This window comes from Streptosporangium sp. NPDC049376 (assembly GCF_044466505.1).
Taxonomy (GTDB): Bacteria; Actinomycetota; Actinomycetes; order Streptosporangiales; family Streptosporangiaceae; genus Streptosporangium.
Genome location: NZ_JBITMT010000010.1, coordinates 56,155 through 168,562 on the forward strand (window position 1 = coordinate 56,155; position 112,408 = coordinate 168,562).

Consider the following 112,408-nt stretch of genomic DNA (forward strand, 5'->3'; position numbering starts at 1 on the left):
TTGCGCCGCCCACAGCGCGCTGGCACGGGCCCTGGAAGAGCGCATGTTCGTGCTTGAGCCGATGCGTGAGGCGGAGTTGCTGCGGGCCATCACCGGACCCGCGGCCGCGGCCGGGCTTGAGGTGGAGAAGGACCTGGCCGAGCAGGTGGTACGGGAGTTGGCGGGGCACCTGCGAGCCCCGGAAGACGTGGGGACGGCGCTGCCTCTGCTGTCGATGGCGATGGTGCGGATCTGGGAGAACCGCGACGGCGATCGGCTGACCCGGCAGGGATACGACCGTTCCGGCGGTGTGGCCTCCGCCGTCCAGGACGCCGCCGAGAGAGTGTATGGCCGCTTGGGCCCCGAACAGCAGGAGATATCCAGGCGCGTCATCATGGCGCTCGTGCTCCTGAACGACGACGGGCATGTCGTCCGCCGCCGTTTGAGTGTCGACGAGTTGACCGTCCTCTGCGCGGAGCGGCCTGAAGCCGTCAGAGAGGTGGTCACGGCCTTCACCGAAGACCGGCTCATGGTCACCACCGAGACCGTCGAACTCGCCCATGATGTGCTGACGACGGCGTGGAGTCGTCTGCGTGGCTGGCTGGACGACGACCGCGTCGACCGGATTCTGCACGGAAAGATCGAGAAGGCCGCCGCCGAGTGGGACGCGAAAGAGCGCGAATCCTCTTTTCTCTACCACGGCGCGCAACTGGAGCACGCCGGGACGGCCGGAGCGCGCTGGCGTGCCGACCCCCGGCGTGGCCTCCGGCTGACCTCCGTGGCCGAGGAGTTCCTTCGTGCCGGTACCGCCGCCGCCGCACGGAACCGGCGCCTGTGGCGAACGGTACTCGTGGGGCTTGGCGTCCTGGGCGTGGGATTGGTCGGCGTCTCGGTGTTTCTGGTCTTCTCCAACCAGGAAGTCGGCCGACAGCGCGATGCGGTACAACAGCGGAGCAACGAGATCATGTCCCGCCAGGTGGCCGCTCACAGCGAGACGCTGTCCGCCGATCCCGTGACGTCGGCCCGGCTGGCCGTGGCGGCATGGGCCATCGCGCCGACCGACGAGGCGCGGGCCGGCCTGGTGGCGGTTCTCAGCAGACCCGAACGTGCGGTCCTGGCAGGTCGCGCGGGCGCGGTCGAATCCGTGGCCTTCAGCCCGGACGGCTCCCGGCTCGCCACCGCGGAGACCGGCGGCGCCGTACGTCTTTGGGACACCGCCACCTACAGGCGACTGGGTTCCCCCATGACCGGTCACGAGGGAGCCGTACGATCTGTGGCCTTCAGCCCGGACGGGACCCGCCTGGCCACCGCCGGCAGCGACGGAACGACGCGGGTGTGGGATCTCACCACACACGAACAGCTCGGCGCCCCCATGAAGGGCCACGACGACGAGATCCAGTCCGTGGCCTTCAGCCCGGACGGCTCCCGCCTGGTCACCACCGGCGGTAAGACCCACATGTGGGACCTCACGACCCGCGAACGGGTCGGCGCCCCGATGGCCGGGACATGGTCGGCCGCCTTCAGCCCGGACGGGTCACGCCTGGTCACCGCGGACGACGACGGCGCCGTACACCTGTGGGACACCCGCACCCACGCGCGGATCGGAGCCCCGATGAAGGGCCACGACGGCGTGGTGTGGTCGGTCGCCTTCAGCCCGGACGGGTCACGCGTCGCCAGCGCCGGAATCGACGGCACCGTCCGCATCTGGGACACCGCCTCTCGTGAACAGGTGGGCAGCCCGATGACCGGCCACAAAGGGGCCGTACGGTCCGTGGCCTTCAGCCCGGACGGAGCCCAGCTCGCCACGGTCGGCGACGACGGGACAGCGCGGGTGTGGGATCCCGCCACCCACAGGCAGATCGGCGCCCCGATGAGCAGCCACCAGCACCCGTCCTCAGTGGCTTTCAGCCCTGACGGGGCGCGGCTGGCCACCTCCGGGAACGACGGCGTACGGCTGTGGGACGTCACCGTCCACAGACAGGTCGGCGTCCCGATGGGAAGACTCGGCGGCTCGGTACGCAAGGCGGTCTTCAGCCCGGACAGGACCCGGCTGTTCACCACAGGAGGCGACGGCGCGGCACAGCTTTGGGACCTGGCCACCCGCCGTCCCCTGGGAGACCCGTTGGCCGGCCATGTGGGCGAGCTCTTCTCGGTCGCCCTAAGCCCGGATGGGACTCGCCTGGCCACCGCCGGAGGCGACGGGACCGTCCGTCTGTGGGACGTGATCAATCATCGGCGGCTCGGAGAGCCGCTGGTCGGCCACACGGGTCCGGTGGAGTCCGTGGCGTTCAGCCCGGACGGCTCCCGGCTCGCCACCACCGGTGACGACGGGACCGCCCGGATCTGGGATCTGGCCACCTACCGGCAGCTCGGCAAGCCGGTCAGTGAAGGCCAGGGCCCGCTCTTCTCAGCCGTCTTCAGCCCGGACGGATCGCGCCTGGCCGTCGCGGGGAGCGACGGGGCCGTTCGTGTGTGGGATCCGGAAACCCGCCGACAGCTGGGCGACCCGTTCGTCGGACACAAGGGCCCGGTCTTCTCCATCGCCTTCGATCCGAGCGGATCCCGACTCGCCAGCGCCGGAGGCGACGGTACGGCACGGCTCTGGGAGGTGGCCACCCACCGGCAGATCAGAGCTCCGCTGACCGGGCACGAAGGTCCGGTACAGACCGTGGCCTTCAGCCCGGACGGGACCCGCCTGGCCACCGCCGGAGGCGACGGCACCGCCCGGCTCTGGGAGGTGGCCACCCATCGGCAGATCGGTGATTCGCTGACCGCTCATGAAGGGCCGGTCTACTCGGCCGCGTTCAGCTCGGACGGTTCCCGGCTCGTCACCACGGGGATGACGGTGCGGATCTGGGACGTGGAGCTGCCCGACGAGCTGGCCGGGGCGGTCTGCGCCGTCGCGGGCCGGCCATTCGACCAGCGGGAATGGCGGCGGTTCATTCCGTATGAGCCGTACCGTCAGAGCTGCTCCGCTCCCCGGTGAGCTCGGTGAACTCCCGAGACGGCATGCGTGCAATCGCTGCCGCGTATATGGGAGGACGTCTCGTCATGGTCCGCGGAATGATGTGGCGATGCGAGCACGGGTGAACTCCTTCCGCTGGGTCGATCTCGAAGACGGGCGGCGCGTCGACCGGACCCACGCCTGCGAACTCCTGGAGATGTACGTCGGCCCGCAGGACGGGCCGGGTGACGAACAGTTCTCCCTCACGGTCTGCACGCCGTCCGCCCTCGCCGAGCAGCTCCAGCACCACCCCTACCTCATCGGCAGGCACTGGCTCCTCGTCTCCGAGCTTCACCCCGACCGGGTGACCGCCTGGCTTGCCGACCGCGTCGCCGTGCTGGAGGCCCCGACCTGGGGCGAACTCGCCGCGAAGATCGGCCGCATCGGACACTGGGAGTTCGAGGACTACCCCTGACCCGGAGAGATCAGGACTTTCCGGCGAATATCCAGCGGTTGCTCGCCAGGGAGTCGTTCGGCACCGGGAGCGGGCCCCGGCCGTAGTGGTAGGTGAAGTCGAAGGGGGTGCGGACCGTGGTCGCCCAGCCGAGGTCCTTCAGGTGGCCGACGGAGTCGGGGCGGGGCTCCCCGTCGAACAGGGCGAGGAGATCGACGCCGATCCGCTGTCTGGCCACGGTGTAGACGGGACTGGCCCGGACCTGCGGCGACTCAAAGCCGAGCTTGACCTCGCAGGCCAGGACGCTTCCCGGGGCGCTCAGCCGGTTCACGCTCTCGACGAGCCCCCGCTCGGCCCACGGCGGCAGGTAGAGCAGCAGCCCCTCGGCCAGCCAGGCGGTCGGCACGTCCGGGTCGAACCCCGCCTCGGCCAGCGGCCGGACCCAGTCGTCCCGCAGGTCGGCCGCGATCGTGCGGCGGGTGGCCTTCGGGACGGCGGCGAGGCCGTCCAGCACCCGGTGCTTGAACGCCAGGACGCCGTCCCGGTCGATCTCGTGGACGACCAGGCCCGGCGGCCAGTCGAGCCGGAAGGCCCGCGTGTCGAGACCCGCCCCGAACAGGACGACCTGCCGCACACCCGCGCGGGCCGTGTTGACGAGGAAGTCGTCGATGACCCGGGTGCGCAGGCCGAAGTAGCGTCCCAGCCTGCCCCACAGGGGGTCGGCCTCCCCGTCGGGAACCTGCTCGGGGCGCACCGGCCAACCGGCCGAGACGGTGGCGGCCCGTACGAAGTGCTCGGCGTAGGGGTCGCCCGCCAGGGCGTCAGGGCGGTGGGTCTCGATCGCCCGCGCGGCGGCAACCATGAGGGCGGTCAGGCCGACCCCCTCCTCGACGCCGACGCCTACGGCCGAGGTCAGGCCTTCGTCCCGGGCGTACGGCACGCTCTCTCCTCTTCCTCCGAAGGCGTCCACGGATGGTCGTGGGTGGCGAGGTAGGCGCCGTACAGAACGCGCATGAAGCGCAGGATGTCCACATCCTGCAGGTGCAGGCCGGTGGTGCAGTCGGTCAGCACCGTGATGTGGAACCCCTTCTGGAAGGCGGTCCTGGCGGTGGAGTCGACGCAGACGTCGGCGTACAGCCCGGCGAGGACGAGCCGTTCGACCCCGCGGCTGACGAGGTGCCGCTCGAACCCCTCGCTGAGGAAGGCGTCGAAGCACGCCCGCTTGGTGAAGACCCGCTCCCCCGGCTCCGGTGAGACCGTACGGAACTCCGCACCCCACGAGCCCTCCAGGCATTTGGGCTGTTTGCCCAGCGCGCGGTCGCGGCGCCGCCAGCTGGGCCCCTGGTGCTCGACGTCACCGACGAAGCGGACGAAGACCACCTCGGTGCCGTGGGCCCGCGCCCGGCTGACGGCCAGCGCGGTGTTCGCCGCGACGACCTCCAGCCTGGTGGGGTCGCCCGGGTAGCGGGCCAGCGCCCTGGGACCGGCGCAGAAGTCGTTCTGCAGGTCCACGACGACCAGGGCCGTGGCCGTCACGACTCCACCGGCGGGGCCTCGAACGTCTCCAGCAGCGCCTCGACCACGGCCGTCGTGGAGTGACGTCCGCCGAGGTCGGGGGTGCCGACGCCCTGACGGGCGAGGGATTCGAGGCCGCGCTCGACCATCCGCACCGCTCCGGCGCAGCCCGCGTGCCGTTCGGCGATCGCCGCCGCGGCCCGTACGGTCGCCACCGGGTTGACCGTGTCCTTCCCGGCCAGGTCGTCGGCGGAGCCGTGCACGGTCTGGTACTCAACCAGCCCGGCTGCCTCGGGGTGCAGGTAGACGTTCTCCGTACAGCGGTTCTCCTGGCGCTCCGAGCCGAAGCGGTCGAGCAGGACCACGTGCATGATGTCGGCCCACTCGTTGCCCGCGATGATCATCGTGCGGGGGCGCGGGCCGTACTCGATCAGGTTGCGGTTCACCGTGTCCGGCTGGAACAGGTCGATCTCGACGCCGTGCCGCGCGGCGCTCTCGGCCACCCACTCGTCGAGGGCGCCGTCGAGCAGGTGGAACTTGTAGGCCATGATGATCCGCTCGGCTCCGCCGTCCGGCCACTCCTGCCGCGCGCGCCGTACGGCGAAGGCGATGACCTGCTCGGTGATGTCCCGGCTGAACGCCATGGTGCGCACGAGGAAGCCGGGGGCGTGGGTGTTCTCCCCGGTGTAGAAGCCCTGGGCCTCGTCCCTGACCAGCAGCAACGACGTCTCGGGGGTGGTGATGGCGTCGACCTTGACCGCGCGCAGGCGCTGGCGGACGAGGTAGAGCGACTGGGCGTTGATCGCCGTACGGAAGACGGCCGGGACGCCGAGGGCGGCCCGCGTGCGGCAGAACTCCGCGTAGTGGTCGGCGTCCTGCCGCGTGAGTTCGCGGATCTGCTCGACCCCGGCGCCGGCCCTCAGCGACGAGTACGAGTGGTAGAGCCTTTCCGACCGGGTGAGGTCGATGCCGACGGAGTGCGTGTCGGCGATGCCGGTCAGCACCCGTTCGAAGACGGCCGCGAGTTCGGGGCCCGTCCCCTGGCCCACGGCGAGTCCGATGACTGGTTCCACCTGTTGCTCCTGGTGTCGACGAAGGCCGGACGTGGGGGTTCGGCTGGTCAGCCGACCAGGTGGTCGCCTGGGATGTCGGTCTTCTCCGGGCTGTAGTAGTCCTTGATGCCGGTGGCCCAGACCGGGACGGGGATCTGGTCGGCGTCGGAGGGGCCGAAGGCGTCGAAGAGCGCGTGGATGTTCGTGGGCGCGAACCCGATGGCCGTCATGAGCGCCACGAAGTCGTCCCGCCCGATGAACCCGTCGCCGTCCGGGTCGCCCAGCCTGGCCAGCGCCTCGGCGAAGTCGCCGATGGCCTCGTCGAAGCGCTCCGGGGAGAGCACGCACGCGACGTACTCGTCGAAGCTGATGCGACCGTCGCGGTTGGCGTCCAGCTCGGCGGCCAGGGTCGTCCAGTAGCGCCGGAAGGCGGCCAGGACGGCGGCCTTGGCGACGTCGCCCGAGTCGGGGGAGGCCGCGATGACCCGGCTCGCCATGAGCTCGAAGTCACCGGCCTCCAGGTAGCCGGTGCCGTCGGCGTCGAGCAGGGTGAAGACGAGCCTCACCCGGTCAAGGGCCGCTTTCTGCATGCTCTGCCACCTTTCTTTCAGCGCCATTCATGAAAAGGCCAAGCCGGAGGCCGGACCGCACGCGATTATGCCACACCGTGACCACGCGTTTACCATCCGACCGATAATCAAGCGGGCCGAAGGAACAAATCCCAAAAATAGCAAATATCATGATCTACTATGCGGTTCCTCCTGGCGCACACTCCGATCAACGGACATGATTTGCCCAGTTCAGAGCCCTGTTGACGACGGCCGCCCACTCAACGACGAGAGCCCCGAGACCTTCTCCCCGGAGAGCCTCGCAATCACCATAAGCGAAATCACCTTTTCCATGATTTATCAGGACTTGCGGCTGTGATTCAACGCTGAAATTTTTTCATGTTTCACAGAGGTTCGAGAGGCGGCGATGAAATCATCGGCCGGACGGGGGCGCCGAAACCGTCGGTGGGATGGTCTAGCGTGAGGGGAGCACGAAAAGGAGGCTCACGTGACAACCCTGCCCAATCGCCCGAACACCGCCCTGCTGGTGATCGATGTCCAGAACGGCGTGGTCGCGGACGCGCACAACCGTGACGGCGTCATCGCGAACATCAACGACCTGGTCGACAGGGCCCGCGCGCAGGACGTGCCCGTGGTCTGGGTGCAGCACTCCGACGAGCATCTCCAGCGCGACAGCGACGAGTGGCGGTACGTCCCCGAGCTCACCCGCCGCGACGCGGAGTCGCTGGTCCACAAGAACTACGGCGACTCCTTCGAGGCCACCGACCTTGAGGAACTCCTGGCCGAACACGGCGTCGGCCATCTCGTCGTCACCGGCGCGCAGACCGACGCGTGCATCCGTTCGACCATGCACGGCGCCTTCACCCGTGGCTACGACGTGACGCTGGTCGGCGACGCGCACACGACGGACGACGCGGGAGAGGGCCTGCCCTCCGCCGCGCAGGTCATCGCCCACACCAACCTCTACTGGCACTGGCAGAGCGCCCCCGGCCGCCACGCGTCGACCGTGGAGACCGCGAAGGTCACCTTCGACGCCACCTGACCTGCCCCCGGCTACCTGGGCCTGGCGGAGTGGAACGCGGGCTGCCCGAAGACCAGGGCATGAAGTGCTACTTTGTCCGCCATGTTCGACTGGCTCGGGGCGGCCCTGTTCATCGCCCTGCTGGTGGCGGCGATCGCCTGGCCCCTGCTGGCTGTGGCCGCCGCCGCGTTGATGGTCAGCCTGCGAGTGTCCGCCGTACGCCGCCGCCGAGCCGGGCAGCCCGCCGCCTGGCGAACGCCGGCGTGGTGGGGCCGGGCCTGCGTCGCGGCGTTCCTGCTGGCCGCGACCGGTGCGGGCGTCTTCGTCCAGGCGGACGAAAGCTTCGGCAAGCTCGACGCCGACGATCCGCCACGCTGTCCCGTCGGCGCGGACTGCGTGCCCTCGACCTTCGCCGAGATGGCCGCACACCAGAAAGCCGTGCAGGAGTACGCGCTGGCCGGCACGGTGATCACGACCGTGGCGGGGCTGGCGTGCCTGGGCGTCTGCGTGACCCTGCTGCTCAGAAGGCGGCGGCACCACGCCTGACAGGGAACGGCCGCCCGGGGCGCGCCGGAGAGGGCTGGAACCCGGCGAACGCCTTCGGCGCCAAGACCACGATCGGGTAGGCCCTACCCGTCCCGTACTCGCGCGACTCCGGCCAGCATCCAGACCCGATCGCCCTGCTGCTCGGGCGGGATCTCAGCCTCCGGCCGCCAGTACGACGCCGGGACCAGCCCGGGCGCGACGAGTGCCAAGCCGCTGAACAGCCCTTCGATGCGTCGACGGGGGCGGATCTCGACGGTCAGTCCGGCCGACCGGTACAGCCGCTGGATCTCCATCACTCCGTCGGCCCGGCTGGTGGTGTCGGTGGCGTGCGAGATCACCAGGTGGCTTCCCGGCGTCATGACCTCGCGGAAGGCCGCCACGATCGGTTCGGGCGAGGTGAGGAAATGCAGCACCGACGACATCAGTACGGCGACCGGCCGACTCCAGTCGATCAACAACCGGGTCCGGGGGTCGTCGATGACCGTCCATGGCCGACGGATGTCCGCCTGGATCATCGCCGTGCGCTCGCCGTCATCCAGCACCGTACGGCCACGCTCGAACACGGCCGGGTCGTTGTCGACGTACACCACCCGCGCCTGCGGTCGCCTCTCGCGGGCCACCTGGTGAACGTTGGGGTGGGTGGGCAGCCCCGTGCCCAGGTCGACGAACTGGTCGATCCCGGGCTCACCGGCCAGGTAGCCAACCGCGCGCGCCAAGAACTCGCGGTTGGCTCGCGCGACCGGCTTGAGATCAGGCGCACGGCGCAGCAGGTCGTCGGCGGCTTCGTGATCGACCGCGTCGGTGCCCTCGCTGTCCAGGTAGGCGTTGTACAGCCGTGCCACGGTCGGTCCGTCAGCTGTCGTGTCCCGCCTGCGGTAGTCAGGCGGCCCGGGATGCCCCGGTAAGTCCTCACCGTCCACATGCCAACCTCACCGCGTGTCCCCAACAGGCCACAACTAGCGTCACGACCACATTTGCCGCCCCTCTCAACAAGCCGAAGCGTCGAGGAGGGCCTTGATGTCGGTTTCCCGGTAGCGGCGTTGGCGACTGGGGGTCCTGACCGAGGGGATCTTCCCGGTCAGCGCCCACCGGTTGACGGTCTTGGGGTCCACGCCGAAGATGCGGGCCACCTCGCCGGGGGTGAGCAGCCGTTCGGTGGTGTCGGGCCCGGTGGAGAAGGTGCCGTCCGGTGCGACGGCCTTGAGGGGGGACATGGGTCTCTCCTTCAGTAGCGGAGGGTGTGCAGGATCTGGTCGTGCCGGGCCAGCGCCCTGGTCAGCCGGTGCAGGGTGGTACGGCCGAGCACGTCCCTGGCCCCGGCTCCGCGCTGGTCGAGGCGCAGGGGTTCGTAGCGGACGGCCCACCACCGGGGCAGTCCGGGCAGGTTCCGTTCCTCGTACCGCCAGGCGGGGTGGGTGCTGATGAGCAGGTCGATCAGGCGTCGCTCGTCGTCGGTCATGGTCGTCCCGGTTCGGAGGGCGGACAGGGAACACACGTCGTTCAGGCCGGACTTCCGAGGGCCTTTGTTCGGACCATGAGGCCAGGACCTCACCCGACCAGGGCTCCCGACCGTTTGGACCGTGAGGCCGGGAGTCCTGGCTGGGCTCCTGATCGTTCGGGCCATGAGGTTCACGAAGGGAGGAGGGGCGGGTGCCCGGCCCCGAGCCGGGGAGCACGGGCCGGGCACCCTGGAGGAGGACCGGCCCCACGCACAGGGCCGGTGCGCCAGACGACTCCCCCTTCCCCAGCACGCCAGCGTGCGTGGGAGCCGTCTTGCGGAGGTGTGCGGCCCAGGTCCCTCCTACCTGAGCCACACGTTCATGAGGTACGGCGAGCGACGGGTGGGATGACGTCCACGCCCGCCGTACCGGCTTCAAGAGCGCAGCAACCTGCGCAACGCCGTAGCCTGACCCGGTTGAGCGGCCTGACCAGGACATACGGCCTGCACGACCCGGGCGGTTCGAGTCCGCAGAGCACGGGCGACGGCGACGGCCTGGATGCTCGGCGACACCACCGGAGGCGCCTGAGCGGTCAGCTTCCGCTCCAACTCCTCGACCGAGTCAGCCCGCACCAACAGCACGTTCCCGGGGTACGGCCTGCCGGGCAGGACACTCCGGTAGGCGCTCCACAAACCGGTCGTCGAACTGTGGAAGACCAACCAGCCGGAGTGGGCCCGCTGTACGGCGTCGCAACTCTGACGCGCGATACCAACCGTCATGCCGCCCTCCCACCCGACGAACGTCGTTCTCCGGCGGACGCCGTCCCCTCACCTGACAAAGGCCGTCCCCCAGCGGACACCATCTCCCCGCCCGACGAAGGCCGTCCCCCAGCGGGCACCGTTTCCCCAGCCGACGAACCCCGCTCCTCACTGGGCTCCTCGGCGACCACCTCGTTCCGCGCCCCGGAAGGCGGACGACCCGTCCCACCCCTCCTGCGCCGAACCGGCGCCGGAGAAGGCCGCGACGCGAGCCGGATCGCCCGGATCATCTCGGCCTCCCGCATCCGTTCCTCCAACCCGTCTCCGGTGGGGTCCTCGACGATCACCGGCCGGGGGCCGTCCCAGGCGGCCACGGCGTAGAAACAGCGTCGTCCCAGGCTGTAGAGCACCGTCCAGTCCGCCCAGGCCTGGTCGATCCGCTCGGCCTCGGCCCGCGCGGGCCCGTCCCACACCCGTCGATAGACGGGGGCGTACGGCAGGCCGTCACGGTGTCGTCCGGTCACGAGGTGACCTCCTCAACGAGAGCCGCGACGCGGGCGGTCTCCTCCTGCTCGGCGATGACGGCCTGGACCTCGTCGAAGGTGTCGGCGTCCACGGCCGACTGCGCCCCGGCCCGTACGGCGACGCGGGGAAAGAGGTGGTTGCGGAAGGCCCAGAACCGGCCCGCGTCACTGATGATCAACCGCCAGCCCGGGATCACCGGGGTCGTGGGAGTGTTGTTGTGCATGATCGGGACCTCCGTGATCCGATCAGAGGCGTGCCTGGCATGGGTGCTCGCCAGACGGGCCTGCCCTGCGGGACAAGGAACAGCCGAAACCCGAACCGGCCGACAGGCCGTACGAGCATGGGGAACGCGACATCGGTCTCCGCGCCGGTACGGCCCGCCGCTCGCGGGCCGTACACCGAAGTGGCCGGGCTGACGCAGCCTTGCCCAGGAGATCCCAGACCGGGAAGCACCGGGAACGGGGCGCCGGATTCGCCGAGGCAGCGACGCCCGAACAGGCCGTACCCGCACAACGGGCGCAGGCTCTGGAACCCGCTCCGCAGCGACGGCCGCCTCGTCCACGAGCTCCGGCATCTCGTCGGCACCGTCCGGTACGGCGTTCGCAGCCGGGACCATCGCGGGCGCCTCCGGCTCAGGGTCAGGATCGGGCCGACGCTGGGCGGGCACCAGCGGAATCACCTCGGCGGGCGCGACCTCCACCGGAGGCCGAAGTGCCGGGAGGAGCTGCGGACCGTACTCGCGGCGGGCCTGGAGACGAGCGTTCATCAACGCCCCGGACGGCTGCACGTACTCGTGTCCGTCCTGGTGTGAACACCCATGGGCGTACGGGGAGTGGCCGCAACGAGCGCACCCCATGGGCAGGGGGACGGTGTCGGCGAAGCAGCCGCAGTTGCTTCGGGGTGGTCGGGTTCGGTCGAGAGCTGACGTGCTGGGGTTGGTCACGGGTCGGGGACCCTCCTGGTCAAGGCCCCGTCCGGACGTGACGAGCACCGGGCGGGTCGGTCTTTGCGCGCCTGCGTCGATAAGGTCGCCGCTGGTCGCACGGGGTTTCGGACGGCCCCATGGTGTTTCAGTCAACCCCCGGGAAGTGACACACCCTGTGTCACCTTGATCATCTTCAGGCCACGCCCACCCATTCAGCGAAACCGATCAGGCTCTCATTGCTCATCCGGTACAGGCGAAGCAGGGTCTCAACGTCTTCCTGGACCCATTGATGCTCGCGTGTGTGCTGAGGCGCGATACGCCGGGCCATCCTCAGCGACTCGAAAGACGCCTCCTTGTGACCGGCCCACAACTGCGCACGGGCCAGTTCTACGTAGTAGCCGCTTCGGCGTTCGGCGGGAATCTCAGGTGGAGGTGCCCAGGTGTCGCCGATCTCAAGAGCGGATCGCAGGTAGCGATCTCCGAGACTGACGGCGACGGAGACTTCGTGGATACGGACCGAGCTTGGGCCGAAGGCCGTGCCGTAGTAGATCCCCTCAGGAATGAGATCGCCGAAGTGCCTGGCCTCGGCCAGATGCTCCATCGCGCTTTCAGGGTTTCGAGCGCGGGCCGCGACAACGGCTGCACGCATATGAAGAGACCCCAGAACTCCCAGCCGCTGACGCTGTTGTGTCGCCGGAAGACGATCGATCTCTGATTCAATGGCACGCAATCCGGCGCTGTACGCCTGGGCGGCGAAGAAGATCTCCGTCCGCACGTAGGCCGTTGACGCCACAAGCAGCGGATCGTCAGCGATACCGGAAGCGCTTCGCATCAGCTCGATCAGACGCGCCGACAAATCATGATAGCCGTATTTGTACGCTATCGCGTCAGCGGACCGATAGGTGGCGACAAGCAATGCGGCGATGCCGGAACGCGCCGGATCGACTGCTGTGTGAAGTCCGCGGATAAGTTCTGAGACCAGGTCGGGAAGCGTTGCGGACAGGCGGACATACTGCGAGTTCAGACGACGCTGGACCGCTTCGCTCACGGCTGCCTGTAGCTGGTGGGCAGGGCGTACCTGGCCGTCTTCCGGAAGGTCGTAGGAGGCTATGACCGTGCGCAGGAGTGGGATGGCGTCATGAACACGCCCGTCGAAACGTGTGGTGTTGCCGAGCAAGCGTGAGGGTTCGACCCCCAGGGCCGCCGCTATGGATTCCAGTACACCGTCGCTGGGGTCGCGAACGCCTTGCTCAAGTTTACGGATCATGCTCAGAGAGACATTGGACGCGTGCGCAAGGTCGGCCTGGGTCATACGTCGCGCACCGCGAATCGCGGCTATACGTTTCCCCAAACCGTCACCAGGCGTTGCGGGGGACATTTCAGCTCCATTCGGAACTTCCATGGAGAAGAGAAGGCAGTTCCAGAATGTTATCGATTCGCCAATCAACCGACTCCAGAATGGTCGAATCATTTCCCCACAGGTGCCCCCATGGGCCTCGCCTGATCAGGCACGTCCGCAAACCCGCCGCCCTGGCCGGAACGATGTCGTTGGCCGGATGGTCCCCCACGTAAACCGTCTCCTCCGGTGCCGCCCGGCCCAGCTCGACGACACGTCGGAAGAACTCCGGGTCCGGCTTCGCCACCCCCCACTCCTCCGAGACGGCGATCTCATCGGCGGGCAGGCCAAGGCCACGCACGAGATTCCCGGCCCTGACCGTCTGGTTACCGGCCACACACACCCGCACCCCTGCCTCCCGCAACGCCCGAAACCCCGGCCGCACATCGGGATACAGATCGCTCTCGTCAAGGAACTCCCCGCGTCCGGCCTCCTCCCGGGCCCGCCGCTCGGCATGCAAATCCACCCCGGGACGCAACAGCCGGATCGCCTCCGCGTTGTCCAGCCCCATCGCCGTCACCGCACCGACCAGAGCCGACAGAGTGTGCCGGGAAACCCCCAGCCAATCAGCCCAGGACGCCCAATAACGATCATCCCGAACAAGCGTCTCACCGATGTCGAACACCACAACCCTGATCACACCTGGCAGGGTAAGCCACCCCTCCAAGAACGGCCCGGAAGGCGTCGAACCCCTCTGGCCCTGACCTTCACCCCTGCCCAGTGGCGCTCGTTCATCGGCCACGTGAACACCGGCGCCTTCGACGCCTGATCGCCTGCCCTCTCCGCAAGGCCCTGGCACCCTACGGCGCCAGGGCCTTGTCCATGTCAGGAGGGTTGCTCGCACCGGGGGAATCGGAAACGCTGGCTGACGGACGAAGGGCGCGTGCCCCACCCACGCCACCGGTGGGCCGCCTCCGAAGCGTTGAAAGTGGATGAGTCCGTGCTGTGGCCCGACGCGATACGTAACACGGTCAAAACCGGCCCGGACCGCGAGGTCCTGTCGGTCTACCCCTACCGATCCGCCTGCCCCAAAAGCGTGTGGCGTTCCCTGATCACCAACGCCACCTCAACCATCGTCCTGGCCGGATACACCAACTACTTCCTCTGGCTGGAACACCCCAACTTCGCCAAAGTCCTCAAACGTAAGGCCGAACAGGGCTGCCGCGTCCGCTTCCTCATCGGCGACCCCGACAGCGACGTCACCCGCCGCCGCGAACAGGCCGAAGCCGTACCGCTGACCGTCTCCACCCGCATCCGCATCACCCTGGCCGAACTCGACCCCCTCAAGAACCTCTCCGGCATCGAGGCCCGCTTCGGCGACGAACACATCGCCCTGTCGGTCTTCCAGTTCGACGACGAGATGCTCGTCACCCCGCACCTGGCCAACCTCGTCGGCCACGACTCCCCGATGTTGCACCTCAAACGCCACCAGGACGACGGCCTCTACGACCGCTTCGCCTACCACGTCAACGAACTGTGGCAACACGGCCGCGACATCTGGACCAACGAACCCGCCGCCCCCTGAACCCAGCAGGAGAGCCGCACGATGGCCCTACATTCGCGCTACCGGGACCTTGCCACGCAAATCCGGACACGGATCGAAGCAGGTGAGTGGGAACCCGGAGCCAGGCTGCCGCGCCTGGATGACTTCGCCGCGCAGTACGGTGCCAACCGCGACACCATCGGCCGAGCCATCGGCGTCCTGGAATCCGAGGGGTATGTCTGGGCGGTCCAGGGGCGAGGGATCATCGTCCGGCACGGCATGATGCGACTGCGCAGGCCGCGCGGCAACCTCGTAAAACGCAACGTCGCCACCGACGGCCCCGGCTACTCCTTCCCCTCAGCATCCGGGCAGGAGGTCTGGAAACACCACGTCCCGCCCACGGTGTCCGCCGAGCCCCTGACCGATCCGCGTATCGCCAAACTGCTCGGTGTCCCGCCCGGCACGACAGTGACCCGCCGCTTCCGTGTCACCGGCCCGCAGTCGGAGCCGCCGTTCCAGATCGCCGTCTCCTGGATCCACCCCCGCGGCCTGACCGACGCCCCTGAGGTGACCGGCCAGGCCACCGGACCGGGCGACTGGCTGTACCGGCTGGAACAGGCCGGACACTGGCCCATCAGCTGGATCGAATTTCATCGCGCCCGCATGCCCACCAAGGACGAGGCCGCCCTGCTGGAGATCCCCACCAGCCTGCCCATCCTGGAGATCGTCCGCCAAGGCGTCTCCGGAGGTGACGACCAGCCCATCGAGGTCACCGAATACGTCGTGGCCAGCGACCGGGTGGAGACCGTACACGTCCTGCACCGCGACGAATCCGCCCAACCCCCCTGGCCCAACCCCACAGACGGTGACGGTGAGCAGCCATGACCCTCACCGCCCACGCCGCCACCCGGACCCACGTCGGCCACGTCCGCCGCCGCAACGAGGACGCCGCCTACACCGGAACCCACCTGTTCGCCGTCGCCGACGGCCTGGGCGGCCACCCCGCAGGCGACATCGCCGCCCAGACCGTGATCGACGTCCTACGCCCCTGCGATCACCCGGCCGACGCCGCCGACCTGCCCCACCTGCTCGGCGGCGCCATCCACACCGCCAACCGGACTCTGCACGAGGCCATCACCACCGACCCCACCCTGACCGGGATGGGCACCACCCTCGTGGCCCTGATGTGGTCGGGCACCACCGCCGTCGTGGCCAACGTCGGCGACTCACGCGCCTACCTGCTGCCCGCCCACGCCGCCCCCGGCACGCCGCTACGGCGCCTCACCGAGGACCACACCTACCGGAACCTCATCGCCGACGCCGACGCCGTACCGAACCTGCCCGCCCGCATCTCCCGCTTCCTCGACGGCCGCCCCGAAGGACGCTCCCCCGACCTGACCACCCACACCCTCCACCCCGGCGACCGGTTCCTGCTGTGCTCGGACGGCCTCACCGGGGCCGTACCCGGCAAACTCCTCACCGAGGCTCTGCGCGCACCCGCCGACCCACCCCAGATCGCCGACCACCTCATCACCCTGGCCCTCGACCACGGCGGCCCCGACAACGTCACCGTGATCGTCATCGACATGAAACCCACTCCCTGATCCCCGACCTGATCGCCATCCGCGACAGCAAAGCCCCCCGGCCCCACACTGACCTTCAGCACCTCCAGGTGGAACGCCTTCATAGACGATGTGAAGCTCGGAACGTTCGACTCCTAACCCACGAACCCGCCATCATGGACAGAGCCCCACAGCCCGAGGCCGTACCCAATAATGATCAACGCTCTGACCTGCGCCGCTGCACTGCCGCCGGACTGCCGCAGAAACAGTCCCCCCACGCGGACATACCTGACCTGGGACTTTACCCTCGGGTCCCTCATCACCCTGAAGGGTTCGCAACACGACGCCGAGGTCTTGTGTGTTCGGGCTGCTCACACAGTGCTCGCGTGTGCTGGATTTTTGCGGTCGCCCGTTCAGCCGATTCTCCCGACCCAGTCGCCTCGCTCCAGCCGTATGCGACCCGTGGCGGAGATGTAGGCGGTCGCTCCTCTCAGGGGGAGGCTCAGGGGGAGGTCTCCCTCCCGAGCAGGTGCCCTTCTTCTCAAAGCCGGTGTCATCGCCGACCAGCACTCCGTCGGCGTCGCCCAGGTGGTCGATCACGTAGGTGCGGATGTCGTCGCGGACTGCGTCGACGTCCCACTTGGCGGTCGAAAACAGCCGTTGCATGCCGTCCGGGGTGGCTTCCCCGGCGTGCTCGGCCAACGACCAGCCGGTCGTGCGTTGCAGGCCGGACAGTAGTCCTTGCAGGCAGGAACGGGCGCGCAGCCGTACCTCCCGTCTCCCGAAACGCCCTGCCACGTGAGCGAAGGCGTCGTCCAGTCCGGCCTGCAGACGGGTAGCGCTGAGGTGTTCTAGTCTGGCCGACACGGCCACCGCATGATCTTCAGTTCCATCACACCTGAATGATCACAGCGGTGGCCGTCCGTCGTAGTTGTGGCCCTAGCCCCACAGGTTCACACACGCACGCTCTCACTCAGCCTCACGATGTACGGCTGGAGTACTAGGGCGAAAACAATAAGCTGTTACGGTGACCTTTATTTGCGGTTACCGGATCTGACCCGTGCCTGCCCGGTACGGCTCCATACAAGTCAAGCAAGGATACGGTCGGCCGAATAAACAGGGTCACTTTTATCCATTCCTGCATTGGGCCAAGCAGGTCACCGGGATCACCTTGCAGGTGGCCACCCGATGTGATGGCGGTACACGACACACCTAGGTATCGGCGGAGACTCCCCCGGATCGTGCCTCGTTGGGCATGGCCCCGCGATTGAATGGTGGAGCAGACACTTACCCACCTGAATCGCTGCACCTGCCCGTCTCGAGGAGTGCATGTATCTGCCGGCTACTTTCGTAAACATCGCCTATCTGGCTGCGATCTTCGCCCTGTTTCATCTCACCCGGATTCCCACCCGACAATTTAAGCACCCTCTAATAGTTTCAGACATCCCGTAACGGAACACCAAGGGTAACCATTGCCTGGTCGGCACCAAGACATCAAGAACGATTATGACTACTTCAAAACAACTCTTGCTTCCACGCGACCTCGTACCTAACATCTTAACCATGGTAAAAAAATCGTTCAGGGCCGGAGCGTTGCGAGTTGGCGCATCGTTCATTCTCGCCCTAGGCCTCGGCCTCGGTTATCAGTCTGCGGCACACGCATATGTCCTTACAGGCGAGTACGCAGTAGACGAGGGCGAGATTCGATGGGTCGACAGCACCCGGTGGGATGACGCGCGCAAAAATGCCCATAGCGTCTGGAATGCACTCGGGTGCATTACGATAGCCGCCGACACCAGTGGAACGTATAGCGATATAGAATGGCTCGACTATTCAGAAAATGACGACACGTACGGCATCTACGATAATGACTCGATCGGAACGGACGAAATTTATTTAAACTCGTACTACATGTCCGGATTCAGCACTGCAAGAAGGCGTAACGTCGCCGCCCACGAGCTAGGGCATGCCCTTGGGCTCGGCCACGTGTCGAATGGATCAGCCCTGATGTACTACGACAATACAACAATTACGTCACCACAAACCGACGACAGAAACGGATACAGAGCCCAATGGTGCTGAAGGTGAAAATAGCACGCCCTGCCTTATATCAGGTGCTCGCCGGCTGCGTTGCGGGGGCACTGACCGTCGGGGCGATCGGGGTGATCGCTCGCCCCGACTTCTCGGTAAGCCACGTTCACAGCCAGCGCGCCTTCGATTACTCCGATGAAAGAAAGCTCGCGGGATGGGCTGACAACGTTTTTATCGGACGCGTAACCGCCAAGACCGGACAGACTACGTATGGCACTACAGACATTCCAGTCACGCTTTGGAGTGTAGATGTCTCCGAAAGCCTGAAGGGCACCTTCACCGGTACGGTCACTGTAGCTCAGCGTGGCGGATATAACTCGTTGACCAACACTCTGAAAGTGTTCGAAGAGGACACCCTCCTCAGCGCTGGTCAAGAGTATCTGTTTGCAACTCGAGTCAACAGCGCCGGCCTGAACGTCTTAACCCCCAAATATGGGGACGTTCCGCTTTCAGGCGAGGCGAACAGTGTCGGAGAGACAAACAGTCGGGCGGCAGTTCATGAGCGGTGGAAGAAGGCCATCGCAAATCAGGTGCCTCGCGATCAGCTTATCCCGAAGAATTAACGACAGCAGTCCGGCCTAAGTATCGACACCGCATAAATAATGCGAGAGCTTTACAGAGTGACCACTGACGAAAAAAGCCACCCGCCGTACCCAAAAAGCCATGAACCGAGTCATGTAGACAATAAGTATTGTACTCATTGAGCGGCACGGCAACCTTGTCTCCGCCCGAGCGGTGAACCGCAGCCGCATTGACTGATCGCCGATCCGAAAAAATTACCTTCCTGATCTTTAATTCGTGGTGATCGACAGTCGTGTGAGCGCGTAGGGTTCTGCGGTGTGTCCAGGTCACGCGGTATGCGCAAGGCGGTGGACTGACCGCCGTCCAACGAGCCAAGCGTGAGCAGGTACGGCTGCGCGCGGCCGAGTTGTTCGCCCGCGGATACACCGATAAGCAGGTGGCCAAAGAACTACGGGTCAGTCGGATGTCGGCCAACCGGTGGCGCCGGGCCTGGACCTGTGGTGGCTACGCGGCCCTGGCCTTCAAAGGCCCGGCGTCGCTGCCGCGGCTGAGCCAGGCGCGGTTCGCCCGGCTGGAGGCCGCGCCGCTACGAGGTCCGGCCGCGCACGACTGGGGCGATCTGAACCGGCACATCTGCCCGGAGACGCGGCGCTTCATCGCCGACAACGATGACTGGCTGCGGGTCTTCCAGCTGCCGTCCTATGCTCCCGACCTCAATCCGGTGGAGGGCGTCTGGTCCTGCTGAACCGCGGCGGGCCGGCCGACCTCGCCGCGGCAAGCCTGGATCACCTGGTGCGCGTGATCAAGCGGGGCTGAAGAAGATCCAGTACCGGCCGCATCTGATCGACGGCTGTCTGGCCGGGACCGGCCTGGCTCTCAAGTCGTCGTAACCCCACGAACTAAAGATCAGTGATCGGCGGCCATACCTCTGCCCCTTTTTCCGACTTCCCTTTGCGCACCCTCCTGAACTGGGACTTTACTCTCGGGTTGCTCATCGCCCTGAAGGGTTCGCGACGACCGCGTGCGCGGTCCGAGGCCGTAGACGGTGGGTCGCTCATCACCGTCACAGGCGGCGGCCGACGGTGAGGACGGCCAGCCAGTGGCGGGTCAGCCGGCCGTCCGGGCGTACGGCCAGCAGGCGGCGCACCTCCCCGTAGAGGTGTTCGCGCTTGGACGCCTGCATGGCGATGTGGCCGGAGAAGGTGTCCAGCAGCGCGATGTACTCCTCGGCGGTGTACTTCCGCGCCCACACGTGGCGTCGCGTCCCGACGACCGCGAACTGTCCGGAGTCCTCGAACTCGACCGCGGTCGGGTCGGGCTGTTCCTCGGGCGTCGGTGGTGGCCAGGCCGCGCCGTCGCCCTCCCCCATCTCGTCGTAGACCCGCTGGATCTCGGTGAAGAAGGGGTCGAAGTCCTCGGGGAAGGCGTGCTGGGCGTCCCACACGGCCAGGTGGCCGCCGGAGGGCAGCAGGGCGGCGGCCCTGTCGTACTTCAGCCGGGGGTCGATCCACTTCCACGCGGTGGCCGCGTAGAGAAGGTCGAAGGGGGAGTCGTCCCGTGGCCGCCAGGTCTCGAACGGGGCGGTGACCACCGAGACGGCGGGGAAGTCGCGTAGTTCGCGCCGCGCCTCCCCGGCGAGGGCCGCGCCGAGCTCGACCGCCGTGATCCGGAAGCCCAGCCTCGCCAGGGGGATGGTGGCCTTTCCCGGGCCGCAGCCGACTTCGAGCAGGTTCGCGGGCGGTTCGATCCCCGTCATCGTGAGCAGGTCGGTGTACAGATCGGCCGGATAGTCGGGACGCGCCCTCTGATAGTCGGCGGCCACGGTGTCGAAGGTGGTTCGCAGGTGTTCTCGGGACATCTCCTCATTCTGGCGGACGCACCGGGGGCGGGAGAGCGCTCTTCCCAGAAGAAAACGTGAAGGCTAAAGGAAATGGCCGGCCGGGTGATTTTCCGGGGGCGCGGGGAAGGGGGAATCGGCGCCGGGGAAAAGGGCTCCTCGGCCTGGCTTCTGCACGCTCCGCTCCGCGTGCCCGGGAGAAGTGGGGCCACCTCCTCATGGAACGTTCCTGTCCGGAAACCGGACAGGTCATCACCCGAGGGCGTTGCAGCAGATTACCGACGTTTGGGGAGGTCAGGGGAGGGGCGGAGCGTCCTCCACATGCCAATCGGCGTCCGAGGATAAAAGTTGTCGCCACATGCACAGTCAGGGCCGGATGACAACGGACCCAAATGATTGACAGGGGCGCCGTTAAACACACGTACAGTGATCGTTAATGATCAAGGCGTGCTCAACGGACCACATAACCGCAGGTCAGAGGCCATTTTTCGGCGCCCCGTCCAGCGGGCGAAAGCCCGCCCGCCGCACCCGAGATGTCCGACATATATGCATATATCACCTTGTTTACAGCTTTCGGCGACGAAGGTGTTGACGGTGACACCGCCGTCGGAATACTCTCCGGAACGTCAAGAGCGCTCTTAACCGTCCCTCAACGAAGCGTTCATCACCCAGCGGCGTCTTCGGTTGCGCAGAATTAGTTTTCCGCACCCAGAAAACATGCGAATAAGGAATGTCAAGGTGTTTCCCATAACCGTCTTCGGGGCCACAGAGGAAAGTCAGAAGATCTCATGATAAGGCCCGTCGTGGCCATTACCGGAGGTGCCGGATTTCTCGGCTCGCATCTTTGCGAGCGATTTCTGGCCGAGGGGTACCAGGTCATCTGCATTGACAACTTCCTCACCGGGGCCGTCGCCAACGTCGAACACCTCATGACCGACGGACACTTCCGCCTGGTACGCGCGGACGTCTCCGAGCATCTGGCCGTCGTGGGAAGGGTGGACGCCGTCCTCCACTTCGCCTCCCCCGCCTCGCCCATCGACTATCTCCGGCTCCCCATCGACACGCTGCGGGTCGGCTCGAACGGCACGTACAACGCCCTCGAACTGGCCAGGGAGAAGGGCGCGCGGTTCGTCCTCGCCTCGACCTCCGAGGCGTACGGCGACCCGCAGGTCCACCCGCAGCCGGAGACCTACTGGGGCAACGTGAACCCGGTCGGCCCGCGTGGTGTCTACGACGAGGCCAAGCGCTTCGCCGAGGCCATGACCATGGCCTTCCACAGGGCGCACGGTGTGGACACCGCGATCCTGCGGATCTTCAACACGTTCGGTCCGAGGATGCGGCCCTTCGACGGCCGCGCGATCCCGACGTTCGTCAGGCAGGCGCTGCTCGGCGAGCCGATCACGGTCGCCGGGGACGGCAGCCAGACCAGGTCGATCTGCTACGTGGACGATCTGGTCGAGGGAGTCTTCCGGGTGCTCAACTCGGACATGCCCGGCCCGGTCAACATCGGCAACCCGCACGAGATCTCCATGCTCGACCTCGCCGAGTGGATCAGGGAGCTCACCGGCACCGCCTCGCGGGTCACGTTCGTGCCCCGGCCGCAGGACGACCCCGAGATCCGCCGTCCCGACATCACGCTCGCCACGACCCGTCTCGGCTGGGCGCCGAGGACGCCGGTCGAGCAGGGGCTGCGGCAGACCATCGCCTGGTTCCAGGAGCATCCGCGGCTGTGGAGCGTCGAGAACCTGGCCGGAGCGGTCTCCTAGGACGAAGGCATGAGCACCACGAGGACCGGCTACGCCGACCTGTTCCAGCAGGATCACACCCAGCCGCACTGGGCCTACCACTACGCGCGACGCCTGATCGACCGGCACGGCCCCGAGCGGCGGGTGGTGATCCAGACCAGCATGTCGCCGACGGGCTGGTTCCACGTCGGCAACTTCCGCGACACCGCCTGCGCCTACCTGGTGCACCGCGCGCTTGAACGGCTCGGGCGCAGGTCGTCGATCCTGCTCAGCTTCGACGACTACGACCCGGTGCGGCCGGCCCAGGCCGCGGCCCAGTCCGAACTGGCCGGGTACGGGACGCGTCCGCTGGGCGCGGTGACCGAGCGCAGCAGGCGGATCTGCCGTCGCTACATCGACGAGCTGAAGCGGATGGGCATCTGTCCCGCCGAGGCCGACGCCGACGGCCGTACCCCGGCCGGTTCTCCCTGGCAGACCCACTACCAGTACGAACGTTACCTGTCCGGCACCTACGTGCCCCTGCAGCGCCGCTACCTGCGCGGTGCCAGGAAGCTCGCCAAGCTGCTGGACCAAGCCCCCGAGCACCTGTTCACGGTCTACTGCGAGCAGTGCGGCCGGGGCAGCACCCGTAACCTGCGGCTCGGCCACGACCGGGTGCGGTACGCCTGCGAGTCCTGCGGCGCGCTCGCCACCACCAGGCGCGTCGAACTGGTCAAGCCCTCCTGGGCGCTGGACTGGACGCTGCGGGTGACCCACGAGCGCATCGACTGCGAACCCGCAGGTCAGGACCACTGCAGCGCGGGCAGCACGATGGACCGCACCCAGCCGATCTACCGCGGTTACCTGCGCGCGCACCAGCCGGTGATCGTGCCGTACGGCCTCGTCCGCCAGTTCGGCGACCGGGGCAAGGTCTCCGGCTCCCGGGGCGGCGGCATGACGGTCGGCGACCTGCTGCGGGTGATGCCGCCCCGGCTCGTCCTGTTCCTGTACGGCAGGCCGAACTGCCTGTCCGACATGCGGCTCGGTCTCGACCGGGCCTCCTTCCTGGGCGCCTACGACGCCTACGACCGGTTCCTGGCCGAGGTGCGCGAGGGCGACCCGAAGGCCGTCGCGCTCCACGAGCTCATCGACGGGGACGGCGACACCGCCCCACTGCCCCGGATGCGGGCCGTACTCGGGCTGCTGCACTCGCACAGCTACGACGCCGAGCGGGTCGTCGCCCTGACCGGGGGGACCCCGGAGGTCGCCGAGCGGGTCGGGCACGCCCTGGCCTGGCTGGCCGGGTACGGGCGGTGCTGGATCGACGAGGTCTCCGACGCCGAACCCGGCCCGCTCCTGGCCGGGGACGCGCTGCCGGAACGCTGGGACCGCGCCTCCTACCGGGACCTCTACCTGACGTTGTTCGGCACCGAGTCCGGTCCGCCGCTGCGGCGGCTCGACAGGACGTTCGGCCGGGACGCGATCGTCGCCGCCGTCCACGCCTACCGTGACCGTGCCGAGCGCCCGCTGCGTGAGCGGGTGCTGGGCAGGCTCAGGCCAGGTGATCCCGGTGCGCGCTGAGATCATCGACCCCACGACCGAGCCGGTGCCCGCCGACTGGGAGATCTTCCGCAAGCAGGAGGGTCTGATCGCGGCCTGGCAGGTACGGGCGCTCACCGCGATCGCCTGGTGCTCGACCAGCCCGGTCTACCTGGGCGTTGTACGGCAGGGCGGCCAGGTGGTCTGCCTGTTCACCGGCTCGGCCGGCGGGCCGTCACGGCGGCGCGGGTACGCCGAGCCCGGCTCCATGCCGCCGGTCGGGTGGTTCGACTGCCACCTGCCGGTCGGGTTCACCGGCGGGTTCGCCTTCGCCGCCGACCTGTCCGTCGCGGAGCGGGCCGAGGCGGCGGCCGCGTTCGAGAAGGCGGTGCGCCGCAGGTTGGGCAGGCGCTGCCTGGGCGTGCTGTACCGGCAGGTCACCGCCGAGACGATGCCCGTGTTCGGCCGCCGGTTCCGGCCCAGGATCACCACGGCGCCCAACACGTTGCTGCGCAACCGCTGGGCGAGCCTGGACGACTACTTCGCCGACCTGCCGCGTGACCGGCGGCGCAGGCTGCTGCGGATCCACACCGAGGCGTCCGAACGGACCCGGGTGCTGCGGGGAACCTGCGGCATCGACGCCGCACGGGCCAGCGCGCTGGCCTGCGCCACCGTGCGCAAGCACAGCCCGTACGCCCCGCCCCTGCCCGTGCGCTACTTCGAGGCGCTCGGCGGGGAGGAGGGGGTGCGTTACTTCGGGCACCTCGACGGGGACCGGCTGCTGTCCTTCGACCTGACCTTCGACGACGGCAGGCGGCTGGTCACCACGGTGAACGGCTCGCTCGACGTGCGGGACGGCGGACGGCGCGACCTCTACTTCGACCTGTACCTGCGGGAGATCGACTACATGATCTCGCACGGCCGTGAGGGCTGCGAGTTCGGCAAGGGCATGGCCGAGCTGAAACAGCGGTTCGGCAGCGAGCTCGTCCCCCAGTCCCTGGTGATCGCCGCCTGGTGACCCAGAGCGTTTCAGAGAGGAAGACCATGGAGTTCCCCCAGGCGCTTGACGCGCACCTGACGGCGATCCGCTCCCGTGACCTGGACGGATACCTGGAGACCGTGCACCCGGACGCGACGGTGATCCTGCCGAACGGGACGTTCCTGCGGGGTAGGGACGCCGTCGCCGAGTTCCACACCTCGTGGTTCGGCGACCCCGACTGGTCGCTGCGGACCGAGACCGTCCGCATCTCGACGGCGGGTGAGTCGGCGTTCGCGCTGCTCTCCGTGGTCTACGACGACCTGGACCCCGAGGGCAAGCCGTACCAGAAGGAGTACTACCTGACGCTGTACTTCACGCTGGTCGAGGGCCGGTGGCTGCTCCTGCACGACCAGAACACCTTCTGCTGACATGTGGACTCGGGGGTTCTCGGAAAGGGCCTGGGAGCGGGGGTGCCGGGAGACGGTGGCGCGGGCGTTCGCGGCCGTGCCGTACTACCGGGAGATGTGGGCCGTGGCGGGCGCGCGGCTCGACGAGCCCGAGGCGACGCCGGTGACGCGGCTCGACACGGTGCTCGACCGGCTGTATCCGCTGGACGCGCCGTACGTGCGGCGGCGGGAGGAGCCGCTGTGGGTCGGGGAGCCCGCCGAGCTGTTCGAGGCGCTCGAACTGACCGGCGCCCACCGGCGTGACCTGCCGCTGTTCGAGGTACGGACGTCCCTGCTGGACTGGGAGCGGATCGGTCCCGGCGGGGGGCGCTACCACGTCGTGCTCAGCGCGTCCGCCGAGGTCGCCGACCCGGAGCTCCGGCAGGGGCAGTTGCGGGCGCTGCGGGAGGCCCGTGATCCCGGGCTGCTCGCCGACGCCGCGCAGCTCACCGAACTGGACGGCGGGACGGCCGGGGCCCGGGTCTTCCTGCGCCGCTCCCCCGCCGAGCTCGCCGAGGACGGTGCGACCGCAGGGGTCACCGAGGTCGTGCACGACGAACGGCTCGGCTACCTGGGCGCACGGCACCGGGGCTGTGGCCGTACGCACCTGAACTGGCGGCGGGTCCACGCGCGGACCGGTGGGTCGGGGCCGCTGTTCACGATGACGCGGCGGCGCAGGCCGACGCTGGCGAACATCGCCCTGCCCGGCACCACCCACCTCACCGTCGGCCGCTGCGCCGAGCACGGCACGCCGACCCTGGACGGGGGGCCGCGATGAGCAGGCTGCGCTCGACGATCAGTCTCGCGCCCGTCGCCTACAACCTGGCCATGATCCGCAGGCAGGAGCGCCTGCCCCACGCCGAGCAGCTGCGGATCCAGTCCCGGCTGCTGCGCGAGCTGGTACGGCACGCCCACGCCGACGTCCCGCACTACCGCAGGACGCTCACCGCCGCCCAGGTCGAGGGGGTGCGCACCGCCCACGACCTGGCCGGCCTGCCGACGCTCGACCGGATCACCCTGCACGACGCCCCCGCGCGGGACATGCTCGCGGCCGGTTTCACCACGGAGAACACCCGGGCCGCCACGACCAGCGGTTCCTCCGGCATCCCGATCACGGTCCGCAACTCGGAACGCGACCTGGGGTACCTGCGGGCGACCTACCTGCAGGACATGCTGGCCAACGGGCTGCGTCCGACCGACCGCATCGCCTACTTCCGGGTCATGTCGTTCCTGCGGCACCCGCTGGAGCGGTTCGGCATCCTGCGCAACCACCACATTCGCACCGACCGGCCGCTGGACGAGCAGGTCGAGGCGTTCCTCGCGGCCAGGCCGACCTTCCTGATCGGCTTCCCCAACGTCATCGCCAGCATCGTGGACGAGCTGAAGCGGCGCGGTATCACCCACGAGGGCGTCAGGACCGTGCTGTTCGGCGGGGAGCGGCTCACCCCGACCGCCCGCGCCCACATTCTCGACTACTTCGGCGCCTCCCACCGGGAGGTGTACGCCTCGGTCGAGGTCTTCACGATCGCCCGTACCTGCCCGGCGGGCAGCATGCACCTGCGCACCTCCGACCTGGTCGTCGAGGTCGAGCACGACGACGGGACCGTCTCCGTCGAGGACGGCGTCGGGGAGATCCTGGTGACCAGGCTGCGCAGCGAGGCGATGCCGCTGATCCGCTACCGGCTCGGTGACCGGGTGCGGATCTCCCCCAACGACTGCCCCTGCGGGGTCGCGACCACCCCGATCGTGCGGGAGGTCGTCGGCCGCAGTCAGGACCGCATCGTCGCCGCCGACGGCAGGCGTTACTACGGCGACTTCATCTCCACCGTCATCCAGGACTTCTCCCAGGTCGTCCGGCTGCAGATACTCCAGCCGCGACCGGGGGCGGTCGAGGTGCTGGTGATCCTGTCCGGGGACGCGCCCGACGACGTGACAGCCGACATCGAGCGGGAGGTCCGGCGCAGAGCGCCCGGCCTGGACGTCACCGTACGGCGCACACATCGGATCACTCCAGAAGCCAACGGAAAGATCAAGCTTGTGAAGGTGCTCACTCCCACCGGAGAACGTGTGCCTTCCGGGGGTCCTGCCTCAGCGGAGGGCGGACCGTTACCACAGAAAGGTCGGATGTCAGATGTCGCTGAAGGAAACGATTGACCAGCGTCTCGCCGAGCACCTGGAGACCACCTACACCGACGAGCACGCCGTGCGTAAACTCTCGCAGCACTTCCGCCGTGAGGGCTACGTGAAGCTGCCCGAGCTGGTCTCCAAGGACCTGTTCCAGGAGGTCAGCACGGAGGTCCACCGCCTGCTCGACCTGCACGAGAAGCGGATCGACATCCAGCTCGCCGAGACGGGTAACTCCCCCCGTTACATGAGCACGATCAGCCAGCAGGCCATCGCCAAGGACAGCGAGCTCATCCCCGCCGTCTACGAGTCGCAGGCGCTGATGGGCTTCCTGTCCAGGATCGCGGCCCAGCCGGTTCTGCAGTGCCCGTGGGAGGAGGAGAAGTACATCGCCATCCGCCAGCACAAGCAGGGTGACACACACGGCTGGCACTGGGGTGACTTCAGCTTCACCGTGATCTGGATCATCGAGGCCCCGGAGGCCAAGTACGGCGGCCAGCTCCAGTGTGTCCCGCACACCGACTGGAACAAGCAGGACCCGCGCGTCGAGGAGTACCTCCAGGCCCACCCGATCAGGACCTGGGGACACGTCACCGGCGACCTGTACTTCCTGCGGTCCGACACCACGTTGCACCGCACCATCCCGCTGAACGCGGACAAGACCCGCATCATCCTCAACACCTGCTGGGGCAGTGAGTCCGACAGCAAGAAGGAAGCCACCCACGAGACCATGCACGCGATGTTCGACTGACCGATGGCCGACTCCGTGCGTTCGATGGACACACGGGTGAAGCGGGGGGCGGGCCGTGTCCCGCCCCCCGGCATCACCGCGATGGTCCCCTGCTACAACGAGATCGCCTGCGTCGATCGTGCCTACCGGGAGATCCGGGCCGAACTGTCGAGGTACGACGACGTCGAGCTGCTGTTCGTCGACGACGGCAGCACCGACGGCACGCTTGAGGCGATCAAGGGGTTCGCCGCCGAGGACCCCCAGGTGAAGTACATCTCCTTCGCCAGGAACTTCGGTCTTGAGGCGGCCTTCTCCGCGGGGTTCAAGTACGCCTCGAAACCGTGGACGGTCCAGTTCGACGCCGACCTGCAGTCGCCGCCGCACGAGATGCACCGTCTGGTGGACAAGGCGCTCGAAGGGTACGACGTGGTCTTCGCCGTACGTGAGAACCGGCAGGACCCGTGGCACCGGCGGCTCGGCACCTGGGCTCACCAGACGATCGCCAGGAAGTGGCTGGGCATCGAGCTGCCCCAGGGGGCGTCGGTGTTCCGGATCGTCCGCACGAGCGTGGCGCACAAGGTGGTGGACAGCAGGCTGTCCACGCCGTACTTCATCGCCACCGCGCCGTTGCTCGGCGCCCGCTACACCACGTTGCCCACCGCGCACCAGCCCCGCCTCGACGGCCAGGGCAAGTGGAATCTGCGCAAGCTGTTCTCGCACGCCGTCGAACTGTTCTTCGGGTTCTCGTTCCGGCCGCTGACCTGGCTGATCGGCCTGTCCGCGGCGGTGATGGCCATCGGTACGGCGGTGCTCGCGCTGGCACTCGCCGGGGGGCTCGGGGCCGTCGCGGTCGAACTGGCCGGGCTGACGGCCGTACTGGTCACCCTCGCCCTGCTGATGGTGATCGCGCGTTACCTCGTGCGGGTGATGCGGGTGCAGGCCATCGGCGTGCCCCGCTACCAGATCCGGGAGGCCAACATCCCGATCCGCGCGCAGGAAGCCCTCTACGGCTACGAGACACCCGACGTCAGCGGTCACTTCAGGGAACCAGAGGTCTGGGAGGACGCCAGTTGAGAAACCTCATCGTGCTCGGCGGGGGCGAGGACCAGATCCCCGCGTACCGGGAGGGCCGCAGGCTCGGCTACCGGGTGATCGGCGTCGACCAGCGCCCCGACGCGCTCGGCGCCGCCGAGGCCGACCACTTCCTCTGCATGACCAGCAGGGACCCCGAGGGCATCGCCCGCGCCCTGGGGCCGATCGAGGTCGCGGCCGTCATCTCCCCCGCCAGCGACGCCGCCCAGGAGTCGGTCGCCGAGCTGAGCCGCATCTACCGGACCGCGCACCAGGTCGCGCCGGACGCGCTGCGCTGCTCGGTCGACAAGGGCTTCTTCCGTGAGGTGGTCGCCCGGGTCGGGCTGCCCACCTACCGGCACGTCCAGCACGACGACGTGGACAGCCTCATGGCGGCGGCGGCCGAACTGGGCTACCCGCTGATCGTCAAGCCCGCCGACTCCTCCGGCAGCAAGGGGATCACCGTCCTCGACGACCCCGCCGACCTGCCGGGGGCGATCGAGCACGCCCGCAAGTACTCCTTCTCCCGGCAGGTGATCCTGGAGGAGCTGATCGAGGGCAGGCACGGCGCCGTCGAGTGCTTCCTCGCCGGGGGCGAGCTGGCGTTCATGGCGGTGACCGACCGGGTCATCACCGGGCCGCCCGCGATGATCAGCGTGGCGCACACCGTCCCGGCCGACCTCGACGAGGACGTCCACACGCGGCTGCGCGAGGCGGTCGTCGCGATCTGCGCCGAGGTCGGGCACCGGCAGGGGCCGGTCAACCTCGACTTCGTGCTCACCCCGACCGGCGACATCCACCTCATCGAGATGGGCGCCAGGCTCGGCGGCAACGGCATGCCGCTGATGGTCAGGCACGCCTTCGGGCTGAACACCGTCGAGGCCGCCATCCGGCTGGCCCTCGGCGAGCCGCTGACGATCGACGTCACCGAGCACCGTACGGCGACGCTGCGGATCCTGGCGGCCGAGACCGACGGGACGCTCACCGCCGTCGAGGGACTCGACGCCCTGCGGCGGATGCCCGAGGTCGTCGAGGTGCAGGTGTTCAAGGCACCCGGCGACCACGTGAACGCCTACACGCAGGCGGGACACAAACTTGGCTACCTGGTGATGGTGGCCGACACGCGCGAGGCGCTCGACGAGGCCGTCGACCGGGCTCTGCGCACCCTCCGATTCGAGATCGAGCCTGACACGAGAGGTCAACGATGCTCCCCCGCAAGCCCCTCGGCTTCCTGATATTCGTCGCGCTGGCCGTCGCCGCCGCCGCCTTCGTCTGGTTCGGCCTGCCGCACGACCGGGAGGTGAAGTCACTCGGGCTGTTCCTGGTGAAGCTGCTGCCGTTCGTCTTCGCCACCGAGGCACTGGCCAGGCTCGACGTGGAGTGGGCCAAGCGGCTCAAGCTTCCGCTGATCACGCTGCCGGTGGCGTTTCTGGTGTTCTTCCTCTACTTCGTGCCGAAGATCTTCTTCTACGGCGGTGTGGAGACCGGGACCAGGGAGTCCTTCTACGCGCTGTACTACCACGTGCTCACGCTGACCCCGCTGATCATCCTGACGATCACGCTGGCCAACCGGCTCGGCGGCGGCACCGCGGCCCTCACCCGCAGGCTCGCCTACGGCATGCTGCTGCTGATGCTGTCCGGCCTTGAGGACTTCGCCTTCCTCACGGTCAACGACCACACCGACCCGGCCTACGCCACCATCCCCGCCGTGTGGGACTGGGCCTCGCACATGACCGTGTTCATCGGCCACCCGCCGACCAGGAACGAGGCCTACGCCTTCATCATCGTGCACGTCATCCTGGCGCTGCTGGTGTTCTTCAGCCCCCAGCGCTGGTGGGACGCGCTGGCCAACCGGGTCAGGCCGCGCGGGACGCGGTCGGAGAGCGCGTAACGATGCTGGTCCGGGAGGCGGCATACATACCGCTCACCATCGCCCGGCAGTACGGCGGCGCGGCCGGGCTGCGCCGCCGTCAGCTCAACGGGCTCAACCGGATACTCGACGTGGCCCGTACCCGGGTGCCCTACTACCGCGACGACCCCCGCTACGCCGGAGGGCCGCTGCGGAGCCTGGCCGACCTGGCACGCCTTCCGGTGCTGGACAAGCAGGCGCTCCGCGACGAGCCGCTCGAACGCATGCTCGCCGACGGCGTCGACCTGGACGACTGCCTGTCCTTCCAGACCAGCGGGAGCACCGGGCGCCGGGTCAGGATCGTGCACGACCAGGACAGCCACGACTACCACATGGCCGCCTGCGTGCGCCGGTTCCTGGCGACCGGCCGCTACCTGCCGACCGACCGGCTCAGCCACATCCGCCCGTTCGCGCCGCCGGCCCGCATGTTCGAGAGGTTCAACCTGTTCCGCAGGCACGTGATCCTCTCCAACCGGCCGATGCGGGAGATCAAGGCGGAACTGCTGGCCAACCGGCCCAAGGTGCTGATCGGCTACCCGGTCCACCTGCGGGCGCTGCTGCGGGCACTCACCCCGGAGGAGATGGCACAGCTGCGCCGTACGCTGCGGATCGTCATGACCGAGTCCGAACTGCTGCTGCCCGAACACCGGAAGCTGTTCCAGGAGCAGTTCGGCGCCCCGGTCTTCGACGAGTACTCGGCGTTCGAGGTGCTCAACGTCACCTACGACTGCCGTCACGGCCGCGCCCACCTGGGTGAGGACCGGGTGTACTGCGAGATCGTGGGCGACGACGGCGCCGTGCTGCCCGACGGGGAGCCGGGCAACGTCGTCGTGACGGCCTTCCTCGAACGGGCCATGCCGCTGGTCCGCTACAGGCTGGGCGACATCGGGTTCATCTCCCCGGAGCGCTGCCCCTGCGGGCGTCGTTTCCGCACCCTGCGGCTGACCACGGGGCGGAGCAACGACTACGTCACGCTCCCCTCGGGGGAGAAGCTCTACCCGGACGCGTTCCTGCACCTGGCCGCCACCCATCCCGGGGTCAGCGAGTGCTTCGTGCACCAGGACGCGACGGGCCTGGTGCGGGTGCACGTGGTCCCGGCGGACGAGGCGGGCGAGGAGGTGTACACGACCGTACGGCAGAAGCTGTTCACCCTGGCCGGAGGGGAGTTCCCGCTTGAGGTCGTGCCCGCGGAGACCGTACGGATCACCGTCGGGGGAAAGGGAAGGTTCGTCACCTCCGACTACGCCGCCCCCCTCACATGAGGCTGCCGGGGACTCCGAAGACACGGGCCCTGGTGATGCTGCTCGGCGGACGGGCGGCGTTCCGGGGCACCGTGCTGCTGTCCAATCTGGCGTTGCTGGCCGCCTGGGGGGCGAACGGGTACGCGGACTACGCCCAGGCCATGGGCAGCATGATGTTCCTGGCTCCCCTGGCCTCGATCGGCATCGAGAAGTGCGCGCTGAAGCTGATCCCGAGGCTGCGGCCGACCGTCGCCTCACTGCTGGTCGGCGTCTTCGTCACACTCTGCGCGCTGCTGCTGACCGTGGCGCTCACCGTGCTGGCGACCACGGTCGCCCTCGGTCACTCCGGCCACTGGGCGACCGCCGGGCTGGCCGGGCTGTACGCGATCTGCGTCGGCCTCACCCAGGTGATGGTCGGCCTGTCCAGGGCCCTCGGCAAGCCGAAACGGGACGTGGCCGCCCATCTGACGCTCTGCGTGGCGCTGGCCTGCTGGACGGTCGTGGTGGTCGTCCTCAAGGTCTCCCCGGTGACGTTCCTGACGTTGACCGTGGCCACGATGGCCACGGTCAACGTGGTGCTGCTGGTCATGCTGCGGCCCCGGTTCGACGGGCTGCGGCGCCCTACGCTCGTGCGGGCCGCGATGCGGACGTCACTGCTGATGGCGATCCCCGACCTGGTCGGCGGCCTGTCGATGAGCCTGCTGTTCGTGGCGCTCTCGGTGACCGGCGCGCGGGCCGAGAGCACCGGCCTCTACATGGCCTCCGTCGCCTCGGCCCTGTTGCTGAACGCCTTCTCCTACCTGCTGCGCGTCCTGCAGCCCGACGTCTCACGCTCCCTGAACCAGCGCGACCTGACCGCGACCTACGACCGGCTGTCGCGCTGGCTGCGGCTGCTGGTGCTGGCCGGGGTGGTGTACGTGCCGGCCGTACTGGCGCTGGCGCTGGCGGTGCTGCGGCCGTACGGCGGGGCCGGGGTCGTCATCGTCTACGCGGCGTGCGTGCCGGTCATCTTCGCGGTCGGCAGCGCCAACTACGTGATGGAGAACGCCAGCGCCGGGGCCCTGGCCGCGACCTCGGCGGGGGCGGCCGTCTCGCTGGTCGCGGTCGGGGCGCTGGCCTTCTCGATCGTGCCGTGGGCGGGCGCGCTCGGCGCGGTGACCGTGCTGGCCTTCGGCGAACTCGTCCACGCCCTGGTGATCCTGCGCTGGCTGCGCACCCTGGACAAGCCCGCGTCTCACATCCTCATCGGTGAAAGGAAGTAGTCCCATGACCTACACCTCGCTCGTCACCGGGGGTGCCGGGTTCATCGGCTCCCACGTAGCGGCCGACCTGCTCCGCGCCGGTCACCGGGTCGTGGTGCTCGACGACCTGTCCGGCGGGACCGCCGGGAACGTCCCGGCCGGTGCCCACTTCCACCAGGGCGACATCTGCGACCCGGGCGTGGTCGACGCCCTGTTCGCCGAGTGGAGGTTCGACCACGTGTTCCACCTGGCGGCCTACGCCGCCGAGGGACTCAGCCACTTCATCAAGCGCTACAACTACACCAACAACGTGGTCGGCAGCGTCAACCTCATCAACGCGGCCGTCAACTCCGGCAACGTCCGCTGCTTCGTCTTCACCTCCTCCATCGCCGTGTACGGCCACGCCGAACCGCCGATGACCGAGGACCTGATCCCCTCCCCGGTCGACCCGTACGGCATCGCCAAGTACGCCGTCGAGCAGGAACTGAAGGTCAGCCACGAGATGTTCGGCCTGCCGTACATCATCTTCCGCCCGCACAACGTGTACGGCGAGCGGCAGAACATCGGCGACCGCTACCGCAACGTCATCGGCATCTTCATGAACCAGATCCTGCGCGGCGAGGAGTGCGTCATCTTCGGCGACGGCGAGCAGACCAGGGCCTTCAGCCACATCGACGACGTGGCGCCGCCCATCGCCCGTTCGATCGAGAACCCCCGGGCCTACGGGCAGACCTTCAACATCGGGGGCGACACGCCGTACACCGTCAACGAGCTGGCCGAGGCGGTCGCCGCGGCGATGGGTGTCGAGGCGCGCGTGCGGCACGTCGAGGCCAGGCACGAGGTCGTGCACGCCTTCTCCTCGCACGACAGGGCCCGCGAGATCCTCGGCGTCGGCGCCGGCTCCGTCCCCCTGTCGGAAGGCCTCACCCAGATGGCCGCCTGGGCCAAGAAGCACGGCCCCCAGGAGCCCTCGATCTTCTCCGGCATAGAGGTGTCCAAGAACATGCCCCCGTCCTGGCGGTCCGTCGTCACCTCCGACTGACCCTCCTTCCCCCGAAGCGCCACCTCCGCGTGGCGCTTCGGCGTTTCTCCGGCGACGCGCCCGGGTGATGCTTCGGGGAAATCCCCTCACCGGCGCCCCCATGCGTGCGGTAAACACGGCTCAAAAACTGTCCGCAATATCCACTTATGCGTTGGTTTATGCCTACCGTGGGCACCATGGCCCGCATGGAAAGAAAGCTGCAGGTTTTCGCCGTGGCGGCGACCGCGGCGTCCGTGCTGACCGGCCCGGCGGCACCCGGCTCCGGGACCGCTCCCACGCCCGAGGCGAAGATCGTCGCCACGGGCCTGAAGGATCCGTACGAGCTGGTCATGGGCCCCGACGGGCACCTGTGGCTCACGGAGAAGAGCGGGCTGAAGGTCAAGCGGGTCAAACCGAACACCGGCGCGGTGAGCACCGTACTGGACCTGTCCGGCCAGGCGGTCCACACCCCGACGAGCAAGGACGGACTGCTCGGGCTGGCCTTGCACCCCGACTTCGGTAAGGGGAAGGGCACCGACTACGTGTACCTGTCCTACACCTACAAGGGCAAGGACGGGAACAACACCAAGCTCACCCGCTACACCTGGGCCGACGGCAGACTGACCGGCGCCCGTGACATCCTCACCGGGCTTCCATCCAGCATCGATCACCAGTCCGCCCGCCTGCGGTACGGACCGGACGGCATGCTCTACTACACGATCGGCGACCAGGGCAACAACTACGACACGCGTCACTGCCTGCCCAACCACGCGCAGACCCTGCCCACCAGTGATCAGGTCGCCGGCCGGAACTGGACGGCCTACCAGGGCAAAGTGCTGCGGATGACGCCCGACGGCTCGATCCCCGGCGACAACCCCGTGATCGACGGGGTGCGCAGTCACGTCTACGCCTACGGCTTCCGTAATCCCGACGGGATGGTCTTCAAGGGCGGACGGCTGTTCGTGGCCGACCAGGGGCCGAGCACCGACGACGAACTCAACGAGATCAAGGCGGGAAAGAACTACGGCTGGCCCTACATCGCCGGATACAAGGACGACCAGGCTTACGTCTACGGTGACTGGGCCAAGGCGCCCGACTGCGCCAAGCTGCCCTACGACCCCAACAAGATCCCTCCGCAGGTGCCGCAGACCAAGGAGAGCGCCTTCACCCAGGCCGCCCAAGGCCCGCTGACGACGTACGGCACAACCGTCAGGAACGGCCACGACTTCGGCCTCACCCCGCCGTGCACCGAGGAGAAACTCGCCTACATGTGCTGGCCCACCCTGGCGCCCTCAAGCGTGGAGGTCGCGGGCGACGACCTGGTGGTCGCCATGCTCAAGGAAGGCATCGTCCACCGGGTCTCGGACAAGGGCACGACCAAGGACAAAAGGTATCGGACCATCAATCGCTACCGCGACACGGCCATCAGCCCCGATGGCGGAACCCTCTACATCGCCGTCGACTCCGCCGGGGTGACCAGGGACCGGCGCGGAGCGCCCACCACTCACCTGGCCGACCCCGGCGCGATCCTGGCGGTGCCGTACCAGCCCTGACCGGCGCCGGGCCGTGACCTCACGGACGTCGGCCGGAACACGACAAGGAGGAGATCATGAACGAGCGGAACGAGCCCGCGGAGGTTCGCCGGGAACCGGCACACGACCACGACGGGCAAGCCACCTGGCACAGACCCTCCTACCGCGTCATCGAGGCGTCCATGGAGGTGTCGGCCTACTTCCTGGCCGACCGATAAGCCGTCGCCCGCGGACCGGCCGGGCGTCGAGGTGACCGCCGAGGGAACGGTGATCGAGCTGTGCGGGACTTCGAGGTCGAGTTACGGGCCGTGGTCAGGAGCCGCTACCACGACCTGCACCCCTTCAACCAGCGCATGCACACGGGGCTGCTGTCCCGGCGGGAGTTGCGCGGGTGGATACTCAACCGTTTCCACTACCAACGGCACCTGCCGATCAAGGACGCGCTCATCCTGGCCAAGCTGGACCACCCCGACCTGCGCCGCCTGTGGATCCGCCGCATCGTCGACCAGGACGGCGCCTCCGACGGGGAGGGCGGCCTTGAGCGCTGGCTCCGCCTGGGCGAGGCGGCCGGGTGCGGCCGGGAGGAGATGTGGTCCGGCCGGGCGGTCCTGCCGGGGGTCCGGCTGGCCGTGGACGGATACGTGAACCTCTGCCGGCACGGCAGCGCGCTGGAGGCCGTGGCGGCCTCCCTCACAGAGCTCCTCGCCCCGGACCTGATGAGGACCCGGATCGCCGCGTTCGAGAAGCACTACCCGTGGATCGACTCCGACGGGTTGCGGTACTTCCAGGTCCGCATCGACCAGGGGCGCGAGGACGGCGAACAGGCGCTGCCTCTGGTGTTGTCCTGGGCCCGCGGCCCCACCGAACGGCAGACGGCGATCAGAGCGCTGGAATACAAGTGCGAGGTGCTGTGGACGCTTCTGAACGCGGTCGAGCGGGCCTACCGATGACCTGGCGTCCGTCGCTGAGCCCGGGTGCGCTGCTACGACACTGCCCGGTACGGCAGGCGGACCTGCTGATCGTGCCCGAACGGATCGTGGTGCTCAACGCCGAGGCGGCCGCCATCGTAGGGCTGTGCGACGGGCACAACACCGTCGAGGAGATCGCCGCGCGATTCCCCCGCGAGGTCTTCGCCGACGTCACGGAGTTCCTCCGGGACGTACGCGCCCAGGGATGGATCCGGTGAACGGGCCATGGGCCATGCTGGCCGAGGTGACCCACGGCTGCCCGCTGCGCTGCCCGTACTGCTCCAACCCCACCTCCCTGGTGACGAGGTCGGCGGAGCTGGACACCGCCACCTGGGTCCGGGTCTTCGACGAGGCCGCCGCGCTGGGCGTGGTCCACGCCCACCTGTCCGGAGGGGAACCACTGCTCCGTGGCGACCTGGCCGAGATCGCCGCGGCGGCGGCCTCGGCGGGTGTCTACACCCAGCTCGTCACCAGCGGTGTCGGCCTCACCCGGGAGCGGCTGGCCGAACTCGTGCGGGCCGGGGTGCGCGGTGTCCAGCTGTCCACGCAGGCCGCCGACGCGGCGGCCTCCGACCGCGTCGCCGGCCGCCCGTCCTTCGCGGAAAAGCGTCGGGCGGCGACGCTGATCGTGGAGGCCGGTCTGCCGCTGGGCCTCAACGTCGTGCTGCACCGGCACAATCTGGACGCCATCGACCAGATCGTGGAGCTGGGCATCGCCTGGGGGGCGCAGCGCGTCGAGCTGGCCAACGTCCAGTTCTACGGCTGGGGCCTGGTCAACCGGCGCGCCCTGATGCCCACACGAGCCCAGCTCGCCACGGCGAGGGAGAAGGTGGAGCGATGGCGCCGCCGCAGTGACCTTGAGCTGATCTGGGTGGTTCCCGACTACTTCGACGGCACCGCCAAACCCTGCATGGGCGGCTGGGGGACGCTCTCCCTGACCGTCGCACCGGATGGGCGCGCGCTGCCGTGTCCAGCCGCCTACTCCCTCCCCCTACGGCCGCCCAACGTGCGCGAGCACAGCCTGGAGTGGATCTGGTGGGAGTCGGAGGCGTTCAACGCCTACCGCGGCACCTCCTGGATGTCCGAACCGTGCTCCGGCTGCCCCCTCAGGCACCGGGATTTCGGAGGCTGCCGCTGCCAGGCGTTCGCCCTGACCGGCGACGCGGGCCGTACCGACCCGGCCTGCTCCCTCTCGCCCGATCACCACATCGTCAGCGACCTCACCACGGACCAGGACGACACGTTCGTCTACCGCTCCCACTCCCGCCGCGCCTGCTGAAACAACGGCCTCGCCGACCGCCGAACCCGCGAGGCGGCCGATCGACACGGCGGCACGGGTTCGTCGTTCCCGTGAGCCGCCAGGGCACGCCCGACGTGGTTCCCACCCCCGCTCCCAGGCTGGTCGGGAAGAAGCAGAAGGCGCAGCGCATCATCATCGATCCCGTCCGTTACGACGGTCATCTGGTGGTCACCGATCTCGATGCCTTCACCGCCGCGCTGGTCAACGGTGTCGGGCGTGCCAAGGCGTACGGCTGTGGCCTGCTCAGCCTGGCTCCTGCGCGTTCCATCCTCTCCTGAGGCCGAGGTTTCTGAGGCCTCGGCGCAGGTGATCCAGGCCGGCTCGGATCTGGAAGGCCGTACCGAAGCGACCGGCTGGGGTCAGTCGCCGGTGAATTTTGGGGTTCTGCCCTCCTGGATGGAGGCGAAGCCCTCCCTCAGGTCCTGGGTGCCGAACATCAGTTGGTAGCCGCGGCGTTCCAGGGCTATTCCCGCCTCGAAGGAGGTGTCCAGGCCGAGACGGACGACCTCCTTGATCTGCCGTACGGCCAGTCTGGGGCGGGAGGCGATCAGGGCGGCCAGTTCCACGGCCCGGTCGATGGCGTTTCCGGCGACCACCTCGGAGACGTAGCCGAGCCGGTGGGCGTCGTCGGCGCTCATCGGGGCGCCGGTGAGCAGGGCGTACATCGCGTTCTGCCGTCCGATGGCCCTGGGCAGGCGCTGGGTGGCGCCACCGCCGGGGACCAGGCCGATGGTGACCTCGGTCTGGGCGAAGCGCGCGTTCTCCGCGGCGATGACGAAGTCGCACTGGAGGATGAACTCGTTGCCGCCGCCGAAGGCGTCGCCGTTCACGGCGGCGATCACCGGCTTGCCGCTGTACCAGAACGCCTGGTGGGTGTAGGCGCGGATCGCGCCGACCACGTCGCGTCCGGCCTGTTCGCCCAGGTCGGCGCCGACGGCGAAGACGGTGTCGCCGCCGGTCAGGACGATGGCGCCGACGTCGTCGTCCTTGTTGAGCTCCTCGACGGCCGCGGCGAGCAGTTCACGTACCTCGGTGTTGAGCGCGTTGCGCACCTCCGGCCGGTTGAGCCGGATGATCGCGACGCCGTCGCGAGGCCTTTCGATCTCGACAACTGCCATGGGTGACTCCTGGCCTTTCCTACGCCCGGCGAGGGCGTCAGTGATGGGACTCGAAGGTGTCCATGTTGGGGTTGTTCCTGAGCTTTCCGAAGATCTCGGAGCCGGTGTTGATCCAGTGCGGCGCCTCGGGCGTTCCGGCCTCTCCGTCGAGGTCGGCGACGCCGATGAAGCAGACCATGAACCAGATCAGTTCGGCGGCGAACATCTCCGGGTGTCGCTGTGGATCGCGTCCGCCGACCCGCCGGGACCATTCGGCCATGGCCGTGTCCAGGTCGATCCGGAAGCCGAGGGTGTCCTCGGGGACGTCGGTGTCGTGGAAGATCACCAGGATCCGGTCCTTGCCGTCCTCGACCGTGTGCCGTACCTCCTCGAAGGTGAAGGCGGGCCAGAAGGGACGGTCGTGGAGGTACTCGTCCTCGGTCGGCGTGTGGGGGGCGCGGCGGTTGGTGCGGTAGCGGTCGCTCAGCAGCGACCACATGCTGTCCCTGATCACCTCGGGCAACGCCCGGTCACCGGTGGATTCGCCGTTCACCGTGCGTACACCTCCTCACTCGTCGTTTCCCCGGCCGGAGGTGCTCCGGCTGAAGGGTCTCCGGCCGACGAACCCCCGGCTGAAGGGGCTTCGGCCAGTTCGGCCTGGATGCGGGCCTTCATCCGCATCACCGCGCGGGGCGCGTTGACGCCCGCCGCGGCGACGATCCGGCCCTCGCGGAGGTAGGTCACGAACGGGTACCCGCCCGCCCCTGCCTCCTCGACGTGGACCTCGTCGTGACCACGGGCGTGGCCGACCATCTGGTACTTGAGGCCGTACTGGTCGGACCAGAAGTAGGGCACGTCCGCGAAGGCGGGCGGCCGCCTGTCCTCCTGGCCGGCCAGCCAGCTCTCCACGGCGTGCCGTGCCTGCGCCGAGGCGTTGCTCCAGTGCTCGACCCGCATCCGGTGCCCGAACAGGGGGTGGCGCCAGTTGGCGACGTCCCCCGCGGCGAGGATGTTGGGCCGCGCGGTGCGCAGCGTCTCGTCACAGCCGAGGCCGTCGGACAGGTCGAGGCCGCAGCCGTCCAGCCAGTCGCAGGAGGTCACCGCGCCGAGCCCGAGGACGACCATGTCGGCCGTGCTCTCCCGCCCGTCGTCGTAGGTCAGCGTGACCGGCCCCCGCGGCCCGGCCGACGACAGGGCGGTGACGGTCGTGCCGAGGCGGGTGGTGACGCCGTTGGCGTGGTGCTGTTCCAGGCAGAACCGGCCGAGTTCGGCGCCGAAGACGGCCTCCATGGGCAGTTGTCCCTGCACGATCAGTTCGACCGGCAGTTCGCAGGAGCGCAGGGAGGCGGCCATCTCGCTGCCGACCAGGCCCGCGCCGACGACCACGGTGCGGGGCCGTACGGCCAGCCGTTCCTTGATCCGTTCGGCGTCGGCGAGGGTGCGCAGGCTGTGCACGCCGGGCAGGCCGGCGAACGTCCTGGGCACCCTGGCGTTGGTCCCGGTGCAGACGAACAGGGCGTCGAAGGAGATCCACTCCTCCTTGGAGGCCCGGGTGACGAGGACCCGGTCGGCGTGCGGGTCGAGCCGCGCGCAGACCGCGCCGTCCATGATCCGCGTTCGCGGGCCGTACGGCCGTTGCACGGGCAGCCGGATCGTCTCCGCGGTGACCTTGCCCTGGATGAGTTCCTTGGACAGCGCGGGCCGGGAGTAGGGGGCCGTGCCCTCCTGGCCCCGTACCCAGACGATCCGCCCGGTGAAGCCGCGCCGTTCGAGTTCGGTGACCACGGTGTGACCGGCGAGGGAGCCGCCGGCCACCACGATGGTCTGTGACGTGTCGCCCACCACGGTCGATCACTCCTCCAGGGACAGGGCGAGGACCGGGCAGGAGGTGACCGACTGCCGGACCTGGGCCTGGACGGCCGGGTCGTCGGGGATCTCGTCCACGATGTGCAGGTTCAGGTCGTCGTCGATGTCGAAGACCTCGGGGGCGATGCCCATGCACACGCCGTTACCGTCGCACAGGGTGCGGTCGACAGAGATTTTCACGGTGTTTCCTCACTCGGGAGTTCAGCGGGTGGCCGAGGGTTCGGGGGCGCCTTCGACCAGGTCCACGTAGTCCTGGTAGCGCTTCAGCAGCCACTGGTTGAACTGCAGGAGCGACTCCTCCTGGAAGGAGTAGCGGCCGGGACGGCGGAACCGGGAGCGCATGCCCTTCTGCAGGGAGGCGTCCGAGCTGGCGTCCTGCTGGTGGAAGAGGACGAGGCCGTCCTGGGCGATCTTGTAGAGCTGTTCGAACCGCGGGTGCTTGGTGGACTCCTCCGGGTAGAGGTGGCCGATGCGCAGGTTCATGTGCTCGGGTCCCGCGGGCAGGACGAGGTAGTAGAACAGGCCCTCCGGCACCGCCCCGAAGCCGAGATTCGGGGGGATCGAGGCGAAGATGACCTGGTTGCGCTCCTTCTCGCCGAGGGTCGGGATGATCGGCAGCAGCGCCTTGGTGGTCGGGTTGAATCCGGCGTCGGCGTGGTAGAAGCCGGTCGGATGGTAGATCGCGCCCTCGTCGGGGCTGATCTCCACGAAGCTGGTCAGCCTGACGTGCGCGAAGTCGTGCAGCATGCCGTGGAGATAGGCGCTGTGGTACGGCTCGATGCCGTTCTCCAGCTGGGACTTCCAGTTCCAGGGGTTGTCGCGCAGTTCGGCCACCGGCATGCTCACCATGTCGCCGATGTGGTAGTTCTCCAGCTCGGCGGTCAGTTTGGTGAGGGTGGGCGCGAGGGGTTTCGCGTTCGGGTCGAGATTGGTGAAGACGAAGCCGTTCCAGATCTCGACCCGGTGCGAGGGGAGGTAGGCCTCTCCCTTGAGGTTCTTGAGGCCGACGGTGTCGTTCATGGAGGGCGCCGCGATGAGGTTGCCGTCCAGCCCGTAGGTCCAGGCGTGGAAGGGACAGCGGAAGAGCCTGCCGGTGTTCCCCGACCCCTCGCACACCAGGTGGGCCCGGTGCGCGCAGATGGGGCTGAGGACCCGGATCTCCATGTCCTTGCCACGGACCATCATCAGGGGCTCGTCGCCCATGTCGACGCGGACGAAGTCGCCGGGCTTCGGGATCTCGTCGACGCGGCCGAGGCACAGCCACTGCCGCATGAAGATGGCCTCCTGCTCGAAGGCGTAGAACTCCGGATCGACGTAGCACTCCCGGGGGAGGTTCCACCCGGTGGCCATGTCGTGGGAGCCGTCCTCGATGACCTTGAGGATTCGCCGGAGGTTCGCTGAGACGGGCGCCTGACCCATGACGTGGTGCTCCTTAGGTACGTGTGTGCTGACGCCGGGGCGTGGGACTCAGGCCGTGCCCTCCTGGGCTTCGGCGAGTTCGGGTGCCTCGGCGGGTGGTTCTTCCCTGCGGGTCTCCCCGCGGACGAACAGGTGGTTGAAGAGCAGGTTGAGCAGCAGCGCCACCAACACGGTGGCCGTGATCGCGCTGCCGAGGATGAACTGGGTGTCCTGGCTGAACTTCTGGTAGATCGTGGGCACCACGACCGGCAGCATGCCGACGCCGAGTGCCACGGCGACGATGAGCAGGTTCTGGTTGCCCTCGTACTCGACCTTCTGGAGCATCTGGATGCCCACGGCCGCCGTCATCGCGAACATCACCAGGCCGGCGCCGCCGATCACGGGTCCGGGCAGGCTGGCGACGAGTTCGCCGAGCTTGGGAATGGCTCCCATGATCACCAGCAGGATTCCGGTGACCGTGATGACGTAGCGGCTCTTGACCTTGGTGAGGCTGATCAGGCCCACGTTCTGGCCGAAGGTGGAGTCCGGCACGGAGTTCATGAACCCGGCCAGCAGGGAGGACAGGCCGTCGGTGGCCAGGCCCCTGGCCATGTCCCTGTCGGTGACCTTCTTGCCGACGGCGTCCCCGATGGCCAGGACGCAGGCGGTCATCTCACTGAAGACGACCAGCATGGCCACGCACATCGCGATGATTGGAACGATCCGGAACTCCGGCGCGCCGAACTGCAGCGGGGTGGAGAAGCCGAACCACTTGGCCCCGGCGACGGAGGAGAAGTCCGCCAGGCCCATGAACCAGGAGATCACCGCGCCGATGGCGAGTCCGAAGAGCACGGAGACGTTGCGGACGAACCCGCCGAAGACCCGGTTCACCAGGACGATGATCGCCACGACGCCGAAGGCCAGCAGGATGTACCGCACGCTCGCGTAGTCCGCCGCGGCCGGGTCGGAGCCGATGATGAGGTCCGCGCTCACCTTGATCAGCGACAACCCGATGATCGTGATCACACAGCCGGTGACCAGGGACGGGAAGTACCGCAGCACCTTGGAGAACGGTCTGGCGACCAGGATGCCGAAGACGCCGGCGGCGATCATCGAGCCGTACATGGTCGGCAGGCCGTACTCGGAGCCGATCAGGATCATCGGGGTGAGGAAGGTGAACGAGGCCCCCGCGACCACCGGCATCCGGATGCCGAAGAAGCGGGTCAGGCCGACGCTCTGGATGATGGTCGCGATTCCGGCCACCAGAAGGTCGGCGTTGACGATCAGCGCGATGGTGTGGGTGTCGAGTTTGAGCACCGCTCCGAGCACGAGCGGGACGGCCACGCAGCCCGCGTACATGATCAACATGTGCTGCAGGCCGAAGAAGAACAACTGGGGGATGGGCAGGACTTCGTCTACCGGATGGCGGTCCGAAGCCGTTGACTGGGGTGCGCGGACGGTAGGTGACACGACGGTCTCCTGGGCACTGAGTGGAACGCGCCCTGGTCCCTCCGGCGGCGTCGACGTGGCCATGATCCGGAGCTATGGGCAGACGTGTTCGATGCCCGCCGGAGCGGGAATCCTCGCTGGTCCGACGGCCGGGGTGGCCCGTCAGAGCGCCGTTACAGTGGGTATCCGGTTAGCGGTATATGGAGATTAAGCGCGACCTATACCAGTGTCAACGACTTGTTTTCCTACGGACCACTTCTTAGGATTCTGTATACCGTATCCCTAATCGACCCCTCTGAGCGGAGGCACAGTGCAGCCGGCCGCCCGGCGGATAGGCATGATCGCCCCGTCTTCCAACACCGTCGTCGAACCCGTCACCGGCGCCCTGCTGGCCGCGAGGAACGACGTCTCGGTCCACTTCACCCGGATCAGGGTGACGAGCATCAGCCTCGATCCGGCCGACACCCGCCAGTTCGACCAGGACACCTTCACCGACGCCGCCAGACTCCTCGGTGACGCCCGCGTGGACGTTGTCGCCTGGAACGGCACCTCGGGCTCGTGGCTCGGCCCCGGCCGTGACGAACGCCTGTGCCGCGCCATGGAGGAGGTCGCCGGCGTCCCCGCGACCACCTCGACCCTGGCCATGCTCACGGCGCTGCGGGCCTTCGGGTCCGAACGTCCCGGCCTGCTCACGCCGTACACACCGGACGTCGGGGAGGCCATCGCCGTGAACTACGCCGAGCAGGGCCTTCCCGTGCGGGCGGCCCGCCACCTCGGCCGCACCACCAACTACGACTTCGCGCTGATCGGCGACGCCGAGCTCGACGCGGCCTTCGACGGGCTCGCCGCCGCGGGCTGCGACGCGGTCGCGGTGGTGTGCACCAACGTGCGCGCCGCGCACCTGGCCACCCGCTGGGAGGCCGGGTACGGCGTCCCGGTGGTGGACAGCGTCGCGGCGACCCTGTGGCGGGCCCTCGTCCTGGCCGGGGACACCACTCCGATCACCGGGTACGGCGAGCTGCTCGCCGCCCAGAGATGAGGAAAAGCATGGCCAAGGACATAAAGATCCTCGTGGGAGTCGACGTCGACGCGGTCGCCGGCTGGCTCGGCTCCTACGGCGGCGAGGACTCCCCCAACGACATCCAGCGCGGCGTGTTCGCCGGTGAGGTCGGCACCCCACGCCTGCTCCAGCTCTTCGAGCGGTACGGCCTGCGGACGACCTGGTTCATCCCGGGCCACTCCATCGAGACCTTCCCCACCGAGATGGCGGCCGTCGCCGAGGCGGGGCACGAGATCGGGGCGCACGGCTACTCCCACGAGAACCCCATCGACATGACCCCCGACCAGGAGCGGGACGTGCTCGGCCGCTGCGTCGAGCTGGTCGAACGCCTGTGGGGACGGCCCCCGCGCGGCTACGTCGCCCCCTGGTGGGAGATGAGCCCCAACACCGCGGGCCTGCTCAAGGAGTTCGGCTTCTCCTACGACCACTCGCAGAACTACAACGACTTCCACCCCTTCTACGCCCGGGTCGGCGACGAGTGGACGAAGATCGACTACACCGGACGGGCCGCCGACTGGATGAAACCCCTCAAACACGGCACCGAGGTGGACCTCGTCGAGTTCTGCGGCAACTGGTACGTCGACGATCTGCCGCCGATGATGTTCGTCAAGAAGTCCGCCAACAGCCACGGCTTCGTCAGCCCCCGCGACGTCGAGCAGCTGTGGCGCGACCAGTTCGACTGGGTCTACCGTGAGCTGGACTACGCGGTGTTCCCCATGACGCTCCACCCCGACGTCTCCGGACGGCCCCAGGTGCTGATGATGCTGGAACGGCTCTTCGACGACTGGCTCGGCCTTCCCGGGGTCGAGTTCACCACCTTCGACGCGGCGGCCGACGACTTCCGGCGGCGTTATCCTTTCGAGGAGACCGATCGTCCGGCGCCCGTCGGCGACGGTCCCGGGCCGAGACCGAACACCGGGGAGACGACCCTGTGAGCAGGCAGCCGGACGCGCCGGGTTCTTTCGACATCGACGCCGACTACAAGCCGCTCAGGGACCGCGTCCGCGACGAGCTGCGCCAGCGGATCATCGACGACGTCTACCCCGCGGGCACCCGGCTCGTCGAGACCGAGATCGCGGCCCAGCTCGGCGTCTCCAGGCTTCCGGTGCGCGAGGCCATCCGGGCGCTGGAGACCGAGGGGTTCGTCAGGACGGTCCCCCGCAGGGGCGCGGTCGTCGTCGAGCTGTCCGAGCAGGACGTCGAGGAGCTGTTCGACGTCAGGGAGGCCCTTGAGGTCCTGGCCAGCCAGCAGGCGGCGACCCGGGCGACCAAGGCCGAGCTGCGGCGGGTCCGCAACGCCCTGGCCAGGGGCCGCAAGGCCCTCGACGCCGGAGACCGGGTGGCCCTCGGCGAGGCCAACGAGGCCTTCCACGACGAGATCCTGAAGCTGTCCCACAACGTCCTCCTGCAGACCGTGCTCGAACCCCTCCAGGGACGTCTGCACTGGCTGCTGCGCCAGACCGGCGACCCGCACGACCTGTTCGAGGAGCACTCCGCCTGGTTCGAGGCGATCGCCTCCGGCTCCCCCGACCTGGCCGCCGAGCACGCGCGCAGGCACGCCCGGCTGAACCGGGAGATCGTACGCAAGCTCCTGGCCGAGCGGCACCAGGCCCCCTCCGCCTAGGCCTGTTCGAGAAATCCACACAGCGTTTCCCCCACGGCGAGCGACCCCGCCGTGCCTTCGCCTTCCCACATATCAGGAGCACCGCCATGTCCGATCCGACCCGGGCGACACTCGACGCCCTCAACGGCACCGACGTCCACCTGCGCCGCGTCTGCAAGGCCCGCGACGCCACCGACCAGGTCGGGCCACGACACTTCCTGCACGCGGGACCGCCGATCGCCCTGGCCGACATCCCCGGGCCCATGCGGGGCGGGATCATCGCGGGCCTGCTCCTGGAGAAGGAGGCCGGGTCCGTCGCCGAGGCCGAGGCGATCATCGACCACGGCGAGGTGAGCATCAGCCCCTGCCACGACGCCGGCGCCGTGGGGGCCATGGCCGGCATCGTCACCCCCGGCACCCCCGTCGTGGTCGCCGAGACCGCCGGCGGGCTGCGGACGTTCTCCCCTCTGAACGAGGGCATCGGCGGGGCCATGCGCTACGGGTCGTACGACGAGGTGACGCTGGCGCGGCTGCGCCGGCTCGGCGACGTGCTCGCCCCCGCCCTCGACGAGGCCGTGGCGAACTCCGAGCCGCTCGACCTGATCGCCCTGGTCGCCGAGGGGCTGCGCCGGGGCGACGACTGCCACAACCGGCTGGTGGCCACCAGCGCGGCCCTGCTGGTCACGCTCACCCCCGGCCTGCTGCGCTCCCGCCTCGACCGGGAGGACCTGGCGGAGGTCGTGGCCTTCGTCGCGGGCAACGGGCACTTCGCGCTGCCCTTCGCGATCTCGGCGGCCAAGGCGGTCACGCTGACCGCGAGCGGCATCGCGGGCAGCCCGATCGTCACGACCATGGCGGGCAACGGGCGGGAGTTCGGCATCCGCGTCAGCGGCCTCGGCGACCGCTGGTTCACCGTGCCCTCGCCGGTCGGCGACCCGGTCCTCGTCGAGGGGGCGACCCTCGACGACGTCACCCCGACCATGGGCGACTCGATGATCGCCGAGACCGCGGGCTTCGGCGCCCTCGCGATGACCGCCGCCCCCGCGATCATGTCCTTCGTCGGCGGCGACATGGCCCTGGCCCAGGGGATCACCCGGCGCATGCGGACCCTGTGCGCCGGGACGAGCGAGCGGTTCCTCATCCCGGCCGAGGACTTCCTGGGCACCCCGCTCGGCATCGACGTGCACCGGGTGCGCGCCCTCGGCGTCGAACCCGTCATCAACAACGGCCTCGCCCACCGGGAGCCGGGACGCGGCCGGGTCGGCGCCGGGATCACCTCGATCCCGATCGAACCGTTCGTCGCGGCCAGCCAGGCGCTCACGGAGGAAACGGAGCGGCGCGGGTGAGCCTCCCTTCCTTCACCTCAGCTGACCTGGAGGCCGTCGCGGGCCGGTGGAACCTCGACCCCGGGCTGGTCGGCAGGCTCGGCCCGGCGATCGACCGGATGCGCGACGCCTACGGCCGCGTCCGGGACCTGGCGGCCGAGGATCGCGCCTCCAAAGCCCCGGAACCGCCGCCCGTCGCGGTCACCCGGGTGCCGCGCGGTCCGGACAACCCGCACGGTGCCTGGCTGTACCGGATCGACGACCCCGAAACGCCGGGAACCGGGCCGCTGGCCGGGCGGACGGTGACCGTCAAGGAGTCCGTCGCGGTGCGCGGGGTGCCGATGACCCTGGGCAGCCGCCTCATGGCCGGGTTCGTCCCCGGCTCGGACTCGGTGGTCGTCGGCCGGATGCGCGACGCCGGGGCGGTGATCGTCGGCACGTCGGTCTGCGAGGACCTGTGCTACTCCGGGTCGAGCTTCACCAGCGCGCACGGCCCGGTGGGCAACCCCTGGGACCCGAGCCGGTCGGCGGGCGGCTCGTCGAGCGGCGCCGCGGTCCTGGTCGCCACCGGGCAGGCCGACTACGGCGTCGGCACCGACCACGGCGGCTCGGTCCGCAACCCCGCCGCCTGGTGCGGCGTCCTCGGACTCAAGCCGACCTATGGGATCGTCGACTACGACGGCGCCATGCCGACCGAGCGCACACTCGACCACATCGGCGTGCTGACCAGGGACGCCGCCGACCTGGTCGCCTTCCTTGAGGCGGCGGCCGTGCCGGGGCCGTACGCCGAGGGGTATGCCGAAGAGGTGGCCGGGCTGCGGGCCGGAGTCCTCACCGAGGGGTTCGGCTGGCCGGGCCGTTCCGACCCGCGCCTGGACGACGTGGTCCGCGGGGCCGCGCGGGCGCTGGAGAAACTGGGGCTGACCGTGTCAGATGTCTCGGTGCCGTTGCACCGGTACGGCAGGGACATCCACCTGCCCATCTCGATCGAGGGCGGCCTGACCACCGTCTTCGAGTCACGGCTGCAGGGCAACAACCACCAGGGGCCCTACCACCCGAACTTCGGGGAGACCTTCGGCCAGGCCGTCGCCGACCGTCCGGAGGACATCCCGGTCGGCGGGGTGCTGGCGCTCGTCGGCGCCACCCTGCTGCGGGACGCCACCCACGGCAAGGTCATGGCCTACGCCCAGCAGTTGCGCCGGAGGCTGCGCGAGCAGGTGGACCTGGCCCTGCGGGAGGTCGACCTCCTCGTCCTGCCGAGTGTCCCGATGCCGCCGCACCCGCTGCCCGCCGACCCCCGCGAGGCCGTGATCGAGACCGACCTCCCCTTCGAGATGCACGACAACAACTGCGTCTTCAACCTCACCGGGCACCCGGCGCTCAGCGTCCCGTGCGGATTCGTCGACGGACTGCCGGTCGGCATGCTGCTGGTCGGACGGCCCGGCGCCGACGCCCGCCTGGCCCGGGTCGCGGCCGAGTTCGCCGAGCGCGTCTTCCGCTGCCCCGTGCCGCCGCACCACGAAACCATCGGGAGCCAACGATGACCGAGCAGGCACTGAACGTCTTCGGCGAGCCGCTGGAGGCCTGCGGCTTCGACCCGATCACCGGTTACCGCCGCGACGGCCACTGCCACACCGGCCCCGACAACCCCAAGGGGCACACCGTCTGCGCGATCGTCGACGAGGGCTTCATCGCCTTCCAGTCCACGGTGGACAACGACATCGCGACCCCCCGGCCCGACCTGGCCTTCCCCGGGCTGAAGCCGGGTGACCACTGGTGCGTGATCGCCGCCAAGTGGTACGAGGCCTACCTGGCCGGTCACGCCTGCCCGGTGAACCTCGCGGCGACCAACGCCAGGGCCCTGGAGGTGATCCCCCGCGAGGTCCTGATGGAGTACGGCGTGGACCTCCGCGCCTCGGACGGACGAACCCCGGACACGCCGTGAGCCGCTGGAACGCGCTACGCGCCTACGCCGCCCTGCCCGCGACCACCGGCCCGTGGTACCTGGCGATCACCCTGCTCGGCCGCATCCCCGCCTCCATGGGCCAGCTCGGCTCGCTGCTGCTGGTCAGCGGGGCGACCGGGTCGCTGGCACTGGGCGGCGCCACCGCCTCGGCCTTCGCGATCGGGCAGGCCACGGGCGGGCCGCTCATCGGCAGGTCCGCCGACCGGTACGGCCACCGGCCGACCGGGCTGGTCGCCGCGCTGCTGCACGCCGCCGCCCTCGTCCTGCTGGTGGTGTGCGTCGAACAGGACGCGCCCACCTGGGCGGCGCTGGCCTCCGCGGTGGTCGCGGGCTCCGCCGTACCGCAGGTGGGGCCGCTGTCCAGGGCCCGCTGGACCGCGCTGGTCCATCGCGGGAAGCTGTCCCTGAACCGCTTCCCCACCGCGATGAGCTTCGAGGGGACGAGCGACGAGTTCGCCTTCGTCCTCGGCCCCGCCCTGGTCGGCATCATCGCGACGGTCACCTCCCCCCGCACGGCGGTGCTCATGGCGGCGGCGCTCACCGCCACGGCCTGTGTGTCCTTCGCCCTGCACCCGACGGCGACCATGGTCACCCGGCACGAGGATCGGGACGGGGCCGCCACGGCTCCGGTGCGGCGCGTCCCGGTGTTCCTGCTCGCCGCCGGGCTGACCGGTCTGGGCTGCTACTTCGGCTCGGTGCAGGCCGGGGTCACCTGGCGCGCGGTCGACGCGGGCTCGGAGGGGGCCGCCGGGCTGATCTACGCGATCCTCGGGCTGAGCAGCGCCCTGGCCGGGGTCTTCGTCCCGATGCTGCCCGCCTCCTTCCCGCTCGCCCGCAGGCTCCAGGCGGGTTTCGCGCTGCTGGCCGTCCTCAGTCTGCCGCTGGCGATCGTCGGCGGGCTGAACATCGGCGGGCTGTGGCCGCTGGGCCTGCTGATCGTGCTGCCCGGCGTCACCATCGCCCCGATCCTCGTCACGGCCTACACCCAGGCCGAGATGACGGTCCCGGTGCAGCGGATCTCGTGGGTCATGACCGTGCTGACCTCCTCCGTCGTCATCGGTTACGCGATCGGCGCCTTCCTGTCCGGCACCCTCGCCGACCGGTACGGCCCGCTGGCGGCCTTCCTGGTCGCGCTGGGCGCGGCCTGCGTCGGCGTCGCGGCCAGCGGCTTCGGCAGGCGACGACTGGCGGCCCTGCGGCCGGGATAGCGCGGGTGGGGTCGTCGAGGGCCCGGCCGGACCGCTTCGTTCGCCCGGTGCGGTGGTCTCCGTGGTGGTCTGAGATGATCTGTCGCCATGGGGCCGTTCTCGGCGGTGAGGTGGGTACGCGCGACGGGGTTCGCCGTCACCTGCGCCACCCTGGCCGTGCTCGGTCACCTGCTCGGCGGCGGATCCTTCGACCCGGCGGCGGCCGCCGGCGGCGTCCTGCTGCTGGTGCCGGTCGCGCTGGCGCTCACCGGACGTGAGCGGACCTTCGGCGCCATCCTTCCCGCGACCGGCCTGTCGCAGGTCGTCCTGCACGCCCTGCTCTCCTACGGCGAGCCGCAGGCGGCGGTGGCGCACCACACGACGGGCACATCCCCGGGGCAGATGGGCCACATGGCCACCTCGGCCCTGGGCATGCCGCTGATGCACCTGGCGAGCGTGGTGGCGACCTCGGTGTGGCTGCGCTGGGCCGAGGAGAACCTGTGCGCCCTGGCCAGGCAGCTGGCCGGGCACGTGCTGCGGCGCCTGCTGGTCCTGCTGATCCTGACGCCCCCGCAACCGTACGGCCCGGTCACCGTCCCGGTGGCCGAGGAGATCAGGGCTCCCCGAGCCCGCACCCTGCTGAGACACGCCCTCGTGCGCAGAGGGCCTCCGGGAGCGCGCGCCGCGTCGGTCGCGGCCCTCTGACATCCGGCGACCGCACCGGACGGCCCGTCACGGCCGCCCGGCACGGTCCCGCGCGCCGGCGCGCACCCTTTCCGTACGGCTTCCGCGACCTTCCTACGTGGCCTCCCGTACGGTTCCCGTGTTCCTCCGTACGGCCTCCGTGCCTGCTCAAAGTGCCCCGGCGCGCGCTCTCCCCTCGGCAGAAAGCGCGAACACCCATGTCCTTCGACCGTCTCACCAGACCACTGGCCGCCGTACTCGCGACGGCCCTGGCCCTCACCGGCTGCGGCGCCCGGGGCGGAGACCCGGCCGCCGCGAAACCCCAGGTCACCGAGGCCCCCGGCCCCACGAAATACCCGTTGACCCTCGACAACTGCGGCATGCGGATCACCTTCCAGGCTCCGCCACGACGCGTGCTGATCCTCAACGGGACGAGCGTCGGCGAGGCGGAGAGCTTCGTCCTGCTCGGCCTGGAGCGGAACGTCCTGGCCAACGCGCAGAGCTACGGCGTCTCCGACGACCCGTCGATGGTCGGCAGGGTCAGGGCGCTGCCGACCGGCGGGCTGACCATGAACAAGAACTTCGACGTGCCCGCGGAACAGGTGCTCAACCTCAAACCGGACCTGGTCGTCTCCACCTGGTCCGGCGGGTTCGAGGCCAGGAACGGCTTCGCCACCCGCGAGCAGCTCGCCGCCGCCGGGATCACCTCACTCGTCAACCCGGTCAACTGCGCCATGGGCAAACCCGACGCGACACCGGAGGAGAAACTCGCCTACCGGGGCCAGTCCATCGGCTCCACCTTCGAGTTCATCGGCCTGCTCGGCAGGATCTTCGACGTCCAGGAACGGGCGCTGGACCTGGTCGGACAGCTGCGCTCCCGGGTCGAGGCCGTACGGGCGCGGGTCTCCGGCCGCCCCGCCAGGAGGGTGCTCATCGCCTACCCCGGCATGTCCATGATGAACGCCAACGGCCTGCCCGCCGTGATGACCGGGGGCATCTACGACGACGTGATCAGGGCGGCCGGGGGCGTCAACGTCTTCGCCGGTCAGACCGCCGACATGACGCGCACCCTCAACAGGGAGCAGCTGGCCGTCGCCCCGGTCGACGTCCTGGTCGTCGGCCTGTTCGGCCCCCGGGAGGACGGCGAGCGGGAGGCGGCCAGGCTGTTCGCCGCCTACCCGCAGTGGCCCGCGTCCCGGTCGAGGAGCTACACCGTGGTCTCCGACGGCGCCTACCTCGGCCCGCTCAACGCCTGGGCCGTGGAGAAGATCTCCCGGGTGGTGCACCCCGGTGACTGACCTCGCAACCCCCGCGAAGAGCCGCCCCCACCTGATCTCAGGACCCGCGACCGGGGCGCTGCTGGCCGTACTGGCGGCGGCCCTGGTCGCGGCCCTGGTGCTCGGTGTCTCCGTCGGCTCGGTCACGCTACCCTTCGGCCAGGTCTGGCAGGTGGTCTGGGCGCATCTGTCCGGCCACGGCGACCAGGCCGACCCGATGCTCGGACAGGTCGTCTGGGAGATCCGTACGCCACGGGCCCTGCTGGCCGCGCTCGCCGGGGCGGGCCTGGCGGTGGCCGGGGTGGCGCTGCAGGCGCTGGTCCGCAACCCGCTCGCCGACCCCTACGTGCTCGGTGTCTCGTCGGCGGCCTCCCTCGGCGCCGTGCTGGTGCCCGCCCTCGGTGGTACGGCGCTGGCCGGGCTGGCCGGTTCGCTCGGCGTCACCGGCGCCGCCTTCGTCGCCGCGATGGCCTCGGCGCTGGTGGTCTACGTGCTGGCCCAGCGATCCGGGCAGCTGCTCGACTCCTGGCTGGTGCTGAGCGGGGTCGCCGTCGGATACCTCTGCACGGCGGCCACCACCTTCGTCCAGCTCCAGCTCAACCCGACGGAGCTGCAGGGGATGATGTTCTGGCTGATGGGCAGCGTCGCCGGGGCCTCCTGGGACGACCTCGGGGTGCCCGCCCTGGTCATCGTGGCCTGCGTGGCGTGGCTGCTGACCCAGGCCCGCGCGCTCAACGCCCTGCTGGCCGGGCAGGACGCGGCCGTCGCCGTCGGCGTGCCGGTGGCCGCGCAGCGCGTCGGACTGCTGCTGGTCGGGTCGCTGCTCACCGCGACCGTGGTCAGCGTGGTCGGCGGCATCGGGTTCGTCGGGCTGATGATCCCGCACGGCACCAGGTTCGTCGTGGGAGCCGACCACCGGCGTGTGCTGCCGACGTCCCTGCTGTCGGGGGCGTTGTTCCTGGTGCTGGTCGATCTGGCCGCCAGGGTCGTCGACCGCCCCAACGAACTGCCCGTCGGCGTGTTCACCACCGGGTTCGGCGTGCCGTTCTTCCTGTGGTTGCTGCGCCGCCGTACGAACGGGGGCTCCGATGCGTCTTGACCTGGCCGGGGTCAGCGCGCGCATCGACGCGCGCCCCATCGTCAGCGAGGTCGACCTGACCGCCGAACCCGGGGAGTTCGTCGCGCTGGTCGGCCCGAACGGCAGCGGCAAGTCGACCCTGCTGCGCACCGTCTACCGGTCGCTGCGCCCCTCCGGCGGGGTGGTACGGCTGGACGGCGAGGACCTGTGGGGGATGCGTCCCCGGCAGGCGGCCCGGCGCCGCGCGGTACTGCCCCAGCACGGCCAGGCGGCCGACGGGTTCTCGGCCGAGGAGGTCGTCGCCGTCGGCAGGCACAGCCGCAGGAAACCGCTCGGCAGGGAGACGGCGGCCGACCGCGAGGCGGTCACGACCGCGCTGCGGCGGGTCGGCATGGACTGGGCCGCCGACCGGCTGATGACCACGCTGTCCGGGGGTGAGCGTCAGCGGATCTTCCTGGCCCGCGCGCTGGCCCAGGAGGCGCCGCTGCTGGTCCTCGACGAACCGACCAACCACCTGGACGTCGGCTCCCAGCTTCTCCTGCTGGACCTGGTCCGTTCCCTCGGCCTGACGCTGCTCGCCGCCCTGCACGACCTCGACCAGGCGGCGGCCTACGCCGACCGGATCGTGGTGCTCAGGCGGGGCCGCGTCGTGGGACACGGCCGGCCGCTCGACGTGCTGACCCCGGCCTTCATCGAGGAGGTGTTCGGCGTGCGGGCGCACGTCGGCCCCCACCCGCTGACCGGCCGCCCGCACATCGCCGTGGCCACCCCGGAGAGGTAGGCCCGCCAGGAGCCCGTGGGGTCGTCGTCCGGTCTTGACCCCACGGGTTCTCTCGGGTTCCCACCGGTTCCCACGATGGCTCCGGCCATGGTCCGGGACGGCTTTGGTCACGGCCTTGGTCACGGCTCAGAGCGGTCCGGCGGCCTTGGTCGCCGATCCGGGTGGGGCGGTGGGGTTCGGGGCGGCTTCTCAGCCGGTTCGCCAGAGCCGGATGGTTCTGTCGAGGCCGCCGCTGGCGAGGGTGTGGCCGTCGGGGCTGAACGCCAGTGAGGTGACGCCACCCGTGTGGCCGGTGAGCGGCGGCCCCTTGTGCTTGTGGGTCTTGGTGTCCCACAGCTGGATCCTGCCGTCGCCGGTGCCGACGGCCAGTGTCCTCGCCTTGGGGTGGTAGGCCACCGCGTTGACGGGGTTACCGGTGCGCAGAGGAGGGTCCTCCGGGTGGCCCCCGCCGTTCCCGTTCCACAGCGTGACGTCGCCGGGGCTGTTGCCGAGGGCGATGACCCCCTTGCTGTTCACGGACAGGGTGTTGACCGAGCTGATCCCGTTCACCGTCAGCAGGCCCATCTTCTCGTGGGTCCCCACGTTCCAGAACCGCACGTGGTTGTCACCGTAGGCGGTGAGCAGCACGGTTCCGTCGGTGCCGAAGCGCACGGCGTTCACGACCGCAGGACGGTCGGTGAGGGTCGCGGCGGTGCGCCTGCTCGCCACGGTCCACAGCCGGGCGGAACGGTCGGCTCCCCCGCTGGCCAGGATGTTCCCCCTGACGTTGAACGCCACCGAGTTCACCGCGCCGGTGTGGCCGGTCAGGACGGCGGTCGTGGTCTCGTTCGCCACGTCCCACAACCGGACGGTGCCGTCGGCTCCCCCGCTGGCCAACGTTCTCCAGTCGGGGCTGAACGCCACCGCGTTCACCGCGCCCGCGTGCCCTGTCAGTACGGCGACGGCCCCTCCGCTCTCCGGGTTCCACAGCCGGATGCCGCCGTCGGCGCCTCCACTGGCCAGTGTTCTCCCGTCCGGGCTGAACGCCACGGAGTTCACCGCACCCGTGTGACCCGTCAGGACGCTCCTGTCGACCGTCGGGGTCACGCTCAGGCTCGGTGTGTTCGTGGGACGCGGTGTGGCCGCCGTACCGCCGTAGAAGCGTCTGCCGACCTCGGCGACGCCGAAGACCGTGGCGGCCGCGGCCGCGCCGACACCCGTGGCCAGGACGGCACGGCGCCCGACCCTGAGAGGCGGGGCCTTCCTGGAGGGAGGGACCGGCCGAACGGACGGTGACCTGTCAGCGGCCTGGTTGCGCACGAAGGGGTGGTGGATCGCGGTGTCGGTGCCCCGCTGGTTGGGGGCGGGCAGCCCGCGTCCACGCAGCCGTTGTCTCAGGTGGGAGTAGATGTCGTTCATCGTCAGCCACTCGGGACCGCCGGAGACTCCGGTGCGGACCAGGTCGAGAAGCTCGGCGGTGAAGGAGGTCGGGGTGTCCGCCTGCTGGTCGAGGGAGACGACGTGGGCGGTGTGGTCGCTGGCGGTGAGGGTGTAGGCGCCGTGGATGTCGGTGCTGTCCACGACGGTGCTGGAGAGCGCCTCGATGGCGCGGCCCGAGTAACAGCAGTCCAGGATCACGATCTTCGTCCGGGCGGGGCTGTCCATCAGGACCTCCCTGAGCCGCTCGAACTCCAGGCCGGTGATGTCGGTGTCGGTGAAGTCGGTGTCCTTGAGGATCATGCACAGCTGCCCGCGCCGGGTGATGGTGCCGTGCCCGGCGAAGTAGACCAGCAGCACGCCGGTGGTCTCCTCGGCCACACGTCGTAGGTTCTGCACGAGCCTGCGCATGTCGGTGGGGTCTCGCCAGATCTCGACCTGTTCCTCGGACCAGCCGCACAGTTCGGGATCGGTCAGGACCTCCGCCATGCCGCGCAGGCTGTTGGCCACCGCGGGAAGCTGGGGGAAGCGCCGGTCGGAGTATTCGGAGGTACCGATGAGAACGGCCCGCGAGCCCGAACGGTCGTGGATGTCACCCCTCATCGCCGTCCCGCTGGGTCTTCTCCTCGCCGCCGTCCCGAAGGATCTCCTCCTCGCCGTCCCGCAGGATCTCCTCAAGCAGCGACAGCACAGCGGTGTCCCTGACCCGCTGCGCGTTGAGCTCCACGGTCCCCGAGGGAGAGGTCACCGTGATGGTCACATCGGCGCGACGGGTCCGCAGCCATGTGGTCAGAGCCCTGACCAGGGCCATCCCGGCACCGCTCGACCCGAGTGCGACGGCGAGCGTGTCGAGCACCCCGCCCAGTTCGCCCTCGGCCGGGGGACGCCGCACCACGCGAACCCCGCCTGTCAGGGCGCGTTCGGCGGACAACCACCCGCGTAGTTCGGTGATCTCGGTGATCTCGTCGCCACCTGAGACCTGGACCAGGGCATCCATCGGCACCTCTGACCTGTCGGCCCTCCGGCCCGCCGGGCGGAGGGACACTCGACAACGCGCTGAATTATTTCAGGAAACGCCCCGGCCGTGAGGTTGGTTCCGCACAGAGGAAAAAGAGATCGCTTCCATGCGGATCTCCATATTTGCCATTTTCACCGGTATAAATTAAGCCTTTTTCGTCCCGGCTTCCACAGGAGCGGGCGAGGCTCGGCCCATGACCTGCGACGACAAGGGCTGCGAGCGAAATCACGGGGTGCCGTTCCCCTGCGTCACCCCCGGCCAGGCGGCGACCCCCGGGAGAGCGAAAAAGGCTTATTGATATGAAATATCCGGATATCACACTATATAGCGATGGATCACCCTGGCCCTTCGCTCACCCCTCGGGCAGCGCGAGCAGCACGTGCTCGTGCTCGCCGTACCGGACCGTGTCGACGCGCCGGAAACCGCACCTCTCCAGCAGGCGCACCGAGGCCGTGTTGCCGCCCGACGGGTCGGCGTAGAGCGGGCGGACCCTCTCAAGGGCCAGGAACAGGCTCAGCGCCTCGGTGCCGACGCCCCGGCCCCAGAACGGCCTGCCGAGAACGTAGCCGATGAAACGCCTGTCCTCCGCCCACCAGGAGACGACGTTTCCCGCGGGCTCGCCGTCCACGGTGACCGTCCGCACCAGGACGGTCGGATCGCCCAGGACCCGCGTCCGCCAGTGGCGCATGAAGACCTCACGCTCCCTGGGGGTGAACATCGAGCGCCTGACCGTCTCGGGGTCGTGCTCGTGCTCAAGGAACAACTCCAGATCGGACTCCACAACGGCCCTCAGCCGCACGCCTGCGCTCACGGCGCCGATTCTCACACCGGCCACCGACATTCCCCCGCCGGGAAAGCGGTCACGACGCGCCGGTGAGAGCGGTCCGGGCTTACGCGTTTCCCCTGCCGCGGAAGGTTCCTCCCCGGAAGGGGGCGGCGCCGTGCCGGGCGATCGAGACGGTGTCCCGGAACGCCCGGCTCGCCGTACGGACCGCGGGCCTACTTGTCGTCCACCACCAACGTGCCCGCGACGCCCCAGCTGTCCGCGGGAACCTCGGTGATCCACACCTGGACGGTCTCCGGCGGCAGGCCGTACGACTCGACGAAGGCGTCGGTGATCCTCCTGACCAGTTCGCGCTTCGGCTCGATGTCCCGCGGACCCTGAAGCACAGTGACGACCGGCATGGTTACTCCCAATGATGTCGGCCCCGGATTTCGGAGCCGACACCAGTTTCCGAACGGCCGGCCGCGGGCGGAAGACGGCACCGAAAGGTGCCATGGGCACCACCGGGTGACCTACCTCCGAACAGGTGACCGTCCAACGGCTTTGTCGCCGGACGTTTTCCTGTCGGGTCGGACGGGCAGCGGAGACCGGCAGCCCCGTTCACGGGTCCCAGCGGAAACGCGGAAATCGCGCCGAGGATTCAAATGGTCCGTCCGGCTCTCAGCCGATGCCCACCCGCGGCGTTTCCCGGTCGTTGTACTCCTGACGGGCGAGCAGGATCTCCCCGATGTGGCCGTAGGCCCACTCACGCACCACGTCCACCGTCCCGGCGAGGCTGTGGCCCAGGGGGGTCAGCGAGTATTCGACCGTCACCGGGACGGTCGGGTAGACGGTGCGCAGGATCAGACCGTCGGACTCCATGCCGCGAAGGGTCTGCGTCAGCATTTTCTGGGAGACGCCCTCGATCCTGGCCCGCAGCTGGGTGAAACGAAGGGTCTCCTCTCCCAGCGAGAGAATCACCAGCATCGTCCACTTGTCGGCGATGCGGTCGAGGATCTCCCGGGTCGGGCAGGCGGACTTCAGCATGTTCCAGCGGGAAGAGGAGCTGTCTGCCATGGCGACATCATAGCCTCGGCCTTTTCGGTTTCCTCCAGGTGCCCTGGCCACCTCGAAGTGCCGACTTCCGGGAGCGGGAAACCGTTTTTAGACTCCGAGACCGGTCGGCGGGTTTCCCGAACTTCGAATGCTCGCCGGATGGAGAAGGAGGAGTTTCACATGAAGGCTCTGGTGCCCACCGGCGACCTGGATTCCCTGGTCCGGTACGACGACGTGGCGGCCCCGTGCCCGAAACCCGACGAGGCGTTGGTCGCGGTTGAGGCGTTCTCGGTCAACCGGGGGGAGTTCTTTCTCCTGGCGAGACCGCGTGAAGGCTGGAGGCCGGGCAAGGACATCGCGGGCACGGTCGTGCGGGCAGCCGACAACGGGACCGGACCGGGGGTCGGAGAACGGGTGGTCGCCCATCCCGCGTCCGCCGGGTGGGCGGAGAAGGCGGCCGTCCCCATCTCCTCGCTCGCCGTACTGCCCGGCTCGATGACAGCCGTGACCGCGGCGGCGCTGCCGCTGGCGGGACTGACCGCCCTGCGCCTGATGCGGCGGATCGGCGGCGTCCTGGGAAAGAGGATTCTGATCACCGGCGCCTCCGGCGGCGTCGGTCACTACTTCGTCGAACTCGCCGCCGCCTCGGGCGCCGAGGTGACGGCTGTCAGTGCCTCGCCGGAACGCGGGCTACGGCTGGCCGAACTCGGCGCGGCGGACGTCGTGCACGACGTGGCGGAGGCCACGGGACCGTTCGACGTCGTGCTGGAGTCGGTCGGCGGCGACTCGGCTCCCAAGGCACTGTTGAAGACGGCCAAACGGGGGACCTTCATCTGGTTCGGCCAGGCGAGCCGCCAACCCGCCACCTTCAGCTTCTTCGACTTCTTCGCCGGGCCCGAGTCCGCCCGGTTGCACCACTTCCACTACGCCGACAGCGACGTGGCCGATGGAACCGACCTGGCTACCCTGGTCAGGCTGACCGCGACCGGGCGGCTCCATCCCGAGATCGGACGTGAGACGGACTGGGCGGACACCGCCACGGTGCTGGCGGACCTGCGGGACCGGAGAATCCGCGGCAAGGCCGTCCTGCACGTGGAACCCGCGCCGGCGAGCGGGGCTGACCGCACGGCTACGCACGCGGCCTGAAGTGGCGCACGGTCAGGGCCACGGCGCAGGCGACGGTGACCACCCCCGCGGTGAGCCCGAGCGTGCTGCCCTCACCGCCGTTGGCCATGTTGGAGACCACGTTGACCGTCGCGCTGACCGCGAGGAGCATCCACAGCAGAGCACGCGCGGCCCGAAAACGCCTGCGGGGAACCGGGAAATAGTTCATGCCGAAACCCTAGGAAAACCCCAGGACCTGGGTAATCCGGTCCGCCACCGACCTGGATTGGGGCTGACAGGAAGGCCGGAAGGTGGGGCCGGCACCACCATCCCCACCGAACCGGCCCCGGTTCGAACCACGGCTCGCCCCATCCCCGCTCAGGATCCCGGCTTTCGTCTCGCGTCAGCCTTCACCCGGCCCCCGCTCAGGCTCCCGCCCCGCCCGGCCCCTCCCGGCTTTCGTCCCGCGTCAGCCTCTATCCGGCCCCGTTCAAGCTCTCCGCCCCGCTCGGGCGCCGGCCCCCGTTCGGACGCTCAGGGCCTGTTCACTCCCCGGCCAGTACCCGTACGACCTCCTCGGCCACGCCACGGGCCGAGGCCGGGTTCTGGCCGGTGACCAGGCGGCCGTCCGTGACGACCTGGGCGGCGAAGTCGGCGGCGGGCACGTGCTCGGCCCCCTGCTCGCGCAGCCGCTCGGCCAGCGGGAACGGCACCACCGCGGTCAGCCCGACCGCCTCCTCCTCGCTGCCGGTGAAGGCCGCGACCCGCCTGCCCGCGACCAGCGGCTTCCCGTCGGACAGTTCGAGGTCGACCAGCGCGGCCGGACCGTGGCAGACGGCCGCGACGACACCACCCCGCTCGTGGACCCCCCGGGTCAACCGGCCGATCCCGGGGTCGCCGGGGAAGTCCCACATGGCCCCGTGACCGCCCGCGAAGAACACGGCGTCGTACCTCTCCGGCTCCAGGTCCGCCACCCGCGCGGTCTCCCCGAGCACGTCGAGGAAACGACGCTGCACCGGGTCGTCGGCGTTCTCGCCGTCACGCGGCGGCACACCCCCGGCCACACTGACCACCTCGACCTCGTGCCCGGCCTCGGTGAAGATCTCCCACGGCTCCGCCGCCTCCGACACGTAGAAACCGGTGCTCCTGCCGGTTTCACCCAGTTCGCCATGGCTGGTGAGGACAATCGCGATACGCATGCCATGATCGTCACCCATCTCCCCGTGGACGACCAATAACGCCTTCCGGGTACTACCATCAGAAATCTGATCTCACTCGACCTGCTGCGTACGTTCCTGGCCGTCCACCGGTCAGGTTCGGTCACCCGCGCCGCCGAGCACCTCGGCCTGTCGCAGCCCGCCGTGACCGCGCAGGTCAGGGCGCTGGAACGGGCACTCGGACAGCCGTTGTTCGAACGGCTGCCCCGGGGCATGGCCCCGACCCCCGCCGCCGACGAACTGGCCGGACGCGTCGCGGCGCCGCTCGACGCGCTTGAGGAACTCGACGTCACCGAGGTACCGGAGCGAGCCGTACACCTCGGTGGGCCCGCGGAGCTGATGTCCGTCCTGGCACTGCCCGCGCTGGCCCCCATGGTCGCCGGGGGGCTGCGGCTGCGGGTGACGCTCGGCCTCGCCGACGACCTGCTCACCACGCTCGCCGGGGGCACGCTCGACCTGGTGGTCTCCACCGTACGGCCCCGCAGGGGTACCGCCCTGACGGCCGAGGCGCTGTGCGACGAGGAGTTCGTGCTGGTCGGCACCCCCGGCTGGGACCTCGACCGGCTTGAGGCGGCTCCCCTGGTCGCCTACGCGGAGAACCTGCCGATCCTGCGCCGTTACTGGCGGGTCGTCTTCGGGACCCGTCTGACGCGCGTGCCCGCCCTGGTCGTCCCGGACCTGCGCGGGGTCCTCGCCGCGGTGGTCGCGGGCGCGGGGGTGACCGTCCTGCCCCGTTACCTGTGTACGGCGGAGCTGACCGGCGGCCTGCTCGTCCCCCTGCTGGAGCCCGAGCTGCCGCCGATCAACACGCTGTTCCTGGTGTCCAGGGCGGGAAGGCTTCACCCCATGGCCGTCGCGGTCCGCGACCACCTGCTACGACGGGGACGTTCCTGGTGACCGGTCACGGAATCCTGGACAGGACGACCACGTGGAGTTCGCCCTTGAGCCGGTAGGACATGATCCGGCCCGTCGGGTCGGTGACGGGGATCCCGCCGTTCGCCACCTCCTCCCGCAGGCCCAAGTCGACGATCGTGCCGGTGCTCACGTCGAAGAGCCCGAGCGCCTGCTCGTCCTCCTTGATGTTGCACAGATGGAAACGGTCCTGCCTCAGCGGCTCGGGGATCTGGTAACCGAGGGGCACGTCCTTCTGCTGTGAGCCGTCACGTAACCGGACGAAGCCCTCCTCGTCAGCCGTCACGCCGATGCAGGAGTGCACCCCGCAGGCGTACACCCGATCCTTCCCGTCGACGGCGGCCGAGTCGACCTTTCCGGTCTCCAGGTTGACCAGCCGGGTGAAGAGGGGCTTGTCGCGCCCGCCGCCGATGCCCGGCGAACCCGCCCACGGCCACGACAGCAGGTGCTGCCTGTCGCCGGCCGGAATCCGCGTCGCCTTCCCCCCGGTCAGGGGAACGGTGAACACCCCGCCGTTCACCGGGGAGAACACAACCTTGCCGTTCGCCACGCCGAAGCCGTCGAACCCCTCCATGTCCTGGTCGGCCACGGGACGGGCCCCCGCACCGTCCAACGACGCGGCCCAGATGTGGGTCTTGCCCTTCGTCGTGTTCCACCAGGCCACCTGACCGTCGCCGACGCTGAAGCCGCCGGAGAACCGCACCACCCCCTGAGGCTCGGGCACGTCCGCGATCTTCCGCGGCTCCCCGCCGGCCAGGGGGTAGGCGTAGATCGTCTCCGGCCGCTCGAAGTCACGGTCCGCCGCGACCAGCAGCGTCTGGTCGTCGATCAGGGTGATCGGTCGCAGGTCCCGGCCGTTCGGCGCCTTCAGCGGCAGCTTCACCACGGCCTGCGGCCACACCTGCTCGATCGGCTTGGCCTCGATCTTCGTTGAGGTCATCACCTGGGACGACCTCCCGCCCGTGGCGCTGGCCGACGAGGCCCCCGTGTCACCGCCCACGCGCAGCCCGACCACGCCTCCTCCCGCGACCGCGACCACGGCCGCCGTCGCGAGTGCCGCCTGCAGCCGCCGCCTGCGCCGCCGGTATCCGGTCTCCAGCCGGGCCGCGGCCGTACCGGCCAGCCGGGGTGCGTTTCCCGCCGCGTGCCCCAGGGTCTCCTGCAGGCTCCTTTCGAAATCGTTCATCGCCACTCCCCCTGCACTGCGCCGATATTTCCCGAAATTTCGTGGCTTTCCGTCCGCATGGCGGAGCGAAGCTTGTCCAACGCCCGTGACGCCTGGCTCCGTACGGTCCCCCTGGAGATCCCCAGGGCCGCCGCGATCTCCGCGTCGTCGAGCCCCTCGTAGTACCGCAGCACCAGCACCACCCGCTGTCTGCGCGGCAGTACGGCCAGCGCCTCCCACATCGCCTGCTCCCCACCGTCGGGCAGCCTGTCGTGGTACCCGTGCTCGGGCGGCTCCCAGCTGAGCACCTCACGGCGCCGCAGCCGCCAGACGGCGACGTGCAGCCTGGCCATGATGGTGCGCACGTAACTCTCCGGATTCTCCTTCGTCAGGAGGCGCGGCCAGGCGGCGCGGAGCTTCAGCAACGCCTCCTGCACCAGATCCGCCGCGTCGTGTGGGTTCCCGGCCAGCACGTAGCCGTAGCGCAACAGCGCGTCCCCCCGCTCGGCGACGAACTCCGCGAACCGTGGATCCGCTTCCAACTACCTTCGCCTCCCGTCGTCCTCATCACCCCCCAGATGAGAACGCCCCCCAAACTGTTGCATCCACGGCGAAATCCATGCGGATCACGCGTGACCTGTCGGCGTCGGCAGGAATCTGTATGACAGGCCTGTCCCGGTCGGCCGGTGCCCCATGGCTCGCAGCCCGAGCTGTGGAGCCGCCTGCCTCCGTGTTCTTCACCGTCCGCAGCCAACATGGCGGTTTCACCGTCGGGGGCCGCAATCCGAATCTTCGGACCTACGTTCGAGTGTGAAACATCACGACTTTATGGTGCGTCTCTCACAGTTCGTACCGGGAGCAGCCGCCCTCCGACGTTTCCCCTTGCGGGAACCCGGGCGTTGGCCCTTTCACGTCGAACGAACCGTCCGCGAACAAGGTGACCGTATTTGCTCACTTCCCTTTTCCCTGGAGTTCCCCAAGTCGTCGAAGCGGTCCGTACAACTCCGCCCCCGAATCGATCGCCGAAGTCGAAGCTCCAGGACACGGCTGGGGCGGAGCGCCATCCGGGGCGGACCAGAGCGTCTCTCCAGAGAGCGGGCAGTGGATTTACGACGCGTTCCCCATTAGCCATACGGTGACCCTATGTACACGGAAGGCCCGGAACAACCACCACACTCAGCATCACCCGGCAAGCCATCACCATAATAATCCTGGATAGGCCGATGAAATAACCATCTCGACCGCTTGACGAATTCAAGAGCAACGATAAAAATGGAAGTTCCGGCCAGATTTCCCCAACCGCAAAGAGATATAACCGCAGTCAAAAATCTCAGGAGCATGAATTATCGCTCACGACGCGAGCAGGGCGATGGGTGAGGACCTCAGAGACCAGGGACACTCCAACGAGCTGGGCGGGACCGTGTTCGGGCCGGCCCTCCAGGCCCGTGACGTTCACGGCGGAATCCATCTGCACCAGACCGCCTCCCCTGAGGCCCCGCTGCTCAAGCCCAACCAGCTCCCGGCCGGGCATCCCATCGTGAATCGCCATGACGAGCTCGCCCTGCTGGACGACATCCGTTCCGGCTCCGGCGGAACAGGGGCTCCCAAGGTCGCGGTGGTCAGCGGCCCGGCGGGCGTCGGCAAGACAGCGATGGCGTTGCACTGGTCGCACCGGGAACACGACTCCTTCCCCGACGGCGGGCTCTTCGCCGACCTGCGGGGACACGCGACCGACAAACCCATCCAGCCGACCGAGGTGCTGGGGTGGTTCATCCGCGCGTTCGGCGTCGAACCCAAGCGCGTCCCCGCCGGACTGGCGGAACGTTCCGCGCTCTACCAGTCGCTGGTGAGCGGACGCCGCCTGGTGGTCATGCTGGACAACGCCATATCGGTCGCACAGGTGACCCCCCTGCTGCCCGCCTCGGCGGAGAGCGTCACGATCGTCACCAGCCGTTGGCGCCTGGCGGGGTTGCTGATGCGCGGTGCCCGAGCCGTACAGCTTGAGCAGCTCAGCCCGAGGTCCTCGATCGAACTCCTCGGACGCACCGTCGGCGGCGAGCGGATACGCGCCGAGCAGGAGTCCGCCGAACGGCTGGTCGAGTTGTGCGCCCGGCTGCCGCTCGCCCTGTGCGTCGCCGCCGCCCGGCTTGCCACCAGGCCTCGCTGGCCCCTGTCCGAGATGGTGCAGGCCCTTACCCACGAACGACGGAGGTTGGCGGAGTTGTCGATCGGCGACGAGGACGAGACGAAGGTCCAGGCGGCATTGGCGCTTTCCTACAACGGGCTCTCCTCCGACGACATCAGGCGGATCTACCGGCGGCTCGGCCTCTTCCCCGGCACCACCTTCGACAGCTGGTCGGCCGCCGCGACGGTCGCGATGCCGCGTGCCCACGTGCGGGAACTGCTGGAGATCCTGATCGATGCCAACCTGCTCGACGACGCGCCCGGCGGCCACTACCGCTTCCACGACCTGATTCGGCTGCACGCCCGGGAGATGGCCGAACGGGACGAGTCCGAGGAGGTCCGCGCGCGGACCGTGCACCGGGCGGTCGACTGGTTCCTGTCCACCGCCACGACCGTGAACCGACTGGTCATGCCCTACCGCAAGGTCAACTTCGACGCGGTCGTCAACGAGCCCGCCGAACCTCTCACCTTCGCTGATCGAGCACAGGCACTCGACTGGCTCGACGACGAACTCCCCAACCTCAGGGCGGCCATCCAGGTCGCCATGGAGCAGCGGCTTTTCCCCACGGCATGGCAGTTGGTGGACGCGCTGTGGCCGCTGTTCCTCTACCGCGGCCGCCATGACGAACGCCTTGAGATCGACAGGATGGGCCTTGAGGCGGCGCGGGCCTGCGCGGACGCCGAGGCCGAGGCCAAGATGCTGAACCGGACCGGGCTGGCACACCGCGCCCTCGGTGAACTCGACGAAGCCGCGGCCGACTTCCATGCGGCGCTGGAGATCTGGCGCCGGGAGGAGAACCGGTATCGCATATCCGGCAGTACACGCAGGCTGGGACTGATCGAACTGGACCGAGGCCATATCGAGGAGGCCGTCGTACTGCTCCAGGAGTCACTGAGCCAGTACCGAGCGGCGAAGGAGTCGCGCAAGGTCGCGCTTCTCCTCTGCGACCTCAGTGAGGCACTGATCGAACTGGGGAAGACAGCCGAGGCCGTTGACCACCTCGCGGAGGCCGAGGGCCTGCTTGCCGAGGTGGACGACCCACACAACCGGGCCAGAGCACGCATTCTTCTCGGCAGTGCCAGGGGAGGAGAGATTGGGACGGCCCTGGTCGAGCGGGAGTTGGAGGAGATGAAGAGGATCGGTTCGGCGATCGGCCAGGCGCAGGCCCTTCAGGCGTTGGGTGACCTCGCCCTGCGGGAGCACCGTGAACAGGACGCGCGGACCCTCTACGAGGAGGCCCAGCGCGTCCTGGCACAGAGCGGCAGCCGGAGCAGACAGTTACAGGAACGTCTGTCCCGGCTGGCCAGGTGACCACGCCACGTCAACCGCCCAGACAGAGCGCGCCGTACCGATGCCCAGACAGGCAACGCTACGGCGCGCGATGAGTTCAGCTGTCCCAGCGTCCGACGACAGTGTTGGGCGTGTGGACGGCGTCAAGGGCTGACAGTTCGTCGAGGGTCAGTGACGCGGTGACCGACGCTGGAGCACCGACCTTCCAGCCCGCGTGCACCACCGCCAGCCGTAATGCCCGAACCGGATCCTCCGCCTCACACCAGAAGTGCAGGAACGTGGCGAACAGTGCGTCGCCCGCCCCGGTGGTGTTGACGACTCCACGAGGCGCGACCGCCTCCACCCGGACGAGCGTTCCCTCCCTGGTGGCCAGCAGCGCCCCCCGGGCTCCCAGACCGACCCCCGCCAACCGGCAGCGCGGGTAGCGGGCGAACAGCCGCCGCACCCACACCTCGGGCGGGTCGGGGAGCCGTTCGTCACTGCAGAAGACGACCGTCGCCGCGTCGAGCCACGGCCGGTTGTACTCCCCGTCGAGGTCGGAGACGAGGTGGAGATCCACAGCGATGGGGACGCCGAGCCGGGAGGCAGGTTCGACCAGCTCACGGACGAATTTCGTGTTCGTCAGGACCAGCAGGTCGGCGCCGTGGGCATTCGCCGCAAGCAGGTTCACGGGATAGGGGACGGTGTTCACCGGCGTCAGATGGGGAAGCCCCATCCGGCGGCCGTCCGGACCGACGAGCGCCACCCCCACCGACGACTCGGCCCCCTCGACGATCCCAGGGCCGAGCAGGCCGTTCCTGCCGAGCTCGGCCGCTATGCCGAGGCCGGGCAGGTCACGGCCAAGGACGGTGCACAGGCGGACGTCGTCCCCCAGGGTTCTGAGGATCTGCGCGATGTGCCCGGCCGCCCCGGAGACCCCGGTGGCGATCCACCGGGGAGACGAGGTGGAGGCGTACCGTACCGGGAACTCCGTCACCCCCACCGACATGTAGAGACTGACCGCGCCCGCGACCACGATCCGGCGTGTCACGCCGCCTCCTCTCCCGTACGGACACACGCCCGTCCGGTCGTCTCAAGTGCTTCGATCCGTCCCACGTACCGGCCGAAGAACACCGAGTCCGTGGTCAGGGCGTCGAGCGGCATCCCGGCGGCGCGCCAGCCGTACAGGAAGGAGCCGCAGAGCGCGGGACGCGCGCTTCCTGCGATCGTGACGAGCCGTCCGTCGCGCAGCGCGGCCAGGCAGCCGGGCGGACGCGCGCCGACCGCGACCTCGCAACCCGGGTAGCGGCCGAGGATCTCGCCTCCCGGCTGCGGGGTCACGAGCACGTCGGCCACCTCGTACCAGTCCCGGTCCGCCCGCTCGTCGAGACGGGCCACAACGTGCGTGCCGTCGAAGATCCTGGTGCCTCGGGGCGTGCCGCGCCTGAGGGTTCCTCGGCCGGGGGTGAGGAGCATGACGTGGGTCTCACGGACCGACGTCACCATGAGTGCCGATGTCCCCTGGCGCGGTATGGCAACGCCGCGCCGTTCGACCGTGGGCAGGTGCCCCACCCTGAACAGCTGGGCTGTGACGAACCTGTTGGTCATGGCCGTTCTCCTCACGCGGCGAGCCGGGGAGCCGGCACCGCCGGGGTCGCGTGGACGTGCTCGGGCCGTCGTAAGCCCAGTAAGCGGTAGATGAGACGGCGCATGTTCTGGTCGAAACGGCCCGGCTCCGAGGTGATCAGCTCGGTGACCGCCTGGTAGCGGTCGGGCCGCATCTCCTTGGCCGCCCGGTCGAGCTGGGCACGCAGCGAACCACGCCGGGAGACCCGGGGGGCGACGGCCGCCAGCTTGGCGAGACCGGAGGCCGGGTCGACGTCCGCGTTCGGGAACCCGGCCAGCATGACGGGCTTACCGGTGACGGCGCCGTACAGGGTGACCGAGCCGTGGTCGCCGATGATCCAGTCGGCGGCGGCGAGGACCGCGCGCCAGTCGACGTCGGGCGGGATCAGGCTCAGCCCGTTCCTCAGCTCGTCGGCGAGCCAGGCCCGCACCTGCCAGATGCCGTGCCCGAACCAGACGTTGGGGTGGAAGAGCACCGCGACGCGGAACTCCTCGCGCGGCAGTTCGGCCAGCAGGCGCGGCAGCAGGTCGGAGTGCCTGCCGAACAGCGACTGCTGCCCCCAGGTCGAGGTGACCACGACCAGCTTCTGACCCGGACCGACCTTCAGCGCCTGCCGGTAGAGGTCGCGGTGCGGCAGGCTGGCCACCAGCAGGTCGTGGGAGGAGTCGCCGACGACCGCCGCGACGGGAAGCGCCTGCGGGCACGTGCGGGCCAGCCGCCCGAGTTCGATCTCGTGCGGCAGGATGATCGCCGCGGGCAGCACGACGCCGTCGCGCATCAACCGCTGAGCGTCAAGTCCGTACGGCGCGCGGTCCTCCGCCCTGGCCCCGTCCCTGGCGGGAACCAGCTTGTTGAAACCCGCGCCGTGCGGCATGACGGCCAGCGGCGCGTGGATCTCGTGGATCGATCCAAGGCTCGCGGCCAGGGCGAGGTCGAACACCTGGTGTGGGACCTGCGCCCAGGGGAGGGAGGCGCCCCCCAGGCCGCTGATGAACTCATCGACCCCGGCGTTGAAGATGTCCGGAGCCTTGGTGAAGACGACCTGGATCCCCAGGTTCGACTCCAGCAGACGGGCCGTGTCCAGCAGCCGCTGCCCCGCGGTCACGGTGTGGACGGCCACCAGGACCGTCTTGTGGACTCTGCGCGTCGCCCATCGACGGGAATCGAGCCCAACTGCCACCCTGTTCCATTCGACCATTCTCCTGCCCCACCTCTTGGATTCGTCCGGCCTTCGGCAGTGGGCAAAGCCCACTAACCGGAGCGTCACCCCCGAACCTTGCGGAACCCCTTGCGGTCTCCTTGTCGGAACCCTGCGCCGTCTCATAGGACCTCGCTGTGAATGACGTGAGATACAGAAGTGACATCACGGCCCTGGATCCGCTCCAATTTCGATGAAAAAATCTCACGTAGATGCTGACGCCCTAGGAAAAGGGGCTCGAATGGAATTCCGTATTCTCGGTCCAGTCGAGTTATGGTCCAGCGGGCAACGCCACGACCTGGGACAGGCCAAAACACGTCTCGTTTTGGCCATCCTCCTCATGACTCCGGGACGACCGGTAACCGTGGAGTCGCTCGTCCACAAGGTGTGGGGTGACGGCCCGCCCCCCAAGGCCAGAGACAGCCTGTACAGCCACGTCGCCCGGCTGAGAGGCTCCCTCAACGGCACCGTTCACCTGCGGCGACATGCCGGGGCCTACCTCCTTGAGACCGACCCGGAGAACATCGACTACCACCGGTTCCTGAAACTCCGCGCACAGGCCAGGGAAAGCGAGACGACCGAACATGCCCTGCGCCTCTATCGCGAGGCGGACGCGCTCCACCGGGGAGAGGCACTGACGGGCCTGACGGGATCATGGGCCGAACAAACCCGGGAGAAAATCGAAGGAGAAGTGCTCGACAGCAGGATCGAACGCATCGAACTCGAAATTCAGCACGGCCAAAAACCCGAAGACAGTGCGGAACTCGTTGAGCTGGTCAACAAATTTCCGTTCCGCGAGAAGCTCGTGGAGCTTCACATGCGGAGGCTCTGCCACGAAGGAAGGCCGACGGAGGCGCTCAACGCCTACAACCGGGCGCGCCAGGAACTCCGTGAACTCGGCACGGAACCCAACCCGGCGTTACAGGAACTGCATCTGCGCGTCCTCAAGAACGACCCCACATTATTGCCCGCGCCCAGAAAAGAGGCTGCTCCGAACACCCTGCCCCGGGACAAGCAGACCTTCACCGGCCGCACCGCGGAGCTGGACCAACTCGTCGGTTTCCAGGCCCGGCGGGACACGGTCACCGTGCTGGCGATCGACGGCATGGCAGGGGTCGGCAAGACGGCACTGGCCGTACATCTGGCGCACCGGCTCACCGGCGACTATCCGGACGGGCAGCTCTACCTCGACCTGCACGGCCACGACGCCCAGAACGACGCGATGGACCCGGCGACCGCCCTTGACCGGCTCCTGCGAGATCTCGGCATTCCCGGCAAGCTCGTACCGAACGGTCTGGACGGCCGGGCCGCGATGTGGCGGGCCGAGTTGGCCCGCCGCAAGGTGCTCATCCTCCTCGACAACGCCGCCCGGCACGACCAAATCAGCGACCTTCTTCCTGGGACGCCCGGCAGCCTCGTCGTGATCACCAGCAGACGGCGGCTTGCCGGACTCGACGACGTCCACTCCCTCTCGCTGAACGTCCTGCCGCCCGAGGACGGCGCCGTACTCCTGCGTCGCGTCGCCGGTCCAGGGCGTGCCTTCCAGGAAGAAGGAGTCGCCTCAGTCGTACGGCTCTGTGGTCACCTTCCCCTGGCGATTCAACTGGTCGGCAGTCGGCTCAAGAACAGGGCCGCCTGGGACGCGGCCGACATCGCGGAACTGCTCAGCAGGACTCGACGAAGACTTCCAGCCATCAAGGCTGGGAACCGCGAAATCACTGCTGCCTTCGAACTGTCCTTCCACGCTCTTGACGAACGCCTGAAGCAGGCGTTCTGGCGGCTCGGCCTGCACCCCGGCGCAGACCTCACCCCCGAGAGCGCGTCGGCACTGTTGGACACGAGCCTCACCGAGACCGAGGAGATCCTCGACGAATTCGTCGATCACCATCTAATCGACGAACCCCGCAAGGGCCGTTACCGATTCCACGATCTCATCCGTGAGTACGCCCTCCTGCTGTCGGACCGCGAACCGGAGGCGTCCCGCACCGAAGTCCTCGGCCGAGCCTTCGACCACTACCTCCTCACAGCGGACGCAGCCGACCGTCTCCTCTACCCCTACCGCGCCCGCGACCCGATCGAGGTTCCTGGCTCGTCGCCCAGGGTGGTCGAATTCAGCGACACCGACCAGGCTCACTCCTGGCTGGAAGCCGAACTGAACAACCTGGTCCTTGTCGCCCACCATGCCACCGGCCACGGATGGGCCAAACACGCCGCCCTACTCGCATACGTACTCAGCCGTCACCTGGACCTGTGGGGACACTGGATCGAGGGGGCCACCCTCCACGAGCGGGCGATGGTGACTTGGCACGAGCTGGATGACCGTCCAGGCCTGGCTCGTGCCATGACCGACCTCAGCGTGGCCAGGTGGCAGACCGGCCAATACGACGAGGCGCTTCATCTGGCAACCGAGGCGTTAGAGATCCAACGAACTGCAGCAGACCAGAAGGCGGTCAGCTACTTACTCGACCACATTGGCCTAGTGCACTGGCGTCACTCCGAGTTCGACGTCGCCTTCGGCTACTTCAATCAGGCTTTATCACTGCGCAGAGCGATTGGGGACCGTCATGGCCAGGCAGACAGCCTCAACCACATCGCTTTCATCCACAGTCACCGAGGAAACCATCTCTGGGCCGCCGAATGTCTGTGGGAAGCGTTCGGCATGTGTCAGGAGGATGCTGACCTGCGTGGCCAGCAAGTCACGATGAACAACATTGGCGACGTCGAGATAAGTCTCGGTCACTATGATAAAGCGCTACGCCACTACCAGCAGGCGGCTTCCTTCGACCCGCACATGGGCCCGCAGAGCGAGGCAATCTGGCTCAACAACGTTGCCAACGCCTACCAGGGCATGGGGCGCTACACAGACGCCCTTGAATTCTACCGAAAATCCTTCAAGGGGTACCAGAGAATCGGCGACCGAGGGCACGAAGCCGGCATCCTAAACGACATCGGAAGTTGTTATATGCGGATGGGAAGAAGCCGGGAGGCACTCATCCATCACCAGAAGGCCGCGAACATATCGATCGAGATATCAGACCACTATCAGGAAATTGTTTCCCTTCGCAGCATCGGCACAATATATCGGAACACAAAAAAGCATGAAATCGCCCTAAGATTCTTCAAGAAAGCTCTCGATCTGGCTCGTAGCATCGGCGAAATTCATCAGGAAGCAAGAATCCTCGATGAGATGGGATCCACACTCACCCCCGCGAGAGAGACGAAACAGGCAGAGTGACGCCAGTAACATATCCCCACGCCTACAAAGGCATCTAGACTCATCGAAACAGGCCACCCGGAACCCCATTCGGCAATCATAGAAACCCACTCGGCCGCACCAGCCGTAACCGGCACTCAGACCCACCGGGCAGACCAGATCAGCCTTGAAGCAAGCAGACCTTCCCTGTATCGTTCCAGTCGAGCCATAGCAGACCCAAAATCGGTCAGTTGGACATGAACCCTTCGCCTTGTGCAGATAACACTCTCCACAGAAAGCATCGAGTACGATAGGAACGCGGCAACAGAAGCCGACAGCTATCCCTCGATGTAAAGGACACCGGGTTCACCATGCCCTTTTCTGTCACTTTGTTGACGGCCGTCAAAGACGTCTTCATGACCTACATCATGAAGAATTTCGATCTTGCCGCTCTCATTATACAGAGCCTTTCTTAAGCAGCGGAAAGCGCGATCCACAGATAGAGCAATGGGCGTGGCCCGCAGCCACGGACGCGCACAGGCCTATGCAAGCGTCAGAGCCTCATCCTGGAAGAACCGGCCGAGGGACCGTCAGCAAGGAAATGGCCGATCAACCTTGTAAGTTCTACCGGGTAGACCGTCTGGTCGGTGGCATTCAGATCCTCCAGCGTCCACCATTTCCAAGCCAGGATGCCGTCGGTCTGCGTGGCGCGGGCAGGATCGACATGGTCGGCTGAGAGGCGGACGACGAAGTAGCGCTCGACCTGCCGAACGGTCTCTCCCTGAACCAGGTGCTCCTTGCTGCGGGTGGCGATCTGCGGGCCAAGCTCCACATCTGCGACGCCGAGTTCCTCGCCGAGTTCCCTGCGAACGGCAGCCTGATAGTCCTCTCCCGGGTCGAGCGCTCCTCCGGGGGTCGCCCAGAAAACCTTGCCGCCCTCGTCGTAGCGGAGCAGCAGGACACGGTCGTTCTCGTCCAGGACGACGGCGCGGGCGGCCTCTCGGATTCTCGGAGTGCTCATCTCTCCATCCTCCTTCAGAGCTTCTCCACCAGGTATTCGCCCAGGCACAAGGCGTCCAGGTCGCTCGCCTGGAATGTCGCGAGCGCGTCGGCCGGGGTCTCCACGATCGGTTCACGGTCGTTGAAGCTGGTGTTCAGCACGACGGGCACGCCGGTGAGTGCCCCGAAGCGTTCGATGAGCGCGGCGAAACGTGGAGAGGCTGCAGGGTCGACGGTCTGAACGCGGGCGGTTCCGTCAACATGAACCACACCGGGGATCCGGCTCCTGGCGCCGTAGCGGACGGCGGGTGCGAGCAGCATGAACGGGGACGGGCCGTCCAGGTCGAACCAACGGGAGGCGTCGGCGGTGAGAACGGCGGGGGCGAACGGCCGGAAGGGTTCGCGATGCTTGATCCGATCGTTCAGCGCGTCCCTGCCCGCGATGCCGCGTGGGTCGGCCAGAATCGAGCGGTTGCCCAGCGCCCGAGGACCGAGTTCGCTACCGCCCTGGAACCAGCCGACCAGACGTCCGTCGACGAGCATCTGCGCGGCGCAGGTGGCGATGTCGCTCTCCCAGCGCCAGGTGAAGGGGACGAAGCGGCGCTCGACAAGCCCTGAGCGAGTATCACGGTTCAGCGCGAGCTCGATCTCCTCGCCGGAGTAGAAACGGCCGAAGGAATCCACAGTCAATGAGCGGCGAGGTAGTTCGCCGGTGAGCTGGTGCAGGCCGTACAGGGCGTTGCCAAGAGCTTGGCCACGGTCGGAGGCCGGGGGCGGGACGAACAGGCCGCTCACCTCGGGCAGGCGGCGAATCCTGTCGTTGGCGACGCAGTTGAGCGCGACTCCACCGGCCATGCACACCTCACTCACCCCGGTGACCGAGATGACAGCCTGGATGAGCGCGCACAGTACCTGCTCCACCTGGTCTTGGAGGTAGGCCGCGGCGTCGATGCCACGCGGGTGGTCACCCCGGCTGCCGGGCGGACCGAAGTCGAAACCGGTCGTCGCGGCGAGTGCGGCCACGCCTCGGGCATGCGTGCTCTCCAGTCGTCCGTAGACGCGGGTGTCGTGGAGGTCGAACAGCGGCGCGAGGTAGGCGGTCGGGTCGCCGTAGGCGGCCAGAGCCATGGTCTTTCCTGCCTCCTGAGGGTGCCAGCCGAGATGCTCGGTGAAGGCCTCGTAGGCAGCGCCGATCCCACCGTGGCGGCCCCGGTTGGAGTCGTTGCCGCCGAGTCGCTCGATGCCGTCCGGGCCTGCCAGGTAGAAGGTCTCGGTATCGGCGTGGTTGCCGGCGCCGTCAGCGATCAGCACGGTGGCCACGTCGTACGGACCCAGGCAGTAGGCGGTGTAGGCGTGGGAGAGGTGGTGGTCGAGAACGCGGATTCGCTCCTCCTCGACGCCGAGGTGTGCCAGCCCGGTATCGGACGGGACGGCCGGAGTACGGCCGACGTTGCTGATCACGACCAGATCGATGTCGTCGAGACGTAGTCCGGCGGCGCGCAGACAGTACAACAAAGCTGCCTGCCAGCCGGGACTGTAGCGGGTGCGGTTGAGGCGCTCCTCGCCGATCGCGATCATCACATCGGGGGTGACCAGAGCGGTGCCGCCATCGTGCCCGAGGTTGATGCCCACCGCGCACGGTGTCTTCCTGCTCATGAGCCTGTCTCCGTGAACTGGCTGGACCCGAGGGGATTCCAGACGAAGGTGTGGTCGCCGACCTGGTGCAGGGCGGCGAGTTGGAACATCTGCATCAGCCCGCCCCTGTAGGCGAAGGCCGTGGTGACAGGGCTACCGAGAACAGCGGCTCCACCTGCGGCGTTGTAGGCGATGGCGAAGGCGTCGGCGATGAGCGGGCGGGAACTTACCGACCACCCCTCCGACGAAACCCCGGACAAGGCCAGCTCGACGGCCACCATCTCCTGGATGGCCCCTGGGGTGAGTGAACTGGTGTCGATGATCAGTGGCGGTCGAGGGCAGAGTTCGGGCGCGTGTTCGCGGTAGAACATGTCCATCCGCTCCAGCAGCTCCGGTTCGTACCACTGTTGCCAGCGTGGATGGGAGGCGCGTCCACCGCGACGGTTCAGGCTGTCGGTCACCCCGACCTGGAGAATCACCGTGCGCATGTCGGCGGGCAGCACCGGTGCGATGCGCTGTCGGTGGTAGTCCAAGGCCTTGGCGTAGGGGAACGCGTCGGGATGACGGGTGGCGAAGCAGTAGGCCAGCACGCCGAGGTGGTTGCGATCCAGCAGTACGGCTTCGACGTCGTGTTCCTCAGCACAGGCCGACAGGGCGGCGGAGCGTAGTCGTTCCGATCGCAGATACCACAGGGTGTGAGCCGCGGTGCCCGGGTGGACGGGAGCCTTCGTACCGCTGACGAGTTTGACGTTGGGTTCGGAGAAGAACACGCACCGGTCGCCGAGCCTCGGGACGAGAGCGGCGAGCAGGCTGGTTTTGCCCGCACCGGGTGGTCCTTCGAAGGCTAATGTCACAGGCATCGGGGTTGGTCTCCTTCGGTGGCGGGGATGTCGATCCACGCTCCGTCGGCCTGAGCTGAGATCGCCGCAGCTTGAGCCAGGGCCAGGGTGCGAAGGTGATCACCGGCGTGGTGGGGTGGGAGCCGGTCCTCGGCGAGAGCCTCCGCGAACGCGGTGTAGGCGGTCAGGATCCCGTCGGGCACCCATTCGCCGGGAGGCGTGCGCGAGATGGTCTTCCCCGAGGCGGTGTGCAGGGTCGCGGTGGTGTAGGTGAGATGGGCGTCGGCCCTGGTGCCGTTGACGAACCAGTTGCTCGCCCACGCCGCTACCGAACGGGTCGCGTCGTACAAAGCCAGAGAAGCGACCAGCGGTGGCTCGTCGAACCGCAGCATGACCGTGTAGGCCAGTGGGCAGAGCGCGCTCTGCCCTGGGACACGGGCGGTGCGAGCGGTGACGGCGACCGGGTCGCGCCCTGTGTGCCACCGGACCAGATCCAGGTAGTGAAGGCCGTGATCGACAAACAGGTAGTCGGGGTGATCGGTGTACCAGTTGCGTTCGTCCTCGCCGAAGTGGTGCACGTGGGCCAGGTGCACGATCTCCCCAAGGCGACCGTCCGTGATCCACTCGGTGAGCACCCGTTGGGGCGGTGCCCAGCGCAGATTGTGATTGACCGCGATCGGCACCCCTGCGGTCGCCGCCTGCTCGACGATCGTGGTGGCTTCCTCCAGGGTGTAGGCCAGAGGTTTCTGGACCAGGAGCGGCTTGCCGTACGGCAGCAGCGAGGCGATCAGTTCTGTGCGGCCGGTCGGCGGAGTCGTGATGTCGATGAGATCGACGTCCGGGTCGGCGGCCAGCTCGGTCGCGCTCGCGTGGACGCGCGGCGGAGTACCCGGCCAGGTGGCGGCCAAAGCACGGGCCGATGTTCCGGTGCTGCTGCATATGGCGACCAGGGGGACGTCACCGGCGGCGTAGGCGGGCAAGTGACCGGTGCGGGCGATCCGGCCCGCACCGATCAGACCCACCTGCGGCTGTGTCCCGAGCCTCTGTCGTGTCATACGATGAGCCGCCTCTCTACACAATTCGAAACGGAGGCGAGCACGGCCAGCTCCAGGGCAAGCCGCTCGACCCGCTCCGCCAGCTCGGCGCTGTCCGTCCGCTGCCAAGAAGGCTCGGCTCCGAGGACGGGAAGACCGTGAGCGCGGCGCAGGCGGACGTCGATGCCACCCCACATCGAGGCGAACACCCGGTGCGCCTGCCGTTCTCCACTCCCTGACAGCCCCGCCAGGTACGGCGGGGCGAACGTGAGGGTCTCCGTCCGGTCTCCGACGTCGAGGTAGATCTCGTCGCGGTAGATCCCGGCCGATGCACCGGTGATGATCATGGTGAACACGGCGCCACCCCCATGGATGAGGGCGTGGAGCGTCCCCACCCCGGGGGTGGTGACGCAGGCGAGTGCCGTGAGCTTGGGACAGATCACCGTCAGAGCGGTGAGCTGGTGATACCCCTGCCACAGCAGTACCTGCAGGACTCGGGCCCGGTGCCCGTCCAGTCCGGACGGCAGGAGCGGCGCCGGATCGGCGTCGAAGGTGTACGGCGTGAAGCCAGCCGGGAGGAAGTCTGCTCTGGTGGTCTGATCGGCTCCGTCGGCCTTGATGAGCACGCCACCGTTGATCTTCCCTGCCGAAATCGTCTCCAGCAGCGTGTGCAGAGACGGGTCGTAGGCCCGCATCGCGCCTACCTCCAGCAGCAGTCCCGCCTGAAGTGCTCGGCGACGCAGCTCTTCGGTACGTGTGACGTCCAAGCTGAGGGGCTTCTCGGTGAAGACGTGTTTCCCCTGCTTCAGGGCCAGCTCGACCAACGGTTCGTGCACGCCGGTCAGAACCAGAAGCATGTCGGCCTCGTCCAGCACTTCGGTCGCGTCGGCGGCGAAGTGCGGTACGGCGAAGCGACGCGCCGCCTCCCAGGCCCGGCTCACCTCACGGTCGGCGACGGCCACCACCTCGAACGCCGGATGGGCGGTGAGGAGCGGCAGGTGTATCCCGAACGCCGCTCCACCACATCCCACGATCGCCAGCTTCCATCTCCGGCTCTCACCGGTTCTCGTACTCACGCGGTGTCCACGATTGCTCGGGCCGTCACGTAGGCGCGGGTGGCGATCTCGCTTTCCGGCAGCAGCCGCAACTCGGGGTTGAACAGCTCGACCGACAGCGGCCCGCCGTACTCCGCAGCTGCGAGCGCCTCGGTGAACGTCGTCCAGTCCAGGGCTCCCTCACCGGGGAACAGCCGCATCTCGTCGGTCCACCGGTCCGGCGACAGACCGGCCGGAACGTCGGCGAGCTGTACATGCTCGATGCGCAACGGCGCCAGTCCGGTCAGGTGTCCGGGATCGGCGCCGGTGGCGGCCCAGTGGAAGGAGTCCACGCACACACCCACGTCGTCGCGGCCGACGCGCTCCAGGAGTTCGGCCAGGTGGGGCAGGGTGGCGGCGACCTCGTGCGGCCCTTCCAGGCAGGGGTCCAGACCGGCGCGAACTCCGACGGCCTCGACGGCCAGCCGTACTCCGTAGTGGGCGGCCACCTCGGCCAGACCTCGCAGCCGCTTCACCGCGATCGCGCCGGCTGACTGCGGATCGTCGCCGGTGCGCGGGTTGAGCAGTACGGTGGCGACCCGGCAGCCGATCATCTGGAACGCGGCGAGCCGTTCGGGCAGGTCGGCCAGTGTCGCGACGTAGGCGTCATCGGTGAGCAGCAGTGGGGCGGGCAGTACCGGTCCGGCGGGGATGATGCCGCTGGCTGCCGCCACGCTCAGGCCGAGTGCGCTCAGAAGCGTGGCGACCTTCTCCGGCCCGTAGGCGACGACCTGCTGGATCGACAGTTCCACGGTGTGGAAGGAGGTCACCGCGGCCAGGCACAGGAAGTCCTCCAGGTCCAGTCCGGTGACGGTGGCCGGGTTCAGGCAGGGCTCCAGTGGAGGTCGGGTGGGACGAGAAGTCATGGGTTCGCTCTTTCACGCGGTGGGGAGCGCGCCGTCCAGCAGCGCGGTACGGATGTCGTCCAGGTCGCCCATCACGGCCGTCACCGTCTTGCGGGTCAGGTCCGGATCGATGCGTTCGTCACCGGAGGCCTGCACCAGGACCTGCCAGGGGTCCTCAAGGTCACGCCCCGACTGGGAGACCAGGGCAACCGCGTACGTTCTGCCGGTCTCCTCGTGCAGTTTCGCCGCGACCCGCTGTGCGGCCAGGTTGTAGAGCTTGCCGACGTGGTAGACGGAGTTCTTGCCCGAGACGCCCTCCATGGACATCGGGCGCAACATCGAGATCAGTCCATTGGCGCGGTTGCCGCGGCCGACCACGCCCTCGTCTCCCGACTCGATTGAGGAGCCGATCGCGGTGAGGTACAGCTCGCGGCGAGTGTCGTCGTCCCGGGTGTTGACGGCCACGTGCACCTGGTGGTCGGGGGCCAGTTCTGCGGCGAGGTCGGTGATCAGCTCTCTGGCCTGGTTCCGGTGGGCGACGTAGGTGTCCAGGTCAGGGGTGTGCGCGGCGATCTGCGGGACGCACGCGGTGATGTTCAGCCGTACTCCGGTGCGTACGATCATGAGCTTGACGTCCGTCCCGAACTGCGGGTGCCCGGTGGTGAACTCCGCGGACGTCAGCAGGGGCTCGATGGTCAACGCGAGTTGTTCGGCCAGACCGAGCGGGGCGTACCCGACACCTGCGGAGGTGTCGTTGGCGAACATCCGCTTCAGCTCGGGAAGGTCCTCCAGGCCGCGCGGCGCGAACCAGAACCGGCGTCCCGCCTGCTGGTCGTCGGTCGGCCCGGTGACGGCCCCGGGGCTGGACGCCTGTGACATGCGGGAGCGGATGACCAGATCGGTCTCCGCGTTCAACAGCGGCAGGGCGCGACCGAGGAATTCCGTCGTGGCGGTGGTGATGATCTCTTCGACCGGGATGATGTGGTCGCCGAGGGCGGGGGTGAGCCGTCCGTTGACCAGGGCGACGATCGGCTCGGTGAGGCGCCCGTGCCCGAAGCCGACCTCGGCCGCTCCGCCGAGCAGGGCGGTCTTGTCGGTGTTGTGGTGCAGGATCGCACCGAAGTGCTCCAGACAGTAGGCGCTGTAGTGCCGGGAGACCGCCTCGGCGACACCGTCGGCGAGTGTGTCAGGGTGTCCGGCCCCCTTACGTTCGACGAGCTCCATGTTGAGCTGGTCGGCACCGGTCAGACCGGTCGCGGTGACGAGATTCATGACGTCAGCACTCCTTGGATCGGTGGAGAAGACGAATACGTTCGGCGTGGTAGGCGCCGATGCGGACCAGGTCCCGCATACCGCGCACCGCGCTCGCGCGGTCGAGGAACCCCCACCCCATGACGAGGGCTTCGAAAGCCAGGGCCAGGGCCTGCCTGTCCGCTTGGATCGCTGCGAGGTGCACGCGCACGCTGGAGTGCATCCGCGCCACGCAGACGCCGTGGCAGATCCCCTGGATGAGGAACCAGCGGGCGGTGGTCTGTTCACGGCCGACGGGATGAGTGACGACGGCAGCCGGCTCGATCACCACCTTCAGGCCTTGCTGGGCGGCGCGGTCGACCCATTCCAGGTCCTCGCAGTCCAGCGGCAGTCGGCCGCGTCGTCCCAGGTCGGTCCGGAAGGGCCCGACCTGCAACGCGGCCGCGCGTTCGACGAGCATGTTGGCCGTGGTGATCCAGTACGGCCAGCCGTGTCCGGTGCGCTGCTGTGGCCACTCCGGCGGACCGTGGCACTCACACAACGGCAGAGCGGCGGCGTCCCGCAGCGGCACGACGCTCCCTTCGGGATAGACGGTTTCCGTACGGCCGCCCACGATCGAGGCTCCTTCCTCCTCGGCCGCGTCGACCAGGATGGTGAGCCAGTAAAGGTCTGGGATGACGTCGGGATCGGTGAACGCGACGAAGCGTCCCCGCGCGGTGAGGATGCCCCGGTTGCGTCCCCGGCTGAGTCCGGCCCGTGGCTCCCTGACCACTCGCACGGGGAAGGGCCAGCTGCCGGAGGCGGCGAGGTCCACCGAGCCTTGCCGCCAGAGCGGGTCGTTGTCGACCAGCACGACCTCCAGCCGTTCGAGGGGAAATCTCTGCTCGGCGAGCGCGGCCAGGAGACCCCGCACTCGGAGCGCGTTCCCCCGAACTGAGGTCACCAGCGACACCAGGGGCTGCCGCTCACGCATCGTCGTCCCGCCCTTCACCATCTGTTCGGACCCGGTGAACGCCATGAGAGCAAGCACGCTCGGTACCTGGCTACGAACAAGGTGTTGCCCGGCTGTTGCCGATGGCCCCGGAGGAAGACGTTCAGCGAGTACGGTGAACGAGCAGGGACCAGCCGTGGTGGGTCGTGGTGAGGAGCCGCGCAATGGGAAGTGAGTCCTACCGGCACCCGCTGGCCGCACTTCGTGCCCAGCTGAGCCTGTCCGCCAGCGAGTACCTGACTCTGCTCGATCGGCGACATCGCGAACTCGGCTACGGGGCCATGGCCACTCGCAGAGAGAAGGTCGCCCGCTGGGAATCAGGAGTGTGCGCGCCCGAACCGACCGCCCAACTGGCCATCGCCAGCCTGCACGGCATCGCCGAACAGGCTGTACACGAACTCGGTTGGCCTGACTGGCTTCTGCTCACCTTTCCCGACGATCGAACAGCCCTTGGCGCCCCCTGGACCCGGGAAGGTACCGTGGCTTCAATGGCCGCTTCCAGGCGGGGAGGATCCGTGGACCGTCGAGGATTCCTGATAGCCACCGGAGCGACGCTGGGTGGCATCGTCACGCAGTGGAGCGAGTCGTTCGACCAGCTGCCCACCGCCCCGACCGGGCGGCGAACCCTCACCGGCGACATGGTCACCCGCTTGGAGCAACGCCTCGACGACCTACGTCACCTCGACGACGTCCTTGGCGGCGGCGAACTCCGCCAGATTGCCACCGCGGAGTTCCAGCTGATCAGTTCCCTGGCCGACAGGGCGGCCTACACCTCCCAGACGGGACGTCGTCTGTTCACGACCGTCTCGGAGGCCGCCCGTATCTGCGGCTGGCAGTACTTCGACGCGGGCCGGCAGGCCGCGGCGCAGAAGTACTTCATCACCGCGTTGCGGGCCTCGGCCACCGCCGGAGACCCGGAGGCCGGTGCGCACGTCCTGTCCTTCATGGCGATTCAGACCTACTCCGTAGGTAACCCGCAGGACGCCGTTGACCTCGTCCAGGCCGCCCAGAACCAGACCGGGCAGCGCTGTACCACTCCCCGGGTCCGCTCGATGCTCCACGCACGGGCGGCCCGCGCCCTGTCCAAGACCCCCCATGGCCGCAACGCCTGCACCCACGAGTTGTCCCTGGCCCGCGAGACCTTCGCACGCGGGGCGCACGACGACGATCCGCCGTGGATCTACTGGATGACCGAGGGCGAGATCGAGATGCTCGCCGGATCGTGCGCCCTCGACCTGGGCGACCCCCGGCAGGCGTTGCGGTTCTTCGAGGCCGCCCGCGCCGCGGAGTACTCCGCCGACGGCTACGTCCGGGACAACGCCCTCTACCTCACCCGCGCCGCCGAAGCCCACCTCGCCCTCGGCGAGATCGAAGAGGCTTGTACAGCTGCGCGGCAGGCCTTCGAGCAGAGCAGCGGCGTGGACTCGACCCGTCCCTCCGGAGCGATCACCGACCTCCGCAAACGCCTGAAGCCACACCGTTCCACACCCGTCGTCCGGGATTTCCTCGAACTCACGGCGTGACCACACCCGGCTGTGCGACCTGCCCGATTGAGGTCGCTGTGGGCGGAGGTCAGGTGGTGTACGGCGGGAGCAGGCGTTCGGCGGTCGCGCTCACTTCGGCGATTTCCGCCGCGCTCAGTGTCGCCGGTTGCCTGGTGATCCAGCCACGCACCTGAGAGGCGCGCAGCAGCGGCACGCCGGACGCCTTCGCCACCCGCAGCAACGGCATGTCGGCTCCGTGGACGGCCACTACGGGGACGACGATGACGCGACGCCCAAGTTCCCGGGTAAGGGTGTCGGCCACCCGCCCCGCCTCGTAGAGCACGGGCCTGACGATCTGCCCGCCGGAGGCGCCGCCGACCCTGACCGACCGTCCGCGCCGGACCAGCCGCTTTCCCCGGTGCCAGTTCTTGGTGTCCACCACGAAGACGCCCGTCTTCCCGATCACCAGATGGTCGACGTTGGCCCGGCCGCTGGGCAGGGCCCGGTCGTGGAGCACGGTGTATCCGTGCCGTCCCAGAGGACGCAGCATCCTGGCGGTACGCCGTTCGCCGATCGCCCCTTTGCGCCAGGTTCGTACGGCCTCGTGCCGACGCCAGCGGTACACCGTGTCGGCGGTCCCGACCACAACGGCGACCAGCAGGGCCGTCGGCCAGTTCCACAGCCACCACACCGCGATCGCGCTCACCAGCACGAGCCCCGCCCGCAGCGCCAGCCGCCGAGTCCGCCCCTCGGCGAGCTTCGCCCGGTACTGCGCATACGCCGAGGCACCCGCACCAGCCGTACCGGATGGGCGGAAGAACATGAAACAACCTCCGGGGGAAGAACATCAATGCATACCCCAGAAATGTATAACGATCATCAACAATAGTTGAATACGGTTTTCGGTGCGCCCATATTCATATATCCGAAAATCAAATCCCAACGTCTGACGCCTCTCCCCAGAAGAGGACCGTTGTTCGAGTCGCAGGAACATCGGTTGCAACGGGCCTCCGAGGGTCTTCAACGCGACGTTCCCGACGTTCCGTCGGCGATCGACGGTCCATCCAGCTCGTCATCACCGCCTACGAAGCTGGGCTGGTACGGCCCGGCTGGAGGGTTTGACGGCATCCGTCGGGGACACTCCCCGAGCGCATCGCCGGACGCGGGACCGGGATGCTCTACGCCCCGCCGGGAAAAACCGGTTTTCCGTCTGAACCGGCTTCAATACACTCGCCACGAACGGCGCACCGGGCGTTGTGACGAGAGAGGGGCCAGTCGTGCGACACAGCACCGCTGCGATCGTCCCCCCGTCACGACACGAGGTGATCCTGGTGTCTTCGTCGTCCCGGTGTCCGCTGCGCGGCTGACACCGGATGACCTCCTGACGACCATCTGATCCCTGTCCGGCGCCGAAGTCGCCGGCCGGGTCTCTCCCGATGCGGTCACCCCGCACGAGGACTCCCCATGGCCCGGTCCCGGGCCGTTTCGTCAGGCGATCGCGCTGTCCTGTCCGGACCCCGAGAAGGGCCGTAGGCCGTGCGTACCGACCAGTTGAACAACGTCCGCAACCTGGGCATCCTCGCCCACGTCGACGCCGGGAAGACCACCGTCACCGAACGGATCCTGTACGTCACCGGCACCACCCACAAACGTGGCGAGGTGCACGACGGGACGACCGTCACCGACTTCGACCCCCAGGAGCGCGATCGCGGGATCACCATCTTCGCCGCGGCGGTGAGCTGCGTCTGGGACGGTCACCGGATCAACCTGCTCGACACCCCGGGCCACGTCGACTTCTCCGACGAGGTGGAGCGCTCGCTGCGGGTGCTCGACGGCGCGATCGCGGTCTTCGACGGCGTCGCGGGAGTCGAACCGCAGAGCGAGGCGGTGTGGCGGCGGGCCGACCGGCACGGGGTGCCGCGGATCGCCTTCGTCAACAAGCTGGACCGCGCCGGGGCCGACCTCGACACGGCCGTCGAGTCGATCCGCGCCCGGCTGCACGGGACCCCGCTGGTGGTCCAGCTGCCGATCGGGCGGGAGGACACGTTCACCGGGGTGGTGGACCTGCCGCGGATGCGGGCGCTGCTCTGGGACGACGACGGCGCGTTCACGGAGGGTCCGGTGCCGGAGCCCCTGCTGGAGGAGGCGCTCCGGCGTCGCCGGCTGCTGGAGGAGACGGTGGCCGAACTGCATCCCGTCGCGCTGGAGGAGTTCTGCGCGGAGTCGGCGATCTCCGCGCAAACCCTCACCTCCGTGCTGCGCGACCTGACCCGTACCGGTGAGGGCGTCGTGGTGGTGTGCGGATCGGCCTACCGCGACCGGGGGATCGAGCCGCTGCTGGACGCCGCCGTGGCCTACCTGCCCTCCCCGCTGGACGTGCCCGCGGTACGCGGCGTCCAGGACGGCTCGCCGCAGGAGCGCGCCGCCGACCCGGCGGCGCCGTTCTCCGCTCTGGTGTTCAAGGTGAACGCGACCGCCACCGGGCGGCTGACGTATGTGCGTGTGTACTCGGGAACCGTACGGAAGGGGGACACGGTGCTGGACGCGGGAACGGGACGCACCGAGCGGATCGGCCGGATCCTGCGGGTGCGGGCCGACCGGCACACCGAGGTGGACCGGGCGGTGGCCGGGGACATCGTCGCGGTGGTCGGGTTGAAGACGTCCCGCACCGGAACCACCCTGTGCGCTCCCTCGGCTCCGTTGCTCCTCGAACCGCCGGCCGCGACCGACCCGGTGGTCTCCGTCGCGGTCGAGGCGCGCGGGGGCGGCGACGCCGACCGGTTGGCGACGGCTCTGGCGCGGCTGGTCGAGGAGGATCCCTCGCTGACCGTCAGGACCGACGCCGAGACCGGTCAGACGGTGCTCTCCGGGATGGGCGAGCTGCACCTGGAGGTCGCGGTCGAGAAGATCCGTCGCGCCAACGGGCTGGAGGTCGGTGTGGGCCGGCCGCAGGTCGCCCACCGGGAGACGGTCGCCTCAGGGGTGTCCGGGCTGCTGTACCGGCACGTCAAGCAGGACGGGGGCGCCGGTCAGTTCGCCCACGTCGTCCTCGACGTGGGTCCCCTGGAGGCCGGTTTCGAGTTCCACTCGACCGTCACCGGTGGACGGGTTCCCCGGGAGTACGTCCGGGCGGTGGAGGCCGGTTGCCGGGACGCCCTGGCCGACGGCCCTCTCGGCGGTCATCCGGTGACGGGTCTGCGGGTCACGCTCACCGACGGGGCCACCCACCCCAAGGACTCCTCCGAGCTCGCGTTCCGGGCGGCCGGGCGGCTCGCGCTGCGGGAGGCCCTGCGCGCCTGCCGGATGGTGCTGCTGGAACCGGTGGTCGAGGTCACGGTCGTCGTGCCCGGTGAAACCGCGGGCGGGGTGCTCGGCGACCTGGCGGCACGGCGTGGCCGGATCCTGGACACGAGCGCGAGGACGGACACGGTGGTGATCACCGCGACCGTTCCGCTGGCCGAGGTGTTCGGATACGCGACCCGGCTGCGCGGCCGGACCCAGGGCCGGGGGACCTTCACCACCCGGACCGCGGGCTACGCCCCGGTGCCGGGCGTGGCCTCCGCCGGGGAACCGTCCCGGTAGGACCTGACAACGGCCCCACCCGCGTCCGCGCGGGCGGGGCCCAGGCGCCCCGTTCGGCGTCGTAACCCGCGTGCGCGGGAGGACCCTGCGGGTGTCCCAGGAGGCCGGGCCACACGACGCCTCACCCGCGTGCGCGCAGGAGGGCCCTTGGGGCGACGGCTCCCATGTGCGCATACGTTTTGTCGGTGACGATCCCTAATGTCCCGCGCATGACAAGTGCGACGTGGGCGTACGGCTACGCCGCGCCTCCCAAGCCGGTTGAGGGTCGTCCGGAACGGCCGGCCTCCGGCTACGTCGTGTCGAGCGCGTGGGAGACCGAACCGCCGGGAACGCGCCGCACGCCGACTCACCGACGTGGTTTCTCCGGGTGTGCGCGGACCACCAGGATCGTCGTGGAGGGGGCCCGGTGACCACCTGGCAGGAGGTACGCGACCTCGTCGTCGCGCGCAGGGTCAAGGCACTGGTCGGCCGCGTGGCCGTACTGACCGAGGCCGAGCGGGCCGAAGTGGCTCGTCGGCTGCCGGAGCTCCTGGCGGAGCTGCGGGAGAACGCCGAGCGGAAGACCCGTGAGGACTGGCGGGCCCGCCTCCTGGCCGACTACGGCGCGGAGGACGACTGGCCCTCCTGGTTGCGGTCCTCCGCGCAGACGGCCGCCCGTTCGGCGGGGCGCGACGGGCTCGCCGAGTTCGGGACGCCGCTGCGGATCGTCGGCGCGGGCACGATCTCGGGCCCCGCCGCGGCGGTCGCCTGGCTGGCCCGCCGCGAGTTCGCCCCTCGATGGGCGGCGGCGCCGCCCCCGGCAGAGCTGGTCCGCACGCTGGCCACCCGTCCCGCTGCCTGGCAGGCCGACGTGGCGGTCCGGCTCGCCAGGAAGATCCGTACGGCGGACGACCACGTCATCCCGCTGGCGCTGGCGCTGCTGCGGACGTGTGGCGTCGAGCCGCCCAGGCACGACCCGCTCGTGCTCGCCTGGCTCTCCGCCGGGACGGTTGAGGACGACCCGCTGACGGACACGCTGCTTCCCCGGATCTTCGAGGCGGAGGGGGTGGGCCGCGCCCTGCGAGAGGAGCGGCTGACCCCCGCCCCCACCCTGTGGCTCGCCCGGATCCAGTGGCTCCTCAAGGCCGGGAAGGTCTCACGTGAGGAGTTCCTCGACGGCTGTCTGAGCCGTTTCCTGCGGGGTGGCGACGCCGTTGACCTGCGGTTCTTCGTACGGTTGCACGAACTCCTCGCGCCGGAGCCGCACGAGGCCGCCGCCCGGGCGCGTGACTACCTGCGGCTGTTGCCCACCGCTCCCAGCGCGGTCGCCACGCTGGCGCTCGCCCAGGTCCGCCGTACCGGCCCGCACGACGCGGCCGACGTCGCCGAGGCGATCGACGCGCTGGTCTTCCGGCCCGAGGCGAAGCTGGCCGACGCGGGCCTGCGCTGGCTCGACGAGGAGGTACGGCGGGCGCCCGAGCTGGCCGGGGAGACGGCGTCGGCGCTGGCCACGGCGTTCGCGCACACCTCCTACCAGGTGCAGCGGCGCGCGGCCCGGATCGCCGTCAAGCGCGCCGCCGCGTTCGGGGGCGGGGCCGCGACGATCACCGACGCCGTTCCGTCGCTGCCCGCCGACCTCGGCGCGCAGGTGGCGGCGGTTTTCGGTGGCGAGATCGCGGGGGCGGAGACGCCCGAAGCGTTCGCCCCAGCGGCGTTGCCCGCCGTCGAGGAGCCCGACCCCTTCCCCGCCCCCTCGCTGGACGACCCCCACGGCGGCTGGGTGGGGTGCGAGCGGTGGCTGGCCGCCTTCGTCGGGCAGGCCGGGGGTGACCGTACGGCCCTGCGCGAGCGGCTGGCGGCCTTCTCCCCCCTGGACGACGGGACGGGACCGTGGCTCGACGCCTCCTCCTGGATCACCGCCCTCGCCAGGGAGGTCCTCGCCTCCGGGAGCGACCCCGGGGTGCCGGATCCCGCACCGGCCGATCCCCTGGCCGGTACGGGCTTCTCGGTGACGCACGCCGCCGCCGACGAGGACGAGTCCCTGCCCAGGGACTGGCGGGATGAGATCTTCCGCCGGGTCGCGGAGCTCGGGGTCTTCGCGCAGAGGCTGCTCATGCCCTCGCCGGACCGGGCCGAACCGCGCTTCGGCCTGAGCCTTCTCCCAGCGAAGTACCGCACGCGGAACCGGTTGCCCGACCCCCGGAACGTCTCGGGGCCGCACATGTTCCTGCTGCGCCGGTTCGCTGAGCTGTACGGCGCGCTGCGGAAGGGCGCGCTGCCGCCCGTTCTGCTGGCGACGCCCACGTCGATGACCGGGCATCTCGCGCCCGACGTGCTGGTCGAACGGCTGGAGGTCTGCGCGGCGGCAGGGGTCGAACCGCTGCCCGCCGACCTGTGGCAGGCGTTGCTGCGGCTGCCGAGGGGGCGCCACGCCGAGGCGGCGGAGCGTGCCGCGCGGGTCGGGTCGCGGGCGGCGGCGGCCGTCGCCGCCTGGTTGGCCGGGGGCGGCCTGCCCGACCCCGAGACAGGCGTGAAGTGGGGATACGTCAGGAACGCGCGTGAGCGCGTCTTCGACGACGACGAGCTGACGCGCTCCCCGAACATCCGGCTGATACCGGTGCTGCGCGCCGAGCCGACCGGGCACGACCTCGTCGACGAACTGCTCGGCGAGCCGCCGCGGTGGTACCGGGAGGGGCACGGCCAGGCCATGGAGTGGTGGCCCGCGATCCTGCCGTCGCACCGGGAGGTCGTCGCCGTCAACTACCTGCCCCACCTGCTCTACCAGTGGGACCGTCCGGGGGTGTACCCGCCGCATCTCGTGGCCCTGACCCAGGCGGACGGCCCCGCCGGGGAGGCGACCGCGCTCGTCCTGGCCTACTTCCTGGCCGCCGAACGCCCGAAGGCCGTACAGGCGTTGCTGCGGATGGCGGCCAGGGGGGATCTGCCCGGTGCGGCGGTCGGCCGTCAGCTGGCGTACCTGATCCGCCGCGCCTGGTTCGAGACCCGTCCGGTGCTGGCCGCCCTCACCGAGGCCGTCCACCAGGGCGCGCACAGGCAGGTCTGGGAGATCCTCAGGACCATGACGCCGATGCTGTTGCCGGGCAAGGGGGAACGGCCGACCGTCGTCCACTCCGAGCTGGTGGCCCTCACCGCCGACGTGGCGTCCTGGACCGGGGCCAAGGGTGAGATCCCGGAGGTCGCGTCCCACGCGGCGCGGGGCGGCAGGAGCCGTTTCGTCCGTGAGTGCACCCGGCTGCGCGACCTGCTGGCCCCCGAGAAGACCGAGAAGACCGGGAAGGCCGGGAAAGGGGCCGGCTGATGTACGGAGGTCGCGCCCGGCGTCGCCGTCACCGGGTCGGTCCCGGCCATGCGCCTGGGACGCGTGCGGCGACGCGTCGGGCCTCCTCGCTCCGGCATGCGCTCACCAACGGCCGGATCCGCCGGTTCCGGCCGCCAGAAAGACCGTCAGTGACCTGAGACCTCGTTCGTGTCCTGCTCTCGTACGGCTTCCGCCGGGCCGTACCGTCGGGGCCGGTGGCGTCCGGAGGCCGTGGCCGGCAGGGTGACGGCGGTCAGCGCGGACAGCAGCAGCCAGGGCGCCGTGAAGCCGCCGGTCAGGTCCTTGACCAGGCCGAGGGCGGGCGGCGCCAGGACGACGGCGATCTGGTTGGCGGCCATGGCCGCGCCGAGGACGAAGCCCGTCCTGCCCGGGGGCGCCGATTCGGCCACGTGGGCGACCCATGGGCCGTACCAGCCGATTCCGAAGAAGCCGAGCCAGACGAACACCAGGCAGGCCGCCACGGGCGAACGCCCCACCGGGGTGGCCAGCGCCGACATCCCCACGGTCACGGCGGCCACGCAGGTCAGGACGCAGGTGTGACGTCCGGATCGGCCTCGGTCGCTCCAGGCCGCCAGACAGACGCGACCGGCGACCCCCGCCCCCTGGACCGCCACCAGGACCAGGGCCGCCGGGCCCGCTTCGAGGGCCGTCACCTCGTGGAGGTACAGCGCGGTCAGGACGCCGATCCCGCTGTGCACCGAGACCAGGCTCATCCCGGAAACAACGGTCCTCACCATGGCCGGTTCGCGGAGCGCCCGTGACCGCGATCCGAGCGAGCCGCCCGGAGGACCGGGGAGGGGCCGCACGGGCGGCCTGCGGTAGAGGGCCACGAAGGCGACGGCGCCCAGCAGCGCGACGAGCGCACCGGCCGTGAGCGCCGCCCGCAGGCCGAGTTCGGCGGCGAGGGCGGGCAGCGTGGCCGCGGCGAGCACGCCGCCCAGCGGCAGGCCCGCCTGGCGGATTCCCATCGCCAGCCCCCGCTGGGACGTGTCGAACCAGGACGCCACCGACTTGCTGCCACCGGGCTGGACGGTGCTGTATCCGGCGCCGACGACCAGCAGGACGAGGAGCAGGGACTCATACGTCCGCGTCGTGCCACCCACCCCCAGGCTCACGGCGACGACGCAGGCGCCCGCCCCGACGACCCAGCGCTCGTCGTGGCGGTCCAGCAGCTCCCCGGCGACCAGCAGCCCGACCAGGGGGGCCAGTTGCGCCGCCGAGAGCAGCAGGCCGAGCTGGGCCGTGCTCAGGCCGAGGTCACGTTGCAGGTGGACGCCCATCGCCCCGATGCCCTGCACGAAGAATCCTGAGGCGGCCTGGGTGAAGGTGGCGACGCCGAGGACGACCCACCGGTACCGCTCCCTCACGGGCGCCAGCACAGCGCGGGGTCGGGATGGTCGAAGAAGCCGAGTTCCCGGTAGAGCGGCTCGCCCTCGCGGGAGCCGTACAGGTCGACCCGGACGGCGTCGCTCTCCCTGAACCAGTCGAGCAGGCCCCGCATGATCGCGCGGCTGTGGCCACGTCGGCGATACGCCGGATCGGTGACCACGCCGATCACGTGTCCGATGCGGCCGTTGCGCGAGTGCGGGCCGGGAAACCACTGCTCGACGGTGCCGATGCCGCAGGCGGCGAGGCCTTCGTGGCCGTCCACGACGAGGATTCGCGCGTCGTCCCGCGTCAGTTTCTCCTTCAGGACCGCGGCGAGGGCCGTCCGCCATTCGTCGCCCGCCGACGAGGGGTTGAAGAAGTCTCCGCCGAGGTCCCCGAACAGCAGCGCCCGCAGGCGGACGAGTTCAGCGATGTCGTCCTGGGACGCCTGGCGCACGCCGGTGTGATGTGTCATATGGACAAGGGTGATGTAATGGTCTTATGCACCTCAACCCTTACGGCGGAGACGCCGTGAACCTCGCCGCGGATCTGGCCAACCGGCGCCCGGCGACCGCCGAGGAGCTCGCGGACCGCTGCGAGGCCGCCGGACTCGTGCTGGAACACCCGGTCACACCGCAGGATGTGGACCGCGTCCACGCCGTACTCGACGCGTGGGAGAAGGTCGTCGACGCCGCCGACGAGCACGAACGCGCCGAACTGGTCAACCGCATGCTGGCCGGGTCCGCCGCCTACCCACGGCTGACCGACCACGCGGGCAGCGGCTGGCACCTGCACTACCGCGACGACCAGCGGTCGCTCGGCGCCGTGCTGTTCGCGCTCATCTCCGTGGGCACCGCGCTGCATCTGGTCGGGCGGGGAATGCACCGGCTCCGGCGGTGCGCCGTGGCCGAGTGCGTCACGGTCTTCGCCGACACCTCCCGTACCGGGCGGCAGCGTTACTGCTCCCAGCGGTGCGCCAACCGTGACGCGGTTCGCCGGCACCGCGCGGGCCGCGCCGCCGAGAGCACCACCGGGGACGCCACCGAGGGCACCGTTGGGAGCGCCACCGAAGGCGCCACCGAGGGCACCGTTGGGGGCACAACCGAGGGCGCCGTCCTACGGGAGCCCGTACGCGTCCCCCTCGACCGGCACGCCCAGGACCGGCGGGAGTCCGGTCAGCTTTCCCGGGGTCTGGACCGCACCGTCCGCCGCTGAAGGTTCTCGGCGAACCTCTCCCACACGGCGGCGTTCTCCATGGCCACCTGGCAGACCAGGCCGACGCAGTACTCCGGGACGACGCCGACCAGCCACTCCGAGGACTGGGCGAGCGCGGCGTTGGCGCTGAGCAGACGGAGGAGGTGCCGGCCGCGTTCCGCGGACCGGAGGGAGGGGTCCTTCATCAGGATGTTCAGGGGCGACCTCCGGCGCTGGTCGCGCCCGGGTTCGGACGCCGAAGGCCGACGCGACCCGGGCGGCGTCCTCTCCGGCGCCCGCGGGCGCAGCGCCCTCGGCAGGGGGTCCTCCCCGCGTCGCAGCCGGTCGCGGACGTCCCGCACCGTGCCCGGTGAGATCCCCACCTGCTGCGCGATCCTCCGCAGGGAGGCCTGCGGCTCCTTGACGATCAGTTCGGCGGCGCGCATCCGGCCGGCGGAGCCGTCCAGCGGGCGTGTCCGGCCGTCACGCCCCAGCCGGGCCTTCGGCTGCGCGTCCTGCGGGAGTACGGTGCGGCGGATGTCCGCCACCTTCCGCGCGGACAGGCCTGAGATCCTGGCTATCGCCCTGTCCGACCAGTGTGGGTGCGAGCGGAGGATACGGGCCGCCGCCGCGACGCGGTCCCCCGTGGAGAGCGGGAGGCCGTGCGCCGTGTTCTCCTTGACGGCCACCACGAAGGCGTCGTGTTCGTCGCCTTCGAAGAACCGCACACGAATGGTCTCCTCACCGCGTACGACCGCCGCCTGTAGCCGGTGCATCCCGTCGATGACCCGCATGGTCTCCCGGTGCACGATCACCGGAGGCAACGTGTCCTCCGTACCGGAGAGCATGCGTATGTGCTGGGCGTTCTCCCCGAGGCGCCGTGGGGAGTCAGCGGGAAGCAGCGAGCCGACGGGGACCGTCTCAACCGCGGAAAGCTCGGGCTGATAGCCCTCTCTCGTGTGGGCGCCGTCTGACGACGACGTCTCTCCGGCCTGAACAGCCAATTCTCTTCTCCCTCGGCGAAGGGTGCCCTTTCTCCGTTCCTGGACCAGGTCGTCCGACACGCCGATCACGCGTTCCGGTGTCGCGCGCTCCGAAAGAAGGAATGCCCCACCACCGCTTTACCGATATCTCGTTTCCGCGGGCGTCACGGCCGATAAATCGCCGACGGCCGTACTCTTCTCATGGAATACCGCCACAGAGGCGCCGACCGGTCGACGGAGACGGCGACCCGGCCCCGTCAGCGGCGCACCCCAGAAACCTCCGGCACGACGGGCGGAGGAAGAACACGTTCTGAACGAATATCGACACGACCGTTAACGCCCCGCCCGGAGCCCGTTTCGGCCCGACACGGACCGTTCCCTCTTTCAGCGCCCCAGGGCTGCGAAAGACGACCCCCCACTCCCCGAGACATGAAGACCACACGGGCCGACCGGAACAGATTGACCTGGTAAAACATTCACCCTGTTGATATCGCAAAACAATATGTCACCCTCAAGAGTGACTGTCAACTATTGTCAGACAGGTAATCGCGACCTCTGCCGCTTCGATCCTCCCGTCAACCGCTTATTCACACGGACGCGGCGACGATGCTCCCGCCCCCTCCGTGAAAGGGACTTCTGTCCCGTTCGCGAATCGACACGACGCCCGGCCGGGAAAATACCGCCCACTCGCCGCCCTGTTGACACCCGAACAATGCCGCACGACCCGAAGAGACCACGGTCGTACGGCACCCGCCACCTCCGGAAAGGCCGAGAAGTTCTATGCGCTGAGAACGCCTCACATTTCACCGGTCCGACCGTCGTCGAAACCCGGTGAATTCCCCGCGTGGGCCCCGGGTCTCAGATCCCCGCTCCGTCCGTGAGACAGCCGGAGCACCCCGTCCGGGCCCTTCGCCGAGGACCCGGGGAGCGGTCAGGCCGGCAGGGCCCGGCGGGCGTAGGCGCGGACGTCGGCGTCCGGGTCGGACAGTACGGCCCGCAGCGCCTCGGTCACCTCCGGCCTCGCGCGTGTCGAAACCGGGGTCGTCGGCGAGCGTCTCCAGGGCGGCGGACGGTTTGCCGACGGCACCCAGGCCGACGGCCACCGCTCCGCCGACAGGCGCACGTCCGCCAGGAGACCGCCGAAAGGTGACGGTCAAGGTGAGGCGTTGAGAAGGGCGTTGATATCGCTCTGGCGGTAGCGGCGTTGCCTGCTGGGGGTCCTGACCGAGGGGATGCGCCCGGTCAGCGCCCACCGATTCACCGTCTTGGGATCGACTCCGAAGATGCGGGCCACTTCGCCGGGGGTGAGGAGGCGTTCGGTGGTGTCGGGCCCGGTGGAGAAGGTGCCGTCCGGGGCGACGGCTTTGAGGGGGGACATAGGGGTTCTCCTTCAGTAGCGGAGCATGTGCAGGATCTGGTCGTGCCGGGCCAGCGCGCGGGCGAGCCGGCGCAGGGTCGTACGGCCGAGGGCGTCCCGGGCTCCGGCTCTGCGCTGGTCGGGGCGTAACGGTTCGTACCGGATGGCCCACCAACGGGGCAGGCCGGGCAGATCGTGTTGTTCGTACCGCCAGCCGGGGTGGGTGCTGATGAGCAGGTCGATCAACCGTCGTTCGTCGTCGGTCATGGTCTTCCCGGTTCGGAGGGCGGACAGGAACACGCTTCGCTCGGGCCGGGGTTTCCGAGGTCTTTCGACCCGGGTCGTGAGGTCCGGGACCTTCGTTCGAGCCGACCTTTCGAGGGCCTTCGTTCTGGCCACGAAGCCCGGAGTTCGGGGCCTTTTCGTGGGGCAGGTGCCCGGCCCCGAGCCGGGGAGCACTTGGCCGGGCGCCCTGGAGGAGAACCGGCCCCACGTGCTCGGGGCCGGTGCGCCAGACGACTCCCTCTTCCCCGGCACGCCCATCTGTCCCGGCGTGCGTGGGAGCCGTCTGCGAGGGTGTGCGGCCCAGACCCCTCCCGCCTGGACCGCACGCTCATGGGGTGCGGAGGGGTGCGGTCCAGGTCCCTCATCCCTGGACCGCACGCTCAAGGGGCACGGCGAGCCGCCGTACCGGCTATGGGGAGCGCAGCAACCTGCGCAACGCCGTAGACCGACCAGGCGCGATGGCCTGACCAGGGCATACGGCCTGAACGACCCGAGCGGTCCGAGTCCGAAGCGCGCGGGCGACGGCCACGGCCTGGATGCTCGGCGGCACCACCGGAGGTGCCTGGGCGGTCAGCTTGCGCTCCAACTCCCCGACCGACCCGGCCCGCACCAGCAGCACGTCCCCGGGACACGGCCTGCCGGACAGGACACTCCGATAGGCGCTCCACAGTCCGGACCGTGAGCTGTGGAACACCAGCCAGTCAGGATGAGCCCGCCGCAAGCTGTCGCAACTGGGATATGCGACACCATCCACTGGACACGTCGGTTCGACGAACGGCATCATGCCGCCCTCCCACCCGGCGAACGCCCTCCGGCGGACACCGTCTCCCCACCCGGCGAAGGCCGTCCACCGGCGAACACCATTCCCTCACCCGGCGAAGCACCCGGCGAAGACCGTCCCCCAGCCGATGCCGTCTCCTCACCCGGCGAACCCCGCTCCCCGCCGACCTCCCCGTTCCGCGCCCCGGAAGACGGACGGCCGGTACCGCCCCTCCTACGCCGAACCGGCGCCGGGGAGGACTGCGGCGAGAGCCGGATGGCTCGGATCATCTCCGCCTCCCGCATCCGCTCCTCCAGCCCGTCAGCCGTGGGGTCCTCGACGATCACCGGCCGGGGACCGTCCCAGGCGGCCACCGCGTAGAAGGCGCGTCGTCCCAGGCTGTAGAGCACCGTCCAGTCCACCCAGGCCAGGTCGATCCGCTCGGCCTCCGCCCGCGCCGGACCGTCCCACACCCGCCGATACACCGGCGCGTACGGCAGACCGTCCCTGTGCCGTCCGGTCACGAGGTGACCTCCTCGACCAGGGCGACGCGGGCGGTCTCCTCCTGCTCGGCGACGACGGCCTGGATCTCCTCGAAGGTGTCGGCGTCCACGGCCGATTCCGCTCCGGCCCGTACGGCGGCGCGGGGAAAGAGGTGGTTGCGGAAGGCCCAGAACCGGCCCGCGTCACTGATGATCAACCGCCAGCCCGGGATCACCGGGCGGTTGGGGGTGGGGTGCTGCATGACCTGAACCTCCAAGATCCGATCAGAGGCATGCCTGGCCAGGGCGTTCACCAGACGGGCCTGCCCTGCGAAACAAGAAACAGCCGGAACCCGAACCGGCCGACAGGCCGTACGAGCACGAGGAACGCGACATCGGTCTCCGCGCCGAGGCGGCCCGCCGCTCGCGGGCCGTACGCCGTGGTGGTGGGCCTGGTGCACCCGCGTCCAGATGACCCCCGACCGAGGAACCCTGGGGAACGGACGCCGAACCCGCCGAGGCAGCGGCAGCCGAGCAGGCCGTATCGGCGTGACAGGCACCGCCTCCGGAGCCGCCCCCGGGGCATCCACAGGAACCGGCTCCACGCCGTCGTCCGGTACGGCCTTCGCAGCCGGAACCATCGCGGGCACCTCCGGCTCAGGATCGGGGTCGGGCCGACGCTGAGCGGGTACCAGCGGAACCACCTCAGCGGGCGCCACCTCCACCGGAAGCCGGGGAGCGGGAAGGACCTGCGGGCCGTACTCGCGACGAGCCTGCAGACGGGCGTTCATCAACAGCCCGGACGGCTGCACGTACTCGTGCCCGTCCTGCTGCGAACACCCGTGGGCATAGGGGGCATGCCCACACCGGGCACACCCCATCGGCAAGGGAACGGCACCAGCGAAGCAGGCACAACCGTCCCGGATCGACGTGTCCGGTCTGGAGTCCCGGGCACTACTCTTACTCACGTCAGGAGACACCTTCCTGATCAAGGGCCTGTCGGACGTGTGCAGCGTTCGGCAGGCCGTTTCCGTCTGACGTTAGATGATCTTCTTATGTGTTTATGCAGTTCAGAGACTTACTCTTACCTGAACGTTCACGGTCTATCACTCCAGAGCATGGACGGTCGTGACTCTTCAAACCAGAGCCTCCATGTCTACGGTCTTCCTTATGATCGTTCAGGGGGAGTGGGTCTGGGAGGAGGGGACAGCCCGATGGAGGCAGCTCTACGTCATCCTCAGAGCCCGCATCGAAGCTGGCACCTACCCGACCCGGCGGTTGATACCAAGCCTGATCCAGTTGGAAGAGGAGTTCGGCTTGGCGCGCAACACCGTCCGCAAAGCGCTCGCCAGACTTACCCAGGAAGGGTACGTGCGCCCCGAGCAAGGCGTGGGAACCGTCGTGCAGCCCCAGGAGAAGTGGACACCCGAGACGGGCGAGGAGTGACGCGATGGTCAACCTCGCCGCCATGGCCATCCTTCCTCCGGGACACCTCACATAATGATCGTGCCCTGCGCACGCACGCAAGCACTACTCTAAGATTTCCTTGAGAAAGGACGTCACACTTACGCCATGGTCCTGAAGAGTCCAACCGTCCGCCATCGCCGTCTTGGCCGTGAGCTGCGACGACTCCGGGAAGAGGCGGGCTTCACCCCAGAACAGGCGGCACAACACCTTGGCTGGAGCCGATCCAAACTCAACCGGATCGAGATCGCACGGATCAAGGTAACCGTCCCCGACATCGCCAAAGCCTGCGATCTGTACGGCGTCACCGCAGAAGCCAAGGCAACCCTGGCCCAACTGGGCCGCGAGGCAAATCAACGAGGATGGTGGGCCGCTTATAGCGACGTGCTCGCCGGGGCATATGTCAGCCTTGAAGCGGACGCAGCCCACATCCGGACATGGGAACCCCTGCTGATCCCAGGGCTATTCCAGACCGAAGACTACGCACGCGCGATCATCAGCGAGCGCCCCGACCTGGACGAAGACGAGCTGCAACGTCGCGTAGCGGCACGAATGCAGCGCAAAGTAGCGCTACTGAGCTCCAAACCCACCGTTCACGTATTGATAGACGAAACAGCGCTCCGTCGACCAATTGGAGCCGCCAGCGCCATGGCCGCCCAACTCGACGATCTTGTCCAGATCTCTGGCTGGCCCACCGTCACAATCCAGGTTCTGCCGATGGCAGCAGGCCCGCATTCCGGGCTGAACGGCTCCTTCTCCATCTTCTCCTTCGACGAAGAAGATCCAGACGTTGCCTACGCCGGAGGCCCCGCAGGCGAAGCATACCTGGAAGACCCTGCCCAAGTTCGTGACCTTACGCTGGCTTTCGAGCGCCTTCTCCAAAAGGCGTTGACCCCCGAGGAGTCCGTGGCGCTCATCACCACGGTAAGGAGCGATCATGCATAAGATCACCGATCTATCCGGTGCTGAGTTCCGCAAGAGTAGCCTCAGCGGCACCCACGACAACTGCGTAGAGGTCGCCACCAACCTCCCCAACCTGGTCGCCGTCCGTGACAGCAAGGACCCCTCCGGACCCGCCCTGGCGTTCACCCCCACCCAGTGGCGCTCGTTCATCGGCCACGTGAACACCGGCACCTTCGACGCCTGACCGCTCGCCCTTCCTTCGAGGCCCCGGCACCGTACGGCGCCGGGGCCTCGCGCGTGTCAGGCGGGCAGGGCCCGGCGGGCGTAGGCGCGGACGTCGGCGTCCGGGTCGGACAGTACGGCCCGCAGCGCCTCGGTCACCTCCGGCCGCGCGCTCCAGGGGGTCAGCGCGAGGACGACGGCCTTGCGCACGTCGAGATTGGGGTCGGTCGCGGCCTCGGTGAGGAGGGGCACCGCGACCTCGGGGTCGGACGCGCCCAGGCAGCGGACCGCCCCCACCCGCACCTGCCAGGCCGCGTCCCCCAGCCCCCGTACGGCCGCCGCCGTCAGCGGGGAACCGGTGGCGCCGGACGATTCGAGGGCGGCGGCCCTGACGAGCGGGTCGGGGTCGTCGGCGAGCGTCTCCAGGGCGGCGGACGGTTCGCCGACGGTGCCCAGGCCGACGGCCACCCGGACACGGACCTCCCGGGAGGCGTCTCCGGCCGCCTCGGCCACCAGGCCGGACGCGTCGAGGGAGACCAGGCCGCGGATCGCCTCGATGCGCACCCGGTGGTCGGCGTCCCGGATGCCCGCCGCGAAGACCTCGGCGTCCCCCAGCCGCAGGGCGCGCAGCACGTCCAGCGCGCTCGCCCTGACCACGGCGTCCTGGCTGTCCGTCCGGGCGGTCAGGCCCGCGCCGAGCGCGGCGTCGGCGGGCAGCACCTCGACGAGTTCCCGCAGGCCGTTGGCGGCGGCCCGCCGTACCATGCCGTGGTCGTCGGCCAGGGCGGCGACCAGCGCCTGACCGGCGCCGTCGGGCACGGTCTCGGTGAGCACCGCGATGGCCGCCCGGCGCACCTTGGGGTCGGGGTCGGCGAGGTAGGGGGTGAGCCGTTCGACCGGCGGCTGCTCCTCGGCGAGCCGGTGCAGTTCCAGGATGCGGGGCGAGCGGCCGACGGCGGTCCCGGTCGAGCGGGTCTCCACGGCCGTGCGCACCGGGGCGCTGGTGTGGGCGCCGATGAGCACGGGCTCGGCCTGGACCGGCTGGAACTCCTCGACGGGCACGATGTACGGCTCGACGGGACGCTTGACGAACTCCATGGCGCCGTCGGACCGGCGGCGCAGGTTCAGGTGGAACAGCCAGCCCTCGTCGTCGCGTTCCGGCAGGTCGGCGCGGTCGTGGTAGAGGCCCCAGCGGCTCTCGGTGCGCACCAGGGAGGAACGGGCGGCCATCTCGGCGCAGTCGCGGATGAAGTCCACCTCGACGCAGCGCATCAGCTCGTGCGGGGTGTGCGCGCCCATCGCGGCGATCTCCTGGCGCATCCGCTCGAAGGACTCAAGCGCGATCTCCAGCTTGGCGCCTGTCTTGGGCGGGGCGACGTAGTCGTTGACGAAGCGGCGCAGCTTGTACTCCACCTGCGGCTGCGGCGGCCCCTCGGGGTTGCGCAGCGGCCGGTAGACGAGTTCGTGCGCGGCGGCGACCTGGTCCTCGGGGAGCGTCGCGGGGACCCGGTGGCCGGCGGCGGCGTGCGCCCCGGCGAGGTCGCCGAAGACGAAGGCGCCGATCATGTAGTTGTGCGGGACGCACGCCAGGTCTCCGGCGGCGTACAGGCCGGGGACGGTGGTGGCGCCGTTCTCGTCCACCCAGACGCCGGAGGCGGAGTGGCCGCCGCACAGGCCGATCTCGGAGATGTGCATCTCCACGTCGTGGGTGCGGTAGTCGTGGCCCCGCCCGGCGTGGAAGGTGCCCCGGGTCGGCCGTTCCGTCGAGTGCAGGATGGTCTCCAGGGCCGAGACGCTCTCCTCGGGCAGGTGGGTGAGTTTGAGGTAGATGGGGCCGCGGGCGGAGTCGATCTCGGAGGCGACCTCGGCCATCATCTGCCCCGACCAGTAGTCGGAGTCGACGAACCGGTCGCCCTTCCCGTTCACCTGGTACCCGCCGAACGGGTTGGCCACATACGCGCAGGCGGGGCCGTTGTAGTCCTTGATCAACGGGTTGATCTGGAAGCACTCGATGCCGCTCAGCTCGGCCCCGGCGTGGTAGGCCATGGCGTAGCCGTCCCCGGCGTTGGCCGGGTTCTCGTAGGTGCCGTAGAGGTAGCCGCTTGCGGGCAGGCCGAGCCGCCCGCAGGCGCCCGTGGCCAGGATGACCGCCCCGGCCCGTACGACGACGAACCTTCCGCTGCGGGTGTCGAACCCGGCGACGCCGACCGCCCTGCCGCCCTCGGTCAGGACGCGCACCGGCATGACCCGGTTCTCGATCCTGACCTTCTCCCTGATGTCGCGGCGGCGCAGCACCCGGTAGAGGACCTTCTTGACGTCCTTGCCCTCGGGCATGGGCAGCACGTAGCTGCCCGAACGGTGCACCCGGCGGACGGCGTAGTCGCCGTACTCGTCCTTCTCGAACTTCACGCCGTAGCCTTCGAGCCTGCGGACCATGTCGTGGCCACGGGTCGCGGTCTGGTGGACGGTCCGCTGGTTGACGATGCCGTCGTTGGCCCTGGTGATCTCGGCGACGTAGTCCTCGGGGGTGGCCTTGCCGGGGATGACGGCGTTGTTGACCCCGTCCATGCCCATGGCCAGGGCGCCGCTGTGCCGTACGTGGGCCTTCTCCAGCAGCAGCACCCGGGCGCCGCGCTCGGCAGCGGTGATCGCAGCCATCGTGCCCGCGGTGCCGCCGCCGACGACGAGCACCTCGCACACCAGTTCGAGACGGTCCGTGACCGGGGGAATCTCCACTACAGCTCCTTCAGGATGCGTTCGCGCAGGGCCGCCCTGGGCCCGCCCCGCGTCTCCAGGACGGTCTTGACCCCGGTACGGCCGAGCACCGCGACGCGGTCGGCCAGCAGCAGCGCCTCGTCCACGTCGTGGGTGACGAAGACGACCGTCGCCGAGGTGTCGCGCAGCACGTCCAGCAGCAGGCGTTGCATGTCGGCCCTGGTCTGGGCGTCCAGGGCGCCGAAAGGTTCGTCCATCAGCACCGCGCGCGGCGCGCCGACCAGGGCGCGGGCCAGCTGCACCCGCTGGCGCATGCCGCCGGACAGCTCCCTGGGCAGCCGCTGTGCGGCCTCGGCCAGGCCGACCCGGTCGATCCACTCGGTGGCGGCCCGCGCCCGTTCCCGCCGGGGGACCCCCCTGATGGCCAGCGGCAGTTCGACGTTGCGCCGTACGGTGCGCCACGGCAGCAGGCCGTCGTCCTGGAAGACCATGGCGCGCTCGGCGCCGGGGCCGGTGACCGGTTCGTCCCCGGCCAGGACACGTCCCTCCCAGGCGGGCAGCAGCCCCGCGAGGGCGCGCAGCAGCGTGGACTTGCCCGAGCCCGAGGCCCCGACGACCACCATGACCTCGCCGGGCGCGACGTCGAGGACGACGTCGCGCAGCACGGCCGTCCCGCCGTAGCCGAACCCGGCCCCGTCGAGCCGGAACGAAAGCCCGGTACGGCCCGCGCCCACGGTGATCCCGCTGGTGAGTGTCACGTCCCGCTCCCTTCCCCACGCGGCAGCCAGCGGGTGACGCGTCTGCCGACCAGTTCGACGACGGATGAGGTCAGCCAGCCCAGGGCGCCGATGGTGACCATCCCGACGATCACCCCGGGGTAGTCGACGATCGTGTAGGCGTGCCAGGTCCGGTAGCCGACCCCGAACTCACCGGAGATCATCTCCGCGGAGATCACGCAGATCCACGCCACCCCCATGCCGACCGAGAGGCCGCCGAAGAGGCCGGGCAGGGTGCCGGGCAGCACGACGTTCCACAGCACGTGGCGACGGCTCCCGCCGAGCGTCCTGACCGCGTCCTCCCACAGCGTGGGCAGCGCCCGTACGGCGTGCCGGGTGCTGACCATGACGGGGAAGAAGGCGGCGGTGAAGGTGATGAACACGATGCCCTGCTCGTCGGTGGGGAACAGCAGGATCGCGATGGGCACCAGGGCGATGGCGGGGATGGGCCGTACGGCCTCAAGGAGCGGCAGCAGCACGTCGCCCGCGCGGCGGGAGCGGGCGATCAGCACGCCGACGGTGATCCCGGCGACGGCGGCCAGCGCGAAGCCGGTGAGGATGCGGATGAGGCTCTGCAGCAGGTCGAGGTAGTACAGCCGGGTCGTGAGCTGGGTGGCGAAGCGCGCGGCGACCTCACCGGGTCCCGGCAGCCGGTCGAACCTCAGCCACAGCCGGGCGTCGGTCGCGGTGAGCGCCTGCCAGAGCCCGGCCGCCACCAGCAGGCAGCCGATCCTGGTCGCCCACCGCGCGGCCGGGTGGCCCTGGGAGTGCCTGCGCCGTACGGCGGGGCGGGTCACCGGGCGGTCCTGGACGCTCCGGCGCGCGGGGCCGGTCACCGGGACGCCCTGAGGACGGCCTTGAGGGCGTCGTCGTAGGTGACGGCCTCGGTGCCGGGGTGGGCGTCACGGTAGGCCCTGGCGCCGTCCTCGGTGGTGAAGGGCAGGAACTCGGCGTTCCTCCCGCCGTCGGGGTCCCTGACCCAGACGGCCCGGTCGGCGAACCAGCGGGTCCCGGTGGCCGTGTCGGGGACGTAGGCGGCGCGGACCTTCGCGGTGCCCGCCCCGGCGATCTGCCGCAGCAGGCAGGTGGGCGTCGCGGCGGGCCGGGTGGTGTCCTGGCCGGACAGCCACAGCTCGGAGGCGGTCGCCGGGTCCTTGACGGGGACGTCGCAGACGGGGTCGGTGCCGGTGATCGCGGCGGGGTTGACGGTCGAGGCGAGGTCGGTCTCGTAGGCCGGGCCGTACGCCCTGCGGAGGTAGGTGTCGTTGACGAACGTCGTGACGTCCACCCCGGAGAAGCCGTCGCCGATGCGTCTGAGGTAGGGCACGTCGTGCTCGTGGGCGGCCCTGAGTCGCGGCTTCAGGGTGGCGTCGAAGGTGGAGATGCCGTTGGGGCCGTTGTAGAGGTAGACGACCTCGGGGGGAAGTCCCGTCTGGCCGGCCACGGTCAGCGCGGCCTGGAGCGGGTGTTCGTGCAGGTAGCGGGTGGCGTCGAGCTGCGCCTTGAGGAAGGCGTCCACGACCTCGGGGTGCTCCTTGGCGTAGGCCTGGCGCAGCACGACGCCGTGGAAGGTCGGCACGTCCAGGGCTGCGCCGTCGTAGAGCAGGCGCGCCTTGTCCTGGAAGACCAGCAGGCCGGGCCAGGCGACGAACTGGGCGTAGCCCTGGACTCCGCCTGACTCCAGCGCCGAGGCGCCGACCGGGGGTTGCTGGTTGACGGTCTCCACGCCGGTCGCCGGGTCGATGCCCGCCTTCTCCAGCGCCTGGACCAGGGTGCCGTGCCCGGCGGAGCCGACGCTCGCGGAGATCTTCCTTCCCTTGAGGTCGGCCAGCGTCCTGGCGGGCGAGTCCTTGGCGACGACGACCATGTTGAGCGCGCCGCGCAGGTTGTAGCCGGTGATGGAGACCAGTTCGGTGCGGGCCGAGGGGGTCTGCTGGGTGCGGGAGGCGTTGATCAGCAACGGGTAGTCGCCCATCGAGCCGATGTCGATCTTCCCGGCCACCATCTTGGCGGTGATCGGGGCGCCGGTGTCGTGGTCCTGCCACTCGACGGTGTAACGGTCGCCGAGCCTCTTCTCCAGGTAGCCGAGCGAGCGCAGCAGCGTCCCGGCGGTCACGGTGTTGATCGTCTTCGACTGGTAGCCGACGACGAGGTGGATCTTCCCGTCCCCGGAGGAGCCGGAGCCGTCGGAGCCGCCGGCACCGGCGACCGAGCAGCCGGAGAGCAGGAGCGTCAGGGCGGCCAGCGCCGCCGTACGGAGAGGTCTCATCTGACGGTCAGGTCCTTCAGCGCAGCAGGTAGGGGATGTTGATGGTGACCGCGTCCACGGGACAGCGGGCGGCGCAGGGGCCGCAGTACCAGCACTCGTCGACGTACATGTAGGCCTTGCCGGTCTCGTCGCTGATGGCGAGGGAGTCCAGCGGGCAGGCCTCGACGCAGAGCGTGCAGCCGTCGATGCACAGGGATTCGTCGATGGTCACCGGGACCTCGACGCGCTGGTTGATCAGGGGCATGTGTCCTCCTCCCGGCCGCGGTGCAGGTGGCCGCGCATGGTCAGGCGGTCCCCGCGGAAGCGGACGTACTCCAGGTCGACGGGGCGTCCGTCCGACAGGTGGGTGAGCCGCTCGATCATGAGCAGGGCGGCTCCGCGTGGGGCGTCGAGCACGGCGGCGGTGTGGGCGTCGGCGTTGACGGCCTCCATGGTCAGCTCCGCCGTACCGAGGGGCTGGCCGGTGACGCGTTCGAGCAGCACGAAGATGTCGTTGCCTTCGAGGTCGGCGTCGAACAGCGGTTCGCCGACGTCGCGGACGAGGTAGGTCAGGTCGAGGGAGAGCGGCAGGCCGTTGAGGCTGCGCAGCCGTTCGAGGTAGACGACCTGCTCCCCGGCGGCGAGACCGAGCCTGCGTCCGACGGCGGCGGGCGGGGCGATGAGGCTCATCGTGCGGACCTCGTTGGTGACCCGGCCGTGCTCGTGGAGGGTCTCGGCGAGGCCGAGGAGCCGGTGCAGGTCGTGGGGGTACTTCTCGGCGGCGACCGTGGTGCCGACGCCGGGGCAGCGTTCGACGAGCCCCTCACCGCGCAGCAGGTCCAGGGCCTCGCGGATGGCGTTGCGCGAGGTCCCGAACTCGCGGGCGAGCGCGGCTTCGAGCGGGAGCCGCCCGGCGCCGTACCCGCCGTGCACGATCTCCCGCCGCAGCAGGTCGGCCACCTGTCTGGCCCGGTCGGCCCTGCTCCGGGACGCCACCGTTGCCGCTCTCACGCGGCCGTCGGACTGTCTCACAGAAAAAGCCTATTAAATGAGTAGGGAAAATGGCATAACGGTCGGATTGCGCCACCCAGGGCACTTCCCCACCTGGACTTTCACCGCCGACCGGGCAAGATCTGCCATGCCCGGGGAAGGTCTCCTGAGAGAAGGGAGGCGGGATGTGCCGTCTGTTCGGGATGACCAGCGCGCCGCAACGGACCCGCGCCACGTTCTGGCTGCTCGACGCCCCCGACAGCCTCAGCGTCCAGGGGCACCGCGACCCCGACGGCACCGGTCTCGGCTACTTCGAGGAGGACGGCGAGCCGCGGGTGCGCAAGGAGCCCGTCGCCGCCTACGCCGACCGGCGCTTCGCCGAGGAGGCCAGGACCGTGCGCTCGGCCACCTTCGTGGCCCACATCAGGTTCGCCTCGACCGGCGGCCTCGACGTCCGCAACACCCACCCCTTCGAGCAGGACGGACGGCTGTTCGCGCACAACGGGGTCGTCGAGGGCCTCGACCTGCTCGACGAGCACCTCGGCGACGCGCGCTCACTGGTCAAGGGGGAGACCGACTCGGAACGGGTGTTCGCCCTGGTCACCAAGGAGATCAGGGCGAACGGCGGGGACGTGGCCGCCGGGCTCGGCCGGGCCGTGCGATGGATCGCCGGACACCTGCCGCTGTACGCGCTCAACCTCGTCCTCGCCACCCCCGGCGGGCTGTGGGCGCTGCGCTATCCGGACACCCACGAGCTGTACGTGCTCGAACGCGCCCCCGGCGGCAGGCACGGCGACCGGCACCTCGACCACACGGGAACCGGCGGGCGCATCCGGGTGCACTCCGGCGACCTGTCGCGGGCGCCCGCGCTCGTCGTGGCCAGCGAGCGGATGGACGACAACCCCGGCTGGCGGCTGATGGAGCCCGGCGAACTCCTGCACAACGGCCCCGATCTGGGCCTCGTCCGTACGGCGCTGCTGACCGATCCCCCGGCGCACCCGCTGACCCTGGCCGACCTGCGCCCCGACGCCGCCGCCTCCCAGCGCGCCGGGGTCCGCTGACCGGTCAGGGAGCGGTGAAGAGCAGGGAGACGTTCTGGCCGCCGAACCCGAAGGAGTTGCACACCGCCGCGCCGAGGTGCTGCTTGCGGGGTTCGCCGCTGACGACCTCAAGCTCGACCTCGGGGTCCTTGCTGTCGAGGTTGAGGGTGGGCGGGATGACGCTGTTGGCGACCGACAGCAGGGTGACGATGGCCTCGACCGCACCGGCCGCGCCGACGAGGTGGCCGAGGCCGGACTTGGGCGCGGTGAGGACGACGTCGTTCCCGAGCGCCCGCTGGATCGCGGCCGCCTCGCCCACGTCTCCCACGACGGTGGACGTCGCGTGGCAGTTGACGTGGTCGACGTCCTCCGGCCGGAGCCCGGCGGAGGAGACGGCCCTGAGGATCGCCTGGGTCTGGCCCGCGCCCGTCGGGTCGGGGCCGGTGATGTGATGGGCGTCCGAGGTGATGCCGAAGCCCGCCAACCGGCCGATCGGGCGGGCGCCCCGCGCGGCCGCGAAGTCCGCCCGCTCCAGGACCATGACACCGGCGCCCTCGCCGAGCACGAAGCCGTCACGGTCGACGTCGAACGGCCGTGAGGCGCGCTCGGGGGCGTCGTTGCGCTTCGACAGCGTGCGAACCTGGGCGAAACCGGCGATGGTCAACGGCGTGATGGCGGCCTCCGTGCCACCGGCGATGACGACGTCGGCCTCGCCGGACCGGATGAGCCTGGCGGCGAACGCGAGGGCCTCGGCACCCGACGCGCACGCGGAGACGGGTGTGTACACGCCGGCTCTGGCGCCGTACTCCAGGCTGATCCAGGCGGCCGGGCCGTTCGGCATCAGCATGGGGACGGCGAGCGGGGCGATCCGCTGGGGCCCCTTCTCCTCTATCAGGTCGTCCTGCTCCAGGAGGGTGCCGATGCCCGCGATGCCGGTGCCGACCACCACCGCGAGACGGTCGGGATCGACCTCGGGCATGGCGGCGTCGGCCCAGGCCTGCCGCGCGGCGACGAGTACGGCCTGCTGGCAGCGGTCCATCCGCCGGGCCGTGACGCGGGGCAGCACCTCGTCGGGGGAGACGGCCATCGGGGCGGCGATCCGCACCGGCAGGTCGTCGGCGTGGGCGAAGGGCGCCACGAGGTCGTCGATCCGCCGGATGCCGGAGCGCCCGGCGAGGAGCCCCTCCCACAGTGAGTCGACGTCCCCACCGAGAGGCGTGGTCGCCCCGAGACCGGTGACGACGACGTCCTGAACGCTCATGCTGATCCCCTCGATGTTCCGGCTTGCTCCCGCATAGTTGTATCGCATACAAATACAGCATGCCCACGAGCGACCCTCCCCGGAGCCGGGGCCGACGCACCCGCGCGCAGCTTCTCGACCAGGCCGTGGCGCTCTTCGCCGAGCACCCCTTCGGCTCGGTGAGCGTGGCCGAGATCGCGGCGGCGGCCGGCGCGCACCCGAACCAGATCACCTACTACTTCGGGTCCAAGGACGCCCTGTTCGTCCACGCGGCGTTCCTGATGCTGCTCCGCGACGCCGAACGGCTGGAGCCGGTCGGGCACCGGCAGCGCACGCCCAGGGCGTTCCGTGAGGCGATGGCCCGCACCGCGCTGGCGCTGCCCGCCGTACCGGTCGCCGTGCAGGCGATGTCGACGACGCGGCTCAGGCCCGAGCTGCGGCCGGTGGCGCAGCACAACCTCACCCTGCTGTTCCGGCTGGCGGAGCGCTATCTCACCGTGGTGCTCGACCGCCACGGCTGGGTCGTCGACCGTCCCGCCGCCGTCGAGGCGCGCACCTTCTGGAGCGCCGTCCTCGGGGCCCGGCTGATCTCGGAGTCCGGTTTCGGCGGTCGCTCAAGCGACATCGACCTCGCCGGGGTTCTGACGGTCCACGAGAAGTAGAGGCCCCACCATTCCCACAAAACCCGATATTTCTGGATTATCGGGAAAAATGACACTCACCGGAGGGGACGCCTCGAATCCCCGGACGTGGAATCCCGCACGGACCCGGTAGAGCCACGGAAAGGCACCCACCCCGTCCGCCAACCAGGCGAAACCCCCACCACGCCCGGGAAGGCCGCCACAAATCCACGACCGGCCAGGACAGAACGGGAAAAACTCCTTGAATCAGGGTTGGCCACCTGATTCCATTAGCGGCAGATTCCGTACGGGGCCGGCCAAGGAGTGGGAATGGTCCCCAAAAGGCGATCGTGGGCCAGAAGGATCTTCATAGCGGTCTTCTCCCTGGTGTGCGGGTCCGCCGTCCTCATCTCAGTGTTGATCTTCTTCGTCAGGCAGGACCAGGCGGCCGGGTGGGGCGCCGTCCTGGGAGTGCTCACGGCGGCGGCCGGCCTGCTCCTGTCCCAGCTTGAACGCTTCTTCGGGCCTCGGGCCGGTGGCTCCTCGCCGAAGTCCGAGGCGGACGCGCTGCTCAAGGTCGCCGACCAGCTGGCCGTGGCGGTGCGTGAGCAGTGGGAGGCGGAGGCGGCCCTGCGCAGGCTCAACGACCCCTGGCCGCTGAACGTCAGCTGGACCAAGGAGGAGGAGCTCACCGACCCCATCTACGCGCTGCCCGCCGCCAGGGCCGGGGACGCGCGGGCCGTCCGTGCCGACGTGCCCCTGGACGGCGACCTCGCCCAGGTCGCCGACTTCTTCGAGAGCCTGCCCGGCGGGCGGCTGGTGATCCTCGGGCCGCTCGGCTCCGGCAAGTCGGTCCTGGCCCTGACCCTCCTGCTCGATCTGCTGGAACGCCGCGTGCCCGGGCGGCCCGTCCCGGTCCTGATCCCGCTGAACAGGTGGAACCCGGCCGAGATCCCGCTGGAGGAGTGGCTGGCCGACCAGCTGGCGACGAACTACCAGCTCGGCTCACCCCGGCACCGGGACGCGCGGGAGCTCGCCAGGCGCCTGTTGCACGACAACCTGGTCCTGCCGATCCTGGACGGCCTGGACGAACTCGCCGAACCCACCCGGCCCCAGGCGATCACCGACGTCAACGGCTGGCTGGGACGGGACCGTCAGATCGTCCTGACGAGCAGGACGAACGAGTACCGCGCCGCCGTACTGGCCGGCGACGCCGTCACCCGTGGGGCGGCCGTCGTGCTGCAGCCCCTCGGCTGCGCGAGGGTCGAGGAGTACCTCAGGGGGGCGACGGCCAGGCCCCGCGTGCGCCGCTGGGACCCGGTGTTCGCCGAGATGCGGGACAACCCCGACGGGCCGGTCGCCACGGCGCTGCGCACGCCGCTCATGGTGACGCTGGCGCGCGCGATCTACGGTGACCGGCCGGGGGACGCGGCGGTCCTGCTCCAGCCGCGTCTCGCCACGGCCGGCCTGGTCGAGGAGCACCTGCTCGGCGAGCTCGTCCGGGCCGCCTACCCCGACGAACGGCGTGGCCCGCAGGCCGGCGACGTCCAGGTCTGGCTGACCTTCCTGGCCCGCAACCTGAGCGGCAGGGACCGGCCGGACATCGCGTGGTGGCACCTGGAGACCGCGGCCCCCGCGGCCGTCGTGCACGCCCCGGCCGCCGTCGTCGGGGCGTGTGTCGTGGGCTTCGTCTTCGGCCCCGTCGCCGCCGTCGTCTTCGCCGTCGCCGTGCTCCTCCTGGCGGGCGACCGCCGTACCGAACGGTGGAGCCTTGAGGGGATCCTGAAGGGGCCGATGAACGCCTGGCTGCGCGGACTGCGGGAGTCCGGGACGCGGGGCGGCCTCCTCACCCCCCTCATCGGCCTGAACGAGAAGACGCCCCTCGAACGGAGGCTGGCGCTGGGCGCGGGCCGCGTCCTGGGCATGGTGACGGGGCTGGTCCAGGGGTTCGTGGTCTACCAGACGGGCGGCCTGTACCGGGCGGTCGCCGAGGGGGTCGGCCTCGGCCTCGCTGTCGGCCTCGCCGACGGATACCTGACCATCTCGACCCGGTCCGAGCCGAGCGAGGTCAGGTTCGCCTCCCGCCGGGGAGCCGTGGCGTTCGTCCGCCACGTCGCCATCGGGTGTGTCACCGGCGTCGGGGTCGGGGTGACGGCCTGGGCGATCTCGGCGTCGTGGTTCGGCGTGCTCGTCGGCATCCTGGTCGGCCTCGCGTTCGGGGTGATCGACGGGCTGAACATCTGGCTGGACGTGTCGACCGACGTCACCCTCGCGCTGAGCCCGCGCTCGACCCGGCGCGCCGAACGGCTCGCGGCCCTCGCCCGCAGCCTCACGCTGTTCACCACGATCGGCGTCACCACGGGCATCGCCTACACGTTCGCCTACGGCGTCCGGGCTGCCGTGCTCCCGGCGACGGTCTTCGGGCTCGGGTACGCGCTCGCCGACCACCTCATGGGGCTGACGACGTCGGTGTGGGGCCGCTACGCGGTGGCGAAGGCGTGGCTCGCCCTGCTGGGCAGGGTGCCGTGGCGGTTCATGGACTTCCTGGACGACACCCACCGGCGCGGCCTCCTGCGCCGGGTGGGCGCCGTCTACCAGTTCCGCCATGTGAGGTTCCAGGAGTACCTCCTGACGTGGCACAACTAGAGACGGGTGAGACGGGCCATGACGGCTGACCGGTTACCGGACGGATGGCGACGGCGGACCTGCGACGAGGTGATCCGCGCCTACGCCGGAATCGCCCGGCTTCCCACCTCGCCCGGGGAGAAGCGGGTGGCCGCCGCGCTCGCGGAACGGCTACGCGGCCTCGGTTACCGGGTCGGTGTCGAGCCGGTGCGCGCGACGAGCTCCTACGCGCTGCCGATCGGCCTGCTCAGCGCCGCCGGACTCGCCGCGGGACTCCTCTCCCGGTACGGCGTCCCTTCACACGGCGGTGGCTCGTACGGCGGCGCGCGGAGGGCGGCGGCCCGCTGGGGCGCCGCGGTGGTCGCGGCGGCGGCGTCGGCGGCCATCGCCGACGACGTCGCGGGAGGCGCCCGCTGGTTCCGCCGGGTCGCGCTCCCCCACCGGCGCGCCCACAACGTCGTGGCGTACGGCGGCGACCCGACGGCGACCCGGACGGTGGTCGTCCTCGCCCACCACGACGCCGCCCCGTCGGGAGTGATCTTCGACCAGCGGGTGCTCCGCTGGGTCGCCCGCCACTTCCCCGCCGTCATCGCCGCCGCCAAGGAGAACCCGCCGACCTGGTGGCCGGTCATCCTGGGACCGGCCCTGGTCGCCGTGGGCGCCGCGAGCGGCGACCGCAGGCTCGGCGGCCTGGGAACGGCGATCACGGCGGCCAACCTGGCGTTC

General features: G+C 69.4%; 112 protein-coding genes (2 of these 112 running past the window's edge). 56 read left to right on the forward strand and 56 right to left on the reverse strand.

What is annotated here, in order from left to right; translation table 11 throughout:
• Together ACIBVQ_RS24295 and ACIBVQ_RS24300 are read left to right on the forward strand one after the other, a co-directional pair.
• Positions 1-2,965: the 3' portion of a hypothetical protein gene (locus ACIBVQ_RS24295; protein WP_399180106.1), read on the forward strand. 1,283 nt of this gene lie to the left of the window's left edge; the window shows 2,965 of its 4,248 coding nt (coding positions 1,284-4,248); its start codon lies off the left edge, out of view; it ends in the stop codon at positions 2,963-2,965.
• A gap of 88 nt (positions 2,966-3,053) precedes the next feature.
• Complete coding sequence (locus ACIBVQ_RS24300; protein ID WP_386191888.1) at positions 3,054-3,398, forward strand: Imm8 family immunity protein; 345 nt, start codon at positions 3,054-3,056, stop codon at positions 3,396-3,398.
• A 10-nt stretch (positions 3,399-3,408) separates the two neighbouring features.
• On the opposite strand, the gene ACIBVQ_RS24305 is transcribed toward ACIBVQ_RS24300, so the two are convergent.
• The 4 genes from ACIBVQ_RS24305 to ACIBVQ_RS24320 are packed head-to-tail and all read right to left on the reverse strand — an operon-like array spanning position 3,409 to position 6,534.
• Entirely contained in the window at positions 3,409-4,317 is a 909-nt protein-coding gene (locus ACIBVQ_RS24305; RefSeq protein WP_399180108.1) for a class I SAM-dependent methyltransferase, read from the reverse strand.
• A complete protein-coding gene (locus ACIBVQ_RS24310) occupies positions 4,290-4,913 on the reverse strand; it encodes a cysteine hydrolase family protein (RefSeq protein ID WP_399180110.1) in 624 nt (207 codons plus the stop codon). Before ACIBVQ_RS24310 ends, ACIBVQ_RS24305 begins: the two co-directional genes overlap by 28 nt.
• Positions 4,910-5,965 (reverse strand): isocitrate/isopropylmalate family dehydrogenase, encoded by a 1,056-nt coding sequence (locus ACIBVQ_RS24315; RefSeq protein WP_352015952.1) that lies wholly within the window; start codon positions 5,963-5,965, stop codon positions 4,910-4,912. Before ACIBVQ_RS24315 ends, ACIBVQ_RS24310 begins: the two co-directional genes overlap by 4 nt.
• A gap of 47 nt (positions 5,966-6,012) precedes the next feature.
• Positions 6,013-6,534, reverse strand: a complete 522-nt coding sequence (locus ACIBVQ_RS24320) for an EF-hand domain-containing protein (protein WP_390046599.1) — start codon at positions 6,532-6,534, stop codon at positions 6,013-6,015.
• A gap of 466 nt (positions 6,535-7,000) precedes the next feature.
• Here ACIBVQ_RS24320 and ACIBVQ_RS24325 point away from each other — a divergent pair, with 466 nt between their 5' ends.
• Entirely contained in the window at positions 7,001-7,555 is a 555-nt protein-coding gene (locus tag ACIBVQ_RS24325) for a cysteine hydrolase family protein (RefSeq protein ID WP_399180112.1), read from the forward strand.
• An 81-nt stretch (positions 7,556-7,636) separates the two neighbouring features.
• Positions 7,637-8,080 (forward strand): hypothetical protein, encoded by a 444-nt coding sequence (locus ACIBVQ_RS24330; RefSeq protein ID WP_399180114.1) that lies wholly within the window; start codon positions 7,637-7,639, stop codon positions 8,078-8,080.
• Positions 8,081-8,163: 83 nt separating this feature from the next.
• On the opposite strand, the gene ACIBVQ_RS24335 is transcribed toward ACIBVQ_RS24330, so the two are convergent.
• The 6 genes from ACIBVQ_RS24335 to ACIBVQ_RS24360 form a co-directional block, all read right to left on the reverse strand.
• Positions 8,164-9,000, reverse strand: coding sequence for an SAM-dependent methyltransferase (locus tag ACIBVQ_RS24335; protein WP_399180116.1), 837 nt, complete (start codon positions 8,998-9,000; stop codon positions 8,164-8,166).
• A 66-nt stretch (positions 9,001-9,066) separates the two neighbouring features.
• Complete coding sequence (locus tag ACIBVQ_RS24340) at positions 9,067-9,294, reverse strand: BldC family transcriptional regulator (RefSeq protein WP_352015947.1); 228 nt, start codon at positions 9,292-9,294, stop codon at positions 9,067-9,069.
• Positions 9,295-9,305: 11 nt separating this feature from the next.
• Entirely contained in the window at positions 9,306-9,539 is a 234-nt protein-coding gene (locus ACIBVQ_RS24345) for a hypothetical protein (protein WP_399180118.1), read from the reverse strand.
• Between the two features lie 414 nt (positions 9,540-9,953).
• Positions 9,954-10,298 carry a hypothetical protein gene (locus ACIBVQ_RS24350; protein WP_399180120.1) on the reverse strand — a complete coding sequence of 115 codons (345 nt, stop codon included), beginning with the start codon at positions 10,296-10,298 and terminating at the stop codon, positions 9,954-9,956.
• Entirely contained in the window at positions 10,295-10,801 is a 507-nt protein-coding gene (locus ACIBVQ_RS24355) for a hypothetical protein (protein ID WP_399180122.1), read from the reverse strand. The genes ACIBVQ_RS24350 and ACIBVQ_RS24355 overlap by 4 nt, the downstream gene beginning before the upstream one ends.
• Entirely contained in the window at positions 10,798-11,025 is a 228-nt protein-coding gene (locus ACIBVQ_RS24360; protein WP_399180124.1) for a hypothetical protein, read from the reverse strand. The genes ACIBVQ_RS24355 and ACIBVQ_RS24360 overlap by 4 nt, the downstream gene beginning before the upstream one ends.
• Before the next feature lie 117 nt (positions 11,026-11,142).
• Here ACIBVQ_RS24360 and ACIBVQ_RS24365 point away from each other — a divergent pair, with 117 nt between their 5' ends.
• Entirely contained in the window at positions 11,143-11,613 is a 471-nt protein-coding gene (locus ACIBVQ_RS24365; protein WP_399180126.1) for a hypothetical protein, read from the forward strand.
• A 307-nt stretch (positions 11,614-11,920) separates the two neighbouring features.
• On the opposite strand, the gene ACIBVQ_RS24370 is transcribed toward ACIBVQ_RS24365, so the two are convergent.
• A complete protein-coding gene (locus tag ACIBVQ_RS24370; protein WP_399180128.1) occupies positions 11,921-13,198 on the reverse strand; it encodes a helix-turn-helix domain-containing protein in 1,278 nt (425 codons plus the stop codon).
• Complete coding sequence (locus ACIBVQ_RS24375; RefSeq protein ID WP_399180130.1) at positions 13,107-13,763, reverse strand: HAD family hydrolase; 657 nt, start codon at positions 13,761-13,763, stop codon at positions 13,107-13,109. The genes ACIBVQ_RS24370 and ACIBVQ_RS24375 overlap by 92 nt, the downstream gene beginning before the upstream one ends.
• A 300-nt stretch (positions 13,764-14,063) precedes the next feature.
• Here ACIBVQ_RS24375 and ACIBVQ_RS24380 point away from each other — a divergent pair, with 300 nt between their 5' ends.
• Genes ACIBVQ_RS24380 through ACIBVQ_RS24390 form a run of 3 tightly spaced genes read left to right on the forward strand, consistent with a single transcriptional unit; the run spans position 14,064 to position 16,210 of the window.
• The gene (locus ACIBVQ_RS24380) at positions 14,064-14,648 is read left to right on the forward strand and encodes a hypothetical protein (protein WP_399180132.1); all 585 of its coding nucleotides are present in this window, start codon (positions 14,064-14,066) and stop codon (positions 14,646-14,648) included.
• 21 nt (positions 14,649-14,669) lie between these two features.
• On the forward strand, positions 14,670-15,491 hold the full coding sequence (locus tag ACIBVQ_RS24385; RefSeq protein ID WP_399180134.1) for a GntR family transcriptional regulator: 822 nt from the start codon (positions 14,670-14,672) through the stop codon (positions 15,489-15,491).
• The gene (locus ACIBVQ_RS24390) at positions 15,488-16,210 is read left to right on the forward strand and encodes a PP2C family protein-serine/threonine phosphatase (RefSeq protein ID WP_399180136.1); all 723 of its coding nucleotides are present in this window, start codon (positions 15,488-15,490) and stop codon (positions 16,208-16,210) included. The genes ACIBVQ_RS24385 and ACIBVQ_RS24390 overlap by 4 nt, the downstream gene beginning before the upstream one ends.
• 132 nt (positions 16,211-16,342) lie before the next feature.
• Here ACIBVQ_RS24390 and ACIBVQ_RS24395 read toward each other — a convergent pair whose 3' ends face one another.
• A complete protein-coding gene (locus tag ACIBVQ_RS24395; protein ID WP_399180138.1) occupies positions 16,343-17,041 on the reverse strand; it encodes a transposase in 699 nt (232 codons plus the stop codon).
• A gap of 690 nt (positions 17,042-17,731) precedes the next feature.
• Here ACIBVQ_RS24395 and ACIBVQ_RS24400 point away from each other — a divergent pair.
• The 3 genes from ACIBVQ_RS24400 (at position 17,732) to ACIBVQ_RS24410 (ending at position 19,526) form a co-directional block, all read left to right on the forward strand.
• Positions 17,732-18,250 carry a matrixin family metalloprotease gene (locus ACIBVQ_RS24400; protein ID WP_399180140.1) on the forward strand — a complete coding sequence of 173 codons (519 nt, stop codon included), beginning with the start codon at positions 17,732-17,734 and terminating at the stop codon, positions 18,248-18,250.
• Positions 18,241-18,822 (forward strand): hypothetical protein, encoded by a 582-nt coding sequence (locus ACIBVQ_RS24405; protein WP_399180142.1) that lies wholly within the window; start codon positions 18,241-18,243, stop codon positions 18,820-18,822. Before ACIBVQ_RS24400 ends, ACIBVQ_RS24405 begins: the two co-directional genes overlap by 10 nt.
• 311 nt (positions 18,823-19,133) lie before the next feature.
• Positions 19,134-19,526, forward strand: a complete 393-nt coding sequence (locus ACIBVQ_RS24410; protein WP_399180388.1) for a helix-turn-helix domain-containing protein — start codon at positions 19,134-19,136, stop codon at positions 19,524-19,526.
• A 318-nt stretch (positions 19,527-19,844) separates the two neighbouring features.
• Here the strand turns inward: ACIBVQ_RS24410 and ACIBVQ_RS24415 are convergent, their stop codons facing one another.
• Complete coding sequence (locus tag ACIBVQ_RS24415; protein ID WP_399180144.1) at positions 19,845-20,639, reverse strand: class I SAM-dependent methyltransferase; 795 nt, start codon at positions 20,637-20,639, stop codon at positions 19,845-19,847.
• A 767-nt stretch (positions 20,640-21,406) separates the two neighbouring features.
• Here ACIBVQ_RS24415 and ACIBVQ_RS24420 point away from each other — a divergent pair.
• The 19 genes from ACIBVQ_RS24420 (at position 21,407) to cas6e (ending at position 38,721) form a co-directional block, all read left to right on the forward strand.
• On the forward strand, positions 21,407-22,384 hold the full coding sequence (locus ACIBVQ_RS24420) for a UDP-glucuronic acid decarboxylase family protein (protein ID WP_399180146.1): 978 nt from the start codon (positions 21,407-21,409) through the stop codon (positions 22,382-22,384).
• 9 nt (positions 22,385-22,393) lie between these two features.
• Complete coding sequence (locus tag ACIBVQ_RS24425; protein ID WP_399180148.1) at positions 22,394-23,923, forward strand: hypothetical protein; 1,530 nt, start codon at positions 22,394-22,396, stop codon at positions 23,921-23,923.
• The gene (locus ACIBVQ_RS24430; RefSeq protein ID WP_399180150.1) at positions 23,913-24,899 is read left to right on the forward strand and encodes a hypothetical protein; all 987 of its coding nucleotides are present in this window, start codon (positions 23,913-23,915) and stop codon (positions 24,897-24,899) included. The genes ACIBVQ_RS24425 and ACIBVQ_RS24430 overlap by 11 nt, the downstream gene beginning before the upstream one ends.
• A 26-nt stretch (positions 24,900-24,925) precedes the next feature.
• Positions 24,926-25,288: a YybH family protein gene (locus ACIBVQ_RS24435; RefSeq protein ID WP_386191936.1), complete on the forward strand. Its 363-nt coding sequence runs from the start codon at positions 24,926-24,928 to the stop codon at positions 25,286-25,288.
• A gap of 1 nt (position 25,289) precedes the next feature.
• A complete protein-coding gene (locus ACIBVQ_RS24440) occupies positions 25,290-26,084 on the forward strand; it encodes a hypothetical protein (protein ID WP_399180152.1) in 795 nt (264 codons plus the stop codon).
• Positions 26,081-27,460 carry a phenylacetate--CoA ligase family protein gene (locus ACIBVQ_RS24445; protein ID WP_399180154.1) on the forward strand — a complete coding sequence of 460 codons (1,380 nt, stop codon included), beginning with the start codon at positions 26,081-26,083 and terminating at the stop codon, positions 27,458-27,460. The genes ACIBVQ_RS24440 and ACIBVQ_RS24445 overlap by 4 nt, the downstream gene beginning before the upstream one ends.
• Positions 27,438-28,181, forward strand: coding sequence for a hypothetical protein (locus ACIBVQ_RS24450; protein WP_352014360.1), 744 nt, complete (start codon positions 27,438-27,440; stop codon positions 28,179-28,181). The genes ACIBVQ_RS24445 and ACIBVQ_RS24450 overlap by 23 nt, the downstream gene beginning before the upstream one ends.
• 24 nt (positions 28,182-28,205) lie before the next feature.
• Entirely contained in the window at positions 28,206-29,234 is a 1,029-nt protein-coding gene (locus ACIBVQ_RS24455; RefSeq protein ID WP_362778411.1) for a glycosyltransferase family 2 protein, read from the forward strand.
• Positions 29,231-30,466, forward strand: coding sequence for an ATP-grasp domain-containing protein (locus tag ACIBVQ_RS24460; RefSeq protein WP_352014362.1), 1,236 nt, complete (start codon positions 29,231-29,233; stop codon positions 30,464-30,466). Before ACIBVQ_RS24455 ends, ACIBVQ_RS24460 begins: the two co-directional genes overlap by 4 nt.
• The gene (locus ACIBVQ_RS24465; protein ID WP_352014363.1) at positions 30,436-31,122 is read left to right on the forward strand and encodes a hypothetical protein; all 687 of its coding nucleotides are present in this window, start codon (positions 30,436-30,438) and stop codon (positions 31,120-31,122) included. The genes ACIBVQ_RS24460 and ACIBVQ_RS24465 overlap by 31 nt, the downstream gene beginning before the upstream one ends.
• 2 nt (positions 31,123-31,124) lie before the next feature.
• Positions 31,125-32,402, forward strand: a complete 1,278-nt coding sequence (locus ACIBVQ_RS24470; RefSeq protein ID WP_399180157.1) for a phenylacetate--CoA ligase family protein — start codon at positions 31,125-31,127, stop codon at positions 32,400-32,402.
• Positions 32,399-33,643 carry a hypothetical protein gene (locus tag ACIBVQ_RS24475; RefSeq protein ID WP_399180159.1) on the forward strand — a complete coding sequence of 415 codons (1,245 nt, stop codon included), beginning with the start codon at positions 32,399-32,401 and terminating at the stop codon, positions 33,641-33,643. The genes ACIBVQ_RS24470 and ACIBVQ_RS24475 overlap by 4 nt, the downstream gene beginning before the upstream one ends.
• A gap of 4 nt (positions 33,644-33,647) precedes the next feature.
• The gene (locus ACIBVQ_RS24480; RefSeq protein ID WP_352014366.1) at positions 33,648-34,664 is read left to right on the forward strand and encodes an NAD-dependent epimerase/dehydratase family protein; all 1,017 of its coding nucleotides are present in this window, start codon (positions 33,648-33,650) and stop codon (positions 34,662-34,664) included.
• A gap of 185 nt (positions 34,665-34,849) precedes the next feature.
• Complete coding sequence (locus ACIBVQ_RS24485) at positions 34,850-36,196, forward strand: glucose/sorbosone family PQQ-dependent dehydrogenase (RefSeq protein WP_399180162.1); 1,347 nt, start codon at positions 34,850-34,852, stop codon at positions 36,194-36,196.
• A 56-nt stretch (positions 36,197-36,252) separates the two neighbouring features.
• Positions 36,253-36,393, forward strand: a complete 141-nt coding sequence (pqqA, locus tag ACIBVQ_RS24490; RefSeq protein WP_352014368.1) for a pyrroloquinoline quinone precursor peptide PqqA — start codon at positions 36,253-36,255, stop codon at positions 36,391-36,393.
• 60 nt (positions 36,394-36,453) lie between these two features.
• Positions 36,454-37,125 carry a pyrroloquinoline-quinone synthase PqqC gene (gene pqqC / locus ACIBVQ_RS24495; protein WP_399180164.1) on the forward strand — a complete coding sequence of 224 codons (672 nt, stop codon included), beginning with the start codon at positions 36,454-36,456 and terminating at the stop codon, positions 37,123-37,125.
• A complete protein-coding gene (pqqD, locus tag ACIBVQ_RS24500; RefSeq protein WP_399180166.1) occupies positions 37,122-37,361 on the forward strand; it encodes a pyrroloquinoline quinone biosynthesis peptide chaperone PqqD in 240 nt (79 codons plus the stop codon). Before pqqC ends, pqqD begins: the two co-directional genes overlap by 4 nt.
• Positions 37,349-38,422, forward strand: a complete 1,074-nt coding sequence (gene pqqE / locus ACIBVQ_RS24505) for a pyrroloquinoline quinone biosynthesis protein PqqE (RefSeq protein ID WP_399180168.1) — start codon at positions 37,349-37,351, stop codon at positions 38,420-38,422. Before pqqD ends, pqqE begins: the two co-directional genes overlap by 13 nt.
• The gene (gene cas6e, locus ACIBVQ_RS24510; RefSeq protein WP_399180390.1) at positions 38,419-38,721 is read left to right on the forward strand and encodes a type I-E CRISPR-associated protein Cas6/Cse3/CasE; all 303 of its coding nucleotides are present in this window, start codon (positions 38,419-38,421) and stop codon (positions 38,719-38,721) included. Before pqqE ends, cas6e begins: the two co-directional genes overlap by 4 nt.
• 81 nt (positions 38,722-38,802) lie before the next feature.
• Here the strand turns inward: cas6e and ACIBVQ_RS24515 are convergent, their stop codons facing one another.
• Genes ACIBVQ_RS24515 through ACIBVQ_RS24540 form a run of 6 tightly spaced genes read right to left on the reverse strand, consistent with a single transcriptional unit; the run spans position 38,803 to position 44,274 of the window.
• Positions 38,803-39,561 (reverse strand): enoyl-CoA hydratase-related protein, encoded by a 759-nt coding sequence (locus ACIBVQ_RS24515; protein WP_352014379.1) that lies wholly within the window; start codon positions 39,559-39,561, stop codon positions 38,803-38,805.
• A gap of 37 nt (positions 39,562-39,598) precedes the next feature.
• Positions 39,599-40,093, reverse strand: coding sequence for a hypothetical protein (locus ACIBVQ_RS24520; protein WP_362778446.1), 495 nt, complete (start codon positions 40,091-40,093; stop codon positions 39,599-39,601).
• Complete coding sequence (locus ACIBVQ_RS24525; protein ID WP_399180170.1) at positions 40,090-41,382, reverse strand: NAD(P)/FAD-dependent oxidoreductase; 1,293 nt, start codon at positions 41,380-41,382, stop codon at positions 40,090-40,092. Before ACIBVQ_RS24525 ends, ACIBVQ_RS24520 begins: the two co-directional genes overlap by 4 nt.
• Positions 41,383-41,391: 9 nt before the next feature.
• Entirely contained in the window at positions 41,392-41,586 is a 195-nt protein-coding gene (locus ACIBVQ_RS24530) for a ferredoxin (RefSeq protein WP_352014382.1), read from the reverse strand.
• Between the two features lie 21 nt (positions 41,587-41,607).
• Positions 41,608-42,825, reverse strand: a complete 1,218-nt coding sequence (locus ACIBVQ_RS24535; RefSeq protein WP_352014383.1) for an aromatic ring-hydroxylating dioxygenase subunit alpha — start codon at positions 42,823-42,825, stop codon at positions 41,608-41,610.
• A 48-nt stretch (positions 42,826-42,873) separates the two neighbouring features.
• On the reverse strand, positions 42,874-44,274 hold the full coding sequence (locus tag ACIBVQ_RS24540) for a nucleobase:cation symporter-2 family protein (protein ID WP_399180172.1): 1,401 nt from the start codon (positions 44,272-44,274) through the stop codon (positions 42,874-42,876).
• A gap of 316 nt (positions 44,275-44,590) precedes the next feature.
• Here ACIBVQ_RS24540 and ACIBVQ_RS24545 point away from each other — a divergent pair, with 316 nt between their 5' ends.
• From ACIBVQ_RS24545 to ACIBVQ_RS24595, 11 genes are all read left to right on the forward strand, one after another.
• Entirely contained in the window at positions 44,591-45,292 is a 702-nt protein-coding gene (locus ACIBVQ_RS24545) for an aspartate/glutamate racemase family protein (RefSeq protein WP_399180174.1), read from the forward strand.
• 8 nt (positions 45,293-45,300) lie between these two features.
• The gene (locus ACIBVQ_RS24550) at positions 45,301-46,248 is read left to right on the forward strand and encodes a polysaccharide deacetylase (RefSeq protein ID WP_399180176.1); all 948 of its coding nucleotides are present in this window, start codon (positions 45,301-45,303) and stop codon (positions 46,246-46,248) included.
• Positions 46,245-46,937 carry a GntR family transcriptional regulator gene (locus ACIBVQ_RS24555; protein ID WP_352014387.1) on the forward strand — a complete coding sequence of 231 codons (693 nt, stop codon included), beginning with the start codon at positions 46,245-46,247 and terminating at the stop codon, positions 46,935-46,937. The genes ACIBVQ_RS24550 and ACIBVQ_RS24555 overlap by 4 nt, the downstream gene beginning before the upstream one ends.
• 86 nt (positions 46,938-47,023) lie before the next feature.
• Complete coding sequence (locus ACIBVQ_RS24560) at positions 47,024-48,262, forward strand: DUF1116 domain-containing protein (RefSeq protein WP_352014388.1); 1,239 nt, start codon at positions 47,024-47,026, stop codon at positions 48,260-48,262.
• Complete coding sequence (locus ACIBVQ_RS24565) at positions 48,259-49,785, forward strand: amidase family protein (protein WP_399180179.1); 1,527 nt, start codon at positions 48,259-48,261, stop codon at positions 49,783-49,785. The genes ACIBVQ_RS24560 and ACIBVQ_RS24565 overlap by 4 nt, the downstream gene beginning before the upstream one ends.
• Positions 49,782-50,186 (forward strand): DUF2237 family protein, encoded by a 405-nt coding sequence (locus ACIBVQ_RS24570; RefSeq protein WP_399180181.1) that lies wholly within the window; start codon positions 49,782-49,784, stop codon positions 50,184-50,186. Before ACIBVQ_RS24565 ends, ACIBVQ_RS24570 begins: the two co-directional genes overlap by 4 nt.
• Positions 50,183-51,415: an MFS transporter gene (locus ACIBVQ_RS24575; RefSeq protein WP_362913615.1), complete on the forward strand. Its 1,233-nt coding sequence runs from the start codon at positions 50,183-50,185 to the stop codon at positions 51,413-51,415. The genes ACIBVQ_RS24570 and ACIBVQ_RS24575 overlap by 4 nt, the downstream gene beginning before the upstream one ends.
• A gap of 87 nt (positions 51,416-51,502) precedes the next feature.
• Positions 51,503-52,099, forward strand: coding sequence for a hypothetical protein (locus tag ACIBVQ_RS24580; RefSeq protein ID WP_399180183.1), 597 nt, complete (start codon positions 51,503-51,505; stop codon positions 52,097-52,099).
• 197 nt (positions 52,100-52,296) lie between these two features.
• Complete coding sequence (locus ACIBVQ_RS24585) at positions 52,297-53,376, forward strand: ABC transporter substrate-binding protein (RefSeq protein ID WP_399180185.1); 1,080 nt, start codon at positions 52,297-52,299, stop codon at positions 53,374-53,376.
• Positions 53,369-54,454, forward strand: coding sequence for a FecCD family ABC transporter permease (locus tag ACIBVQ_RS24590; protein ID WP_399180187.1), 1,086 nt, complete (start codon positions 53,369-53,371; stop codon positions 54,452-54,454). The genes ACIBVQ_RS24585 and ACIBVQ_RS24590 overlap by 8 nt, the downstream gene beginning before the upstream one ends.
• Positions 54,444-55,214, forward strand: coding sequence for an ABC transporter ATP-binding protein (locus tag ACIBVQ_RS24595; protein WP_399180189.1), 771 nt, complete (start codon positions 54,444-54,446; stop codon positions 55,212-55,214). Before ACIBVQ_RS24590 ends, ACIBVQ_RS24595 begins: the two co-directional genes overlap by 11 nt.
• Positions 55,215-55,403: 189 nt before the next feature.
• Here the strand turns inward: ACIBVQ_RS24595 and ACIBVQ_RS24600 are convergent, their stop codons facing one another.
• The 5 genes from ACIBVQ_RS24600 to ACIBVQ_RS24620 form a co-directional block, all read right to left on the reverse strand.
• Positions 55,404-57,233 carry a caspase family protein gene (locus ACIBVQ_RS24600; protein ID WP_399180191.1) on the reverse strand — a complete coding sequence of 610 codons (1,830 nt, stop codon included), beginning with the start codon at positions 57,231-57,233 and terminating at the stop codon, positions 55,404-55,406.
• A complete protein-coding gene (locus tag ACIBVQ_RS24605) occupies positions 57,223-57,627 on the reverse strand; it encodes a hypothetical protein (RefSeq protein WP_399180192.1) in 405 nt (134 codons plus the stop codon). Before ACIBVQ_RS24605 ends, ACIBVQ_RS24600 begins: the two co-directional genes overlap by 11 nt.
• Positions 57,628-58,000: 373 nt before the next feature.
• The gene (locus ACIBVQ_RS24610; RefSeq protein ID WP_352014398.1) at positions 58,001-58,459 is read right to left on the reverse strand and encodes a GNAT family N-acetyltransferase; all 459 of its coding nucleotides are present in this window, start codon (positions 58,457-58,459) and stop codon (positions 58,001-58,003) included.
• Between the two features lie 188 nt (positions 58,460-58,647).
• Complete coding sequence (dmpI, locus tag ACIBVQ_RS24615) at positions 58,648-58,833, reverse strand: 4-oxalocrotonate tautomerase DmpI (RefSeq protein WP_352014399.1); 186 nt, start codon at positions 58,831-58,833, stop codon at positions 58,648-58,650.
• Between the two features lie 259 nt (positions 58,834-59,092).
• On the reverse strand, positions 59,093-59,488 hold the full coding sequence (locus ACIBVQ_RS24620; protein WP_399180195.1) for a winged helix-turn-helix transcriptional regulator: 396 nt from the start codon (positions 59,486-59,488) through the stop codon (positions 59,093-59,095).
• A 159-nt stretch (positions 59,489-59,647) separates the two neighbouring features.
• Between ACIBVQ_RS24620 and ACIBVQ_RS24625 the strand changes: the two genes are divergently transcribed.
• A complete protein-coding gene (locus ACIBVQ_RS24625) occupies positions 59,648-60,613 on the forward strand; it encodes a zinc-binding dehydrogenase (RefSeq protein ID WP_399180197.1) in 966 nt (321 codons plus the stop codon).
• On the opposite strand, the gene ACIBVQ_RS24630 is transcribed toward ACIBVQ_RS24625, so the two are convergent.
• Positions 60,597-60,800, reverse strand: coding sequence for a hypothetical protein (locus ACIBVQ_RS24630; protein WP_362913595.1), 204 nt, complete (start codon positions 60,798-60,800; stop codon positions 60,597-60,599). The two genes, ACIBVQ_RS24625 and ACIBVQ_RS24630, sit on opposite strands and share 17 nt — an antisense overlap.
• Before the next feature lie 316 nt (positions 60,801-61,116).
• The gene (locus ACIBVQ_RS24635; protein WP_352014403.1) at positions 61,117-61,770 is read right to left on the reverse strand and encodes a type 1 glutamine amidotransferase domain-containing protein; all 654 of its coding nucleotides are present in this window, start codon (positions 61,768-61,770) and stop codon (positions 61,117-61,119) included.
• A gap of 69 nt (positions 61,771-61,839) precedes the next feature.
• Here ACIBVQ_RS24635 and ACIBVQ_RS24640 point away from each other — a divergent pair, with 69 nt between their 5' ends.
• Positions 61,840-62,685, forward strand: a complete 846-nt coding sequence (locus tag ACIBVQ_RS24640) for a LysR family transcriptional regulator (RefSeq protein WP_399180392.1) — start codon at positions 61,840-61,842, stop codon at positions 62,683-62,685.
• A gap of 4 nt (positions 62,686-62,689) precedes the next feature.
• Here ACIBVQ_RS24640 and ACIBVQ_RS24645 read toward each other — a convergent pair whose 3' ends face one another.
• Complete coding sequence (locus ACIBVQ_RS24645; RefSeq protein ID WP_399180199.1) at positions 62,690-63,886, reverse strand: TolB family protein; 1,197 nt, start codon at positions 63,884-63,886, stop codon at positions 62,690-62,692.
• Positions 63,883-64,407, reverse strand: a complete 525-nt coding sequence (locus ACIBVQ_RS24650; protein WP_399180201.1) for a SigE family RNA polymerase sigma factor — start codon at positions 64,405-64,407, stop codon at positions 63,883-63,885. Before ACIBVQ_RS24650 ends, ACIBVQ_RS24645 begins: the two co-directional genes overlap by 4 nt.
• Before the next feature lie 827 nt (positions 64,408-65,234).
• Between ACIBVQ_RS24650 and ACIBVQ_RS24655 the strand changes: the two genes are divergently transcribed.
• Entirely contained in the window at positions 65,235-67,361 is a 2,127-nt protein-coding gene (locus ACIBVQ_RS24655; protein ID WP_362913587.1) for a tetratricopeptide repeat protein, read from the forward strand.
• A 76-nt stretch (positions 67,362-67,437) separates the two neighbouring features.
• On the opposite strand, the gene ACIBVQ_RS24660 is transcribed toward ACIBVQ_RS24655, so the two are convergent.
• Genes ACIBVQ_RS24660 through ACIBVQ_RS24670 form a run of 3 tightly spaced genes read right to left on the reverse strand, consistent with a single transcriptional unit; the run spans position 67,438 to position 70,066 of the window.
• Entirely contained in the window at positions 67,438-68,370 is a 933-nt protein-coding gene (locus ACIBVQ_RS24660) for a carbohydrate kinase family protein (protein WP_399180203.1), read from the reverse strand.
• Positions 68,367-68,927: a hypothetical protein gene (locus tag ACIBVQ_RS24665; RefSeq protein ID WP_390046718.1), complete on the reverse strand. Its 561-nt coding sequence runs from the start codon at positions 68,925-68,927 to the stop codon at positions 68,367-68,369. Before ACIBVQ_RS24665 ends, ACIBVQ_RS24660 begins: the two co-directional genes overlap by 4 nt.
• Positions 68,928-68,938: 11 nt before the next feature.
• Entirely contained in the window at positions 68,939-70,066 is a 1,128-nt protein-coding gene (locus tag ACIBVQ_RS24670) for a hypothetical protein (RefSeq protein WP_399180205.1), read from the reverse strand.
• A 319-nt stretch (positions 70,067-70,385) separates the two neighbouring features.
• On the opposite strand from ACIBVQ_RS24670, the gene ACIBVQ_RS24675 reads away from it, so the two are divergent.
• Positions 70,386-73,379: a tetratricopeptide repeat protein gene (locus ACIBVQ_RS24675; protein WP_399180207.1), complete on the forward strand. Its 2,994-nt coding sequence runs from the start codon at positions 70,386-70,388 to the stop codon at positions 73,377-73,379.
• A gap of 511 nt (positions 73,380-73,890) precedes the next feature.
• Here the strand turns inward: ACIBVQ_RS24675 and ACIBVQ_RS24680 are convergent.
• The 8 genes from ACIBVQ_RS24680 to ACIBVQ_RS24715 are packed head-to-tail and all read right to left on the reverse strand — an operon-like array spanning position 73,891 to position 82,064.
• Positions 73,891-74,358, reverse strand: a complete 468-nt coding sequence (locus ACIBVQ_RS24680; protein ID WP_399180209.1) for an NUDIX hydrolase — start codon at positions 74,356-74,358, stop codon at positions 73,891-73,893.
• 14 nt (positions 74,359-74,372) lie between these two features.
• A complete protein-coding gene (locus tag ACIBVQ_RS24685; protein WP_399180211.1) occupies positions 74,373-75,992 on the reverse strand; it encodes a carbamoyltransferase in 1,620 nt (539 codons plus the stop codon).
• A complete protein-coding gene (locus tag ACIBVQ_RS24690) occupies positions 75,989-76,831 on the reverse strand; it encodes a hypothetical protein (protein WP_399180213.1) in 843 nt (280 codons plus the stop codon). Before ACIBVQ_RS24690 ends, ACIBVQ_RS24685 begins: the two co-directional genes overlap by 4 nt.
• Positions 76,822-77,832, reverse strand: coding sequence for a Gfo/Idh/MocA family protein (locus tag ACIBVQ_RS24695; RefSeq protein ID WP_399180215.1), 1,011 nt, complete (start codon positions 77,830-77,832; stop codon positions 76,822-76,824). Before ACIBVQ_RS24695 ends, ACIBVQ_RS24690 begins: the two co-directional genes overlap by 10 nt.
• Positions 77,833-77,861: 29 nt before the next feature.
• Positions 77,862-78,920, reverse strand: a complete 1,059-nt coding sequence (locus ACIBVQ_RS24700) for a Gfo/Idh/MocA family oxidoreductase (RefSeq protein ID WP_352014415.1) — start codon at positions 78,918-78,920, stop codon at positions 77,862-77,864.
• Positions 78,917-79,804 carry a sugar phosphate isomerase/epimerase family protein gene (locus ACIBVQ_RS24705; protein WP_399180218.1) on the reverse strand — a complete coding sequence of 296 codons (888 nt, stop codon included), beginning with the start codon at positions 79,802-79,804 and terminating at the stop codon, positions 78,917-78,919. The genes ACIBVQ_RS24700 and ACIBVQ_RS24705 overlap by 4 nt, the downstream gene beginning before the upstream one ends.
• A 12-nt stretch (positions 79,805-79,816) precedes the next feature.
• Positions 79,817-81,055: a methionine adenosyltransferase gene (locus ACIBVQ_RS24710; RefSeq protein ID WP_352014417.1), complete on the reverse strand. Its 1,239-nt coding sequence runs from the start codon at positions 81,053-81,055 to the stop codon at positions 79,817-79,819.
• Positions 81,056-81,059: 4 nt separating this feature from the next.
• On the reverse strand, positions 81,060-82,064 hold the full coding sequence (locus ACIBVQ_RS24715) for a glycosyltransferase family 2 protein (RefSeq protein ID WP_399180220.1): 1,005 nt from the start codon (positions 82,062-82,064) through the stop codon (positions 81,060-81,062).
• A gap of 125 nt (positions 82,065-82,189) precedes the next feature.
• On the opposite strand from ACIBVQ_RS24715, the gene ACIBVQ_RS24720 reads away from it, so the two are divergent.
• A complete protein-coding gene (locus tag ACIBVQ_RS24720) occupies positions 82,190-83,548 on the forward strand; it encodes a hypothetical protein (RefSeq protein ID WP_399180222.1) in 1,359 nt (452 codons plus the stop codon).
• 49 nt (positions 83,549-83,597) lie between these two features.
• Here ACIBVQ_RS24720 and ACIBVQ_RS24725 read toward each other — a convergent pair whose 3' ends face one another.
• Positions 83,598-84,332: a nuclease-related domain-containing protein gene (locus ACIBVQ_RS24725; RefSeq protein WP_399180224.1), complete on the reverse strand. Its 735-nt coding sequence runs from the start codon at positions 84,330-84,332 to the stop codon at positions 83,598-83,600.
• Between the two features lie 713 nt (positions 84,333-85,045).
• Here ACIBVQ_RS24725 and fusA point away from each other — a divergent pair.
• Together fusA and ACIBVQ_RS24735 are read left to right on the forward strand one after the other, a co-directional pair.
• Positions 85,046-87,091, forward strand: a complete 2,046-nt coding sequence (fusA, locus tag ACIBVQ_RS24730; RefSeq protein WP_399180226.1) for an elongation factor G — start codon at positions 85,046-85,048, stop codon at positions 87,089-87,091.
• Between the two features lie 406 nt (positions 87,092-87,497).
• Positions 87,498-90,389 (forward strand): DUF6493 family protein, encoded by a 2,892-nt coding sequence (locus tag ACIBVQ_RS24735; RefSeq protein WP_399180228.1) that lies wholly within the window; start codon positions 87,498-87,500, stop codon positions 90,387-90,389.
• Between the two features lie 146 nt (positions 90,390-90,535).
• Here the strand turns inward: ACIBVQ_RS24735 and ACIBVQ_RS24740 are convergent, their stop codons facing one another.
• Entirely contained in the window at positions 90,536-91,777 is a 1,242-nt protein-coding gene (locus ACIBVQ_RS24740; protein ID WP_399180230.1) for an MFS transporter, read from the reverse strand.
• Positions 91,774-92,253: a GNAT family N-acetyltransferase gene (locus ACIBVQ_RS24745; protein WP_362913567.1), complete on the reverse strand. Its 480-nt coding sequence runs from the start codon at positions 92,251-92,253 to the stop codon at positions 91,774-91,776. Before ACIBVQ_RS24745 ends, ACIBVQ_RS24740 begins: the two co-directional genes overlap by 4 nt.
• 26 nt (positions 92,254-92,279) lie before the next feature.
• Here ACIBVQ_RS24745 and ACIBVQ_RS24750 point away from each other — a divergent pair, with 26 nt between their 5' ends.
• Complete coding sequence (locus ACIBVQ_RS24750; protein ID WP_399180232.1) at positions 92,280-92,993, forward strand: CGNR zinc finger domain-containing protein; 714 nt, start codon at positions 92,280-92,282, stop codon at positions 92,991-92,993.
• Here the strand turns inward: ACIBVQ_RS24750 and ACIBVQ_RS24755 are convergent.
• The 6 genes from ACIBVQ_RS24755 to ACIBVQ_RS24780 all read right to left on the reverse strand — a co-directional run bounded on the left by ACIBVQ_RS24755 (position 92,954) and on the right by ACIBVQ_RS24780 (position 97,102).
• Positions 92,954-93,976: a ParB N-terminal domain-containing protein gene (locus ACIBVQ_RS24755; RefSeq protein ID WP_399180234.1), complete on the reverse strand. Its 1,023-nt coding sequence runs from the start codon at positions 93,974-93,976 to the stop codon at positions 92,954-92,956. The genes ACIBVQ_RS24750 and ACIBVQ_RS24755 overlap by 40 nt on opposite strands.
• A 910-nt stretch (positions 93,977-94,886) precedes the next feature.
• Complete coding sequence (locus tag ACIBVQ_RS24760; protein ID WP_390046742.1) at positions 94,887-95,078, reverse strand: hypothetical protein; 192 nt, start codon at positions 95,076-95,078, stop codon at positions 94,887-94,889.
• A 30-nt stretch (positions 95,079-95,108) separates the two neighbouring features.
• Entirely contained in the window at positions 95,109-95,333 is a 225-nt protein-coding gene (locus ACIBVQ_RS24765; RefSeq protein WP_386195493.1) for a BldC family transcriptional regulator, read from the reverse strand.
• A 12-nt stretch (positions 95,334-95,345) separates the two neighbouring features.
• Positions 95,346-95,579 carry a hypothetical protein gene (locus tag ACIBVQ_RS24770; RefSeq protein ID WP_390046744.1) on the reverse strand — a complete coding sequence of 78 codons (234 nt, stop codon included), beginning with the start codon at positions 95,577-95,579 and terminating at the stop codon, positions 95,346-95,348.
• 798 nt (positions 95,580-96,377) lie between these two features.
• Positions 96,378-96,881: a hypothetical protein gene (locus ACIBVQ_RS24775; protein ID WP_399180237.1), complete on the reverse strand. Its 504-nt coding sequence runs from the start codon at positions 96,879-96,881 to the stop codon at positions 96,378-96,380.
• The gene (locus tag ACIBVQ_RS24780; protein ID WP_399180239.1) at positions 96,878-97,102 is read right to left on the reverse strand and encodes a hypothetical protein; all 225 of its coding nucleotides are present in this window, start codon (positions 97,100-97,102) and stop codon (positions 96,878-96,880) included. Before ACIBVQ_RS24780 ends, ACIBVQ_RS24775 begins: the two co-directional genes overlap by 4 nt.
• A 907-nt stretch (positions 97,103-98,009) precedes the next feature.
• On the opposite strand from ACIBVQ_RS24780, the gene ACIBVQ_RS24785 reads away from it, so the two are divergent.
• The 3 genes from ACIBVQ_RS24785 (at position 98,010) to ACIBVQ_RS24795 (ending at position 99,450) form a co-directional block, all read left to right on the forward strand.
• Positions 98,010-98,285: a GntR family transcriptional regulator gene (locus tag ACIBVQ_RS24785; protein WP_390046748.1), complete on the forward strand. Its 276-nt coding sequence runs from the start codon at positions 98,010-98,012 to the stop codon at positions 98,283-98,285.
• 126 nt (positions 98,286-98,411) lie between these two features.
• Complete coding sequence (locus tag ACIBVQ_RS24790; RefSeq protein ID WP_390046750.1) at positions 98,412-99,248, forward strand: helix-turn-helix domain-containing protein; 837 nt, start codon at positions 98,412-98,414, stop codon at positions 99,246-99,248.
• Entirely contained in the window at positions 99,241-99,450 is a 210-nt protein-coding gene (locus ACIBVQ_RS24795) for a DUF397 domain-containing protein (RefSeq protein WP_390046752.1), read from the forward strand. The genes ACIBVQ_RS24790 and ACIBVQ_RS24795 overlap by 8 nt, the downstream gene beginning before the upstream one ends.
• A gap of 56 nt (positions 99,451-99,506) precedes the next feature.
• Here the strand turns inward: ACIBVQ_RS24795 and ACIBVQ_RS24800 are convergent, their stop codons facing one another.
• Genes ACIBVQ_RS24800 through ACIBVQ_RS24825 form a run of 6 tightly spaced genes read right to left on the reverse strand, consistent with a single transcriptional unit; the run spans position 99,507 to position 106,178 of the window.
• Positions 99,507-102,164 (reverse strand): fumarate reductase/succinate dehydrogenase flavoprotein subunit, encoded by a 2,658-nt coding sequence (locus ACIBVQ_RS24800; RefSeq protein ID WP_399180242.1) that lies wholly within the window; start codon positions 102,162-102,164, stop codon positions 99,507-99,509.
• On the reverse strand, positions 102,164-102,901 hold the full coding sequence (locus ACIBVQ_RS24805; RefSeq protein WP_362913559.1) for an ABC transporter ATP-binding protein: 738 nt from the start codon (positions 102,899-102,901) through the stop codon (positions 102,164-102,166). Before ACIBVQ_RS24805 ends, ACIBVQ_RS24800 begins: the two co-directional genes overlap by 1 nt.
• Positions 102,898-103,755 carry an ABC transporter permease gene (locus tag ACIBVQ_RS24810; RefSeq protein WP_399180244.1) on the reverse strand — a complete coding sequence of 286 codons (858 nt, stop codon included), beginning with the start codon at positions 103,753-103,755 and terminating at the stop codon, positions 102,898-102,900. Before ACIBVQ_RS24810 ends, ACIBVQ_RS24805 begins: the two co-directional genes overlap by 4 nt.
• Positions 103,752-105,188, reverse strand: a complete 1,437-nt coding sequence (locus ACIBVQ_RS24815) for an ABC transporter substrate-binding protein (RefSeq protein ID WP_399180246.1) — start codon at positions 105,186-105,188, stop codon at positions 103,752-103,754. The genes ACIBVQ_RS24810 and ACIBVQ_RS24815 overlap by 4 nt, the downstream gene beginning before the upstream one ends.
• Before the next feature lie 16 nt (positions 105,189-105,204).
• Complete coding sequence (locus ACIBVQ_RS24820; RefSeq protein ID WP_352014431.1) at positions 105,205-105,432, reverse strand: 4Fe-4S dicluster domain-containing protein; 228 nt, start codon at positions 105,430-105,432, stop codon at positions 105,205-105,207.
• Positions 105,423-106,178, reverse strand: coding sequence for a GntR family transcriptional regulator (locus ACIBVQ_RS24825; RefSeq protein WP_352014432.1), 756 nt, complete (start codon positions 106,176-106,178; stop codon positions 105,423-105,425). Before ACIBVQ_RS24825 ends, ACIBVQ_RS24820 begins: the two co-directional genes overlap by 10 nt.
• 164 nt (positions 106,179-106,342) lie before the next feature.
• On the opposite strand from ACIBVQ_RS24825, the gene ACIBVQ_RS24830 reads away from it, so the two are divergent.
• On the forward strand, positions 106,343-107,218 hold the full coding sequence (locus ACIBVQ_RS24830) for a class II glutamine amidotransferase (RefSeq protein WP_399180249.1): 876 nt from the start codon (positions 106,343-106,345) through the stop codon (positions 107,216-107,218).
• 4 nt (positions 107,219-107,222) lie between these two features.
• Here ACIBVQ_RS24830 and ACIBVQ_RS24835 read toward each other — a convergent pair whose 3' ends face one another.
• The gene (locus ACIBVQ_RS24835) at positions 107,223-108,458 is read right to left on the reverse strand and encodes a beta-ketoacyl-[acyl-carrier-protein] synthase family protein (RefSeq protein WP_399180251.1); all 1,236 of its coding nucleotides are present in this window, start codon (positions 108,456-108,458) and stop codon (positions 107,223-107,225) included.
• 59 nt (positions 108,459-108,517) lie between these two features.
• Here ACIBVQ_RS24835 and ACIBVQ_RS24840 point away from each other — a divergent pair, with 59 nt between their 5' ends.
• The 3 genes from ACIBVQ_RS24840 to ACIBVQ_RS24850 all read left to right on the forward strand — a co-directional run.
• Positions 108,518-109,099 (forward strand): TetR/AcrR family transcriptional regulator C-terminal domain-containing protein, encoded by a 582-nt coding sequence (locus tag ACIBVQ_RS24840; protein WP_352014435.1) that lies wholly within the window; start codon positions 108,518-108,520, stop codon positions 109,097-109,099.
• Positions 109,100-109,471: 372 nt separating this feature from the next.
• A complete protein-coding gene (locus ACIBVQ_RS24845; RefSeq protein ID WP_399180254.1) occupies positions 109,472-111,703 on the forward strand; it encodes an NACHT domain-containing protein in 2,232 nt (743 codons plus the stop codon).
• Between the two features lie 18 nt (positions 111,704-111,721).
• Positions 111,722-112,408 carry the 5' portion of a M28 family metallopeptidase gene (locus tag ACIBVQ_RS24850; protein WP_399180256.1) on the forward strand. Its footprint extends 570 nt past the window's final position, so the window shows 687 of its 1,257 coding nt (coding positions 1-687); its start codon is at positions 111,722-111,724; its stop codon lies beyond the right edge, outside the window.

Bases quoted from the DNA above. Each gene is read 5' to 3' on its own strand.
- ACIBVQ_RS24385 (WP_399180134.1), top strand. From the start codon at position 14,670: ATGGCCCTACATTCGCGCTACCGGGACCTTGCCACGCAAATCCGGACA.
- ACIBVQ_RS24765 (WP_386195493.1), bottom strand. From the start codon at position 95,333: ATGTCCCCCCTCAAAGCCGTCGCCCCGGACGGCACCTTCTCCACCGGG.
- ACIBVQ_RS24600 (WP_399180191.1), bottom strand. From the start codon at position 57,233: ATGAGGGGTGACATCCACGACCGTTCGGGCTCGCGGGCCGTTCTCATC.
- ACIBVQ_RS24515 (WP_352014379.1), bottom strand. From the start codon at position 39,561: ATGGCAGTTGTCGAGATCGAAAGGCCTCGCGACGGCGTCGCGATCATC.
- ACIBVQ_RS24585 (WP_399180185.1), top strand. From the start codon at position 52,297: ATGTCCTTCGACCGTCTCACCAGACCACTGGCCGCCGTACTCGCGACG.
- ACIBVQ_RS24320 (WP_390046599.1), bottom strand. From the start codon at position 6,534: ATGCAGAAAGCGGCCCTTGACCGGGTGAGGCTCGTCTTCACCCTGCTC.
- ACIBVQ_RS24480 (WP_352014366.1), top strand. From the start codon at position 33,648: ATGACCTACACCTCGCTCGTCACCGGGGGTGCCGGGTTCATCGGCTCC.
- ACIBVQ_RS24725 (WP_399180224.1), bottom strand. From the start codon at position 84,332: ATGTTCTTCCGCCCATCCGGTACGGCTGGTGCGGGTGCCTCGGCGTAT.
- ACIBVQ_RS24445 (WP_399180154.1), top strand. From the start codon at position 26,081: ATGAGCAGGCTGCGCTCGACGATCAGTCTCGCGCCCGTCGCCTACAAC.
- ACIBVQ_RS24300 (WP_386191888.1), top strand. From the start codon at position 3,054: ATGCGAGCACGGGTGAACTCCTTCCGCTGGGTCGATCTCGAAGACGGG.
- ACIBVQ_RS24365 (WP_399180126.1), top strand. From the start codon at position 11,143: ATGGGGAACGCGACATCGGTCTCCGCGCCGGTACGGCCCGCCGCTCGC.
- ACIBVQ_RS24840 (WP_352014435.1), top strand. From the start codon at position 108,518: ATGCCCACGAGCGACCCTCCCCGGAGCCGGGGCCGACGCACCCGCGCG.
- pqqE (WP_399180168.1), top strand. From the start codon at position 37,349: ATGGATCCGGTGAACGGGCCATGGGCCATGCTGGCCGAGGTGACCCAC.
- ACIBVQ_RS24390 (WP_399180136.1), top strand. From the start codon at position 15,488: ATGACCCTCACCGCCCACGCCGCCACCCGGACCCACGTCGGCCACGTC.
- ACIBVQ_RS24685 (WP_399180211.1), bottom strand. From the start codon at position 75,992: ATGAGCAGGAAGACACCGTGCGCGGTGGGCATCAACCTCGGGCACGAT.
- ACIBVQ_RS24745 (WP_362913567.1), bottom strand. From the start codon at position 92,253: ATGACACATCACACCGGCGTGCGCCAGGCGTCCCAGGACGACATCGCT.
- ACIBVQ_RS24720 (WP_399180222.1), top strand. From the start codon at position 82,190: ATGGGAAGTGAGTCCTACCGGCACCCGCTGGCCGCACTTCGTGCCCAG.
- ACIBVQ_RS24635 (WP_352014403.1), bottom strand. From the start codon at position 61,770: ATGCGTATCGCGATTGTCCTCACCAGCCATGGCGAACTGGGTGAAACC.
- pqqD (WP_399180166.1), top strand. From the start codon at position 37,122: ATGACCTGGCGTCCGTCGCTGAGCCCGGGTGCGCTGCTACGACACTGC.
- ACIBVQ_RS24780 (WP_399180239.1), bottom strand. From the start codon at position 97,102: ATGCAGCACCCCACCCCCAACCGCCCGGTGATCCCGGGCTGGCGGTTG.
- ACIBVQ_RS24690 (WP_399180213.1), bottom strand. From the start codon at position 76,831: ATGCCTGTGACATTAGCCTTCGAAGGACCACCCGGTGCGGGCAAAACC.
- ACIBVQ_RS24770 (WP_390046744.1), bottom strand. From the start codon at position 95,579: ATGACCGACGACGAACGACGGTTGATCGACCTGCTCATCAGCACCCAC.
- ACIBVQ_RS24795 (WP_390046752.1), top strand. From the start codon at position 99,241: ATGCATAAGATCACCGATCTATCCGGTGCTGAGTTCCGCAAGAGTAGC.
- ACIBVQ_RS24705 (WP_399180218.1), bottom strand. From the start codon at position 79,804: ATGACTTCTCGTCCCACCCGACCTCCACTGGAGCCCTGCCTGAACCCG.
- ACIBVQ_RS24330 (WP_399180114.1), top strand. From the start codon at position 7,637: ATGTTCGACTGGCTCGGGGCGGCCCTGTTCATCGCCCTGCTGGTGGCG.
- ACIBVQ_RS24450 (WP_352014360.1), top strand. From the start codon at position 27,438: ATGTCGCTGAAGGAAACGATTGACCAGCGTCTCGCCGAGCACCTGGAG.
- ACIBVQ_RS24595 (WP_399180189.1), top strand. From the start codon at position 54,444: ATGCGTCTTGACCTGGCCGGGGTCAGCGCGCGCATCGACGCGCGCCCC.
- ACIBVQ_RS24470 (WP_399180157.1), top strand. From the start codon at position 31,125: ATGCTGGTCCGGGAGGCGGCATACATACCGCTCACCATCGCCCGGCAG.
- ACIBVQ_RS24790 (WP_390046750.1), top strand. From the start codon at position 98,412: ATGGTCCTGAAGAGTCCAACCGTCCGCCATCGCCGTCTTGGCCGTGAG.
- ACIBVQ_RS24560 (WP_352014388.1), top strand. From the start codon at position 47,024: ATGTCCGATCCGACCCGGGCGACACTCGACGCCCTCAACGGCACCGAC.
- ACIBVQ_RS24605 (WP_399180192.1), bottom strand. From the start codon at position 57,627: ATGGATGCCCTGGTCCAGGTCTCAGGTGGCGACGAGATCACCGAGATC.
- ACIBVQ_RS24580 (WP_399180183.1), top strand. From the start codon at position 51,503: ATGGGGCCGTTCTCGGCGGTGAGGTGGGTACGCGCGACGGGGTTCGCC.
- ACIBVQ_RS24440 (WP_399180152.1), top strand. From the start codon at position 25,290: ATGTGGACTCGGGGGTTCTCGGAAAGGGCCTGGGAGCGGGGGTGCCGG.
- ACIBVQ_RS24750 (WP_399180232.1), top strand. From the start codon at position 92,280: ATGCACCTCAACCCTTACGGCGGAGACGCCGTGAACCTCGCCGCGGAT.
- ACIBVQ_RS24835 (WP_399180251.1), bottom strand. From the start codon at position 108,458: ATGAGCGTTCAGGACGTCGTCGTCACCGGTCTCGGGGCGACCACGCCT.
- ACIBVQ_RS24420 (WP_399180146.1), top strand. From the start codon at position 21,407: ATGATAAGGCCCGTCGTGGCCATTACCGGAGGTGCCGGATTTCTCGGC.
- ACIBVQ_RS24340 (WP_352015947.1), bottom strand. From the start codon at position 9,294: ATGTCCCCCCTCAAGGCCGTCGCACCGGACGGCACCTTCTCCACCGGG.
- ACIBVQ_RS24815 (WP_399180246.1), bottom strand. From the start codon at position 105,188: ATGAGACCTCTCCGTACGGCGGCGCTGGCCGCCCTGACGCTCCTGCTC.
- ACIBVQ_RS24680 (WP_399180209.1), bottom strand. From the start codon at position 74,358: ATGAGCACTCCGAGAATCCGAGAGGCCGCCCGCGCCGTCGTCCTGGAC.
- ACIBVQ_RS24455 (WP_362778411.1), top strand. From the start codon at position 28,206: ATGGACACACGGGTGAAGCGGGGGGCGGGCCGTGTCCCGCCCCCCGGC.
- ACIBVQ_RS24625 (WP_399180197.1), top strand. From the start codon at position 59,648: ATGAAGGCTCTGGTGCCCACCGGCGACCTGGATTCCCTGGTCCGGTAC.
- pqqA (WP_352014368.1), top strand. From the start codon at position 36,253: ATGAACGAGCGGAACGAGCCCGCGGAGGTTCGCCGGGAACCGGCACAC.
- ACIBVQ_RS24830 (WP_399180249.1), top strand. From the start codon at position 106,343: ATGTGCCGTCTGTTCGGGATGACCAGCGCGCCGCAACGGACCCGCGCC.
- ACIBVQ_RS24535 (WP_352014383.1), bottom strand. From the start codon at position 42,825: ATGGGTCAGGCGCCCGTCTCAGCGAACCTCCGGCGAATCCTCAAGGTC.
- ACIBVQ_RS24345 (WP_399180118.1), bottom strand. From the start codon at position 9,539: ATGACCGACGACGAGCGACGCCTGATCGACCTGCTCATCAGCACCCAC.
- ACIBVQ_RS24550 (WP_399180176.1), top strand. From the start codon at position 45,301: ATGGCCAAGGACATAAAGATCCTCGTGGGAGTCGACGTCGACGCGGTC.
- ACIBVQ_RS24370 (WP_399180128.1), bottom strand. From the start codon at position 13,198: ATGATTCGACCATTCTGGAGTCGGTTGATTGGCGAATCGATAACATTC.
- ACIBVQ_RS24710 (WP_352014417.1), bottom strand. From the start codon at position 81,055: ATGAATCTCGTCACCGCGACCGGTCTGACCGGTGCCGACCAGCTCAAC.
- ACIBVQ_RS24465 (WP_352014363.1), top strand. From the start codon at position 30,436: ATGCTCCCCCGCAAGCCCCTCGGCTTCCTGATATTCGTCGCGCTGGCC.
- ACIBVQ_RS24630 (WP_362913595.1), bottom strand. From the start codon at position 60,800: ATGAACTATTTCCCGGTTCCCCGCAGGCGTTTTCGGGCCGCGCGTGCT.
- ACIBVQ_RS24400 (WP_399180140.1), top strand. From the start codon at position 17,732: ATGGTAAAAAAATCGTTCAGGGCCGGAGCGTTGCGAGTTGGCGCATCG.
- dmpI (WP_352014399.1), bottom strand. From the start codon at position 58,833: ATGCCGGTCGTCACTGTGCTTCAGGGTCCGCGGGACATCGAGCCGAAG.
- ACIBVQ_RS24820 (WP_352014431.1), bottom strand. From the start codon at position 105,432: ATGCCCCTGATCAACCAGCGCGTCGAGGTCCCGGTGACCATCGACGAA.
- ACIBVQ_RS24570 (WP_399180181.1), top strand. From the start codon at position 49,782: ATGACCGAGCAGGCACTGAACGTCTTCGGCGAGCCGCTGGAGGCCTGC.
- ACIBVQ_RS24435 (WP_386191936.1), top strand. From the start codon at position 24,926: ATGGAGTTCCCCCAGGCGCTTGACGCGCACCTGACGGCGATCCGCTCC.
- ACIBVQ_RS24350 (WP_399180120.1), bottom strand. From the start codon at position 10,298: ATGACGGTTGGTATCGCGCGTCAGAGTTGCGACGCCGTACAGCGGGCC.
- ACIBVQ_RS24475 (WP_399180159.1), top strand. From the start codon at position 32,399: ATGAGGCTGCCGGGGACTCCGAAGACACGGGCCCTGGTGATGCTGCTC.
- ACIBVQ_RS24485 (WP_399180162.1), top strand. From the start codon at position 34,850: ATGGAAAGAAAGCTGCAGGTTTTCGCCGTGGCGGCGACCGCGGCGTCC.
- ACIBVQ_RS24545 (WP_399180174.1), top strand. From the start codon at position 44,591: ATGATCGCCCCGTCTTCCAACACCGTCGTCGAACCCGTCACCGGCGCC.
- ACIBVQ_RS24645 (WP_399180199.1), bottom strand. From the start codon at position 63,886: ATGAACGATTTCGAAAGGAGCCTGCAGGAGACCCTGGGGCACGCGGCG.
- ACIBVQ_RS24675 (WP_399180207.1), top strand. From the start codon at position 70,386: ATGGAATTCCGTATTCTCGGTCCAGTCGAGTTATGGTCCAGCGGGCAA.
- ACIBVQ_RS24405 (WP_399180142.1), top strand. From the start codon at position 18,241: ATGGTGCTGAAGGTGAAAATAGCACGCCCTGCCTTATATCAGGTGCTC.
- ACIBVQ_RS24665 (WP_390046718.1), bottom strand. From the start codon at position 68,927: ATGACCAACAGGTTCGTCACAGCCCAGCTGTTCAGGGTGGGGCACCTG.
- ACIBVQ_RS24785 (WP_390046748.1), top strand. From the start codon at position 98,010: ATGATCGTTCAGGGGGAGTGGGTCTGGGAGGAGGGGACAGCCCGATGG.
- ACIBVQ_RS24360 (WP_399180124.1), bottom strand. From the start codon at position 11,025: ATGCACAACAACACTCCCACGACCCCGGTGATCCCGGGCTGGCGGTTG.
- ACIBVQ_RS24415 (WP_399180144.1), bottom strand. From the start codon at position 20,639: ATGTCCCGAGAACACCTGCGAACCACCTTCGACACCGTGGCCGCCGAC.
- ACIBVQ_RS24425 (WP_399180148.1), top strand. From the start codon at position 22,394: ATGAGCACCACGAGGACCGGCTACGCCGACCTGTTCCAGCAGGATCAC.
- ACIBVQ_RS24655 (WP_362913587.1), top strand. From the start codon at position 65,235: ATGGGTGAGGACCTCAGAGACCAGGGACACTCCAACGAGCTGGGCGGG.
- ACIBVQ_RS24620 (WP_399180195.1), bottom strand. From the start codon at position 59,488: ATGGCAGACAGCTCCTCTTCCCGCTGGAACATGCTGAAGTCCGCCTGC.